Genomic DNA, 99,235 nt, shown 5'->3' with positions numbered 1-99,235 from the left:
TATTCAACTCAAACAGCCCAATCTGTCAAGATTTGGAAAAAGCCTAGGCAAACACTGAAAAGTGCAGCTAAGACCGAGGCAAGTATCCATAAACAGTTGTGCTGGCGACAATAGCAAGAGTGAACCACCTGATCCCTTCCCGAACTCAGAAGTGAAACCTCTTTGCGCTGATGGTAGTGTGGGGTTACCCATGTGAGAGTAAGTCATCGCCAGCTCATTATTCCTAAAACCCCCCTTAATCTTAAGATTGAGGGGGGTTTTTATGCAGGGAAAAGCGAAAAAGAATTTGTAAATTTTATATTTAATCAGAATAAAAACTAGAATATCCTTAGAGAGCTTATTATAGATAGAGTCATATAATTGATTTTCTATGAATATGTCTCATTTGATTCAGCTAAAAAAATATTAGAAACTAATTCATTAGGGTTTATAACCTTGAATATTTTAATGCCCCATTTTGAATGTACAGTATTAGGTTTTTCACAAGAGTAAAGCTTATCAATAAGTATACGGACCCTATAGGAATAGGATTTCAAGAAAATATACTGTGCTATCTTTGGTACACTCACCTTTGAATATATTAATGTGGTCTCATTCTGCAGATCAACTGAAGGCTGTGCAATAGGCATGGAGGTTAAAAAAGCAGGATTAATAAATTAATAATTACTTATTAGATCTCTTTCATAAATCATTTTTTACTCAATTCCAAATTATAAATTCCAGCGATTAAATTGAATCTTAAGCCGAGTCTTTTGCCTCTATTTCGATAACGATCAGCAAGGATTTTGAAGGTTTTCAGGCTGCCAAATACATGCTCAATCCCTATTCTTCTTTTATTGATTTCCTGTTTATAGATTTTTAGTTCAGGATCTAATTTACAACGTCTTTTGGCTTTTAAAGGTAGCAGACTATTCCAATGCAGAGCATAAATACCCTGATAGCCTTTATCTGCAAGAACAAAGGCTTCTGAAGGAATCAGCTTCATGTTTCTTTTAAATAGCTCGAAATCATGCACTGCACCGCGACCGCTACATAAACTCAGTATTTGCGGAGTCTTATAGTGCATCATGGCCTGGACTTTGAAGGTATGGGTCTTTTTCTTGCCGCTATAGCTTTTCTTCTGTTTTTTTGGGCCTTTGTATTGGGATTTCTGTGGCATCCACGATCACAACATTCCAGTCGATGCCTTCACCCTCGGGTAAACTCTTCGGTAAATTAAACAGCTTAGACTGAATCAGGCATTCTTCAACATGACGTACAACTCTTGAAGCTGTCGGCTCTGAAACACCGTAACTCGTCGCAACGTGAAATAAGGTTCGGTATTCCTGCCAATAGCTCAGACAGAGCAGAACCTGGTCTTCCAGGCTTAACTTGGGCGGTCTGCCTTTAATAGGAACATGTTTCTTCAATTGCTCAACCATTAAATAGAAGGTTGACCATGAGATGCCAGTGTATCGTTTGAACTGCGGATCAGAAAGCTTGTTTGAATCGATGTATTTCATCCGCAGATTATGCACGAATGCCAAGACAGTTAGATTATAAATATCAACCAAAAAGATGATCGTTTTTTGATTTATGAAAGAGATCTATTCAGCTCAATTAGGTGGGAAGTAAATTATACAAATACAAAGCTTTCTAATGTGGTTCAATCGGACGTAGATGAGCTTATGAATTTGGTACTGAAGAATTAAAAATTTGAAAGTCATATGTTTAATCTAGTGAAGCAAACTTTTTTATATAAATTTTTAGGGTTGGTATATGAGGAAAAGATAGGCCGTGTGAAGAATATTGTTGGCTTTAAGAGCTATCATTTAGGTGATGTTTTTTTTATAAATAATTCAGGTGAATGGAACCAATGTTAACTATTAGGGTTTTAAGCTAAAAGTAAATCAATACTCTCCCGTGGCTCTAAAGTTCATGTTTTGTAAATAAGTAGCATTGCTAATTGTTCACCTCATAAAATTGTATGTTTTTTAATAATTCTGTGCTATAAAAATATAAAGCGGCATAGAAATTGCTTACAATAAATATTCAGAAAAAGAGTAGGGGTATTATGAAGTTATCGGTTGGATTAAGAGTTGCGAACTCCTTGTCGTTGACACCGCAGTTGCAGCAGGCCATTCGTTTGCTTCAATTATCCAGTTTAGAACTTGAGCAAGAAATTCAAATTCAACTCGATAGTAATCCTCTATTAGAACAAATAGAAGAACAGTCAAATATTGAAAGTCTCTCTTCTTTAGAAGAGCAAGAACAGGATCATAAAGATTTAACCACTGAATTAAATGCCAATACTCTCCCTGATGACTTGCCTGTCGATACCGATTGGGATGATGTTTATACCCATCAGCCAACAAGTTTGGGTTCGCCCGAATATGAAGAGCGTGAAGATAATCGTCAAGGTCATTCAGGCTTAAAAGAGCATATGCTTGAGCAGATTAATTTATTACATTTTTCACAGGTCGATCAACTGATTGCACATTGTATTGTTGATTCTTTAGATGAAAAAGGTTTTTTGGATGCCGAAATTACAGAAATAACCATGTCGGTTCAGCATTTACTGGAATCTATGGATTACGATGATGAAGTTGAAGATGATGAAGTAGTTGCGGTTTTAAAACATATTCAGCGTCTTGATCCTCCTGGTGTGGCATCGCGTAATTTAGCTGAATGTTTATTGGTGCAGGTGGAAATTTTACCAGCGCAAACTGCATATCGTCGTGAAGCAATAACCTTATTGAATCATTATGAGTTATTGATTTCCAATGAATTGCCGAAACTGGTTAAACAGACAGGTTTAAATCCTGATCAACTTAAATGTGCGGTTGATTTGTTAAAAACCTTAAAAGCCTACCCAGGTATGGAATTTGAGGAAAAAGATTCGGACTATCAAATTCCCGATGTAGTGGTGATGAGAAAAAGTGACTATTGGCAGGTACAGTTAAATCCCGATATCATGCCGAAATTACGCGTTAATTCATTTTATGCCAATATGATTAAACGTGCCGATCAGAGCAGTGATAATCAATACTTGCGCAACCAAATGCTGGATGCCAAAAACTTTATTAAAAGTGTAGATGAGCGGCATAAGACTTTATTAAAAGTAGCAACCTGTATTGTGGAACATCAGAAAATGTTTTTAGAAATTGGTGCGGAAGGCATGAGACCTTTGGTGCTGCGTGATATTGCTGAAGAGGTCGAGTTACATGAATCTACAGTGTCGCGCGTAACCACCAATAAATTTATGCTGACACCCCGCGGTCTATTTGAGTTGAAATATTTCTTTTCAAGTCATGTAGCAACAACTTCAGGGGGCGAGGCATCTTCTATTGCCATTCGTGCCAAAATTAAAAAGTTGGTTGCTGAAGAAAATCCGCGCAAACCCTTATCAGACAATATCATTGCCAATTTATTGAAAGAAGCCGGGATTGATGTCGCACGTCGGACGGTGGCTAAATATCGGGAGTCGTTACATATCCCATCATCTTCGGAACGAAAAGTCTTGATCTAAATTTTAAACTGTGGCTATTCTAGAGATTCATTATGACAACATAATGAATCTCTTTTTACTTAAGGAATAGTTGAAAGGATTTAATGTTAAATGTGCAGGAGCGTATTTTTTGCTGTCATTAGGTCAGTTTGGCTATTCTTTTCTAATTCTAAAAGAAGGTGAGGGATAGAACTATGCAAATAACAATTCGTGGTCACCATTTAAGCATTACCCCAGCAATTGAAGAAAATATTCGCCTTAGATTTACCCAGATGACAAAACATTTAGATCAAGTCAATAGTATGCAGGTCAAACTTTCAAAAGATCATCAAATAGATAAATTTTCTAAAAAAGGCAGTGATAATCATATTGCTGAAGCTATTATTCGATTACCCGGGATTGAGATGTTTGCTCAAGCCAGTGCTGATGATATGTATACTTCGATTAAAAAACTAACAGAAAAGCTAAAAAGACAATTGCATAAACACCGAAAAATGCAGATAGACTATCAACCTGTGCTTGCATAGTTTGATTTTTGAACGAAAAGAGGTTTTTTAAAGACCTCTTTTTTATATATATAAAATGTTATGCATTAATGATTTATTTTTCATATTTATAGTAAAATGGCAGGTTTTTACACCGTTGGTCCTATAAGAGGTCTTTGTGATGAATAGTGAACAGCTCACTGAAATTTTAAAAGCTGCTTTTCCAGAGGCTGAAGTTGCAGTTAGTGGGCAAGGCGGTAAGTTTGATCTTCGAATAGTCGATGAACAATTCGAAGGCAAGCGGCCAGTCGCACGTCAACAAACGGTTTATGCTCCGTTAAATTCATATATTGCCAGCGGTGAAGTACACGCGGTAACTATTCGTGCAATGACCAAAGAAGAATGGCGTAAAGCAAGCTTATTCGGAGCTTAGAACTAAATGGATAAATTTTTAATTCAGGGCGGTGTGAAGCTTGAAGGTGAAGTGCGTATTTCTGGTGCGAAAAATGCAGCATTGCCTTTACTTGCAGCGATGATTCTTGCTGATACCCCGATCACATTAACCAATGTGCCGAACTTAAAAGACGTGAATACCCTGGTGCAATTGATTGCCGGTTTAGGTATTCAAATGTCTTATGAAGGCGACACGGTTAAGGCGGATACCTCTACATTGAACAATCAGTTTGCACCTTATGAACTGGTAAAAACCATGCGTGCTTCAATTTTGGTGCTTGGTCCATTACTTGCGCGCTATGGTAGTGCACAAGTATCGCTTCCAGGAGGGTGTGCCATTGGTTCACGTCCTGTCGATCAACACTTAAAAGCCTTAGAGGCTTTGGGTGCTGAAATTGAAGTGGAAAATGGTTATGTGCATGCCAAAGTGAATGGTCGTCTAAAAGGTGGCGAAGTTATCTTTGACATGGTGACGGTAGGGGGTACTGAAAATATTCTCATGGCTGCAGTTGTGGCTGATGGAGTGACCACTATCCGTAATGCGGCGCGTGAACCGGAAATTACTGACCTTGCGCAAATGCTCATTAAAATGGGTGCAAAAATTGAAGGTCTGGATACGGATACATTGGTTGTAACTGGTGTTGAAAGCTTGCATGGCTGTGAATATGCCGTAGTTGCTGACCGTATTGAAACAGGTTCATACTTGGCTGCTGCTGCCATCACTGGCGGCAAAATCAAAACCACACATACCGATCCATCATTACTCGAATCTGTCTTGGACAAGTTCGAAGAAATGGGTGCGGAAGTAACTCGTGGTGATGACTGGATTGAACTCGACATGATGGGTAAACGTCCTAAAGCAGTCAGCTTCCAGACCTTGCCACATCCAGACTTTCCAACAGATATGCAAGCGCAGATTATGGCGGTAAATGCCATTGGTCAGGGTTTTGCAACCATTTCTGAAACGATTTTTGAAAACCGGTTTATGCATGTGCCTGAGCTTTCTCGTATGGGCGCAAATATTCAGGTTGAAGGTAACGATGCTGTTGTGACCGGTGTAGAAAAACTTTCTGCAGCACCCGTCATGGCAACCGATTTACGTGCTTCATTCTCTTTGGTTCTTGCCGCTTTAGCAGCAGATGGGGAAACATTGATTGACCGTATTTATCATATTGACCGCGGTTATGAAGATATTGAAGCCAAGTTACAGGGTTTAGGTGCCCAAATTAAGCGAGTAAGTTAATGAGTGATATGAGAAACGATGATCCAAACTTTGACGTAATGGGCAATTTTGATCATGGTTTAACTTTAGCATTAAGCAAAGGACGTATCTTAAAAGAAACTTTACCATTGCTTGAAACAGCAGGAATTAACCTGCTGGAAGATCCAGATAAATCACGTAAGTTAATTTTTCCAACAACACATAAGCAAGTGCGTATTTTAATTTTACGTGCATCTGATGTTCCGACTTATGTTGAAAATGGTGCAGCAGATATTGGTGTCGCAGGTAAAGATGTGTTGATGGAACATGGCGCGCAAAACGTCTATGAACCATTGGACTTGAAAATTGCTGTATGCAAACTTATGACAGCCGGTAAAGTGGGGATGGATCGTCCGAAAGGCCGTTTAAAAATTGCCACTAAATACGTGAATTTAACCCGTCAATACTATGCAAGCCTTGGTGAGCAAGTGGATGTGATTAAACTTTACGGTTCAATGGAACTTGCACCACTTGTGGGTCTTGGTCATTACATCGTCGATGTGGTTGATACCGGTAATACACTGCGTGCCAATGGTCTTGAACCGCTTGAAGAAATTTGCAAAGTCTCTTCACGTTTGATTGTAAATAAAGCCAGCTTTAAACGTAAGCAAACTTTATTGAATCCGATTCTGGCACAGCTTGAAAAAGCAGTGGAAGAACGCGAAAGCAAAAAATAAGCATCTCTGTATGCAAATTTGAAAACCGTCATTCTATGGCGGTTTTTTTATGCTGGAGAAAAAACAGTAAACATTCAGTGTTTTCATCAATGTTAGCAAAAGTTAATTTCAATAAAACTAATACTGATACAGTATTATAGCTACCGACAAAGCGCATGAAAACAGGTAAACTAAAACCTTCGAATTCAAACCTGATGGGTAAATTGATGCGACGTTTATCGACCCAAGATCAAAGCTTTAAGCAAGTTTTTGCAGACTTGTTGGCTTTTGAGACTGTGAATGATCCTGAACTTTTAAAAACTGTAGACCAAATCATTGCTGATGTTCGTCAGCATGGTGATGCTCATGTGCTTAAGCTCACACAACAGTTCGATCGACATCCAGCGCATCAGTTTTCTGAACTTGAACTTACCCAAGAACAACTCAAAACGGCTTTTGATGGTTTGGATAACGACGTTCGTGAAGCTTTAGAATTGGCTGCAAATCGGATTCGTGAATTCCATCAAGCACAAAAGCAAGAGGGTTGGACGTATGTGGATGCCTTGGGCAATACACTCGGTCAAAAAATCACACCACTTGATCGCGTGGGGATTTATGTGCCGGGTGGCTTAGCCTCTTATCCCTCTTCAGTGCTGATGAATGCTGTACCTGCCCATGTTGCGGGTGTCGCTGAAATTATCATGGTGGTTCCAGCTCCTAATGGCGAGTTGAATCCACTGGTATTGGCTGCGGCTTATTTGGCAGGTGTGACTCGTGTATTTACCATCGGTGGGGCACAAGCGGTAGCAGCTTTGGCATATGGTACAGAAACTGTTCCAGGCGTAGATAAAATTACCGGTCCAGGTAACCGCTTTGTTGCAGCTGCCAAACGTGCTGTGTTTGGCCAAGTCGGTATCGACATGATTGCCGGACCTTCTGAAATTCTGGTTTATGCCGAAGGTGAAAATAACGCGAAATGGTTGGCGATGGATCTATTGTCTCAAGCTGAACATGATACCGTTGCTCAAGCACTATTCATTACACCCGATGAACAGCTTTTAAATGATGTTGAGCAAGCCATTGAAGATCATCTGGCTGAATTGCCTAAAGCTGAAATTGCACGTACATCTATTGCCAATCGTGGGGCTTTGGTTTTGGTAAAAGATCGTGCCGAGGCGATTGATTTGATCAATCAAGTTGCGCCTGAACATTTAGAGCTTTGCCTGGATGAAGCACAGGAAATGGCAGAAGAAATTCGTCATGCTGGTGCAATTTTCATGGGGCGTTATACTCCTGAAGCCATTGGCGACTACTGTGCAGGACCAAATCACGTTTTGCCGACCTCGGGTACAGCACGTTTCTCATCACCATTGGGTGTGTATGATTTCCAGAAGCGCTCAAGCTTGATCATGTGTTCGCAAGAAGGTGTGAAAACTTTAGCGAAAGCCGCGGATATATTGGCGCAACAAGAAAACTTGGATGCTCATGCAAGATCAGCAAGGTATCGTTATCAATAATATAAAGTGAACAACTCTCCATTCAGTAATGAATGTTCCTCTCTGAATGAGCTTTAAGGATTGCTTTAAAGCAAAGTGCAAGAGAGGTGAGGAGAGTGCAAAGAATTTAATATTCATTTCGGTTTGGGATTAAGTTTGAACTCTCCCAAACCCTCTCCCAAGAGGAGAGGACTTACATCAAGTAAGTTGAGTACATTAAAGAGATAAAAAATGTCTACCATCACGCCACAACAAATGCGTTTTTGGAGTCCTGAAGTACGTGAATTAGAACCCTACGTACCCGGCGAACAACCAAAAATTCAAAATTTATTGAAGCTTAATACCAATGAAAATCCGTATCCACCCTCTCCAAAAGTGGTCGATGCGGTACAAGCAGTATTAGAAAATTCAGCAGATGCCTTGCGTTTATATCCCGATCCAGATGCTTCTGCATTAAAGCAAGCCATAGCCGCTCAACAAAATGTTGATGCAAGCAATGTCTTTGTCGGAAATGGTTCAGATGAAGTGCTAGCACATATTTTTAAAGCATTTTTTGTGCAAAAGCAGCCATTACTCTATCCTGATATTACTTACAGTTTCTATCCTGTTTATAGTCAATTTTTTGCAGTCAAGACCAAGGTTTTGCCACTCAATGATGACTTTGAAATTGTAGTGGATGATTATAAACAAGCCAATGGCGGCATCATTATCACCAACCCGAATGCACCAACCAGTATTGCATTAGGATTATCTGCAATTGAAGAAGTGCTGCAATCAAATCCTGATTCAGTGGTGGTGATTGATGAAGCTTATGTTGATTTTGGTGCGGAATCTGCGGTCAGCTTAGTTGAAAAATACGAAAATTTAGTCGTCTGCCAAACCACCTCTAAGTCACGTTCACTTGCGGGTTTGCGGGTTGGTTTTGCGATTGCTCAACCCCATTTAATTGCTGCACTCGAAGCGGTAAAAAATAGCTTTAACTCCTATCCAATAGATCGTTTTGCGATTGCTGCTGCAGTGGCTTCATTTGAAGACCAGGCTTATTTTGAAGCACACTGCCAAAAAGTGATTAATTGCCGTGAAAAGCTGGTTACTGATTTAGAAGCGATTGGTTTTAAGATTTTACCTTCAAAAGCCAACTTTATTTTCGCATCATTACCCAGTAAAGATGCAGCTGAATTAGCAGCTGAATTACGTGAACGTGGCATTATTGTGCGTTATTTCAATAAACCACGTATCAATCAGTATCTACGTATTACCATTGGTACAGATGACCAGAATCAACGTCTTGTTGATACGTTGAAAAACGATATTTTGGCATGATTTGAATCCCTCCCAATTTCCCTTTCATAAAAGTAGGAGCCTCCTTCTTTTTAAAGGAGGGTTGGGGGGATTAATGAGACAAAGTGAATATTACGATTTGCTTTTTTCTTTTGGTTTGTACCATGTATTGAGCAAATCAAGCATGGCAGAAACCTTATCAAAACATTCCTGATATTCTGCATCACAATCTGAGGCAATGGTGATTCCACCACCTGCCCATAGAGATACGTCATCTTGGTATTTTTGGATGGAACGAATCAAGATATTCCAACAACCTGTACCGTCAAAATTAAAATAGCCCATTGATCCGCAATAAGCCCCGCGTGGCGCACCTTCAAGTTCATCAATAATTTGCATAGCACGAATTTTTGGTGCACCCGTAATCGAACCTCCGGGGAGTGCAGACATTAAGACATCAAAAGGATTGATATCCTGCTTTAAGGTTGCAGTGACTTCGCTCACCATGTGATGAACCTGATTAAAAGATTCAATATCAAAAAGTCGGGGTGTTTTCACCGACCCTGTTTCTGCATAAACACTTAAATCATTGCGAAGTAAATCCACAATCATTACATTTTCAGCCTGATCTTTTTTAGAATGAATCAGGTTTTGTTTCGATTGTTCATCTTGTTTTGGGTCAGGATGGCGGGGCATTGTACCTTTGATTGGTCGAGTGACAATTTTTCGATTGGCTTCAAAATTAATAAACAATTCAGGTGAACAGCTCAAGAGTTCAAAGTCATCAATCTTTAAATAACCTGAATAAGGGGCATCGGTGAGTTTCCAAAATTCTTCAGCCATCGCTAATAAAAATCCTTCAGCTTTTGCTGTAAATTCTTGAGTCAGATTAATTTGATAGCAATCACCGGCTTTAATATAGTCTTGAACTTTTTTAAATGCAGTTCCATATTCATTTTTATTCCAGCGCGCGCGACAAGATTGAGTGAGTGAAAAAGATGGAGCTTTTTTCTGTTGTATTGCATCCTGAATAACTTGAAAAATACTTTCAGCCTCATCTTCCTCACTAAAAAAAGTCCAACCCTGTGGGGTGAGTTTGAGATAATTGCGATAAATGCCCAAAAATAAAGCAGGTTGATTTTTTCGTTTAATCGACACTTGTTGTTCTGCTGCATGGTCATAACTGACAAAGCCAATTAATCCACCGTTAAAATCAGAATGATAGTTCTGAATATTTTTTTTAAAAAAATGATTGAAATCAATAGTTTGATATTTTTTTTGATATTGATCTAGCGAAACTCGTGTGAAATTTTCAGTGACGTCACCTTGTTTAAGCAGATATTCAGATGCAAAAAAAGCGATCACAGGTTGATTTACATTTTTTAAGTAAACCAAATGAGTAAGATGCGATAAAGCAGACAATATTTGAGCTGTATTAAGCCATTGTTCAGTCAACAGTTTTTTAAAAATAACCGGATTATTCATACGATGTTAAATTATAAAAGGCTATACATAGATAACGTATTCTATAACAATATTTATGCATAAAAACTGTAAATACCGTTTGTCGGTAACATATGGATTACGACCAACAGCAGTTGAACAAAAAATGACACACATATAACTTTAGTAGGGCAAACAGGCTGCTCAAGGAAAGACTCCATTGTTGTCCAAAAACAAAAAACAACATGGAATATCGAGTAGTTTACAATCAAAAAAATAATACTCTTGGGAGAGTACGAAATGAAAAAATTTACTAAACTTGCTTTAGTTTCTTCATTGGCAATTAGTGCAAATGCGATGGCAATGCAAGCAATGGATGATGCTTCATTGGGTGCTACAACTGGTCAAGATGGTATTAGCATCGGGATTGGTATTTCTAAAATCGAAATCGAAAAATTATTCATTCACGATAACGATGGCTTAGCAGCGGCTGGTGCTGCTGGCGAAGCGGGCTACGGCGGTACTGGTCAAGCAGGTGCAATCTATATCAAAGGCAATGGTGCAGGTGCTACATTAACTAAAGGTATTGTGATTGGCGCAAACTATGATAACGGTGGCGCTTACTTACTAGCTTCACGTAACTTGGCCGATTTGAAAATTGACTCTGATGCTGGTGGTGGTAACCCATTCATCAACATTGCAGCACAAGTATCTGGTTTAGACATTAACATCGGTGAAATTGGTGTGGTTGCATCTGGTGTTGAAGGTGGAACTGCGACATCAATTCGTCGTGGTGGCACGGGTCAAGAAAACGCGATTTTAACAGGTCTATCAGTTAAAACAGGTCCAATGACTGCTAATATTCAATTGGGTGCTGCACCACAAGGCGCAATGATTAAATTGAATGCAACCATGATTGGTGGTTTAACCATTACCGATTTGGGTATCTTGGATAACTCAACTAAAACTGCAACGCGTGCAGCAGGTGTGATCCACCTTGATAAAATTCAAGTGGCAGATGCGAACGGTCGTGACTTGACCTTAAACCAAAGCATCAGTGTAATTGGTGAAGAAGGCGCTGATAAAGGCTATGTACGTATGGTGAGTACAAGTGGTGCTCACGATAGCTACATCAAAGGTATCCATTTGGGTAGCAAAACTGCTTCATCTATTGGTGATATGGAAATTCAAGGTATGCAGACTTTCTTTAGCCCAGCTCTGGGTCAATATGTTCCAGGCGCAGTTATTACAATCCGCGGTCACTAAGTTTCCGTGTTAAAAAGCGCGTGTTTACACGCGCTTTTTTTTACATAAATATCGTAAAATTTTGCAAAAAATAAAAAAAATACTGTTTTTTTTTCAAAAAAAAGGTATCTTGCTAAAACAGGGAAGTAGAGTTTCTACTCTAAAATAATGAAAAATGGCACGTCATGCCGATAACTAGAAAAGTTAGATAATATGTTAGAGATCGCATTAGGCTCGGCATTGATGTACTACGCTGCCAAAGAAGCCTTTGATATTAAGAAAAAACCAGCGGAAGCTGTTTATTACACAGAAACTTTGGATTCGCGTAATGACTCTTTTACGCGTATGCACCAAGAGCCTGTCCTTATTAAACCCGCAATCATCGATCAATTTCGTGGCATTGTTCACCAAGCCTACGACTATAGTTGTGGTTCTGCTGCGTTAACGACCTTATTAAATGGGTATACCAATCTCAATGCCACTTTAACCGAACAACAGGTTATGGACGGTCTGATGAAGTTTGGTGAGACCGACAAGATTGTTGAGCGCCGTAGCTTTTCACTGCTGGACATGAAACGTTTTGTTAGTGCAATTGGCTTTGAAAGTGGGGGATATCGCGGAGAATTTAGTGATTTGGTCAAACAGGGTCAACCTGCCATTGTACCCATTTCCTATGCAGGCTTTAAACATTTTGTGGTATTTAAAGCTTATAAAAATGGCCGTGTCTATGTGGCTGATCCGGCATTGGGAAATATTAGTTTCGATGAAGTGCGCTTTAAAGAAATTTGGGAAAATAACACCTTATTCTTAATTAATGTTGCGCCAGAAAACCGCAAAAATTTACTTGCTTTACAAGACTCTGATATGCGTCACGTAGAAGATGCAACCGTGAATCGTTATGCCTTAGTGAATATGCAATATCCGCAATTTTATATGGACAAAATTGCCGATAAAGCATCTACGATTCGACTTGATAAAAATATGAATGAAGAATCAGATTCTTATGGGGACTTAAACTATAATTTCTTGCGTCTTTATTATAAAAATAAATAGCGTTTAAGAAAGCTTAAGCTTAAAAAAATAAAAAACTGGTGGGATGGAATATGAACAGTAAATGGATGAACAAAACCCTGTTGGCAATCAGTATTCAAATGGCAATAGGGGGGGTGTATGCAGCTGAAGAGCCAGCACTGGGAGAATATGAAGTTGTAGATCAGCAAGAACAAGTTGAATCAACAACGGCACAGTCTGCAGATGCTAGTTCAATAGGAGGAACCAATGCTGCAGAAGAGCCTGGATTGGGCGAGTATGAGGCTGTAGATGAGCAGGAAACTCAAGTTGGAGCCGGGACGGCACCGCCTGTAAATACGAAGTCTGTAATCGAAACTTCATCGGTAGATGAAAAATCGCAAGCATCTTCAGCCCTGCAACAGCAAGAAGGCGATGCCAGTAAAGAAACTAATTTACAAGAAGTATTTACATCCAACGAACGTCAGTATTCATTAATTAAAAAAGGCGATATCTCATCTTATTATGATATTGACTATACCTATTATCGTGATACACAACTTGATCTGGAGATGGCATCGGGTCAGTTGTACCAACTGCGTGTTCAAGAAAATGCCACACACTCCATTACCAATACTTTTACTGCACAGTACGGTATTTTAGATAATTTAACCTTTACTGCTTCCTTACCATTAGTAGCAAAAACAGATTTATTAAAAGATACCTCTACCGCAGGTTTAGGTGATATTTCTCTTGGTGCGCGTTGGGAACCATTTCCGTTACAAACTGGTCGTTTACCGCTGATTTTATTCGGTAATTTATCGACTAAAAGTGGTGATAGTCCGTACGAAGTGAACTCTGCGACCGACTTAGCCACAGGTAAAGGATATTATTCTGCCGGTGTCGGTGCAAGTACACGTAAATATATCGACCCAGTAGTATTGTTCGCTTCAGTCTCTGCAAATTATGGGTTTAAGGAAAGTGGTCTAAACCAACGCCGTGGTAGCCGTGTCATTGATGAATTTGAACCGGGGATTAGTGGTGGTTTCGCCTTTGGTTTTGCATACTCATTTAACTATGACGTATCAATGACCATGTCGTATCAACAAAGCTTTAACACAGGTTCTGAATTCACCTACAGCAGCGGTGAATCCTATTCACCTGCCGATCAGACCAGTTCAACTTTCGCGATTTCTCTTGGGGTGCGTGTATCTCCAGAAACGATTGTGAACGGTACGGTAGGCTTTGGTTTGACGGAAGATGCGCCTGACGTTTCATTGGGTTTATCATTCCCACTTGATATTTTAGGCTTTGGTAAGAAAATTCGCTAAGAGGGCGGTCGTATGTATAAAATTCGACTCAGACCGCTCGTTAGCGCAATTGTCTTAACGGGCTGTTCAAGTGCTGCATTTGCGCAGTTAGGTAACAACCTTTCTGTAGATTTAAGATCTTTGAGTATGGGGAATGCTGTAACAGCAGATCCACCAGGGGTAAACGCTGTACATTTTAATCCTGCAGGCTTAACCAAGATTGAAGGTCTGCAAACCGAACAACAAATTATTGTTGCTAACTTTGACATTCAACGGGAATTTAGCGTACCACCAGGCTATAACGTCTTTGGCTATTCAGATGATCCACTGGTCTGTAATGATGGACCAGAGGTGGCATCTGATATTTGTACCGATTTTAAAGATAAAGTTCGTGGTGATGTTGAGTATCCAAGTCTTTATATTCCTATTTTGAAAAAGATGGTGGATTTAGGTGAAGGCATGCCATTGGTCGCGCCTACCATGGGGATTGCTTATAATCCACCGGGTTCAAAAGCGACTTATGCGACGGCAGTTTATGCGCCACTGGTTGCTGGTTTTGGGGCTGAAAATGGTAATGCTGGTAACTACATGGGACAGCAAGTTGCCTTAGAACGGATTACCTATTTATCTCCATCTGTGGGTTATCAAGTTAATGACCAGCTTTCAATTGGTGGTGGTATTGGTATGTCTTACCAAGCCATGGGTCTCAAAACCGATTTACGTTTCCCCAATGAGTTGATTGGTATGTTGCGAATGATCGATGAGGTCGTTTGTACACCATTTAAAGAAAATTCAGATATTATTACCGATATTTTATTACTCGGGATGTGTAATGCCGAAGAAGGGATGAACCCATTCGGTAAATTCGGCCAGATGCAATTGGCAGTTGAGCAATCCTTAAGTCCAAGTTTTAACTTGGGGATACTATGGGAGCCAACGGATGATTTTAGTTTTGGTATGGTCTATCAAAGTGCAGCAAAAATGCGCTTGAAAGGGAAATACCATATTGATAATGCCAAAGCCCCACAAGAATTAATTAAAGGTTTGATGTCATCGCCAACCGGACAAATTCTAGCTGCGATTTTAGGCTTCCCGAACTATATCCCATCTAGTGAATCCGGTTTAGTGTCCATGGACTTTGAGTATCCTGCGCACTTTCAAACTGGTATTAAATACAAAGTTCTGCCAGATTTACAGGTGAATTTCGATGTAGGCTGGACGGATTACAAGGCATGGGACAAATTCAAGTTTGAGTTTGACCGACAAGTTTCAGCTTTAAAAGTTGCAAAATTACTTTCTGAAAATGTCAGTGATAGCTCGTTAGCTTTACCGCTTGGTTTTACCTCGCCGTGGAGCTTCGGTATTGGTATGGAATATTCAGCAACCGACCGTTTAAAATTACGTGCGGGTTATGAGCCACGTTCAAGTGCCATTCCAGATGGCAAACGGAATACCATGATCCCAATCAATAATGCACAATTGTTTGGTATGGGCGTGGGCTATCGTTGGGATGCGGATACGGAATTAGATTTATCTATTGGTTTCTTACGCAGTAGAGATAACATTCCAGCCAATACCAGTAGTTTAGCCAACCAAACAGGCGTAAATAACTTACTGCTTAACCCATACGCGGGCCTGAATGTGAAAACCAATACAAAAATAACCATTCTAGGATTGAACTACAGAACACGTTGGTAAACAAAGGAAAAGAATGAAAGGGAATTTAATGATGAAAACGATACTGACGCTAAGTTTAGCGCAAGTATCGTGGTCATATGCAGGCGAGTTTCATACTATTATTGGCCCTGACGGTCGTCCAATGATCATTCAACGTGAACCGCCAAAAGTAGCTGCGGAAAAAACGAATCCAAAACCCGTTATTGTACAACAGCAGAGCCTGCCTGTAGCGTCTGCTCATGAGCAAAAAGCGTCAGCTGCAACAAGTTCTGTGCAGAGACCTATTGCTCCGATCACAGTTGCTCCACCTGAAAAATCAGTTAAAACGAGCAAAGTTGCATCGGGTGCTCAGACTGATCTTGGCACAGTGAAAACGATAGAAACACAGACAAAAAATGCTGTAAAGCATAAAGTTGCAGAAATACTGCCGCTACAATTAACACAAGTTTCTCCAGTTACTAGCCCACCTATTAATCCTGTAAAGCAGACTGCAGTTTCACAAAAGGTCTTACAAGTAAAACCGGTGATTATTCAGGAAAACACTGAAAATAATGCTTTTGTTAATATTGATGGGCAACAATATGTCAAAAATGAATATTTAGAAGATAAAGAATTTAATTTAGAAGGCAAAAAGCGTTTTTATACTATGCCTGAAGGTGTTATTGATCTTAAACATGGTGCAACGCGTCTGCAAACCGTTGAACGTGAAAAGGGTGTGGGTAAATCCACGCTGCAATCCTTGTTTAAACGTAATGTCATGCAAGATAATGGCCCGATTACCTTGGCAAAGACGTATTACCGCGTTTCACAAGCAGAAGCGATTAATGGTTTGGGACAACAATGTTTTTCTGAAAAAAAACTGAAAAAAGTAAAAACCCTAGATTTAAATAAAGAGGTTAATCTCTGGCCACGTGCACCGCTGAATGATGCGTTCGATTTTGAAGTTGCCGCACTGAATAACTCTGTACAGAATATTCAGCTTAACTCGTATGCTTCGCGGCAGAATAATCCCACTTTTTATTGGCCATTTGTGGTGTTTTTAGATGCAAAAGGTTGTATTTTAGAAGGCGCTGGTGGATATAAAAATCAAGAGGGAGCATCTACCCTTATTCAGCACGAAAAAATAGAAGGGGTACTGCATGTGCCTGCAAACAGCAAATATATATTGCTGACACCATTGTCTTCAGCCATTGATGTTGATAATCGTGCTTTAACCAATCACGGGCAAGTTAAACTCGTTGCAATCCGTTAGGGATAGAAAAAAAAGAGAGTCAGGATGAACATAAATAAATATAAATTACCTTTTGTAGCAACTGCATTGGTTATGATTTTAACAGGTTGTGGCGGTGAAAGTGCCAACGTGACCGCTGAAGTATATGACGAAAGTACGGCCAATGGAGCCTGTAAAGTAGGTACAGCAGGCTGTATTGAATTTGCCTTCGATTATCCATTAAACGGTTTAAATTTCACATGTAGTAGTGACACCAAGAACCGCTTTACCACATTGTTTGATCCAAGTGGGGGGGTGGCAACGGGCGCATGTAAAAATACGGATGATATTACCTTCTTCTTACGTGGCGAAAAAGACAAGAAAATTGAATTAGGTACAATACCACTTCGTAATATTGCCATTGTCAGCGTAGCGCAATTACCACGTTTAACCCTATTGGATATAGCAGCAGGGATTCAAGGCAGAGCTGCACAAAGGTTATCACTTGGTGATGCAACGGTAAAGGTAGCTATTCGTTTGGTGCGCCTGATTCAGGCAGCGGGCTTGCAAAATCAGCAAATCGTCAATGCGCGTGATATTCAACCAGTCAGTATCAGCGATGCGGACCGTAAAAAATTAGAGCAAATTACCTCATTAATCACGACAGAACAATTTAAAGGTTTATCGGATAAAGATTTTGCTGATGCAGTTAAACCCTGGGTGGATATTTCTCAGGTCACAGATGAAGATGCTTTTGCTGTGATTACTCAGTTGATGCGCATCACGACTGCAGCGGTATATCAGCCTGAATTCTCACTATTTTCGAGTGCCGAAGTACTGGGCAGTACCTTAAGTGGTTCGGAAGGTTTGGTGGGGTGTAACCAGCAAGAATGTAAGGCTGAAGAGACGTCGGCAACCCATTTATTGGGGCACTTTATTTTAATGACGGATCGACAAGGTAAAAGCTTTGGTAGCGGTTTACAATGGCGTGGTAAAGCCGGTAGCGGTTTAACGACTATTGGTGGAGTGAATGCCCAACTGATTCGTACGGTGAAACCGGTACAAATGACTGCATCTGCACAAGATACCTGGATTCATCCAATTACGAGGGCGATTAATAATAATCCTGATTTAACCACGCAATCTGGTTTCTTATTTAATGTAACCGATGTCAATTCACAGCCTTTGACCATAACGCAAGGTAAATTGTTTAATGACTATATGGTCGCCGGTAAAGAGCGTTTTTATAAACTGCTGACGGGTAAAAAAGAAGTCAACGAAGAAGATAAGAAAAATTATGGCTTATGGCAACAACAGGTCAATGGTGAAACTTTTAGAGGTACACTCGATCTTTATAAAATTTATCCAATTACCTATTTAGACAGCAAAGTGTTTAAATCAGAAAATAATGTCAGCAGTGGGACGTATATTTTCCCCTTGTATGCAGATTTGGTGTTTAAGTTTACCGATACCACGGTCAATACGGTCAAATTGGGCATTGTGATTGACCGTAATGGTGATATTCGAACCAATATGAAAGACACGCCTGCTCCAGCCACGGATTCTTCTGGCACATTCACCGATATGTCGACCGGAACAAATGGTTGTAGTGGTACGGATGTACTGGCGAGTGACATGATTGACAGTAACAATGTGCAGCAATATCGCATTGGAACTACGGGGCGTGCATTTACCAGCTCTGGTATGGATGGCAATAAAATCTCGATTCGTATGATTCTGGCAGACAAAGTGTTCCAAAGCCTGGATGGTGCATTGATTGGTATGAACTCGAGTATTAAGACCTCGCCAAATTCCAGTGAATCTATTGTGATTGGCGGTGCATTACTGAATTTAAATCGTTTATTGGCCATGAGATCGGGTGGTAAGCCAGCTGTTAATGATGTACCTTTAAAAGACTCTGCTGATAATATAGTGAAGTGGGCGAACAGTTTTGCCAGCTTCCAAAGCATTTATAGCACGGTGGATCCCGCCGACCAAGATGCAAAACAATGGTCTAAATACAGCGGTGGTAGCATTCAATTCAATCTTGCGCCATGTTATGAAGTAAAAACCAAATAATCGCGATAGAAAAAGCCCATCGGATGATGGGCTTTTTTATGCTCTATATTTTTTATTCTATCGATTAACCGGTATGGTCAAGGCGTGAACCTAAAGTTTCTAAATGCATGTCAAATTGATTGGTTTTACGGTCTTCAAAATAGTGGCGTAAAGTTCGCTCTACGCTTGGGAAGGCCAGTTCCGACCAAGGAATTTCATCTTCGCTAAATAAGCGGCTTTCAATGGTTTCTTCACCTGAACCAAATTGACCATTGACTAAATTGGCTTTGAATAACACATAAATTTGCCCAATTCGGGGAATATTGTACATACAGTAAAGTTGTTCAATCTCAATTTCGGCTTCAGCCTCTTCACGAGTTTCACGTGCTGCCCCTTGCTCCATGGTCTCAAATAGTTCCATATAGCCAGCAGGAAGTGTCCATAAACCATAACGCGGTTCAATGGCACGGCGGCAAAGCAAAACTTTATTTTCCCAGAGGATTAGTGCCCCACAAATAACTTTAGGATTGATGTAATGAATATTGCCACAATCTGTACAAACACGACGTAATTGATGATCGCCGAGGGGGATTTTTTCCGTAGTTTTATGTCCACAAATTACACAGAAATTCATATTCATCGTCAATGATAAAGGTGTGATCAGCATAACTGAAAAATTGAACTTTGGCATCATTTCTATCTTTTAGAATAAAAATTCAGCTATGATGAAACCAAGAAGAAATGATGGGAGAGTAGAGGTATGGATGACCATTCATTAATACAATCGTTACAGCAAAGATTGCGTTTTTCCACCCGGACAAAACCGGCACATGCTGCTGTACTAATTGCGATTACAGATGAATCGGATCCAAAAGTTCTGCTTACTCGACGCTCAATCTATTTATCGAATCATGCCGGAGAGGTTTCATTTCCAGGAGGGAAAAGAGACCCACATGACACCAGTAATATTGTGGTGGCATTACGTGAAGCCTATGAAGAAACGGCATTAAATCCATTTGATGTGCAATTAATCGGTGATTTGCCGATGCAAAAAGCACGCAATGGCATGCTGGTCAAACCTGTGGTGGGGTTGATTCCGCCTGAAGTCAATTTGATTGGTCAACCGAGTGAAATTGATCGTATTTTCTTTGCATCCCTGAGTAGTCTAATGAAGGCACCGCCCATTCCTTATGAAGTACGTTATGCGCATCAGTCTTTATATTTTCCCAGTCTACGGGTGGAAAATGAAATTGTTTGGGGCTTAACCGCACGGATGTTGATATCACTCTTTCAATATGGTTTAAATTATCAGAAAGAGTGGCCATTTTTATTAAATTCTCCAGCTTTTCATAGCAATAAGATTAAACGCAACAGATAAAGGAATATCACAGCATGATGTACAAATTTAATGGCTATGCACCTCAAGCAACACATCAGCCCTGGGATGGCTGGGTTGCAGACAATGCGACGGTGATTGGTCAAGTTGAAATGGGGAAACAGGTCAGTGTCTGGTTTGGTGCAGTGATCCGTGGCGATAACAGCAAAATCAAGATTGGTGATTTTAGCAATGTTCAGGAAAATGCCGTGTTACATACCGATGCGGGTATTGAAATGCATATTGGCAGCTATGTCACGATTGGGCATCAAGCGATGTTGCATGGCTGTACCGTTGGCGATAACACGTTAATTGGGATTAATTCGGTCATTTTAAATCATGCCGTGATTGGTAAAAATTGCATCATCGGGGCAAATGCATTAATTCCTGAAGGCAAGGTCATTCCAGACAATTCGGTAGTGATGGGTTCGCCCGGGAAAATCGTCAAAACTTTGGATGCGACTGCTGAAGTTAAACTCAAAATGAGTGCCATGCATTACGCAGAACATTTTAAGAATTTTCAGAACCTAGAAACAGTTGAACTGTAATTTGATGACGTTATTTAGCCAAGCAAATGCTTGGCTTTTTTGTATTCCCCAGATGGAAAATCTCGCCTAGTGCGGATGAGTGGAGTATCATATGCCTCGTTTTTTACATTTAAATTAATTAAGGTCGTGCATGAAATTGCTGGCGTTGGAAACTGCCAATGAGCAGTGTTCCGTCTCTATTGTAGATGAAACCCAAGAATTATTTTTCCAATTAGATGCGCGAGCAAAAGCACAAACGCAAACAATTCTCCCAATGATTGATCAGGCATTTACCCAGCTTGGTCTATCTGCATCTGAATTAACTGCAATCGCATTTAGCCGTGGACCTGGTTCGTTTAGTGGCGTGCGGATTAATGCAGCGGTCACTCAGGCATTGGCATGGGCAAATGATCTTCCAGTCGTTCCTGTTTCAACCTTGCAAGCCTTGGCACAGTCGGCATATCGCATTGCAGGTTTAACCGCCGTGACAGCGGTACTCGATGCACGGATGAAAGAAGTTTATATTGCGAGTTTTAAAGTTGATGCACAGGGCATTATGCAGGCTGTGGATGAAGAACAGCTGCTAAATTACGATGATGCCAGTCAAGCAGTTAAATTTGAACTGGTAGGCCCCGGTTCAGCTTTAATTCAGCCTGAACAAATACAATACAAAGACTTAAGTGCGACTGCGCAAGATATTGCTACCATTGCGCGCGCAGATGTCGAGCAAAAAAAATGGGTCAGTGCCGAGCAGGCATTACCTGTATATTTACGTGATAACGCTTGGAAAAAAATTCCAGAACAAGGCAAAACATAATTAGGATTTTTTATGGATCTTTTACTGCTGCTGAAAGCGGCAATTATGGGTATTGTAGAAGGTATTACCGAATTTCTACCTATTTCAAGTACCGGGCATTTAATTCTCGCTTCAGAGTTAATGAATTTCTGGACCAAAGAAAAAAGTGATGTGTTCGTGATTGCCATCCAAATGGGCGCGATTGCAGCAGTGATTTATGAATACTGGGCTCGTCTGTGGGGTGCGGCAACGGGTATGTTTACCGGCGAACCTAAAGGTCGCCATTTGGGATTTAGCCTGATCATGGCTTCTATTCCAATCGTATTGATTGGTCTGACTTTTGGACAGACAGTCAAAGAATTATTATTTAATGATATTGCCGTTGCGATTGGCTTAATCGTGGGTGGTTTCATTATTATCTGGATTGAAAAACATCCGCCCGTAGTCAATGCTGAAGAAGTCGAGAACATTAGCTATAAAGAAGCGATCTGGATTGGTTTAATCCAGGTGCTGTCTTTAATTCCCGGAACCTCACGTTCTGGTGCAACCATTATTGGTGCCATGTTCTTGGGAATATCACGTAAAGCGGCCACTGAATTTTCTTTCTTCTTGGGCATACCGGTGATTATTGGTGCAGGCCTGTTAGATCTGTATCAAAGCTACCATGTATTCGAAAACAGCCAAGATTGGATGGTTCTTGCCACAGGAATTATAGTGTCATTTGTTTCGGCTTTGATTCTAATTCGTGTATTGGTGGCCTATGTCGCGAAACGTGATTTTATGGTTTTTGCTTGGTACCGCATTGCCTCGGGTATTTTAATCTTGCTCTTTGCATTTACAGGCTGGAAATTATGGTAAGCGAGATCCGCTTATTTGTAGAACCAGAATTTCAACAGAAAGCACAGCAGTATTCTGCTGTGCTTTCTTCTCGTGGGGTGATGGTAAATCTTGAAATCATTGAAAAGCTCAATACCCGATTTTTACGTTTCCATCCAGAACTGGCTTTATGTGTAGATGAATTCGGTCTTTGGCTCTGTGCCAATGGCATGAAAATGCAACCGGACTGGAAAGCAGAGGTGCCACGTTTAAAAAGAGCATCCTTGAAATCTGAAATGATTGCGCGAGCGTGTAATCTCGGTGAAAAACCAAACTTGATCGATGCCACCGCAGGGTTGGGGCATGACAGTTTACTGATGGCACATTTAGGTGCTCATGTCACCTTGGTTGAGCGACATCCCATCTTATTTACCTTGCTTGAAGATACTAAAAGTCAGGCTGAACATGATCCTTTTTTAAGTTCAGTGGTTGCACGGATTGATCTGATTTTCTCTGATTCAGCCGATTACCTGATTCAACAAGCTGAGCAGAATAATATCGTAGATGTGGTTTATCTGGATCCGATGTTTCCACAACGCGATCAAAACCAGCAAGCAATTAAAAAACAGGCTCAAGTCAAAAAGCAGATGCAATTACTGCATATGTTGTTGCCTGAAGATGGTGAAATGGATTTGGGCGATAATTTATTGATTTTGGCACAAAAAATAGCAAAACGAGTGATAGTAAAGCGGCCTCGTTTAGCGGTATATTTGGCGAGCCAAGAACCCAATCATCAGTGGCAAGGCGATGCGTGTCGTTTTGATGCCTACTTTCAGCAGCATCTTGTAAAGTAGTTTGGTAATTGCTTCAATATTGAACATTAATTTGTTATATAGTGCCAAAGCAGCATTGATAAAACTTCCATCAAGCATAAACTTACATTGTGAATCAGCGAGCTACAGCTAACCCTAAATCCTATGATCGACTTCAAACCCTCCATCAATTTTTGGCATGATTTTAAAAGCAACCAAACTGCAGGGATGTGGCTCTTTTTGGGATCACGTCGGTCTTTACAAATTGTTCGCCCCTCAATTTTACAGCTGATTTTTTGGGGAATTTTAGGCGGCAGTGCCAACAGTTTATTTAGTTGGTTAAGTTCAGGGGAAGTTGGGGACTTTAATCCTCAAGGCCTGATCAGTTATGCCTTATGGCCTTTTATTGCACTGATTGTCGGCATTTTCCTTTCGCAACGTATTAATAATCTGCGTTTGATGCTGGTGCCTGCCTTATTGTGGCTGGTACTGGATACTCATATCGCGCTCTTGCAAAGTCTGATTCAGTATCTGGGTTATATCGACGTATTGCCTTACATCTTTTATGACTATCTACCCATGATTTTTATGGTGCTGTTTGTCTGGCAAAGTCTGGCTGTGGTCTGGGTTTTTTCACGTGAATTAAAGTGGCCGTGGTGGGAGCGGGGATTGATTGTCGCGGCAACGCTGTTTACTCTTGTAGTCTGGCAAATGTCGGTCAAAGGCCAACCGATCTGGAAAGTGGAAGAAAGCCCGCCAACGTTTGCCGAAGATGCCTTTTACGCACAAAGTCGAGTGTTGAGTAAATCTCTTGAAGCCGTTCAGTATGGTGAATTTGCCCAATCGCATTGGTACTTCTTAGGCGTAGCAGGTGCAGGCTATCAAGACGTTTTTAAATCGGAAGTCGAGCGAATTAAAGAACAGTTTGATACCCGCTTTGGAACTTTTGGTCGCTCACTCATATTAGTCAATAATCCTGCAACACGCACTAAAACGCCAATTGCTTCACGTACCAGTATGGAAATGGCTTTACGCCGTATTGGGCAGCAAATGAATCGTGAAAGTGATGTATTATTTTTATATATGACATCGCATGGCTTGCCAAATCAGTTTGAAATGGAAAATGCACCCATAGATTTAAACGACGTCGATCCAAAATGGCTAAAAGATACGTTGGATAAATCGGGAATTCGTTGGCGCGTGATTGTAATTTCTGCATGTTATTCAGGCAGTTTTGTTCCTGCCTTGCAAGATGACAATACCTTAATCATTACCGCCTCTGCTGCCGATCGCGCATCCTTTGGCTGTTCGAATGAAGCCGATTATACTTATTTTGGACGGGCTTTTTTTGATCAGTCTATGCGTGAGCAGACTTCAATCAGTGCCGCATTTGAACAAAGCAAAGAGACTGTGGCACAATGGGAAAAGGCGCAAGGTTTTGAACCCTCTGAACCACAATGGTCGATTGGAAAAAATATGGAATTTATGTTGCCGCAATTGGAGCAGCGCTTATTTCCGGCTAAAATTCAAACAGATATGAAAATAGAAACACCACAATTAAGTGTTCAAACACAATAAGGAAAATAGACATGGAATTAATCCAACATAACCGATGCTTTGATGGTGAACAGCGCTTTTATGCTTTTAATTCCAAGCGGCTAAAGGGCGAAGCTAAGTTTGGTATTTTCTTGCCACCTCAAGCTTTAAGGGGACAGCCCTGTCCAGCACTTTTTTATTTAGCCGGTCTGACCTGTACTGAGGAAACCTTTAGTATTAAAGCCCATGCGCAACGTCTGGCAACTCAACTGGGCTTGATCCTGATTAGTCCAGATACTTCACCAAGAGGGGAGCAAGTTGCACAAGGCGATTCTTGGGATATCGGTCAAGGGGCAGGATTTTATATTAATGCCACTCAAGCGCCGTGGGCTGAACATTATCAAATGGAAAGCTTTATTGCGGATGAGCTGTATGATTTAGTCATTCAGAACTTTCCTGTTCAGGCAGATGCGATAGGAATTTTCGGCCACTCCATGGGCGGACATGGTGCATTAACTCTGGCATTTAAATATCCGGAAAAATTTAAGTCAGTTTCTGCTTTGGCGCCGATTTGTGCACCAAGCCAATGCCCGTGGGGTGAAAAAGCCTTTTCGAATTATTTGGGTGAAGATCGGAATGAATGGTTAAAGCACGATGCCACTGCCTTGATTCAAGAAAAAGGTGCGCTCTTCAAAGAAATTCTGATTGATCAAGGTTTAAAAGATCAATTTTACACGCAATTGAATCCGGCATTATTTAAACATGCTTGTGCAGAAGTAGCTCAGTCGCTAACCTTGCGTGAACACGCAGGCTATGATCATGGTTATTATTTTATTCAAAGTTTTATTGATGACCATTTACAATTTCATGCTGTGCAACTTGAAGCATAATATTTAATTCAAAAAAGGGAGAATCTGCTTCTCCCTTTTTTTATTGATGCTGCCATGTTGCGGTAAATTCTTGTTGAGCCATACGGCTTAAATGATCAAGCACCACTTTTTCCAGTCTGCTTAAGTCTTCTAAGGGACTGTCAATGGATACTAATAACTGTTCCAGTTGCGGCATCAGCTTCACGGTCGCATCCGGCATAAAAATACTAAAATTGCCTTCAGTTTCAGCAACTTCAAATTTATGTTTCCAATGATTCAATAAACGCTTGGCGATACGGCTTGCTTCTGGAGTAGTGATTTGGGTATTGCTTTTCATTCTCATTTACCTCGTGTTGTGCGATTAACATAACAGATTATAAAAATAGCTAAAGTTAAATAATGCAACGCAATGTCGCAGTTTTGGAATGCTGAATAAATAGTATCGAAGCTGGATTGGATTACAGCAGTCAGGTTCAATTTGTTATAATGGGGAAAATCAATTCAAATCCATAGCCAGGTTCTCCCCATGTCCAAGCCATATTTAATTGCACCATCAATTTTATCTGCTGACTTTGCTCGCTTAGGCGAGGAAGTCGAAAATGTACTCGCTGCTGGTGCAGATGTCGTACATTTTGACGTGATGGATAACCATTATGTGCCTAACCTGACTTTTGGTGCAGGCGTATGTAAGGCATTAAAGAAATATGGAATTCAGGCACCGATTGACGTGCATTTGATGGTTTCACCTGTCGATCGTATGATTGATGATTTTCTTGAAGCCGGTGCAGACATTATTACGTTTCACCCGGAAGCAACCGATCATATTGACCGTTCATTACAGTTGATTAAAGCTGGTGGTGCGAAAGCCGGTTTGGTCTTTAATCCGGCCACACCTTTGCATTATCTGGACTATGTTTTGGATAAAGTCGATCAAGTGTTATTGATGAGTGTCAACCCGGGTTTTGGCGGGCAAAAATTTATTCCAATGACTTTAGACAAACTTCGTCAAGCGCGAAAAATTATCGATGCTTCAGGCCGGGACATTCATTTGGAAGTAGATGGTGGTGTAACTCCTGCCAATATTCGTGAAATTGCAGAAGCCGGTGCAGATATGTTTGTTGCCGGTTCAGCCATTTTCGGAAAACCCGATTATCAAGCTGTGATTAATGAAATGCGTGCAGAACTTGCAAAAGTAGGCGCTGTAAATATCTAATAATCTCTAATTAATTGAAGCTAAGTTGTGGATAACTTTATGGATAACCATATGGATATCTGTGTAGATAACTGTATGGATAACTTGATTAGTTTATAAACGATTACAGAACAATAGTTTAATAATTAGACATTAAAGGTATAAAAAGGACTCAATTGAGTCCTTTTTTAATGGGTTAAGCTATTCAAAAATATGGTTGTTTATTAATCCATGCTTATAAATAAGCCTGTTTAAAAAATAACTTTATTGTTTTAATACACACAAAAATAGCGAACCATGAATTGTTGAGTATAAATTTAAAAAATTGTGTATAACTTGGATCTTGGTTATGCTGTTAGATCTCAATCAAAGTAAAATAATTTATATACTCTGGACTGGTGAAAGGATAATTCTTTGCTGACTTCATTACGCAACCAGACTTGGTTTGTGCTGCTGATGGTTTTTGCCATCGGGTGGAGTAGTGTTACCTTTGCATCTGCCAAACCCATGCATCAGCAAATGATTAGTGAATTGATGCTTCAGCATAAACATAGCATGCCGATGACGACAATGTCGGGTTGCCATGATTCAGTCAGTACTCAAGCGCACACGTCGCAGCATTCTGCGGAACATTTAACCGCACCATCTGAGCAAGATTGTTACCAGACCATGATGGATCAGCAACAGCATTTCAGTTGTAATGATTGTGTGCAGTTACACTGTCAAAGTTTGATCCTCTGGCTGGATTCAGAAACAATCGCATTCCTTAATTTAAATAATATTCAACAACATCCACAGCACAATTTTAATTATTCAGCCCAGCATTTAACTGGGTTCTGGCAACAAATTTTACGTCCTCCCAAAGCTTAATCTTGATTTAAAAAACATTTTTTATTTTTAAATTACAGGTTAAGTCATGTCTATTCAATTAAATCAAAGCCTCTTGATCGGGGTATGTCTCCTTTCATCATCGTGGGCATTTGCTGCGGTGAAAGAATATCATTTGAACATTAATGAGCAGCTGGTCAATGTGACCGGAAAGCCTTTAAAACGCATCACCGTGAATGGTCAGTTTCCGGCACCGCTTTTGGAATTTGAAGAAGGTGATGATGCCGTTATTCATGTGCATAACCAGCTAAAAGACAAAGATTCTTCCATTCACTGGCATGGTTTATTGCTGCCTGGCCTAATGGACGGTGTGCCGGGTTTTAACCAGTTCAAGGGCATTAAACCGCAAAGTGATTTTGTCTACCGTTTCAAGGTGCGACAAAACGGCACCTATTGGTATCATGCACATTCCAAAGGTCAAGAGCAGGATGGGCTGTATGGCGCTTTGGTGATTTATCCGAAAGATAAAAAGCCAGTCGCAGCGCATGAAAAAACGGATCGTGATTATGTGGTGATGCTGTCTGATTTTCATCTCTCCAGCAGTGACCAGCTCATGAAAAATCTGAAAAAGTCAGCAGAGTACTATCAAAATCGGCGTGAAACTGTGGCAGATGTATTTAAGCAGGTAAAACGTGATGGTTTAAAAAACACATGGCAGGATCGTGGTATGTGGAATCAAATGCGTATGCTGAAAACCGATTTATCCGATGTTACCGGTTATACCTTTTTGATCAATGGAAAAACGCCTGAGCAAAACTGGACCGGTGTGTTTAAGCCAAATGAAAAAGTCCGCTTACGCTTTATTAATGCGTCCGCCATGTCTTTTTATGATGTCAGTATTCCCAACTTGAAAATGACTGTAGTGAGTGCTGATGGGCAGCCCGTTAAACCCGTACCGGTTGATGAGTTTCGTATAGGTACTGCAGAAACCTATGATGTGGTGGTTGAACCGAAAGCCGATTATTACCAAATTGAAGCCGAGTCGATTGATCGTAGCGGTTTTGCGATTGGCACATTGCATAATGAAAATTCACCAGTGGCGCATGCGATTCACATGCCTAAGCCGCGTCCACGCGCATTGTTGACTATGGAAGATATGGGGCATGGTTCTTTATCAACTGATCATGCAAATATGGCTCATACCCAGATGGATGCCAATCTAGAAAATGCAAATCCAGAAAGTTCAAGTCAAATGAATCATCAAATGATGGATCATTCGTCAATGAAACATGATACGGCGGGAATGGATCATTCGACACTAGCTCCTACTCAAATGAATCATGCTGTCATGCAGGAACATTCCCAACATGCAACTCAGCCATCTGCACAATCTGAGTCTATGCAAAAGCCTGAACAAAGCCATGCGTCACATAGCACAGAAAAAACCTCTTCAGATGACAAGGCTCAGTGGGTTTATGGCTGGGCCAATGCGTCAACGCCTACAGGTCATAAAGCACTGCAATATAGTGACTTGAAATCTTTAACGCCACAAAAAGATAACCGTCCCGCAGAGCGTGAACTGGAAGTGCGTTTAGGCGGTACGATGGAGCGTTATATCTGGACCATCAATGGCAAGAAATTTACCGAAGTTGAACCGTTACAAGTAAAGTTTGGTGAGCGCATTCGCTTGAAATTTATCAATGACAGCATGATGGCGCATCCGATGCATCTGCATGGCATGTTTATGCAGCTTGAAAATGGTCAAAGTAGTCAGGATATGCCCAATAAACATACCTTGATTGTGCCACCGGGTAAAACCGTGACTGCATTATTGACCGCTGATGAGCTGGGCGAATGGGCGATTCATTGCCATCTGCTGTATCACATGTCAGCCGGTATGATGAGCAAATTGATAGTAGCCAATGTGGATGTAAATCATCCATCCAACACGCCCGCTAAACCAAATTCAGCTCAGCAAGGAGACTCACATGCGCATCATTAATTTATTTGCCATGCGTACATTCAGTGCTTCCTTGCTGTTGTTAAGTGGACAGAGTTTTGCGCAGGAACAGCGCCATTCTATGCCGATGTCACACCAGTCTAGACAATCTAGGGAAATGCATGAGGATCATTCACAGCATCATCAGATGGCAACTAGACCACAAACCGTAGCTGAAGAAAAACCGCAATCGCTACAACAAGAGCAATCCAGTTCAGACGAGACTGACCATGCTGTACATATCAAAGAGCATGGTGGACAGGTTTATCAACAAACTACTGTTGAAAGTAAATGGCTGCGCAATGATGACGGTGAGGGCATTTTAAAGTCAAAATTTGAAACGCGAATTGGTGCGGATGAAAATAAGGTTTTTATCAAAGTTCAGGCCGATCAAGCGGAATCACAGCAAGCTGAATATGATGCCAAAGTGTTATATAGCCATATGGTGAGTGATTTTTGGGATGTACAAGCCGGTCTTGGCTATTTGAACAACCAGAATCGTGAAGTGGATTCGGAGCAAATAGGAGTCGTTTTAGGTATTCATGGCTTAGCGCCATATTTCTTTGAAACTGATGTCTATTTATATGTGGGACAAGATCAGCAGATGTCATTTATGTTGGAAACTGAGCGTGATTTGCTATTGACCCAAAAACTGATTCTTAAGCCTTATTTAGATCTGAATGTGATTTTCAGTGATAACTCAAACTATGCCAAAAAGTTGGGTTTGAGTATCGCGCAACTGGGTCTGGAAACCCGATATGAAATCAATAAAAAGGTTATGCCTTTTGTCGATGTTGCATATGGCTATAACAAGGGAAATGAAGAAACAGCTTGGCAGCAATCTTCATCTTCTGAAAATGAATGGCTATATGGCGCAGGTATTCGTTTTAAATTTTAGATGAGTAGTGTGATCAAAAGAATACGATTGGTGAGTACCAGTCGTATTTTTATTGAGCTACTTTTAGCACGATAAATTGCTCGAAAAATGTAAAATCCGCACCCCTTTAAAGTAATTATTTATATAATCAAGAATTAAAGGAGGAACGACCTCCCTTGGTGTAATCTCATTTATATCAATACCAAGACAATTCGTCAGGACGACCTGACTCTGATCAAATGGAGCATAGTCGTCATGGCTTGGGTGGTTTTAGTTTTAGCCGGTATTTTTGAAATTGTATGGGCGTATGCAATGAAACTTTCAGAAGGTTTCACACGTTTAACGCCCAGTATTATTACCTTAGTGTTTATGATTTTAAGTTTTGGTCTGCTGGCTTATGCCATGCGAACCTTGCCGCTCGGCACAGCTTATACCATTTGGACAGGCATTGGCGCAGTCGGTTCATTCTTGGTCGGCATCTTTATTTTAGGCGAGCCAGCATCAGCCATGCGTATGCTAGCAGCCGTTCTGATTATTTCTGGATTAGTATTGATGAAACTGTCATCATCATAAAATCTGGATCATTTATTTCACTGCAGGAGAAGACGATGAAACTGGCTTTTATAGAAATGGCTTCTCCTGTAGGTATCTTAAAATTAGTGGCCAATGAAAATGCCTTGGTCGCGGTACTGTGGGAAAATAAAAATCCTAAACGGGTCCGTGTAGCAGAATTAATAGAACAAGTTGACCATCCTATCTTGATGGAAACCCACAAGCAGTTAACTGAATATTTTGCGGGAAAACGACAGCAATTTGATTTGCCTTTGGATTTTGCAGGAACCGAGTTTCAACAAAAGGTTTGGCAAGCCCTGCTGACTATTCCATTTGGAGAAACCCGCAGTTACCGTGATGTTGCCGAGCAAATTGGCAATATTAAAGCAGTACGTGCAGTCGGAGCCGCCAATGGCAAAAATCCAATTTCCATTATTGCGCCGTGCCATCGTGTAGTAGGTGCAAACGGCAAACTGGTGGGTTTTGCCGGGGGCTTGGATAATAAAGAAATTCTATTAAGATTAGAGAAAATTGTTTAAATTATAAGACCTTATTAAGAATAAAGATTAATAGAATGTTGAGCCAGATATTTGCACCACTATGGTCGAGCTTTTGGTGGATCATTCTTGCTTTTGTCGCTATAGGCGTCATCAAAGCGTTTAAGCCTTTGTTAAAAGGAAAATTTGGCGAATTTGCTGTAAGTATCCATGCAAAAAAGTATTTAACTGAAGAATATATTCTGTTAAATAACTGTACTTTACCAGATGAAAAAAATGGAACTACGCAAATTGATCATATTTTATTAAGCCCGTATGGCGTGTTTATTATTGAAACCAAAAACTATAAAGGCTGGATTTTTGGCGGTGAACGCCAGAAAATGTGGACGCAGAAAATATTTAAAAACAGCTATAAATTTCAAAATCCGCTGCACCAAAATTATAAACACCAAAAAGTGTTAGAACAGGTCTTGGCAGATATTATTGCGCCTGAATATTTGCATTCAATCGTTGTATTTATGCCGGATTGCGAATTTAAAACAGAGATGCCAATCAATGTATTTCGTGGTTCAGCATGGGTGGAGTATGTGAAAAACTTTAAAGAGGAAATTATTCCGCCAATGAAACTGAAACGGATTCAATTACGGATCGAAAAAGAAATATTAGACAAGTCATGGAAAACCAATCGTATACATGTAGAAAACTTAAAGCAGCGTAAAGAAAGTAGCTAAATAAAAAAGCCTTTGAACATGCAAAGGCTTTTTTACTTTAACGCTTTGTTGTATTTAATTTTTCAATAATTTCATCCAATCGTTTTACACGTTTTACTTCATCCCACAACATTTTTGCTTCGGGATAATGTTTTGACATCATGCCAATCCATTGCTTATAGCGTCCCACCATATTGATTTCTTTTTTATAGGGACCATTTAAGAAACGGATTTGTAGGGCCAATAGTTCATCCCAAGTAATGATAGACTCATCAATATTTTTTCGGATACATTGCGTGATATCCGGTGTGGTTACCGCAGCACGACCAATCATCAAGTCTTCACAACCTGATTCTACGCGACATTGTTTGGCATCTGCATTGGTCCAAATTTCACCATTGGCGATGACATTGATTTTCAGTGCTGCACGAATCGGTTGCAGCTGATCCCAAAATGCTGGTGGGGTATAACCTTCAGCTTTGGTACGGGCATGGACGGTGACCCAAGCTGCACCGGCATCTTCAATCGCATGGGCATTTTCCAGGGTAAAGTTCCGGTCCATATAGCCTAGGCGCATTTTGGCAGAGACAGGAATATGACTGGGTACAGCATCACGCACTGCTTTGACCAGCATGTGTACCACTTCAGGTTCATCTAACAGAACTGAACCGCCACGATGACGGTTTACCGTTTTTGCAGGGCAGCCAAAATTCATATCAATGGCAGGAGCGCCCAGTTCCACCGCACGAATGGCATTGGCAGCCAGCATTTCAGGATTATTTCCTAAAAACTGTACATGAACCGGTGTTCCAGCGGCAGTTTTACCATCGTGCAGTAATTCAGGACAGTAATTGTGATAAACATGGTCGGGCAGCACAGAGTCCGTCACACGAATGAACTCGGTTACACACCAGTCAAAGCTGCCGACATGCGTCAATACATCACGCATAATAGGATCGGTTAAGCCTTCCATGGGCGCAAGAACAAGTTTCAAAGTGTCAGACCTGTACAAAGAAAAACAGGGTTATACGTTTTTTTAGACGGGATGTCTAGCTTAGGGCCTAAATTACAACAATCTACACCGGTGATTTAAGTATGTATCATTAATATAATAGCTTTCGTGTTAAAGAATAGGATTAATTAAAGATATAAATATCATGAGGATATTATGGAATATCATTGTTGGGTTACAGCGACCCCCATAAATAAATTTTCATAAATCGTGATTATATCTTGGATTCGTTTTAACAGCTTTTTATGTGGCTTTTATCGTTAAAGCATCATCAAATATAGTACCTACCTATTTACTCATTAACATCAATTTAACTATTCAGCAAATAATAATCCTCGATATTCGGCCAAAAGCATACAGTTTCTCTGGTGATTATTCTTTACTAAAAAACTAAAGCAAGTTTGAGATTTATAGGTGAAAGTAAGGGAGGGCTATTGCGATAAAAATAAGGAGAAAAAAAATGTCTGCTCGATTTTTACTGCCCCTTTTACTCCCCTTAGCGGGTTCTACCATTGTCTTGGCATTAACAGGATGCGCGTCATCTTCTACGTCCCCGATTACAGACAGCTATGGTCCGAGACCCCATCTGCCTGAACCCAAATCAAGTTTGTTTCCTACGGTGAATATTGCCCCGGCCACAGGTTGGCCTGCAGGTATGATGCCGACTCCTGCTGCGGGTTTAAAAGTCCAGGCATTTGCAAAAGAACTTCAGCATCCGCGCTGGCTGTATGTATTGCCTAATGGAGACGTGCTGGTGGCTGAAACCGATGCACCACCTAAGCCGGACGACAGTAAGGGCATTAAAGGTAAAATCATGAAACTGGTGATGAAGCGTGCAGGATCATCGCATCCGAGTGCCAACCGCATTAGCTTGCTCCGTGATAGCAACGGTGATGGCGTGGCTGATCAAAAAACCGTATTTCTACAAAATCTAAATTCCCCGTTTGGCATGGCACTGGTCGGCAATACACTGTACGTGGCCGACACGGATTCCATTATGCGTTTTCCTTACCAAGCGGGTGCTACTCAAATTACAGCAAGTGGCACGAAAGTACTGGATTTACCCGGTGGCCCTTTAAATCATCATTGGACCAAAAATGTGATTGCCAACCCTGCGGGCAGCAAACTCTATATTACGGTGGGTTCAAACAGTAACGTGGCTGAAAATGGCCTAGATAAAGAAGCTAATCGTGCCCTGATTATGGAATTTGATATTGCCAGTGGCAAAGCGCGACCATTTGCGACCGGGCTACGTAATCCCAATGGACTGGACTGGCAACCTCAAAGTGGTACGCTATGGACAGTGGTAAATGAGCGCGATGAAATTGGCAATGACTTGGTGCCCGACTACCTGACTTCAGTCAAAGCAGGCGCTTTTTACGGCTGGCCGTATAGTTATTATGGTCAACATGTGGATACACGGGTGAAACCGCAAGATCCTGACAGGGTAGGACGTGCAATTCCGCCAGATTATGCATTGGGCAACCATACCGCATCCTTAGGTTTGGCATTTTATAATGCTCAATTAATACCACAATATCGCGGTGGTGCGCTGATTGGTCAGCATGGCTCATGGAACCGTAAACCCCATAGTGGCTATAAAGTCATCTATGTGCCGTTTAAAAATGGCCAGCCTTTTGGTCAGCCACAAGATGTATTGACGGGCTTTTTAAGTGAGCAAGGCGATGCCTTGGGACGGCCGGTTGGTGTGGCAGTTGATCGTGCAGGTGCTATTTTGGTGGCCGATGATGTGGGTAATATGATTTGGCATATATCACCTGTTGGTACAACAACCAATAAAGTAGTAAGTGATGTTTCAGCTAGCCCATAGTGAGCGAGTTCATGGCCTTATTGCACAAAAACTGCTAACAATCATTAACAAACCAGTGAGTGACTAATTTTTTAAAAGCTAGATATCTGATACTGATGAGATTTAGGCCCAAACCGTATCTTGCTACTTGGGTTGGGTGAGAGCAGATTGAACAATGAGTAAACAAAATTTGCGAATCAGGCGTTTAATCCATATTTTAGCTGCTTAGCCAAGGCTTATTTAAATTTTAAATAGAGAATAAAAAACCCCAACATCCTGTCGGGGTTTTTCGTATTGGTGCGCTCGGTATAACTCCTGTCGTACCTTATAGTCCTTGTGCGTATCTATTGTTATTCTTTTATGGAACTTCCTGTTCCTGATGAATCCATCATAGGAAATATCCCGGGAATCGCCTAGACGTAAAGGACTTGAATTGACGTAAGTAAATGCGTACAAGATTGGCTAAAAACTACTCATTTTCCGTGTAAATTGGGCATTCTTTCTCATTTGGACGGATTAATAACTTATTACAAAGTCTCATGTTGAATAAATATCATCAGTTTCATGGACAGTAAGATTAAATTTTTGAAGCTAAAGAAGCCGACTTATTACCACGCCAGGATTGTGCAAATATTGCGAGTTTTAATTTGTATTGAGTTAATGATATTAAACATTATTCTAGTTTAATAAGTATGGGATGAGTGCTTGAAACTTGGAGTACTGTTTTAAAGTACAGGTATGACAGCTAAAATCCTAAACCTAAACTCAATAGCTTAGATTCTGTAGAACATTAGTTTAAATTCATTCAAACTACTCTTAGATTTATACCTCACACTAAAATGCCAGTCGAGCGGACTGGCATTGTTCAATTCAACAAATAAAGTGTATTCACTTAAAACACTAGCTTGCTATACGGTTTTCCATTCTTTTCTGGCATCTTCAGCACTTTTGTTCAAAATCACATTTTCATCTTTAATTTCACTTACCCAACTGAGCGGAATAATATGATGTTCATTATTTTCATCATCACTTCTGGTCAACTTAATTGAGTCTTGACCTTCTAAATGATCTACTTTCCCTATTGTAGTACCACATGATGCAATTACTGAAGCATGTGCCTGGATGTCATTTGGATTGAAATTATTCATTATAATTGCCTATTTGTAGAAGTTGAGATGAACAGTCTACACAATAAAAAAATAGGGATGTGTAAGGGTTATCAGGGTTTGAGTTTTTCTGAGTTAAGAATGTAAGTGTGAAAAAAAATGAATATTTAATAAAAAATAAAAACTTACTTAGAGCTAAGGAACCTAAATCTGTTTGTACGAAAGTATCCAGAGTTTAAGATAATTTACACAAATTAAAATGGAACCTTTCCATGTTGGACTCATATTTATTATTATCTACTCATCATTGGCTTACATACTGTTGAAAAGTCCAGCCTTGGCTGATTGGACTTTCTATTGATTGATCCTTGCTTTAAGCCGGCTATTTAATCATTGTGGTTCATTTTATTAGAAAAAATTAAACCAAAGGAAATAAGGGGCTCATTTCCCCAAAATCATTTCCAGTACAAATTTAGAACCAATAAAACCAATTGCCAGAAGCATAAAACCACTTAAGGTAAAGCGAATCGCTTTTTGGCCACGCCAGCCAAACTTGTAATGACCAATCAGCAAAGATCCATAAACAAACCAGGAAATAATACTAAAGGCCGTTTTATGGGCTAAGTGTTGAGCAAAGAAATCTTCAATGGTGAAGAAACCAAAACCTAAAGCTAAGGTCAGCAAGATAAAACCGGTAATGATTAAATCAAACAACAAAGATTCCATGGCTTGGAATGAAGGCAGTAAATTGACCCAGATTCTTTTTTGCTTGTTTTTTAATTCACGATTTTGGAACCATAGAATTACCGCTTGTATGGTGGCCATCAGTAGAACCGCATAGGCCGATAAAGACAAAATAATATGAATGTCCAAGCCCAAGGAGTGCTGTTCAATTACCTGATTTTGTTTGCTTAAGGCAAAACCTAAAATCAAGCCGGTGGCACCAACAGGAATGCCCAATAAATTAAGGGCCAAAATGGGGCGGTAAGTACTAAAGATTAAACTCAGCAATAACATCAGACCAGATGTGAATGACAGTAATAGGAACACATCATAATTTACGCCTAGAGGGGTCAGCATATCGTTATACAGAACACCCGCGTGTAGCAGTAAACCTAAACCGAGTACGAGCCCTACAAACCAATGGTTCGGATCACGCTTTGACATTAAGTGAATAAACAAATACCAGAAAGATGTGGTATAAGCGATTAATGCTAAGATCGTGTAAACCAAGGGGAGACTGATCATGTCAAACCTTTTTCAGGATGTTGAATATTCATTTATATAAATTCTACGTGAACTACAGTATCCTATAGCATCTTATGCATAAATTTTCTATTTTAAGAAAGATTTTTTTGCAACTGGCAATTTTAAGCGGATTTTGCAATGTTTGATACCTTAACAGAACGACTCACGCAGAGTTTAAGAAATGTTACTGGCTCAGGGCAGCTAACCGAAGACAATATTAAAGATACGTTACGTGAAGTACGTATGGCACTTCTTGAAGCCGATGTTGCGTTACCTGTAACTCGTGAATTCATCGCGAAAGTTAAGGAAGAAGCATTGGGTCAAGAAGTGATGACTCAGTTATCACCAGGCCAGGCATTCGTAAAAATCGTCCATGACGAACTGACAAAAATGATGGGCGAGGCCAATGAAAGCCTCGACCTTGCAGCAAAACCACCTGTGGTGATACTGCTTGCAGGTTTGCAAGGTGCGGGTAAAACCACCACAGCTGCAAAACTTGCCCGTTTCTTACAAGAACGCCAAAAGAAAAAAGTAGCCATGGTGTCTGCCGACGTTTACCGTCCAGCGGCAATCAAACAGCTACAAACAGTTGCAGGTGAAGTAGGCGCGATTTTTCTGGAATCGAGCGCTGATGAAAATCCGATTACCATTGCCAATCGAGCAATTGAGCAAGCCAAAATTCAGTTTGCCGATGTTCTGATTGTCGATACCGCAGGCCGTTTACATGTCGATGATGACATGATGGACGAAATTAAAGCGCTTCATGCAGCTATTAAACCCACTGAAACCTTGTTCGTAGTCGATGCTATGACCGGTCAGGATGCGGCAAATACTGCAAAAGCCTTTAATGATGCCTTGCCTTTAACCGGTGTGATCCTGACCAAAACTGATGGTGATGCACGCGGTGGTGCGGCACTATCTGTACGTGCCATTACCGGTAAGCCAATCAAATTCTTGGGTATGGGCGAAAAGCTTGATGCCTTAGAGCCATTCCATCCTGAGCGTGTGGCACAGCGTATATTGGGGATGGGCGACGTACTTTCTTTGGTCGAAGAACTTGAACGTAAAGTCGACAAAGAAAAAGCCGAAAAAATGGCGAAAAAATTGCAAAAAGGCGGCAGCTTTAACTTTGAAGACATGCTGATGCAATTTGAACAAATGAACAACATGGGCGGCATGATGGGCTTCTTGGACAAGTTGCCTGGCATGAGCAATTCAGGGATTCAAGATGCAATTGCGCAAGCGAACCCTGAAAAGCAAGTGAAAAAAATGGAAGCGATTATCCAGTCGATGACCATTAAAGAGCGCCGCAACCCAGACCTGATGAACCCGAGCCGTAAAAAACGTATCGCAGCAGGTTGTGGTATGGAAGTTGTTGAAGTCAATAAACTGATTAAACAACATGCGCAAATGGCGAAAATGATGAAGAAATTTGCCAATCCGTCAGGCATGGCAAAAATGATGAAATCACTTGGCGGTATGCAAAATAAATTCGGCGGCGGTGGCGGCGGTATGGGACCATTGTTCGGTGGAAACGACAAGAAGTAGGATTATACTTCTCATCGTAAAAAAGGCGCTCGATGCGCCTTTTTTTATAGCTGAAATTTTGCAATACAGAAAAGCACGATGCGAATGACTCTGCATATTTAATCCTAAAGGGAATAACCACAAGTGTTACTTCAACGATGGGTATGAGGCTAAATTAACCAACTCAAATATATAAGAAGAAAAACATACTCTAACTGCAATACAAAGTTTATCTGGTGCAGGATGACCGCGCCTTAGCTAACGTTCTTAATTTTTAAATAGGACAACAAGCATTATAAATACAAAGACCTAAATTAGATCCAGAAAGCATTATTGTCGCACATAGTCTGGGATGTCTGGCGCGCTTGCATTTTTGAACTCAGACACTCCGCCACACTCAAATTAAAGGGCTGATTTTGCTTGCCAGTTTTAAGGATAAATTAACCGCATTGCCCGAGCTGGAGGGTTCTATTCTGCAGGCAAAATTAGACATGTCCATTTTACAAAAAAAACAGATTGCGACTCGATTTTTACTGTTTTCCTGCCATGATCCTTATGTGTCTCCGCCTAAATCGGTCTTGCTCGGACACTTTATTAATGCCCAAATGCAAGAGCTGAAGCATGTGCGGCATTTTATGCAAAGCGATGGGTTTGATGAATTCAAACAGCTTTGGGATATCCTGAAAATTTTGCTACATTATTAATGCATTTAAAATCCATGCGTATCTTTAAACAAGTGATGGATTAAATTATGGGGGACAAGAGCTTCCCTAATTCGTATTTTCATAAAAAAGACCAACAATTGAATCACTCCATTCAGACTAAGCTGGTTGCACACGAGAACAGATGAAGAAGAGGAAACAAAAATAATGGCTCAAGTGAATGTGATACATGGCTATACCGCCAGCCCCGAAGAAAACTGGTATCCCTGGATTCAGCAGACTGCAGATCAGCAGCATTGCAGTTTAAAAGTATTGCGTTTGGATCCTTCACCGCGTCCGGAGCTATCAAGGTGGGAATCACAAATAAATGAGCAGATGGGAAGTCTGGATGAAAATAGTATTGTGATTGCGCATAGTCTGGGAACTGTCGCAGCATTAGATTATTTGTCCAAAAATTTAACCCGTCAGCGTATTAAACAGTTGGTTCTGGTTGCCGGTTTTAATGGTCGTTTTGGACGCTTGGCAGAAGTCTATCCTTTTATCGATGCAGCCCAGATTGATTTTGAATTGCTGAAACGCCAGATTGAACAGCGTGTGGTGATTTATTCAGCAGGAGATGCTCATGTTCCGCCAAAATTCAGTATTGAGCAGGCCAAAAGTCTAGATGCAGAGCTGATTTCTGCCCAATGGCAGGGACACTTTATTGATTCTGAAGGTTGCACGGAACTACCTGAAGTTTGGCGGGCCATACAACCTTATTTAATTCGACTAGATCAGGCTTCTGCCAAGGAATAAATATAATTCTGCAGACCTTTGAGTAACAGGTCTGTCTCAATTTGAGGCTGATATTGGGTAAGATATTGGGCAAATAATGGCGCATCACCGCCAGTCAGAATCAGTTGGCTTGGGTATTTATTCAATACCTTTTCAATGGTACTTACCAAGCTTAATAAAATACCGTGATGCACAGCATCAATGGTATTGCGGCCAGGCGTAAGCTCATCGAAGGTGGCATCGGGAATTTTAATGCCCTTGGTATTTTGAATCAGAGAATCCCGCTGTAAATACAGGTTTGGCAGAATATACCCTCCCAAGTGTTGCATGCCATCAGTCAGATCAATGGTTAATGCAGTTCCGCAACTTACCACACAGTATTGTTGCTTTGGGTCATGGACCACGGCCAGCATTTGTAACCAACGGTCTACACCGAACTTGCTGGTATCTTCATAAGCACAGCGTAGACCTGCATATTCCGCCTGCACTTTGGCAAAGGTCACCGGTACAGCTAAAAATTTTAGAATTTTCTGGATACGTTCATTATTTTTTTTGTCTTGAACTGAAGACACGCCAACCTGATGCAGATCTAAACTTTTAAAATGCTGAATTAAACCCAACAGCAATTCCGCAGGGGACTGCAAATGCAATTCTGCAGCCTGTTCAATAATCTGATGATTCTCAGTAATCCAATATTTTAGACGGGTATTGCCAATGTCTAGCCATAAATTCTTCATTGCATTTCTCTAAAGAGAGGTTTCTAAGCGACGTAAGCGCCCTTGATAAAATTGTTTTAAGCCTTCTCGGGTTTCAATATTGACCGCGCCATCATCCTGAATGCCTAAGAAAATACCTGAACATAGCCCCGAATGATGCTCAAACTCAACCGCCTGATTTTTAAAAGCAGCATAGTGATTAAAACGGGCAGCCAGGTTATAACAATGATGGTCAAACCATTCACTGGCTTGCTGGATGGCCATATATAATTCTGCGATCAATTCAGTACGCTGAATTGCCATTAAGCCTAACTCGCGCAGTGAGGTGGCATGCTGGTCAATCTGTTCTTTCGGCACAGGTTCAATATTGATACCGACCCCGACAATCACCTGATGCGGGGAAAGCGGCTCAACCAGAATTCCGCCCCATTTACCCTGTGTACTATAAAGATCATTTGGCCATTTCACTTGCAAATCCAAGCTTTTTAAACTCGGCATTTGCAGAATATTTAATGCAATTTCAAGGGCAAGCCGCCCATCAATGGCTGTTCGCGTATTTAGCAATGTGCTTAAATAGATGTTCCCTGCGGGTGAAACCCATGGTCGTTGACGTTGACCACGACCTTGAGTTTGTCTCGTACTACAGACTAAAACGCTTTGAATGCCTTTGAGTGCAATTTCACGCACATCATCATTGGTTGAAGTCGTGACTGGTTTCAGTATTAAAACTTCAGGAAGCTGATGAGCTTCGCTGAGGATTTTTTGCAGTTGTCGAGTCTCTAAATCCATTTAAATTTAAGCAACAGTGGAATGTGAATAATGGAGTTAATCATATATTTATTGATTGGTGCAATGGCTGGTTTTGCCGCTGGACTGTTTGGTGTCGGTGGCGGCATGATTATTGTGCCCATTTTATATATTGTGTTCACGCAGATGAACTATGATCCTTCAGTCATTATGCATTTGGCTGTCGGCACCTCATTGGCAACCATTATTGTGACCTCAATCAGCTCTGTCTCAGCCCATCACAAACGTGGTGCGGTGATGTGGGATGTATTCCGCAATTTAGCACCGGGGTTGGCTTTGGGCTCATTTTTAGGTGCCGGGATTGCGGATTATATATCAGGTCAGGGCTTGCAATTACTGATCGGATTCTTCGCAGTTTGGGTTGCCTATGGCATGTTTAATGGTTCAAGTAAACCCGTTGATCCTACGCATCATTTGCCTTCTAAAGAAATGCAGCTGCTGGCAGGCGGGGGGATCGGCATTGCATCGGCTATTTTCGGCATCGGCGGCGGCAGTTTGACGGTACCGTATTTGATTCGTCATGGCGTCGTCATTCAAAAAGCGGTAGCAACTTCAGCAGCAGGGGGCTTGCCTATTGCAATTGCCGGAGCATTGGGTTTTATGTGGTTTGGCTCGAATAGCTCGGTAGAAGTACCGCATAGTATTGGTTATGTGCATATTTATGCTTTCCTTGGCATTAGTGTGATGAGCTTTATTACGGCAAAACTGGGGGCAAAAGTGGCTCATAAGTTATCACCCGCCATGCTGAAAAGATGCTTTGCTTGCCTGTTAAGTACCGTTGGTTTATATTTTATTTATCAAGGATTTTCGACCTATTTTTAATTTTAAATAACAGATAAAAATAGAATGAAAAGGTGTGCTACAGTTTAATTGTTCACACCTTTTTTATATTGGCTTTAAAGACTGAAAAATTGTCTGACAATGTCATTTTTTTTGCTGATAAAACAAAGTAAAAATAGCAGGGTCAATCAAGACGTGTGAAATTTTTCGATTGCATCTTATAAAAACAAGATAGGACGAGTATGCAAGAACAGGAAAAAGACAGTTTGTCCGAACAAATTGCAAAGCATATTAGTGAGCAAATTATTCGTGGCGAATTGGTTGAAGGTGAACGTATTCAAGAGTTGCGAATCTCGGCTGAACTCGATGTCAGTCGTGGCTCCGTGCGTGAAGCATTGTTGCTGTTAGAACGCACCCAACTGATTGAAATTTATCCACGCCGTGGTGCAATTGTGTCAGAAATGTCTGCGCAACAAGTCCGTGCTTTATTTGACATGAGCGCTTTGCTATTGGGGCAAATTGTTCAGCGTGTGGCGGAAACTTGGCGCACTCATGAAGCCGAAAGAATTCAGGCATTATTGCAGCAATTGCATGAAGAGACACGTCAGGGACATACTGAAAAATTCTATGATTTAATCTTTCAGTGTATGGCTCGCCAGCACGAAATGGTGGCTAATCCTTATTTGATGAAGTTCTATCAAGAGCTGTTACCCTCAATGCGCCGAAGCTATTTTTTAACCTTAAATATCTCTCGGCGCGAGCTAGAGGAATCATTTGAACTGTTTAAGTTGGTGACTGATGCAGTTTTGATCCGAAAATCACAACAAGCTACTTTATTTATGGATGATTTTTGTCGACACTTGCGTAACCTTGTGTTGGAATCTCTAACACGGATGAAACAAATCGAACTTGCATGGGCAAGACGTTCACGACGTTGATCAGGACATTATGCGTTTAAGCAGCTTAAAACTTTCCGGCTTTAAATCTTTTGCCGATAGTACGACTTTACATTTTAAGGCGAATCGTACCGCTGTGGTGGGGCCAAACGGTTGTGGTAAATCAAATGTGATTGATGCCATCCGTTGGGTGATGGGGGAATCCAGTGCACGCCAACTCCGTGGCGGCAGCATGCAAGATGTCATTTTTACCGGAACTGTCAAACGTAAACCTGTGGGTGTGGCCAGTGTTGAACTGCGTTTTGATAATACCTATGGCAAGCTCGGCGGTGCATACAATGCCTATAATGAATTGGCTGTACGTCGTCAGGTCAACCGCGATGGCAAGTCTGAATATTTTTTGAATGGCACCAAGTGCCGTCGTCGTGATATCACAGATATTTTCTTGGGCACCGGTCTTGGCCCACGTTCATACGCCATTATTGAACAGGGCATGATTAACCGTCTGGTCGATGCCAAACCTGAAGAAATGCGGGTGTATATTGAAGAAGCTGCAGGTGTTTCGCGTTATCAGGCACGTCGCCGTGAAACCTTGTTGCATTTGGATCACACCACACAAAATTTATCGCGTCTTGAGGATATTGCCGCTGAACTGAAGTCACAGCTGAAAACTCTGAAACGTCAGTCTGAAACTGCGCTGCAATATAAAGACCTGGAAATCCAGATTCGCAGCATTAAAGTTGAAGTGCTGTCTTTTCAATGCGAGCAAAGTAGCCGTTTGCAGCAAGAATATACCCTACAGATGAATGAATTAGGTGAAACATTTAAATTAGTGCGTTCAGAACTGACCACTTTAGAACATGATTTAACGACGACCAGTGAACTGTTCCAGCGTCTGATTCAGCAGTCCACCCCATTACAAAATGAATGGCAGCAGGCCGAGAAAAAACTCTCTGAATTGAAAATGAGCTTGGAACAAAAACAGTCTTTGTTGCAGCAAAATACTTCGACTTTAACTCAGCTTGAACAGCAAAAATTACAGACTAAAGAACGGCTACAATTAATTGAATTGCAAATTGAAACTTTGCAATCGCAATATCAACAACAGACTGAGCAATTACAACAGCAGGAAAGTCAGAACCAAGATCAAAGCCAAAGTTTTGCTGATTTAAAACTACAGCAGCAGCAAGTACAGCAACAGTTTGAAGTGGTCAAAGCACAGGTCGAAAAACAGCAACAGCAAAAAATGCAGATGCTGGCGCAAAGTGAGCAGTTGGCCAAAAATATTGCCCGGATCGAACAGCAAAAACAAACCCTGCAACAGCAAACAGCGCAAATTCAAAATCAGGATCAGCAAGATGATATTGAGCAACTTGAAAGTGAGAAATTTCAGCTCACGCAGCAAGTTGAGCAGTTAGAACAAGGTATTCAAACGCAGAAACAAACATTAGAGTTAGCGCAGACCCAGTATGCACAGCAGAAAAATGATGTTGCGACCATGAAGTCTGCGATTCAGGTGTTGCAAGCGGAACAGAAAAACCTTATTCAGTTGCTGATCAGGAATAGCCCGCAAGTTCAGCAGGATGCTGTGCAATTGATGCAGGTATTAAAGCTTAAAGATCAGGCCAAGGCACATACCCATTTAATTGAAAAGTTTTTGGCAAAATGGCTCTCTGCACAGATCCTTGATGCCGAGGCTGGGTTTGCTGAAAGCATTGCTCGTCAGCTTAAAAGCAATGCTTCGCAACATCAGATTCAATTGGCTGGGTTACCTTGCTTGGCTGACTGGATTGAGTCGCCGCAGCATTCCATTTGGCAGCAGGTTGCAGTTGCAGATCATCTTAACCAAGCTTTGTCTTTGCAATCGCAATTAGGCATCGGTCAGTCGATCTTAAGTTTGGATGGCTATCATGTGGGTGCGGATTGGGTGATTGGCCTGTTTTATGATGAAGCAAGCCAAGCGGGACAGGGTGCACTCAGTCATCGTATTCGTTTAGCTGAAATTGAAATGGCACTGGTACAGCAGTTAGCTCAGCTTGAAACTGCTGAACAGCAATTGCCGGAAGTCATACAACAAATTCAAAGTCTGCAAAAAAATATGCAAGACCAGCAAGACCAGTTAAAGCAGCAGCAAAAGGCCTTGCAGAAGGTTGATATCAACATTGCGAAAGTACAAAGTACGGCTCAGGCATTTTCAGTCCAAAAGCAGCAATTGCAAAATCAGTTACAACAACTGGATGAGCAGCTGGAAGAAGATGCAATGCAAAAAGATGATCTGGAAATTGATTTGCATGCGCTGAATTTGAAACTTGAGCAGGCTTTACCCAATTATAAAACTATGCAATTTCAAGTTGAGGAACTGACCGAGCAGCTGGAAAATACCCAACACACCTGGCAACAAGCTCAACAAGAGCTGGAGCTGCTACGTCGTCAAACTGCACAAACTGGGCAACAAGCTGAATTACTGGAAAAAGATGCATCATTTTTAAAAGCACAATATCAGCAGATTATTGCGCAAATGGAACAGGCGAAAAAATTTGTCGATCCGGTACAGCTCGAATTGCCGGCATTAGAGTCGCAATTTAATCAACAAGCTCAAGTCACCGAGAAGTTGCAAAAGACCTGGAGTGAATGGCAGATCGAGCTGAATAATATTCAGCAAAAACAGCAAAGCCTGACTGAGCAGCGTCATCAGCATCAACAAAAAGATGAAAAATTACGCGGTCAACTGGAAGAAAAACGTCTGGCTTGGCAAGTGGCCAAATCGGATTTTCAGCATTACTCAGAACAACTCAATGCGTTGAATAGTCAATTGATTGGCGGTTTAAATATTGACCTGATTTCACACCAACAACAACTGGAAAAAGCTCAGCAGCGCTTTGAAAAATTAGGCGCGGTCAATTTGGCCGCTTCTGAAGAATACCAAGACGTATCCAAGCGCTATGAAGAACTGAGTCACCAGATTGCAGACCTGGAAAACACGGTGGATCAATTACAAGGGGCCATGAAAAGTATTGATCAGGAAACCCGCAAGCTGTTTATGAATACCTTCGATCAGGTCAATCTTGAGCTACAAAACTTGTTCCCGAAAGTATTTAATGGCGGAGAAGCCAGTTTAAGCCTTGAAGATGACTGGCAATCGGGTGTAAAACTAATGGCTCGACCGCCAGGTAAGCGCAATAGCTCTTTAGCTTTATTGTCTGGTGGTGAAAAAGCATTAACAGCATTGGCATTGGTGTTTGCCATCTTCCGTTTAAATCCGGCACCATTCTGTGTTCTGGATGAGGTTGATGCCCCTTTGGATGATGCAAACGTGGGTCGGTTTTGTAATTTGGTAAAAGAACTTTCTGAACAGGTTCAATTCATTTACATTACCCATAATAAAGTTGCAATGACGATGGCAACCGATTTGTTAGGTGTTACCATGCCAGAACCCGGTACATCAAAATTAGTCACTGTCGATTTGGAACAGGCAAAAGAATACGGTTTAGTCGCGGAGTCATAATATGGAAATCACCACCGTCGTTGGTATTGTTATCGCCGTTATCATTATGTTATTCGGTTTAAGAATACTGTTTAAAAAACCCGCTGATGCAGCACCGTCATTAGATTCAGAACTTCATGTCGATACAGATAGCCAGAAACCCGTGATTCCTCGCCATGTCCGTGATCAATTACAAAATGCCAATGAAGCCTCAAGTCTAGAGCGGGTTGAATCGACTTTGGCAGAACCGGCTGTTGAGCTTGCTCAAGGTTTCAATAAAACAGAAGCAAATAAGACCGAAAGAAAAACTGAGAAGGCTGAAGTTCAGACAGCAGTCGCTGCTGCGACAGAAACAACGGAACAGGGCGAATTAACAGCAGATTCAGTCATCAAAGCAGATGAAGTAGCATTAGATCTTGCAGAAGATAAGACCATTCAAGATGAAAAAACTGTAGCCAAAGATGCAACAGAACTCAGCCTGAACGGAACAATTGAAAAAGCTGAAATTTCAGAGTTTGAAGATGAAAGCAGTATTCTGGATGAACATTTACATGAACAGCAACGTGTTGATGAGGAAAGTGCCTTATCTACTGCGGTTGATTTTATTGCGTTAAATGTTTACCCGGAACGCCGCATTTTGTCAGGTGAAAAAACCTTAAAAGTATTGCTGAAGTATGGTTTGCGTTTTGGTGAAATGGCGTGTTTCCATCGCTACAGCCAAGATGACAGCAAATTACTGTTTTCCGTATTGCAAATTACCGATGAAGGCGCAGCGGGTTTTGATCTGGAAACCTTATCTACGGAGCAGGTCAAAGGTTTGGCATTCTTTCTGGCCTTGCCACATAGTGATGTGCAAAATGCCTTTGATACCATGGACAGTCTTTCACGCCTGATTGCGCGTGAAATTGATGGCACCGTCTATGATCAGAACAATCAGGAATTTACCCCACAGTTACGTGAGCAGTGGCGTCATCAGGCAATTGACTATCGTTCAGGACATGCCGCAGAAGTTTAGTTTGAAACTAGATGAATCGATTTCTATAATGGCGAGTAGATAAAATTTTTTAAGGGCGGAAATCAAACCGCCCTTTTTTATGGTGGATGTATGACTCAAGATTCAACTATCAAAGCGCAAATGCGTCAATTGATTCAAATTTTAGCCAAGCATAATCATGCCTATTATGTGATGGATCAACCAAGCATTGAAGATAGTGAATATGATCAACTTTTTCATCAGCTTAAAGCCTTAGAAGAGCAATATCCTGAATATATACAAGCTGATACACCGACCAATAGAGTGGGAGGAAAGGCACTCACTAAATTTGCAAGCGTGACCCATGCGGTACCCATGCTGTCATTGGGGAATGTGTTTAATCAAGAAGACCTGTTTGCTTTTGCGCGCCGTGTAGAGGAGCGTTTACCAAATCAAAAAATTCAATATGATGTTGAGTTAAAGTTCGATGGCTTGGCTATTTCCTTATGGTATGAACATGGTGTGCTGGTTCGTGGTGTAACACGTGGTGATGGTGAAACAGGTGAGGATATTACCCATAATGTCAGAACCATTCGTAACTTGCCTAAAGTACTTTCATCTGTTCAAGGTTCAGTTCCCGCGCTACTCGAGGTTCGTGGTGAAGTCCTGATGCCAAAAGCCGGCTTCGAGAAACTCAATGCGGAAAATGCAGCCAAAGGTGAAAAGACCTTTGCCAACCCGCGTAATGCTGCGGCAGGCAGTTTACGTCAGCTTGATCCGGCGATTGCAGCGTCACGTCCTTTGGCCTTTTATGCCTATGGTATTGCCCAGTGTGAACCCCATCATGGTCAAACCACCATATCTGCCAGTCTGGAATGGCTCACTCAGTTTGGCTTTGCGGTAGGGGAATGTCATTTTATTTGTGACAGCATTCAAGAAGTGCAGCAACGCTATGAAGAAATCAATGCGAAACGTGCGAGTTTGAGTGTTGAAATTGACGGCATGGTCATTAAAGTCGATAGCTTAAAACAGCAAAAACAATTGGGTTTCTTAAGTCGTGAACCACGTTGGGCAACGGCGTATAAATTCCCTGCGGTTGCCGCTTTAACCACGGTTGAAAAGATTGACTGGCAAGTGGGGCGCACCGGTACTTTAACCCCTGTCGCACGATTAAATCCGGTTGCAGTGGGCGGGGTAACGGTATCCAATGTCACGCTACATAATATTGGGGAAATTCACCGTTTAGATATACGTATTGGCGATACTGTTAGTGTTTATCGTAGTGGTGACGTGATTCCCAAAGTGGAAAAAGTCTGGCCAGAATTTCGTCCGGATGATGCAGTTGAAGTTCATCTTCCAGAACAATGCCCAATGTGTGAATCCCCAGTGGTGATGCCGGAAGGTGAAGCGCTGGCACGCTGTTCAGGCGGTTTATACTGTGCTGCGCAGCGTATTGAAGCGATTCGCCACTTTGTTTCGCGTAAAGCCATGGATATCGAAGGTCTGGGTGAGCGTTGGGTGGAATCGTTATTACATCTCGATTTACTGAAAAATGTGGCTGATATTTATTGCCTGCATGAACATCGCGAACAGTTACTCACCATTGAAAAAATGGGTGAAAAGTCTGTTCAGAACCTGTTGGATGCAATTGAACATAGTAAAAAAACTACACTGGCTTCATTTATTTATGCTTTAGGTATTCGCGGTGTCGGCGAAACCACAGCACGTATGTTGGCCAATACTTTTCAGACTTTTGAAGCCCTGCAAAATGCAGATATTGAGGCACTCAAGAAAACACCTGATGTCGGTGAAATTACGGCTGAATGGATTGTAGATTTTTTCCAGGCGGAACATAACCTGGAAGTGGTGAATCGTTTGCTTGAGGCAGGAATTCACTGGGATGCCCCCATTGCACCCACACGTCAGCCACTTAATGGCGAAAGCTGGGTGGTTACCGGAACCCTCAGTAGTATGGGGCGTGATGATGCGACACATTTGCTGCAAGCCTTAGGGGCGCGAGTCAGCGGTAGTGTATCGAGTAAAACCAAATGCGTGGTTGCGGGTGAAAAAGCCGGTTCTAAACTTGAAAAAGCCGAAAAACTGGGCGTAAAAGTCATGAACGAAGCCGAATTTTTAAAGCTGATGGCTGAATACGGACAAATGTAGAGTTCAGCTAAAAAGCCACCGTGAAGGTGGCTTTTTTATGGGGGGAGATTCAATATTTAAAGATATTTTTTTACCACACCATCATCGAGTAACTGCTGGAAATGCTCAATCAAACTGTTTTCAATGTTGCGGTATTGCATGCCGAGTTGTTGCTGACTTTTATGTGCATTAAAGTAGATCGGATAGCCCATATTGAGCTCAACAAATGATTTGGAGAAACCTGCCAAAGGTCCAAACAGTTTGAAAGCCGCTTTGGGGAGTTTATTTCGTGGGAACGGGAACTTGGGACCAAAGTTCTGACGTAAAATTTTTCCCATTTCCAGTAAGCTTAAAGTACCGCCACTAATAATATAACGACCTTCAGCATCAGGATTAAATGCAGCTTGAACATGTGCTTTTGCAACATCACGCACATCCACAATACCATTCCACATAGGCGGTACACCAAGTAAAGTCATGCCGTTGGCAAACTGTTGCAGAACTTCTACACTGCCTGATTGGGTAGTTGCAGTTAATGAGGGACCGAGAACCAGCGCCGGGTTAATACACACCAAATCCCAACGCTGTTGTGATTTTTGCATCTCCCATGCCTTACGTTCTGCCATGACTTTGGAGTAAGGATACGGTTGATGTGTTTCTGAACTGGTGCTATTCCAATGCGACTCATCAAACTCATTATTTGCGGTATGTTGAATATCAATAGCATCGCCATAAGTCGCGGCGATACTTGAGGTCACAACCACACGTTTCACTGACTCGGTTTTATTGACACTATTCAGCACATTTTCAGTACCTAAAATAGCAGGTTCAATAATGTCTTGTAGCGCATCTTTATAGTTGTTCACCACAAAAGGCGATGCCATATGTAACACGATTTCACAGCCCTGCATGGCGTCATCAAATGAATCAGCTTCAAGCAGATTGGCTTTAAAAAGTTTAAGTGTGCCCGTAGTTTCCGCGGCAATTTTCTCTAAATGGGCAAAGCTGGGTTTTTTATTCAGGTCACGGACAGTGGCATGTACGGTATGACCTTGTTCCAGTAAATTTTTAATCACCCAACTGGCGATGTAACCTGTTGCACCGGTTACCAGAATGGGCAAGCTATATTGTGGAGTCGTCATAAATTAAACCATTGTTGTTTTTTAAATTTGTGTCTATCTTAGAGTGAAAACACAGCATTGTCTTTGACTAATTGATGCATCTTTTAGCAATGATGTAGCATAAAAATACTCTATTTTTATTGGTAAATGCGCGGCATAGATTTAATATTATTTAAAATAAAACGTATATGCTACCGAACGACTAGCGGTTAAGAGCCATATCACGCAATTAATAGCATTTATCCGAGAATGAAGTAAGAAGCGTTTGTAATCGTTACAAATCTTAAAAATATACTTTTACTGTTTAAATAATCCTTGAAAAAATCAGCTCGATTCCGCAAAGGCTTATTTTATATATGGAAAGTTCTGCTAAAGCTACTGTAAATGCGTATGTTTCTCATTTTAATTTTATAAAAATCATAAACTTACATATTTTTTGTTTTGCATCTCCAGGCAGTTTTGTCCATAATGAGGGGAAATGGTATGGAGTAATTGAAATGCGTGGCAATCCAGAAGTCGTAGACTATCTAAATATGTTGATCGGTGGCGAACTGGCTGCTCGTGATCAATATTTGATCCATTCTCGCATGTATGAAGATTGGGGTTTAACTAAAATTTTTGAACGTATCGATCATGAAATGCAAGAAGAAGCAGCACATGCCGATACGATTATTCGCCGTGTATTGTTCCTAGAAGGTACACCGAATATGAACCGTGATGACATCGAGACCGGTGAAGATGTTGTAACGTGTTTAAAAGCAGATTTAAAACTTGAATATCATGTCCGTGAAAAATTGGCACAAGGCGTGAAACTGTGTGAAGAAAAAGGCGATTACGTGACCCGTGATATGCTTCGTCAGCAAATGTCTGATACTGAAGAAGATCATACCTACTGGCTGGAAAAACAACTTCGTTTAATCGAGCTGATGGGTTTGCAAAACTATATTCAATCGCAAATGTAAACTTAAATTGAAAAATAAAAAGCCTGACTTGAGTCGGGCTTTTTATTAGCTTCATTTTTATCATTTGAGCCGAATCGTCCTGTATAACTTTTGAATATTTGAATATTTGAATATTTGAATAAGCAAAGCTCTATTGAGAAAACTTTTGAATATCGGCCAACACCTGTGCGGCATGTGACTGTGTATCTACGCTGTTGTAGTGATAAACAATGGTTCCTTTGGGATCAATCAAAAAGCTTTCTCGCTTGGCGATTTTAGTAATACCGAGGTTACGGACAATCCCAAGTTGATTCGCGAGTTGCTGATTACTATCTGCCAGAATGGGAAAAGGTAGCGCTAACTTTTCTGAAAATTTTTGATGAGATTTTACATCATCCAAACTCACGCCCAAAACCACCGCGTTACTTTTTAAAAACTGTGGATACAGTGCCTTGAATTGATTGGCTTCTTGCGTGCAACCTGGTGAATTATCTTTGGGATAAAAATATAAAACGATCCATTTGCCTTGGTATTGGCTGAGTGAATGCCATTTGCTGTTTTGGTCCTGTAGTTTAAATCCCGGTGCGGATTTTCCGACCCATTGTTTTTGAGAAGTTTCAGACTTTGAAAAAATGGGATTTTCAGCAGATGTGAGCTGAGAAAAACTTAAGCATCCACTCATACAGAGCAAGATGATTTTGTATGGTTTAGAAGTGTTGATCATATTCTGCATATTCTTTTTGTCGGGATCTTTCTAAATACTAACAAAATAAGCTTCATCAGACCTAGATCATTTTTGATGGATTTTGTGCAGTTTAAAAATCATCAAATTTTATATACTGTAGTTAGTCAGAACAGGGATTTAAGGATTCACATTGCTGCAACGTATTTTACTCATCACAGGCTGGGGCGGTGGCATCAAACTGCTTGATCCTTTGAAACAGCTATTACAAGGACAAGGTCATCAAGTTGAGTTGATTAATATCTTTAATGCCTTGGATGAGCAGATATTACAACAACAGGTTGACCTGGCTAAACAGTTTGATGTCATTGTGGGTTGGTCTTTAGGTGGGCAACTGGCCACTCTGCTGGTAAATCAGCTTGAAAAACAATATGCTCAACAAAAAGTTCTGATCACCCTTGCTTCTAATCCTTGTTTTGTTGTCAATGATTCATGGCAAACTGCAATGGATCGACTCACCTTTCAGCAGTTTAAACAGTCCTTTGAACAGGATGCGATTGCGACATTAAAGAAATTTGGCTATATGGTCTGTCAGGGCATGAAAAGTACCAAGTCAGATTTCCTCCTATTGCAAAGTTTAATTCAGCCACAGCAAATTCAACTGTTAAAGCAAGGTCTAAATTTGCTGGAACAATTAAATGTCGCAGATATATTAAAAAGCTATCAGGGTAAGCAATATCATTTATTTGCGCAGCAGGATAATTTAGTTAGTTGCAAAGTTGTGGAAAATCTTGGAAATTTCCATGCAAAATTTTTAGAGGTTGATCTGATCTCTGGTTCACATGGTTTCCCCATATTTAATGCAGAAGAAACAAATGATAAAATCTGCCAGTATTTAAAAAAAATAAAACAAACATCTTAAGAAATGGCTTATATCGCAATTTCTTTTTATTCGGTGGCAGTTTAAGATCTAAAAATTAGAATTTTTATGCATTGTTAGAGGTAAGGATGACCGAGTTAACTGATCTGGAGTTTGATCTTGAACATATCTGGCATCCTTATACCTCCATGACGCAACCATTGCCGACGTTTAAAGTGCAACAGGCCTATGGTGCCATTATTGAACTGGAAGATGGACGACAACTGATTGATGGGATGTCGTCTTGGTGGTGTGCCATTCATGGTTATAACCATCCTGAGCTGAATCAGGCGGTAACGGATCAACTGCAAAAGATGTCGCACATCATGTTTGGTGGATTTACCCATGATCCCGCAATTGAACTCGGTAAACTCCTGTTAAAAATCACTCCGCCAAGTCTGGATAAAATTTTTTATGCCGATTCAGGATCGGTCGCAGTGGAAGTAGCACTGAAAATGGCTGTGCAGTATTGGTCTGCAAAAGATGGGTCTGCAAAAGATCGGTCATCAAAAAATGGCTCTGCGCAAGGTCAAACGCAAAAAACCAATTTCGTGACGCCACGTTCTGGCTATCACGGCGATACCTGGAATGCGATGTCGGTTTGTGATCCAGTGACAGGGATGCATCAAATTTTTGGTTCAAGTCTACCCAATCGGTTCTTTGTTCCGGCGCCACAAGTCGGTTTTTATGATCAATGGAATCAGGACGATATTGCAGAACTGGAAAAAACTTTAGCTGAACATCATCACACCATTGCTGCTTTAATTTTGGAACCTATAGTCCAGGGTGCAGGCGGGATGCGGTTTTATCATCCTGAATATTTACGTCAAGCCAAATTGCTCTGTGAAAAATACCAAGTGTTATTAATCTTTGATGAAATTGCCACGGGTTTTGGGCGTACCGGCAAGCTGTTTGCCTGGGAACATGCACAAGTTGAACCGGATATTATGTGCATCGGCAAAGGTTTAACAGGCGGCTATATGACGCTCTCGGCCACATTAACCAGCAAGCATGTTGCACAAATCATTAGCCAAGGTGAGGCAGGTGTGTTTATGCATGGTCCAACCTTTATGGCCAATCCGCTGGCCTGTGCTGTTGCATTGAAAAGTACACAAGTTTTATTGGCGCAGGACTGGCAAGCCAATATTCAACGAATCGAAAAACAGCTAGAACAGCATTTACAACCCTTATCGCAACTTGATTATGTACAGGATGTGCGGGTACTGGGTGCGATTGGCGTGGTTGAACTGAGCTTTAATGTCGATATGAAAACTCTGCAACAACAGTTTGTTAAGCGCGGTATCTGGATACGTCCATTTGGAAAACTGGTTTATGTAATGCCTCCGTACGTGATTAGTGAGCAAGAGCTGAATACTTTATTAGAGCAATTGGTCGAGGTGGTTGAGCAGATGCAAGAGGTTTCAGTATGAATCTGCTAGATAACTATGCAGCAAAGCTGGATGAACTGAAACAGCAGGGTAATTTGCGCCAATTTACTTCCAATGTTCAGCAAGGCCGTTATATCGAAATTAACAGTCAGAAGATGCTCAACCTTTCATCCAATGATTATTTGGGATTGGCATCAGACTTAACTTTGCGTGAGCAGTTTTTTGATGAAACGCCGACTGAACTGCGTATCATGAGTTCATCATCTTCACGTTTATTGACAGGGAACTTCCCTGAATATCAACAACTGGAAAATAGTTTAACTCAGGCTTTTTATGGCCGTGCTGCACTGCTGTTTAACAGTGGTTATCACATGAATATCGGAATTTTACCGGCCTTAAGTGACAGTAAAACCCTCATCTTGGCCGATAAACTGGTACATGCTAGCATGATTGATGGCATCCGTTTATCTACGGCCAAATATGTGCGTTATCGTCATAATGACCTAAATCATTTAACCCAACTTTTGCAAACTTACCATGCAGATGAGACTTTTGACCGCATTATTGTGGTGACTGAATCCATATTTAGTATGGATGGCGATGAAACAGATCTAGCTGAACTGGTTCAGATTAAAAAGCAATTTGCTAAAGTTATGCTTTATGTGGATGAAGCGCATGCCATTGGGGTGCGAGGTGAGCAAGGCTTGGGTTGCGCTGAACAATATGGCGTCATTGAGGATATTGATTTGCTGGTGGGCACCTTTGGTAAAGCACTGGCATCGGTCGGAGGCTATTTGATTTGCCATCCGATCATTCGTGAATATTTGATTAACTCAATGCGCCCGCTGATTTTCAGTACTGCGCAGCCACCGATCTGTATGGCTTGGACTGATTTTATTTTTCAAAAATTTTTAACTTTAAAAAATGAGCGCCAGCATTTAAAGAATATGAGTCAGTCCCTACAGCAAGCGGTTTTAAGTAAAGGTTTTGATTGTCCGTCAACCTCACATATTGTGCCGGTCATTATCGGGGAATCACAAAAAACCGTAGATCAAGCAAGGCAGTTGCAGCAGGCCGGTTTTTATATCATGCCTGTTCGACCACCGACTGTACCCAAGCATAGTTCAAGATTACGTATTTCACTGACCACACAAGTGAGTCAGACTGACCTCGATCAGCTTGTGGCATTGTTGTGAGTTTGCCGGGTGAGTATTGATAAATCACAGGTCGCGCAGCGCTTTGAAAAAGCAGCGCAAAGTTATACGCAACATGCGGTGGTGCAAAAAAAGATTTGCCAGAATTTAACTCGGTTAATGCAAGAATACTTATCCAAAAAAAGTCTGGATGGTGTTTTTGAAATTGGCTGCGGGTCAGGCAATTTAACTCATTTGCTGCTGCAGTATTTTGTAATCAAACAACTGTTTTTAAATGACCTATATCCGCAAGTTCAACAGCATTTTCAAGTTAAAGAAAATTTGCAATGGCGGATTGGTGATATAGAACAACTTGATTTTCCCCACGCGCTTGGTCTGATCGCATCCAGTTCAGCCTTGCAATGGATCTGTGATTTAGATGCAATATTTAAAAAATGTTCGGATGCTCTAACCGATAAAGGATATTTGTGTTTTTCGACCTTTGGTCAGCAGAATCTAAAAGAAATTAAGGCATTGACGGGACAGGGCTTAAATTATTTGAGTCTTGAAGAAATTCAGGAAAAGTTACTGCTGAAGAATTTTGAAATCCTGCATCTTTCAGAAAATATTGAAACATTAACTTTTCACCATCCTAAAGAAGTACTGCAACATTTAAAAGCCACAGGCGTGACTGCAACCGCGTCGCAGCATCGCTGGAGCAAACAGTCGTTACAGCAGTTCTATCAAGATTATTTGAAATTTTCAGAACTTGAACAGAATGGTCAGCGCCATTATCAGCTGAGCTATCATCCTATTTATTGCATTGCACGGAGCAAGTCATGACAGCACCTGTTTATTTTATCAGTGGTATTGATACCGGGATTGGCAAGACTTATACCACGGGTTATCTGGCAAAATTATGGAATGCGCAGGGCAAAAAAACCATTACTCAAAAGCTGATCCAAACCGGTAATACAGATATTTCTGAAGATATTGAACAGCACCGTAAAATGATGCAGATGGGCTGGTTTCCCGAAGATGAAAGCAAGCTCACCATGCCAGAAATATTTAGCTATCCTGCATCTCCGCATCTGGCGACCAAAATTGATGGTCGTGAAATTGATTTTCAGAAAATTGCAGATGCAACAAAGCAACTGGCTGAAAAGTACGATGTAGTTTTACTCGAAGGTGCAGGTGGCTTGATGGTGCCTTTAACTACAGAAATGCTCACCATTGATTACTTGGCTGAAAAGAAATTCCCGGTAATTTTGGTCAGTTCTGGGCGTTTAGGCAGTATTAATCATACTTTACTGAGTCTGGAGGCTTTAAAAAGTCGTGGTCTGGAACTGTATGCTTTGGCGTATAACCTGAATGATGAATCGCAAGACCCGCTTATTTCTAAAGATACTTCTGAGTATTTACAAGCGTATTTGGCGAAACATTTTCCTCAAGCGCAGTGGATGGATATTCCGGTGCTTTAAAAGGTTCACTTTCTAAAAAGTGATAAAAAAGCCACTCAAATGAGTGGCTTTCGTTTTAAAAGCATTTAAGAATTAAAATTTCTTAAAACCTTTTTTTAAACCAAAGGGTGGTTTACGTTGTGCAAATTTATCTGTAGCACGGTTTTGGTTTTCAAAGGTGTTGCCGTTACGCTCAGTAGGCGCACGGTTGCCACGATCATCGCCACGTGGTTCTGAAGAACGATCAGTACGAGTATTAAAGCGGTTATCAGTATTGCCTTCGGTACGAACAGGGCGATTATTGAAACGATTGTCGCTGCGGTTGTCAGTACGGCCATGTTCAGGACTTGCTTGACGTGGGTCACGACGTTGTTCCGGCTGAGCTTCGCCTTCGTTATCACGACGTTGCTGACGTAAATAACCACCACGACGTGCAGCCATTGGTTTTTCTTGCATACGTTCATTACGACGTTTTGCCATACCAAACAGGCCAGTACCCTGACGCGGTTTCAACTCAACAGATTTGGTCAAGTTGTCGATATCGCCTTTATCAAGCTCCATCCAACGACCGGTACGAAGTTCGCGCGGTAAAATTACCGTACCGTAACGGGTACGAAGCAAGCGGCTAACTTTAAGACCTTGCGATTCGAAAATACGACGAACTTCGCGGTTACGACCTTCTTTTACTACCACTTGATACCAGCGGTTAATCCCTTCACCACCAATTTCAGAGAATGATTCAAATTTTGCCGGACCATCATCCAGAACAACGCCTTCAGTCATGTTCTTTTTGAGTTGTGGTGTTACTTCACCCATGACACGTACTGCATATTCACGTTCAATTTCATTTGAAGGATGCATTAGACGGTTGGCCAATTCACCATCATTCGTGAACAGTAAAAGACCGGTCGAGTTAATGTCCAGACGGCCCACCATCACCCAGCGATCACCTGGAATTGAAGGAAGCTGTTCGAATACGGTCGGACGTGATTCAGGGTCATTGCGTGAACAAATTTCACCTTCTGGTTTGTAATAAATCAGAACACGACGACGAATTTCGTCTTCAATCTGGAATTGGACTTTACGACCATCGATGCGAAGCTCATCACCTGGTTCAATGCGTTCACCCACTTGGGCAACACGTCCGTTGATACTTACACGACCAGCGGCAATGACTTCTTCCATATAACGGCGAGAACCCAAACCAACGCGTGCAAGCACCTTTTGTAATTTTTCACTCATGACAGCATAACCTTAGAAATTATCATCAACAGTTCACCTATCTATGACTTCGGTGCGTGAGCATCGAGCGCCATAAAAGCTTCCTTGGCATCCTGCAGGGGAGGCAATTGACCTAAAGACGACAGGCCAAAAGCATTTAAAAATTGTGGCGTTGTAACTAACAACGCGGGTCTTCCCGGGAGTTCTCTGAATCCGGACTCCTTAATCCAGTTCCAGTCAAACAAAGATCTTAGTATTTGACTATTGTTTGAAACCCCACGAATTTGTTCAATATCTGCTCGGGTTACTGGTTGATGGTAAGCAATCACAGCAACGGTTTCGAGCAGGGTTGGCGACAAGCGAGTTGGTCGCTCTGGCCAAACCTGGGTAATGATATTGCGATATTTAGCACGAACCTGAAAACGGAAACCTTGTGCGGTTTCCACTAGTTCGATCGATCTGCCATGTTGTAGCATAGCAAGCTGTTGCAAGAATTGACGCAATTCTGGTTTAGTATACTTGTTTTGGAACGCTTCTTTTAAGCGTGCAATTGAAACAGCAGCTTCACTGGCAAAAATAATGGCTTCCAGTTGCATCAAAACTTCATGTTGATTATCTGCAACAGACAAAGGTGCGACTTGATCATTCATCATGCCCATACTCCTTGAATCGCAAGTGGCGCTTCAATACCTGTTGCAATAATATTCACTTTTTGTTGGCGTGTAAGTTCTAAAATGGCCATAAAGGTGACCACCATGCCCATACGGCCCTGACTCGGTTTCAGCAAGGCCTCGAAATGCAGGATTTCACCTGACTGTAAGCGGCTTTGAATAAAGGCAATGCGCTCTTCAAGTAATACCGGTTCTTGCTGAATCTGATGGATCACCGGTTCTGGGCGATTAAACACACAAAATAAAGCATCGCGTAACAGACCAATATCATAGCCTTGGTTGTTTTGTGCAATCTGACCCAAACTGACATTGGTTGGAAATGTATCACGTTCTAGAACTGGCATCTGACCCAAACGTTCAGCCACTTGTTTCAGCCGTAAATAGGTTTCAAGACGGTCAATCAGTTGTTGTTTTGGATCTTTTTCAATCACAATGGATGAGTTTGTTTTTGGAAGCAAAAGCCGCGATTTAAGATCGGCCAATAAAGCTGCCATCACCATATAGTCTGCGGTAAGTTCAATATTGAGTGACTTCATTGCATCCATATAGGATAAATACTGAGCTGCAATCGGGGCAATATCAAGTTGTAATAAGTCAAAACCGCTTTTTTGAATCAGGTAAATCAGGAAGTCGAGTGGTCCTTCGAAATGCTCTAAAAGTATTTCAAATGCAGCAGGAGGAATGTATAAATCCTCTGGAATTGATTCTTGCCACTCATCCATGACGCGGATGGGTGAAGCTTGCTCCATAGGATTATGGATCGGTTGATTCATTACAGTTATAGGCCACGCGAATTTTCAAAAGCATGCAGGGGGGCTTTTGTTTCGATCTCGCATCGAAAGAAAAAGCACATAATTAATCTGGCTAGTCTAAAGGAAAACGGCTTTCAAATAAATTACAAAAGCTAACAAATGACAAAAAAACCTAAAAAAAATAGGGAATTTTTATTTAAGTGGAAGTTAGGTGAACAATGTCATTGTTAAGTATCTATTTTCTACTGGCATAAAAGCAATTCTTTACGCAAAATAAAATAAAATAAATTAAAATAAACACGGTTTGATCCTAAATGAAACTTTATCAAAAAGTACAAGAAAACCAATATGGTCAAATGATTGGGATTCCGGTAGCTAATCCCTTGTCCATTCATCTGGTAGCAGAAAATCTATGCGGTAAAAATGTCAAATTACATGATTTGTCTGCAACCCCCTTGAGTGAAGAGCATTTTAAGCAAATTTGGCAATGTGTAAAAACCGAAGCGGATCGCAGTTGTTGGACTTATTTGCCTTATTCAGGTTTTGAGACGACAGATGAGTTGCGAATTGCTTTATATAACTATTTTGACTTTAAAGGAACAACGCATTATTTAATTGAAGTGAGCCATAGAATGGTGGGATGGGTAGGGCTAATTAATCAATGTCCTGCGGATCATGTCATAGAAATTGGTAATGTTTATTTTTCACATCAAATGAAGCAGTCTACAGCCTCTACAGAAGTCATCTATTTACTTTTAAAAACTTGTTTTGAGCAGGGCTTTCGACGAGTGGAATGGAAATGCGATGAATTGAATCAGCCTTCAAAACGTGCAGCTTTACGTTTTGGATTTCAGTATGAAGGAACCTTTCGTCAACACCGTATAGCTAAAGGTCGAAATCGTAATACAGCATGGTTTTCAATTCTGGATGAAGAATGGCCTGAATTGGAAAAAGCATATCAGGCCTGGTTGAAAATGGATAATTTTGATGCAGAAGCTAAGCAGAAGAAGCGATTAAAAGACTTTATGGATTTATATATTAAATAATCGCTGGACTTATTTCAGTTGTCCCATATTCATTGCAAATTCAACGATACGTTGGCATGTATCTCTGTCACATAAATTTTGATTCACACATTGAGCCAATAATTCATCGACCGTCGAAACGTCTAGAAAGTACATGAAAACATTATTTTCGATATTTATAATTTTTGCATCATCCTAACTGGAAATAACTTGAGCCTGGGATTCTAGCGTCCAAGGATGCTCAACATAAATGGTATCTTCTTCTGAGAACTGATGGATATTGAGTAATATATTGAATAAGTCCATCAAATAATTCTCTATTTCTATCTCTATCTTTACTTTTAAGCTCAGTTTCGAATGTAAGCGCTTACTCGAAAGCGCTTACATCTCCGACACCACGACGGATCACTTGCGGATGCTCGCCAGATAAATCAACAATACTGGTGGTATTTAAAATGCCTAGGCCGCCATCAATAAATACATCAATCCGTTTGCCCAGTTCCATTTCAATATCATAAGGATCATCTAAAGGATCTATATGGTCGGGCAGAATCAGTGTGCTGGTTAAAAGCGGTTCACCCAATTCCTTGAGTAGCATCCGACAAATTGGATTACTGGGAATGCGCAGCCCAATGGTTTTCTTTTTAGGATGCATCAAGCGTTTAGGGACTTCGCTGGTTGCAGGCAATATAAAGGTGGTTACAGCAGGGGTATTGTTTCTCAGCAACCGATACATGGCATTGTCCACCTTGGCATAGTTGGCAATATCGGATAAATCACAACACAAGATGGCATATTGATGCTTTGGCCCTAAGCCACGAATTTGTGCAATACGCTCCATGGCACTTTTATTGCCGATTTGACAGCCAATTGCATATGCGGCATCGGTCGGATAGACCACCACATCGCCGGCGCGAATACGTTCTACCGCCTGCGTGATTAAACGGGGTTGAGGATTATCAGGATGTACTCTTAAATGAAGCATATTTATTCTCTCCCGATTTATTTTTAGACATTATCTGTTGATATTACAAAGTCTTGCAATCAAGCTTTGATGCGTTTATGTAATTTAGTCTAACATTTTTCGTTGAAACTCATCACTTTGTAATGTTTTGCCACTTCGCGTACAGGCACAGATACACTGAATAAAGCGTGCTGCATCGCGAGGAAGTTTGGCTTTACCATTAAAATACTGCTGAATTTGGGCATATACATTGTCTTTAAAAGTTGCGCCATCACCGCCCGCACCGGTTAAATTATCTAAAGATACACGGAATTTTCGACCGAAAGCTTGAGAAAATAACCATTCAATGGCTTGCGGTTTAATTTCCACCTGCTCAAATAATGCCTGTTGATCAGCACTTCGGCCATCAGGCGCATACCAGTATCCCAAGTCCGCCACTAAGCGTCTTTGTTCGCCCGCAATGCTCCAGTGGCTGATCTCGTGTAATGCACTATTAAAGAAACCATGCGCAAACTGAATGCGTGCAGCAATGTCTTTCGTCGCTGGAAAATATTCAGGTTCAAAATCACCACGAACAAGCGTCACATTTAGGTGGGAAAACCAGTGATTAAAGTGTAATATAAGCCAATCTACTTGTTGAACTTCTGTTTGCAAATTAGCCCAAGGTGAAAGTTGCACATGGTCTAAATAAACCGCAGAATTTGAGGTTGAATGAGTGGTTAACCGTAATGAAGTGGTGACTTCAGGTTGCGGCTGCAACTGATGCATGACTTGTATTACCCAAATGATCTGTCTAAATAAGTACAAAATTGTATCTTAATCTTTGACAGAGTACCCATGAATTTGTAGAATTGCCGCCTTAATTATGTCAGCAAATACCTTTCCGGCACAGATTGAGCCGTTTAAATGGGCTGAGCAAGGCTTTACATGGTCAGGTACCCTGCCATTGTCTCGCTTTGTTCGTATTTCCCGTGAAACCGTTGGATCAATTGATCATCAATTGATTAACATTGACTGTAAACTATCAATGGATGCGTATCATCGTATCGTATGGTTAGATGGACATGTTGAAACGAAAGTTCCAATGGAATGTCAGCGTTGTCTGCAGACCGTTGAAATTCCTCTCGTTTCAGACTTTCATTTAGCGCTTGTGGATGATGAATCACTGATAGAGCGCTTGGATGAGGATGCTGATTTCATCGTCTTAGGTGAAGGTGAAGCAACGATAAAAGGTAGCATTGATGCGCCTGCGTCGGCTGATTTGCTCGCACTGATAGAAGATGAGTTGTTATTGTTGATGCCTTTGTCTCCCAAGCATGATGTTTGTGTACATAAGCATCAACCCGCCGATGAAGACATTGCCGAAGAAAAACGGGATAATCCGTTTGATGTTTTGGCAGGTTTGAAGGGCAAACTTAACTAATTTTTGTGTTATACTGTAAAGTATAAGACAACTGAATTTGTTCTGATCCATTTTTTCGATCTTTGTAAGGAGCCATCATGGCCGTTCAGCAAAACCGTAAAAGTCGCTCTCGCCGTGACATGCGCCGTTCACATGACGCTTTAACCGAGAATGCATTAACTGTAGACCAAACATCTGGTGAAATTCACCGTCGTCACCACGTGACTAAAGATGGCATCTACCGTGGTCGTCAATTGTTCGCTAAAGCAGCTGCTGCTGAATAATTGGTGATATTAAGCGTCAAGCTTAGTAGAAAAAATGGGAGCGAAAGCTCCCTTTTTTTGTTGCCGTTTTTTGTTGTATTTGGCAATTACCAAAACAAAAATTAAGTGTTAAATTTCGCTTCGTAAACGAGCTTAGACTCATGAAAGGATTTTGATATGTCTGCTAAACCACTCGAGCAAGCAGCTCAAGCGACAAAAACTGCATTTGTTTTTCCTGGTCAAGGTTCACAAAAAGTGGGCATGTTGGCTGAACTTGCAGAACAGTTTAGTGGTGTGACCGACACTTTTGCCGAAGCTTCAGAAGCGATTGGTTTTGATTTATGGCACATTGCCCAAAGTGGTGAAGGGTTAAATCAAACAGAATTTACACAGCCTGTATTGCTGACTGCAAGTATTGCCTTGTGGCGTGTGTGGTTGGAATTGGGTGGTGTTGCACCAAAATATCTTGCAGGTCACTCATTGGGTGAATACAGCGCATTGGTTGCAGCTGGAGCGATGAGCCTTGGCGATGCCGTTAAGTTGGTACATTTACGCGGTAAACTCATGCAAGAAGCTGTTCCACAAGGACAGGGCGCGATGGCCGCTATTTTGGGCATGGAAGATGCCAAAGTGATTGAGCTTTGTGAGCAAGTCAGTGCACAGGCGAACGGTTCAGTAGAAGCCGCAAATTACAATGCACAAGGTCAAGTGGTCATTGCTGGTGATAAAGCAGCAGTAGAAGCGGTAATGGCTGCGGCAAAAGAACAGTCAGGTAAGGCGATTGCATTACCGGTCTCTGTTCCATCACATTGTTCACTGATGAAACCAGCTGCGGAAAAGTTTGCAGCAGCTTTGGAACAAACTGCCATTGAGCTACCTATCCTTCCTGTAATACAAAATGTGAATGCGAAAATCGCAACGGATGTGGCAGGAGTGCGTCAGGCATTGACTGCACAATTGTATCAATCCGTACAATGGACCAAGACCATGCAGTACCTACAAGACGAAGGTGTAGAGTATGTGGTTGAATGTGGTCCGGGTAATGTTCTTGCCAATCTTGCGAAGCGTTTACCAAATATCGAAAAAGCATTTCCACTAGACAGTAAAAGTCGTCTTGAGGATGCGTTAAATGCCATTTTGGTGGCTGAAGGGAAAATTGCATGACACAAGAACGTAAAGTCGCCCTAGTAACAGGTGCGAGCAGAGGAATTGGCGCTGCCATCGCTCAGCAATTAATTCAAGACGGTTATTTTGTTGTAGGTACGGCAACGTCTGAAGCAGGCGCAGAAAAATTATCTGCAAGCTTTGCTGAAAATGGTGCTGGTGCAGTGCTGGATGTACGTGATGCGACTGCCATTGATGCCTTAGTTACAGATATTGAACAAAAATATGGTCCTGTCTTGGCACTGGTTAATAACGCCGGAATTACCAAAGATAATTTGTTACTACGTATGTCTGAAGATGATTGGGATGATATTCTCAATATTCATCTGAAAGCCGTATACCGTCTATCTAAACGTGTTTTAAAAGGTATGACCAGAGCACGTTTTGGACGCATTATTAATATCAGTTCTGTCGTTGCCCACTTTGCAAATCCGGGACAAGCCAACTATTCTGCTGCAAAAGCAGGTATAGAAGCGTTTGGTCGTAGCCTTGCAAAAGAAATGGGTAGTCGCCAAATTACGGTGAATGCTGTTGCGCCAGGTTTTATTGCAACAGAAATGACAGAACAGTTAAGTGAAGAAATTCGTAAGAAAATGAGTGAACAAGTGGCATTGAACCGTTTAGGGGATCCACAAGATATCGCAAATGCAGTGAGCTTTCTGGCTAGCGAGAAAGCAAATTACATTACTGGTACTGTTTTACATGTAAATGGCGGTCTATACATGAGCTAATTAGCTGATGTATAAACTTTCAAAAAATTAGATATTCAATTAAACTAACGGCATTAAAAACGCCACAAGCAATGAGGAGAATTCCTGTGAGCGATATCGAACTACGTATCAAACAAGCGGTTGCAGAACAACTTGGTCTTAAAGCTGAAGAGATTAAAAACGAAGCATCTTTTATGGATGACTTAGGTGCTGACTCTTTGGACTTAGTTGAGCTTGTTATGTCTTTCGAAAATGATTTTGACATCACTATCCCTGATGAAGATTCTAACGAAATCACAACTGTTCAATCAGCTATTGACTATGTTTCTAAGAAACTAGGTTAATTGTTGTTTCAGCTTTGCTGAAAATGAAAGCCACCTTTTAGGTGGCTTTTTTAATGGAAAATCAAAATGCTTGTTGGATCGCTTTTATTACATACCGTTACCTTTACATGACCAAACAGCATCTTTTTGAAGCGGAATTTTAGGTATAAAAATAGAACACTATTTTTAATAGCATAAATAACAAGATGGAGAACTAAAATGGGTCTTTTTGATTTTGTAAAAGGTATTGGTAAAAAAAATACTGCACCAGCAGAACCACAGGCAACTCCAGCAGCGTCAACTACTCCAGCAGAGCCATCTGCGCAAGAAATTGCAAATAAATTACTGGGCCATATTAAAGCGTTGGGCTTGCCTGTAACCGGTTTATCTGTGAGTTATAACAGCACTTCTGATCTGGCGACCATTAAGGGACAAGTACAAAGTCAGGCAGACCGTGAGAAAATTGTGCTGGCGGTAGGGAATGTTGATCATGTGGCAAAAGTTGATGATCAGATGACTGTTGCAACGCCTGAACCTGCAAGTAAATTTTATACAGTTAAATCGGGCGATTCCTTGTCTAAAATTTCAAAAGAATATTATGGTGATGTAAATCAATATAACAAAATTTTTGAAGCTAACCGTCCATTGTTAAAAAATGCCGATGATATTTATCCAGGACAGGTACTTCGTATCCCTGCTTAAAGAGAAAGTAATAAAAAAGCGCGAAAAGCGCTTTTTTATTAAAATTTATGCTGTAGTTTTCGCTTGGAAAATTGTTCTCTGTCTAAAAAAACGTTAGGATTTAAAGAATAATGTTGCGCCAAAATCTGGATGAGTTGTTGTCGGTTGCCTTTGTTCAACATATTTAGATCAAGATGTGCCATTTTATATTTCTTTCGAAATTCAGGTTTTAAAATAAAACCGATACTGCACTTTTTCCACCTTTTGGGGTCTACTGCCTTTGTTTTAAGTGGCTTAAGCACACGATACTTTGAGGCATGCGAGGAATAAAGCTGAGCTTTGAACAAGGTACTACGCTGCACCACGATATTGAGCTTTATTCCCATATTTTGTATGGATATCGTTTGGCGGGTCACTACAAGTTTTAGGTTTATGGCAATACAGGCCAGCAGAATGATCAGTGTCACTAATAACCAACCTGACGGGGGTTGATGGAATAAATACTGAATCAGGCTACTGAAATCCTGAATCATATTGAAGCTGCTGAGTGAGTGTTGTGCTAAAACAATAAATAGGGCAGGGATAAAGATCAGTCCAATTAAATAACGTGGCAGATAGTGACATTGAAATAGTGGATCTTCAGTTGTTATGTCCATAAACCGTCACCTTTCAAAAAAAGTATAGCTAGGAAATGATTGCTGTTTCTAGCGCAATGACTGCTCTATTACTAGACAGCGAATGCTTAAACTTAAGACTGTTATAAACTGGACTCCAGTTGAGTAAGATGGACTCTAATGTTTAATACTTATTTTATCTGATAATTTTTTATATTCATCTGTGTGGTATTTAGCTATTTTAAGTTTCTGAATTGAATTGGCTTTAGCTATTTTTGTTATAGATTTGAGTAGGAAAGTAAATCTTGTTGTTTAACGTATTACGCTTTCTGATTTTATATAGTTTTGATGTGTGCTGAAATTACAGCAGACTTCCACTTGGCAGATTCTAGGCAGCAAACCTGTAAAAGTACATCGGCCATTTGATTTGGTGTTTTAAAATTTAGAACTTTCTGGATTCTTTGTTGATTATTAAATAACTCAATATAATTTGTAATATCGGCTTTAGCTTTCTCTCTTTTTTATAATGATAGTGATGAACTAATTCATTTTTAAGTATTCCGCAAAAGCTTTCAATCGGTGCATTATCTTAACCGTCTCCTTGTCTGAGTGTAGAATTAAGCTTTTTGTTGGATATATTAAAAAAGAGAGCACTTATGCTCTCTTTTTAACGTTCAAATGAGGTGAAATTACCTTTTATTTGAACTTAGTTTTTCACTTTATATGCAATTAAGCTATCGCCTGGTGTAGTTCCCATAGAACCATGACCACCCGCAGCAACAACCACATATTGTTGTTTGTCTTTACCGATGAAGGTAGACGGTGTTGCTTGACCACCCGCAGGAAGCTCAGTTTCCCACAGTTTATCACCTGAGTTGACATCGTAAGCACGGAAGAAGTTATCCGCAGTTGCAGCATGGAATACAACACCACCTTTAGTGGTTAATGTACCGCCATGAGCAACCATACCTACGTTGAAACCCAACGGGAATGGCATTGGCAAGAAAGTAGTTTTAAGGTTTTTGGTATTACCGATACGACGAACCCATTCAGTTTTACCCGTTTTTAAATCTACAGCAACCATACGACCCCAAGGTGGAGCAATACATGGAACACCTAACGGAGATGCAAACTGAGAAATTTGAGTTGCATACACACCTTTGAAGTTTTCATTCCAATATGGAGTGCCGTCTTTAGTAAATAGACGTTTTTCTTCAGTTTCAGGCGTACGTTTAATCAAATTATAACGGTAAGCCAAACGCAATGGTGTTGCGACTAAGATTTGACGCTCTGGGTCAATTGAGATTGAACCCCAGTTAAATACACCCATGTTACCTGGAAAGATGATTGAACCTTTCTCTGTTGAAGGGGTCCAAGGATTACCATCGTAACGGTTGTTACGGAAACCAATTTGACATTGCATTTGGTCAAATGGCGTCATACCCCACATTGATTTTTCAGTCAAAGTTTCAGGTAAGAAGTTAAGTGCAGATTTAGGTTGAGTCGCTGCATAATTTTCACCTGCAATACCCTCTTGTGATACTTTAACCTGTTCAATTGGGTAAATAGGTTGACCGGTTAAACGGTTCAATACAAAGATGTTACCGACTTTGGTGGGTAAAACAATTGCAGGTTGCTTTTTACCTTGATAGTCAATATCAAGTAATGAAGCTTGAGCTGGGTTATCACGATCCCAAAGGTCATGATTTGAAGTTTGGTAACTCCATTTTAACGCACCTGTTTTAAGATCAAGCGCAACCAAAGCATCACGGAATTTTTCCACAGTGCTGTTGTCATCTCGTCCTAAGCCTAAAAGGTCAGGTGAACCATTACCAAATGGAATATAAACTAGACCATTTTTAGTATCAGCAGTAAATGTTGACCACGCAATTGGTGTGTCATATGGATATTGTTGACCTTCTGCAAGTGGTGCAGTAAGCGTTGGATTCGCTGGATCGAAGTTCCATACCAATTGACCTGTGACAGCATCATAAGCACGGATCACACCAGATGGATTACCAGATTCATAACCATTGTCCATGGATGAACCACCGATAATCACCAGATTACCCGCGACTAAAGGTGCAGCCGTTTGCATGTAAACGTGTGGCAAAATTTTGCCCATGTTTTTCAATAGATCAACTTGACCATTGTCACCAAAACCGGCACACAATTTACCTGTGTCTGCATCTAAAGCAATCAGCTTAGGATTCGTTGCAGTAGTGGTGTAAATACGTTTAGCACATTGTTGCGGTGCTGCAGGTGCAGCCGCTGTTGAAACTGCGGTTAAGCTTGCAAGATCAAGATAGCTCACACCACGACAAGTTTGGTGTTGTTGTAAATATGAACCTTCACGTTTAGGTACATATTTCCAGATTTCTTTACCCGTTTCAGGCTCTAAAGCATGAATTTGGTTGTTTGCAGTACAGAAATATAATGCACTATTGACTTTAAGAGGTGTGGCTTGGAAGGTATATTCAGAGGCATCCACTTTTGGATCACGTACATCGCCTGTATGAAATTCCCAGGCTTTTTCAAGTTTGCCAACATTTTCAGTATTAATTTGCATTAATTTAGAAAAACGAAGTCCATCTTGATTACCGCCATAAGCTGTCCATTCTTCATCAGCAACATTCGCATCAGAAGCTTCGACAGGATTTTGAATATCACCTGTGACCCGAATTGAATCATAGAACATGAGACCAATGACCATGACAATCATGAGCCAAACCGTACCGCCTAAGAAAGGGTGGAATTTACGGTTTTCCGCTTCAGGTTTTTCTACAGCTGCTTTGTATAAAGGCTTAACAATAAAGGGTAGGGATAGCCATAAACCAATAAGTGCGAAAAGCGCACCGCGTGGTACCCATTGCCATTTATCGAAACCGACTTGAGCAATAATCCAAATCAGGATAGCCCACATCACTACTGCGTAGAAAGTCAGGACAATTTTTTTCTGAAGAAACAATAAAGCTGCTGTAATGAGTAAGGCAATACTAATGAGGAAATAGGCAGGGCTACCTCCGACCATGAGTAATTTGCCACTCATATACATTAAAGCAAGAGCGAATATTGCAATAACAATACTCGTGATTTTGTTTAACATATTCGATCTCTTTGGGATGATTTTGGTTAAATTTCAATCCATTTTTAGCAAAAAAAATGAATGAAAGGGTTAACCAGCAATAATTGAAATAACTTTAAAAGCCGAAGCTTTCATGCTGCTGATCGCTATAACCTGAGGATTTGAATTATTCCAAATTTAATAAATTTATTAATATCAGCAGGTTATTCATTTTGATTCAACAGGGAGCTTATTGAGAAATTGAATTCCATTGGCGCAAAAGACAGGAAAACCTCTATTTTGCTGAATTCGGCTATTTCAAATAAACGTTAAAACATTTCAATCGGGCATTATTGATTCAAAGGCTTTAGTACTATAAAACCTTTTTTATTTAAAAATCATAAGTTTAAATATTTTGAGACATTCAATAATGACCAATCAAAGTCAATACTAGAACTACAAGCTTATGTGATAATTTTATCACAAGGAGATAAAGTAAGCATATTATATGGTATTTATATAAGAAAAAACGAATTAATTATCACTTTTTAATATTTAATTTTAAAATTTCTTGTAATATATAAAGCCTCAAATATTTTTCGTACTTTTAATTTAAGACTTAAAACGTCTTTATTTCAGGATTAGTCCATGCATCTCTCTTATTCTCTACGGCTGATAATCATCTGTAGTGCTGTACTCATGTGCCAAAGTTCATTTGCAAATGAGCCTTGGTCTCAAGATCGACAATGGTTATTTGGTGACTGGAATGGCAACAGACAAGAACTAGAAGAAAAGGGTTATAAGTTTACAACGACAATTACGACAGAAAGTGCATCCAATTTAGCGGGTGGCTATAACGACGACAATAAGACTTTACATTCTTATAATTTAAATTTAGGAACACATTTCGATTTAGAAAAGATTAAAGGCTGGAAAGATACAGAAGCCAATATCATGATTAGTAAACGTGACGGTCAGGAATTGTCAGGTGAACGAATTTCGATGCCGGGCTACAAACATTTCAGTAATGTACAGGAAAATTATGGTCGTGGACAAAGTTGGCGTATTTCTTCTGCCTGGATTAAAAAAGGATTTAAAGATAATACGGTACAAGTCAAAGTCGGTCGTATGGGCTTGAATGAAGACTTTGATGGCGGGCAATGTGAATTTCAGAACTTGATTTTATGTGGTAACCAAATTGGTAAAACCAATGGTTCAATTTGGTATAATTTTCCTGTATCTGGCTGGGCTGCCAATGTTAAATATCAATTTGCTCCTGAATGGTCAATTGCAACCGGGATTTATGAAATTAACCCTGAAAATATGCTGGAAAATCGTGGTTTTAACTCAACCATGGATGAAACAGAAGGTGCAATCATTCCGCTGCAGTTGGTCTGGACACCGAAGTTTGATGGTAAGGGCGGGGAATATAAAATTGGTGCCTATTATGCGGATGTCGATATGGATGATGTCAAAACCAATGCCAATAATCAGACTGCTGTAAAAGGCGATAGCTTTAAATCTCACGATGATAAATACAGCTTCTGGTTAAGCGGTCAGCAACAATTAACTGCACCAGATGGCAATGCTAACAAAGGCTTATTTGCAACTGCTCACCTTGTGTTTAACGACAAAGGGACTTCAACTGTAGAGTCGACGCAACAACTTGCCTTTTGGTATAAAGGACTCATTGACAGTCGTCCACAAGATTCAATTGGTTTAGGTATTGCCCATTTTGATGTAAATAGTCGAGTGGCAGATTATCAGCGTTATAACAACACAGTCATGTTGGACGTTGGTCAACCAAAGCCATATTTTATTCAGGATGATGAAGTCAATATCGAATTAAACTATACCTACCGATGGTCTCCAGCGGTAATGTTCCGTCCTAACCTTCAATATATTTATCAGCCAGGCGGTATTTCTGAAGTGGATAATGCTTGGGTGGCCGGTCTAACCATGCAGTTAAATTTCTAATTTAGATCTCATTCACTCCTTAATAAAAAATTTGGAGTTGTATAGATGAACTACCTTTTGACTTTAAAATCTACCCAATTGACGGTGTTGGTTATCACCCGAGGTGGATAGCAAAGTCTTTATGTAGGAGCGATTGAAGATGATACGTTCGTTTGTAGATCCCATTAAAATTTAAGCAACTCGTAACGATACAAGTTATCTCTAAACCTCTGCATCGGTCTATCGCCTTAAGCAAACTTATATGTCACCTTATGTGTTGTTCTGGATTGAAAAATCCAAAATACTTCCTTTCATTTTAACCTCTGTGATTTTATAGGTATTAAGTTATAAACTTGGTGTTGTTATTCAATTTTATAATAGTAAAACAGTTTAAAAAATAAACATGTTATTTGTTTTTAAGTTGTTGTATTAAATTGGGTTTTTTATTCCAAATAAAAAATCCCGCTACAGGAGCGGGATTTTTGAATCTTTAAATTACCAGCTTAACGCGCCACCCGTTTGGTAGTCGGTCACGCGAGTTTCAAAGAAGTTTTTCTCTTTACGCAAGTCCATCATTTCTGACATCCACTGGAATGGGTTGTTTACACCAGCGAATTGTTCAGGCAAGCCAAGTTGCGCTAAACGACGGTTTGCAATGAACTTTAAGTATTCTTCCATCATTGCAGCATTCATGCCCAATACACCGCGTGGCATGGTGTCACGTGCGTATTCAATTTCAAGCATTGTCCCTTCAAGAATCATTTGAATGATTTCTTCTTGGAATTCAGCTGTCCATAGAGCAGGGTTTTCATTCTTGATTTGGTTAATCATGTCGATACCAAAGTTCAAGTGCATAGATTCATCACGCAGGATGTACTGGAATTGCTCGGCAACACCATTCATCTTGTTACGACGACCCATAGACAGAATTTGGCTGAAACCACAATAGAAGAAGATACCTTCAAGTACACAGTAGAATGCGATCAAGTTGCGAAGCAAGATTTGGTCGTTTTCAGGTGTACCTGTTTTGAAAGTAGGATCACACAAAGATTGAGTATACTTCAAGCCCCAAGCTGCTTTACGCGCTACTGACGGTACTTCACGGTACATGTTGAAGACTTCGCCTTCGTCCATACCTAAAGATTCGATACAGTATTGGTAAGCGTGAGTATGAATCGCTTCTTCAAATGCTTGACGCAAGATGTACTGACGGCATTCAGGGTTGGTAATGTGACGGTAAATCGCCAATACCAAGTTGTTTGCAACCAATGAATCGGCAGTCGAGAAGAAACCGAGCGAGCGCATAACAATCGTACGTTCATCTTCGGTTAAGCCATTTTCAGACTTCCAAAGAGCGATGTCATGGTTCATGTTTACTTCTTGCGGCATCCAGTGGTTGGCACAACCGTCAAGATACTTCTGCCAAGCCCATTCGTATTTGAACGGAACAAGCTGGTTCAAGTCAGCACGACAGTTGATCATGGCTTTATCATCAACTTGCACGCGCTGTGCGCCCATTTCAAGCTCTTCCAAGCCTGGCGCAACATCAAGTGTTTCTAAGGCAGCAGATGCTCTTGCCAACGAATCGGCTGAATGTTTTGTTCGACCTTGACTGGTTCTAGCGGATTGTGCAGCACCCAAATCCGACGCTGGTGGTTGTGCATCAGATACCACTTGTGTATGAGTCGCTTTTTGCGGCTCGACGGGCGCAGACTTGAGTTCAGGTGCAGCCGGTTTTTGCGAATCATCTTCGAAATCGTCCCAACTTAGGATAGACATATCAATTCTCTCTTCGATGCTTATATCTGTTATCTGACATCTCACAAACGAAGATGTCTACTATACGCTTATTCTGTGTAAGCAAAATTAAGTTTTGCCGATGAAAGCACTAAACTTGTTCGATAGAGCAGATACCCACACTACTTATTTTGCTTACGCTGTTGTGCTCGAACCTTAACAAATGCATAGGTCAGAGGTACGTAAAAACAAACAATAAAGGAAATCACCAGAACAATAAGTCCTAACATATAGTTATGGGTCATATGGAGCATGATGGTTTCCTATAATTATTTAAAGTGTGAATCCTAGCTGAAACTAAGATTCACATTTACAAAATCATTTTTTAGATGATTTTGTAGGTTTAACGGTTTCAGTCACTGTTGTTTTAGGATGCTTTTTTGCATACTTTTCAGTAACAAAGCGACCAGTACCAGCATCACGGGAAACTTTTTTAGTAGCCATAGAGGTATCTTCATATCAAATCAAAATGACTCGTACTGGCTCGAGAAAGAATTCAGTGCTACAATTCATCTCGCATTTGCTAATGCCAGCCTCGTCGTGACCATTTTGGTATCACTTCGAGATTGAAAGCCTTCTACTAGTTTTGATCGGCCTGTAGAGGGCTTTTTTATTGCCTAAATTTCTTGAATCCCCCTCTTGCGCAGCAATGCTGCTCACCTTTTGCAAAAGGGGACTTACATCCAGTCATTTGCTTCGAGGAATCCCCCTCCTTTTAGGAGGGGTTAGGGGAGGTTATGAAGCCTATTGACAAGCTTCACAATCTGGATTGTCAATTGAACATGCCAATGGCACTGGCGCTGCTTGTGCAAAATCATCTTCAGCTACAATCGCAGCTTCTGGTTGCTTGGCAGCTTCCACTACCGCAACGGGTGCGCTGGTGATAACCGCTGGGCCCATATTTGATTTTACTGCGTTCAATGCACCGGTATTAATGGTCGATTTCTCTGTAGAAGTCGCACCCAAGGCACGAAGGTAATAAGTGGTTTTAAGGCCACGCAACCACGCCATTTTGTACGTCATATCCAGTTTCTTACCATTTGCACCAGAGATGTAAAGGTTAAGAGACTGTGCCTGATCGATCCATTTTTGACGACGTGATGCAGCATCTACAATCCAGCGTGGCTCAACTTCAAACGCAGTCGCGAAGATGGCTTTAAGCTCTTCAGGAATACGCGAAATCTTCTGAACAGAACCTTCAAAGTGTTTAAGGTCGTTCACCATCACAGAATCCCAAAGGCCGCGATCTTTTAACGCACGTACTAGGTACGGGTTGATCACTGTGAATTCACCAGAAAGGTTCGATTTCACATACAGGTTTTGGAACGTTGGTTCGATAGACTGAGAAACACCACAAATGTTCGAGATGGTTGCAGTTGGAGCAATCGCCATCACGTTCGAGTTGCGCATACCGTCTTTTTGAACTTTGCTACGTAAAGTATCCCAATCCAGACGAGTGGTACGATCTACTTCGAACATGCGTTCTGGACGTGATTTCGCAACGATATCTAAAGAGTCGATTGGCAAGATGCCCTGATCCCAAAGTGATCCTTTAAATGTTTCATACGTACCACGTTCAACAGCCAAATCACTTGAGGTTGTAATTGCGTAGTAAGAAATCACTTCCATCGATTCATCAGCAAAATCAACCGCAGCATCAGAACCGTAGGCCAAGTTCATTTCATATAAAGCATCCTGGAAGCCCATGATGCCCATACCCACTGGACGATGCTTCATGTTTGAAGTACGTGCTTGTGGTACAGCGTAGTAGTTGATGTCAATTACGTTATCAAGCATACGAACAGCAGTTTTTACTGTACGCGCCAGTTTTTCACGATCTAAAACACCGCCTTGAACGTGTTGAACCAAGTTGATTGAACCCAGGTTACATACCGCAATTTCATCTTCACTGGTGTTCAAGGTAATTTCTGTACACAAGTTAGATGAATGCACTACGCCCACGTGTTGTTGTGGTGAACGCAAGTTACATACGTCTTTGAATGTGATCCAAGGATGACCGGTTTCAAACAACATAGACAGCATTTTGCGCCACAAATCTTTTGCACGAATCACTTTGTGCAACATGTTTGTTTCTTTGGCAATGCCTTCATAATAAGCATAACGTTCAGCGAATTTTGCACCCATTAAATCATGCAGATCAGGTGTTTCAGACGGAGTGAACAAAGTCCAGTCACCATCTTCAAAGACACGTTGCATGAACAAGTCTGGAACCCAGTTTGCAGTATTCATGTCATGTGTACGGCGACGGTCATCACCGGTATTTTTGCGCAGTTCCAGGAATTCTTCGATGTCCAGGTGCCAAGTTTCAAGGTACGCACAAACTGCACCTTTACGTTTACCACCTTGATTTACCGCTACTGCAGTATCGTTGGCCACTTTAAGGAACGGAACAACACCTTGTGATTTACCGTTAGTCCCTTTGATGTATGAGTTCAAGGCACGAACTGGTGTCCAGTCATTGCCTAAACCCCCTGCCCATTTAGACAACATTGCGTTATCACGCATTGCGCCATAAATGTTGTACAGGTCATCACCAATGGTGGTTAAGTAACAGCTAGACAACTGCGGACGTAAAGTGCCAGAGTTAAATAGGGTAGGTGTTGACGCCATGTAGTCGAAGCTAGACAACAAGTTGTAGAACTCGATGGCACGATCTTCACGGTTTTCTTCATTTAACGACAGACCCATTGAAACGCGCATGAAGAACAATTGCGGTAATTCAAAGCGGATGCCATTTGAGTGAATGAAGTAACGGTCAAATAAAGTCTGCAGACCTAAGTATGTGAACTGGTTTGAGCGTTCTGGTTGAATCGCTGCTGCCAGTTTCGCAAGGTCAAAGTTAAGCAGTTCCGGAGAAATAAGGTCAAGCTCGATCCCTTTCTTCAAGAAAGTTTCTAAAGCATCGCCTTCGTTGGTCTCGGTAGATAGACCCAAGAACTCTAAACCTGTAGCAACCAAGTTGTCACGCAGTAAACGTGCAGTTACATACGTATAGTTAGGTTCTTGTTCGATACGGGTACGAGTCGCCATCATCATTGTTGTCGCGATGTCTGACTCTTTTACGCCGTTATATAAATTCTTGATGGTTTCATCGACGATCGCTTGAACATCAATACCTTCCAGACCTTCAGCCGCTTTTTCTACATGTGCTTGTAGCGCAGCCAAGTCAAGCGGTTGAAGCTGACCATTTGCAGCAGTTACTTGTAAAGTCGGGTGATGGTGTGCACCGAGTTGTTTACGCGCATCAGCACGTTGGTCGCGGTAGATGACATACGCACGTGCAACTTTCTGTTCACCGGTACGCATAAGCGCAAGTTCAACTTGGTCTTGAATTTCTTCAATGTGAATCGTGCCACCTGACGGTAAACGACGGCTAAAAGTATTCATTACCATTTCAGTAAGTTGTTCTATACGGTCATGAATACGGCTTGAATCAGCGCTTTGTTGACCTTCTACAGCCAAAAAAGCTTTACCTATCGCAACAGAAATTTTTTCTGCATCAAAAGTAGCAACATCACCGGTGCGTTTAATCACCTGAAGTTGACCAGGAATTGAAGTGATTACGCTCATGTGGGCATAGCTCCATTGTCATCTATTGTTATGTGTGAGGACCATTTGAACTGGACGAAATCTCATCTCAGTGTTTGAGGAATAAACACAAGAACTAGTGGTTTAAAATCGAATTGAACACAAGATACGGGAAAAATGAGCTTAGATCAATATTGACATTTTAGTAAAAATTTTTCTATTTCTTCGCAATATCTCATTGCAAAAAAATCTCTATTTTTATGTTTCTTGTATAAGCCTGATTAGACAGGGGTCTAGCATAACAAAGCTCGAATTAAGTGCTTATAGATAACCTTGTGGATAAGTTAAAAGAGTGCGGTTAATTACTCATATTCTGAACAAAATGGCAAAATGTATATAAATACATCATTTTGTAACAAAATGTATCATAAAAATGGTAGAAATGGCTATTAATTATTAAAAGTTCAATCAATTCAATGTTTAATAAAAAGTTAACAAAAAGCTACTTTGATGTATCAGTTTGGTGAATGCCATCTTGTTTACAATGTAAACGTGTGTATATTGCTGTGTATATTGAAGCGTATCCACAGGATTTTTAAGGATACCTTAATCCATATAAAGGGGCATTTTATGAGCCAAGAAGAAAAGTTACCTAAAATTTTAATTGTTGAAGACGATGAACGTCTTGCACGTTTGACTCAAGAATACCTGATTCGTAATGGATTAGAAGTTGGGGTAGAACCTGACGGTAATCGCGCAATCCGTCGTATTATTGCCGAACAACCAGACCTAGTGGTGCTGGATGTGATGTTGCCAGGTGCCGATGGTTTAACCATTTGTCGTGAAGTTCGTCCACATTATCATCAACCGATTTTGATGTTGACTGCACGCACCGAAGATATGGACCAAGTTTTGGGTCTGGAAATGGGTGCAGATGACTATGTCGCTAAACCTGTTCAGCCACGCGTTCTCTTGGCGCGTATCCGTGCATTATTGCGTCGTACGGATAAAGTACCTGAAGATGAAGTTGCGCAGCGTATTGAATTTGATGACCTTGTAATTGATAACGGTGGTCGTTCGGTAACTTTGAATGGTGAGTTGGTTGACTTTACCAGCGCTGAATATGACCTGTTATGGTTGTTGGCTTCAAATGCCGGACGCATTTTATCTCGTGAAGATATTTTTGAGCGTCTGCGTGGGATTGAATACGATGGTCAGGACCGTTCAATCGATGTGCGTATTTCACGTATCCGTCCAAAAATTGGTGATGATCCGGAAAATCCGAAACGTATTAAAACAGTACGTAGTAAAGGCTATTTGTTCGTTAAAGAAACCAACGGTCTTTAATAGTTGTACCTAATATTTATAGGACATCCTCTTGTTTAAACACAGTATATTCTTGCGTATTTATGCGGGATTAGTCATCTTAGTTGCCTTGGTGGCAGTATTTGGCTACCTGTTGGTACAGATTATTAATTACCAGCGTGCGCAAGAATATCGTGAATCTTTAACCGACGGGGTGTCCTATATTATTAGTGAGGGCATTGCCCGGCAGCCCAATGAGCAACAGAAGAAAGACTGGATTTCTGATGCTTCTGATTTGCTGGAACTGCCCATTTATTATGTAGATGCAAATAAAGTCGATTTATCACGTACCGAGCAAAGACGCATTAATGATCGCAAAGCTGCGGTTCGTTATGATGCACAAAACTCGATTGCTTATGTAATTATTGGCTTGAAAGAAGATCCAAAACATTTGCTTTATATAAAAGTGGATAAAATTGGGGAACGCCAAATGAAAGCGTTACCCATTTTTATTCTCGATTATCTGGTGTATTACCCGGGACAAGAAAAAGAATATTTGGCAAAAATTCAATCGAATTTTTCCTACCCCATTCAAATTGAAAAAGTTCAAAACCTACCACTCGATTCCGAACAGATTGGGCGCCTTCGCTTAGATCACAGTATTATTTTATACCGTGACAGTGCGTCGGTTCGTGGCACCACGATCTCTATTGTTTCACCTATGCCAAGTTCACCTTCTGAGGTGTTGGTGCTCGGTCCTGTGCCGCTATTTAACTGGATGCCTTTCCAGCTTGCAGCAGGGATTACCTTGCTCAGCTTATTTGTGTTGAGCTTGGGGGTGTATGGCTTGCTTGTTCCTATGCAACGTCGTTTGCGTGAAGTGAATTATGCCTTGCATCGCATGAAGTCCGGAGATATGACCTTGCGTTTACCGGTCGATGGTACCGATGAAATGGCAAGTCTGGCGACCAATTACAACAGTATGTCTGATCATATTCAGCGTTTGATTGAAGCGCAACGCGAATTGATGCGTGCGGTTTCACATGAACTGCGCACACCTGTGGCACGTATCCGTTTTGCTATGGAAATGCTGGCAGACGAAGATGACTACGACTACCGCTTACAGCAGGTTGAGCAGATTGATAAAGATATTGAAGCGCTAAATACCTTGATTGATGAAATCATGACCTATGCAAAACTCGAGCAAGGTACACCATCGCTAGATTTTGAAAAAATTGTCTTGTGTGACGTTTTAGATCAAGTGGTCGTTGAAACTGAAGCCTTGAAAACACAAAAAGAAATTGAGCTGAAAGCACCCCCTCTTAATATTATGGTCGATGCCGAGCGTCGATATTTACACCGGGTCGTACAGAATTTGGTGGGGAATGCAGTTCGCTATTGTGATCATAAAGTGATTGTAAGCGGTGGGATCAATGACGAAGGTCTGGCGTATGTACAAGTTGAAGATGATGGGGCAGGTATTCCCGAAGAAGAGCGCAAGCGCATTTTTGAAGCTTTTGCCCGTCTAGATGACAGTCGTACCCGTGCTTCTGGCGGCTATGGTTTAGGTCTGTCTATTGTGAGTCGTATCGCGTACTGGTTTGGCGGTAATATTGGTGTAGATAAAAGTCCGAACCTGGGTGGGGCGCGTTTTACGATGACATGGCCGGTACAACGCTTTAATCAAAGCAATAAGAAAACCGGAACAAGCAAAGACGGCATAGAATCTTAATAGATATATAATATAAAAAGCACCGGATCCGGTGCTTTTTAGTATGGATTATTCGTGCAGTGTGGCATCGGGTTCAATAATTGGCTTGCCTTGTCTTAAACTATCAAGGGCATCGGTATTGAAATCTAAAAGCAGGGAATTATTTTTAGGATCAATCGCATAATGGCTAACCAATTTTTGGTCGCCGTTTAGCGTTTCGACTTTATATTGATCTGCAATATTTAAGATAGCATCCAGATTGGTGGTTGCAGAAGCAAAGTCTTGGCGGAAAAGTTCATAAATATCGCGAAGGTCAAAAATGGCATTCTGAGCATCGGGATGTTTTTCAATATATCCTTCAACATGACGCACCAACAGCTGTGCAAAGAAAAAATACTCAGATTCATGTTTGTATTCTAAGCTCATGTGTTTGTTCCTTATTCTTTGTTCTACGGATACAGATAGGAATAGCATAAATAGGGGGGGAGATCATCAGGAGATGCATGAGAGTTGCAAAAAAACACACAAAATAAGTACGATGAAGTCGTGTTTATTGTTTTATATAGAGGTGAATACTTTAAAAAATCACAATAAAAAAGTTCTCTTATTCATGAATGGATTTTTAAAAGCGCTGCTCTTTATGAAAGAAACAAAATAATAATGATTTGCCTGTGAAAGTGGGAGCTGTCAAGACATTGCGCCAAAGTTTGATCATTTTGCGCTGAGTGGAACTGTGCCTGAATAAATAAATGACATTATAATTTGGATTTTTCTTGGCAATATGAGCCTGACTTTGAGTAATTTGAAAAAAATAATCAATTTTCTTCTTTTGATTTAATAAAGCGATTGCCGGACAAACAATAGGGCTTAAGCTTTGAAAAAGCAGTAAATTGACTAAAAAATCATCCAAAAGACTAAGACTTATAAGCTAGCAAGTGAAATCATAAATCAGGTACAATTGGCGGGATTAATTTTGTGTTTGGTGTATTAGAAGGCCAATACATACATTCTTTGTTAATAAATTAGGCCTGCTAGGAGTTATCCCCGCATGAGTGCCATTACTCCATACGATTGGGCAGTTATTGCTTTCGTGATCGGCGTTACATTTCTTTGCGTCTTTATGCTCACCGTTCCTTTACTCCTTGGGGGTAAGTCATGGGGCCGTGCGAAGCAAGAGCAATTTGAGTCAGGTGTGGTAGGTGCTGGTGGAGCACGCATCCGCTTGTCTGCTAAGTTCTACTTGGTGGCGATTTTCTTTGTAGTATTTGACTTGGAAGCACTTTATCTCTACGCATGGGCTACATCGGTTCGTGAGGTAGGTTGGTTCGGTTTTACTACTGTTGTCATCTTCGTAGTTGATTTATTGATTGCGTTGATTTATGCAGTGAAAGTAGGTGCATTAAACTGGGCACCAACGGATCGTCGCAAATCAGCAGCTATGCAATCGAAAATAGGTTCAGCAAATATGAACCTTGCAGACATTACTCGCTTTAACTCCATCGAAGAGTTGGTTATGGACCCTACCGGTCAAATTCCAGCTCAATCTTCTGGTCGTGTGAAAGCAAAAACACCGGCTACATCATCTATTAAGGAGTAACTCGGGATGAAATATACATTAACCCGTGCGAATCCGGATGCTGATCAATATCCACTTCAGGAGCGCCAGATCGTTACCGATCCGCTTGAAGACGAAGTGAATAAGAATGTATTCATGACTCGTTTAGAGGACGTGATGCATACAGCTGTCAACTGGGGTCGTAAAAACTCTGTCTGGCCTTTTAACTTTGGGACATCGTGCTGTTACGTCGAATATGCAACCACTTTAACCGGTGTGCATGACATGTCACGTTTCGGTGCCGAAGTTATTCGTGCTTCACCGCGTCAGGCGGATTTAATGATTGTTGCAGGTACGTGCTTCGTGAAGATGGCACCTGTAATTCAGCGTTTATATGAGCAAATGTTAGAACCTAAATGGGTGATTTCAATGGGTGCTTGTGCAAACTCTGGCGGGATGTACGACATTTATTCAGTTGTACAAGGTGTGGATAAAATTATTCCTGTCGACGTGTATGTCCCAGGTTGCCCGCCGCGCCCTGAAGCATTATTACAAGCCTTGATGCTGTTACAAGACCAAATTCAATTAGAGCGCCGTCCACTTTCAGCGGTAATTGGTGATGATCTTCAGCCAGTGTATAAGCCAAAGATGCAGCCAGAACGTGACCGTAAGAATGCTGAACGTATTGCAGTGAAAAACTTACGATCTATGGATGAAATTGAATAATTTTAACGATGAAATATTGATGCACCCGGTCTGGGTGTAATTGTCGTTAAAGTTGCCTTGAATTTGTATAAAATAGGAAGCCAAGCCAATGGCTGAAACTGACATTGCTATGCCAGAATCAACGCCTGTTGATTCACGCCCAGCATTTGCAATTGTAGAAGAACTCAAAACCAAGTTTGGTGAGAACTTCTACGTGCAAGCGACTTTTGAAGATTTTCCAACAGTCTGGGTTGAGCGCGCACGTGTACAAGACGTCTTAATGTTCTTGCGTAAAGTGTCACGTCCATACGTGATGTTATTCGACTTGTCGGCGGTAGATGAGCGTTTACGTACGCACCGCGACGGTTTGCCTGCCTCAGACTTTACCGTGTTCTATCATTTGTTATCGCTAGAGCGTAACAGTGATATTCGTATTAAAATTGCGTTGAATGAGAGTGATTTAAATCTTCCCACTGCGACCAACATTTGGCCAAATGCCAACTGGTACGAACGTGAAGCATACGATATGTTCGGCATTAATTTCGAAGGGCATCCAATGCTCCGTCGTATTTTGTTGCCAACGTATTGGGAAGGTCACCCACTGCGTAAAGAATATGCGGCACGTGCGACTGAATATACGCCATACATGCAGAACCAGGCGAAACAGGATTTCGAGCAAGAACACTTGCGCTTCGTTCCTGAAGACTGGGGTCTAAAACGCGGTAATGCCGATGAAGACTTCATGTTCCTGAACTTGGGTCCGAATCATCCATCTGCGCATGGTGCATTTCGTATTATTCTTCAGCTAGACGGCGAAGAAGTGAAAGACTGCGTGCCGGACATCGGTTATCACCACCGTGGTGTGGAAAAAATGGCTGAACGTCAAACCTGGCATTCATTCATTCCATATACCGACCGTGTTGACTACTTGGGTGGTTGTGCGCAAAACATGCCTTATGTGTTAGGTGTGGAACAAATGGCGGGAATCGCGGTTCCTGATCGTGCACAATGTATCCGTGTCATGATGTCTGAATTGTTCCGTATCAATAACCACTTGTTGTATATCGGTACTGCAATTCAAGATGCCGGTGGTATGACGCCAGTATTCTATATGTTCGCCGATCGTCAAAAAATCTATGACGCAATCGAAGCGATTACCGGTTACCGTATGCATCCGGCATGGTTCCGTATTGGCGGTACAGCGCACGACCTTCCAAACAACTGGCAAAAACTCATTCGTGAAATTCTCGAATGGATGCCAAGCCGTATGAACGAATACTACACAGCTGCATTACGCAACTCGGTATTCATGGGTCGTACCCAAGGTGTTGCGCAATACGATGCAAAATCTGCATTGGCTTGGGGTGTAACGGGTACTGGTCTACGTGCCACAGGTATCGATTTCGATGTTCGTAAATACCGTCCTTATAGCGGTTATGAAAACTATGATTTCGAAGTGCCTTTAGAGTACGAAGGCGATGCTTATGCGCGTGTTATGGTTCACTTCCGTGAGATTGAAGAATCATTAAAAATCGTGAAGCAATGTTTAGACAACATGCCGTCTGGTGCCTATAAAGCGGATCATCCATTGGCTGTTCCACCACCAAAAGATAAGACCTTACAAGATATTGAAACCTTGATTACGCACTTCTTGAGCGTGTCATGGGGCCCTGTAATGCCTGCTGGTGAAGCATCTGTGATGGCTGAAGTGGTAAAAGGTGCGTCGAACTACTACTTGACTTCTGACAAGTCAACCATGAGTTACCGTACCCGTATTCGTACACCAACATTCACGCATTTACAGCAAATGCCTTCTGTGATTAACGGCAGCTTAATGTCTGACTTGATCATTTATTTAGCGACAATTGACGTCGTAATGGCTGACGTGGATCGCTAGGGGTAAACGCATTATGATGATTTTGACTGACAAAAAACCACGTGTGAATGTTGAAGGGATTTTAACTTCGGAAGAAATCCACGATATCGAACATCACATTCATCACTATCCATACCCACGTGCAGCATGTTTGGATGCATTGAAATGCGTGCAACGCCGTAATGGTTGGGTAGATGATGCACAAATGAACGCAATTGCGCAGATGCTATCTATGAGTGTTGCGGACTTGGAAGGAGTGGCTACGTTTTATAACCGTATCTACCGTCAACCCGTAGGTCGCAACGTAATTTTGCTATGTGATTCAATTGCATGCTTCTTGATGGGTGCTGAAACTTTGGCGGAGGCATTCCAACGCGAGCTTGGTATTCAATTCGGTCAAACGACTGCTGATTGTCGTTTCACGATTTTACCAATCTGCTGCTTGGGGAACTGTGACAAAGGTCCAACCCTAATGATTAATGAAGATACGCACGGTTTGGTTGAAGTGTCTTCAGTTAAACAGTTATTGGAGAAGTATGTATGAATACTGAACCAAAACCGATTTATGGCGATGGTAACCCAGAAACCCATCCACTCACTTGGCGTTTAAGCAAACAAGCCAATGTTCGTAATGCTGATGATTACGAAGCGCTGGAAGGTTATGCAGGCTTTAAAAAAGCCATTACCATGAAACCGGCTGAAGTGCTAGATGTGGTTAAAGCTGCGACTGTAAAAGGTCGTGGTGGTGCAGGTTTCCCGGCAGGGATTAAATGGTCATTGATGGCGCCAAATGATGGCGGTCCACGTTACCTGATCTGTAATGCCGATGAAATGGAACCCGGTACCTTTAAAGACCGTTTGTTGATGGAAGATCTTCCACACCAATTGATCGAAGGGATGCTGATTGCTGCTTATACATTAGAAGCAACTCAAGGTTATATCTTCATCCGTGGTGAATACATTGAAGCTGCGAAGTACTTAAGTGAAGCGCTTGAGCAGGTTCGTGCCAAAGGTTACCTGGGTGAAAACATCCTCGGTACTGGCTGGAACTTTGAGATGCACGTGCATACTGGTGCGGGTCGTTATATCTGCGGTGAAGAAACTGCATTGATTAACTCGCTTGAAGGGCGCCGTGCCAATCCGCGTACCAAACCGCCATTTCCGCAAGTTGCAGGTGCTTGGGGTCGTCCTACCATTGTCAACAACGTAGAGACCTTTAACAATTTACCGGCAATCCTGCTTCGTGGTCCTGAATGGTATGTTGGTTTATCTGAAGGTAAATCGAAAGATCCAGGCACGAAAATTTATGGTGCATCAGGCAAGGTGACATTCCCGGGTTTATGGGAACTTCCTTTTGGTACTACCGCGCGTGAAGTGATTGAAGATCATGCCGGTGGTATGCGTGATGGTCTTAAGTTAAAAGCATGGCTACCCGGTGGTGCATCGACTGACTTTTTAGCTGCTGAACACATTGACCTGCCAATGGATGCGGAAAGCATCATGAAAGCAGGCTCACGTTTAGGAACTTGTTTGTTAATGGTGGTGGATGAAACCCAGTGTATGGTTTCAGCGACCCGTAACTTAGAAGAATTCTTTGCGCGTGAATCGTGTGGTTTCTGTACCCCATGTCGTGATGGCCTACCTTGGGCAGTGAAAGCGCTTAAAGCTTTAGAGAATGGCGAAGGTAAGCAGGAAGATATCGAGCACTTACAAGAATTAACTCGTAAGTTGTGGATTGGTAAGACTTTCTGTGCGCACGCACCGGGTGCAATGGAGCCGCTTATGGGCGCACTCAAACATTTCCGTAGTGAGTTTGAAGCAAAAGTGACGAATCGTCCTGCTGCTCAAGCTAGCCACGCAGAACAGGTTTAAGGAATTCGACTATGGCTACAATTCATGTCGATGGAAAAGACTACGAAGTAAATGGCTCGGAAAACTTGCTGCAAGCATGTTTGTCTTTGGGTCTGGATATTCCATACTTTTGTTGGCATCCATCCTTAGGTTCAGTTGGTTCTTGCCGTCAATGTGCCGTCAAACAATACGCAAATCCTGAAGATACGCGTGGTCGTTTGGTGATGTCATGTATGACGCCTGCTTCTGACAATTCCTATATTTCAATTGAAGACAAAGAAGCAACGGAATTCCGTGCATCGATTGTTGAATTCTTGATGACGAATCACCCGCACGACTGTCCAGTTTGTGAAGAGGGTGGTCACTGTCATTTACAAGATATGACGGTGATGACACAGCACGACCGTCGTCGCTACCGTTTTACCAAACGTACGCATTACAACCAGGAGCTAGGCTCATTCATTTCTCATGAAATGAACCGTTGTATCGCATGTTACCGTTGTGTTCGTTACTACAACGACTACGCAGGCGGTACAGACTTTGGGGTGTATGCAAGCGCTTCTCGAGTTTACTTCGGCCGTCCTGAATCAGGGACGCTAGAATCTGAATTCTCGGGTAACCTGACTGAAGTATGCCCAACGGGTGTATTTACCGATAAAACTCACTCAGAACGCTACAACCGTAAATGGGATATGCAGTATGCACCAAGCGTGTGCCAAGGCTGTTCTTCAGGTTGTAATATCTCTCCGGGTGAGCGTTATGGCGAACTTCGTCGTGTTGAAAACCGCTTTAATGGTGACGTTAACCAATACTTCCTTTGCGATAAAGGTCGTTTCGGGACGGGTTATGTAAATCGTGCAGATCGTCCACGTCAGCCACAGTTCCGTAATGGCGCAAACGTGACTACGGTTTCTGTTGATAAAGCATTAGATACCGTGATTGCAAATATTCAAGGCAAAAAAGTTTTGGGTATTGGTTCTCCACGTGCCTCTCTTGAATCTAACTTCGCGCTTCGTGAATTGGTCGGTCAAGACAACTATTCAACAGGTCTGTCTCAAAAAGAACAAAATTTGGTTGAATTGGCTGCTTCTATCATGCAAACCGAGGGTGTTTATAACCCGACGATGCGTGAAATCGAAAGCTATGATGCTGTATTGATTTTAGGTGAAGACTTAACTCAAACTGCACCACGTATGGCCTTGTCTGTCCGCCAGGCGGCGAAAAACAAAGCCAAAGAAATGGCGGCAGAACGTCGTACCCAAGAATGGTTGGCTGAACCGGTACAACGTATTGGTCAAGATGCGAAATCTCCGATTTACATCCTTGCTGCAACGCAAACACGTTTGGCTGATGTTGCCACAGGTGAAGTGGTTGCTTCTCCAAACGACATTGCGCGTTTGGGCTTTGCGGTTGCTGCGGCAGTTTCAGGTGAGAACATCACTGGTTTGGATGATGATGCAAAAGCATTTGCTCAAACCATTGCGGACACCTTAAAAGCTGCGAAAAAACCACTGATCATTTCAGGTACCAGCTTGCAAGATCCTGCAATCTTGGAAGCGGCAGCTCAAGTTGCTCAAAATCTGGGTTTAAATGCAGGTCTGACATTGACTGTTCCTGAAGTGAACTCAATGGGCTTGGCAATCTTTGGTGGATTAAGCTTGGAACAAGCATTCGCTCAAGATTACGATGCCATCATCGTGGTTGAAAACGACCTATACCGTCGTTTGCCAACAGCTCAAGTGGATGCGGCATTCGCCAAAGCAGCTGAGGTGATCGTGGTTGATCATTCTGAAACTGCAACTGTTGCCAAAGCATCAATTGTACTTTCAGCGGCAAGCTTCGCGGAAGGTGATGGTACTGTGGTATCTCAGGAAGGCCGTGCACAACGTTTCTACCAAGTGTATGACCCAAGCTATCACAAACCAGAGTATGCGATTAAAGAATCGTGGCGCTGGTTGCATGCCCTTGAAACTGGCTTGCAAGGTAAGGCGATTTCATGGACATTGCTGGATGACGTGATTGAGTCTGTTGCGAAAAATGTTCCTGCACTCGAAGCAATTCGTGATGTGGCACCAGATGCGGGCTACCGTGTACATGGCTTGAAAATTGCGCGTGAACCACGCCGTTATTCAGGTCGTACTGCCATGCGTGCGCCGTTATCTGTACATGAACCGAAACAGCCGATCGATATCGATTCTGCCTTAACCTTCTCTATGGAAGGTTATGTCGGAAATCAAACGCCATCTTCACTGATCCCATTTGCATGGTCTGCGGGTTGGAACTCTCCACAAGCTTGGAATAAATACCAAGACAACGTGGGTGGTCACTTAAAAGGTGGTGATTCAGGCATTCGTTTATTCGATCGTTTAGTTAAACGTCCTGCACGTACTTTCGTTGCACCAACGCCAGTCGTTACCCATCCAGAAAGCTTCCGCTTAGTACCGATGCACCACATTTTCGGTTCTGGTGAGTTCACTGTGAAAACACCTGCCATGGAATCGCGTATTCCTGAAGCAGTATTTGCCGTGGGTGAGCAAGATGCAGCACGCTTAAATGTTCAAGACGGTCAAAACATTACTGTGAAATCAGGCGAGGCTACGATTAGCCTTCCAGTTCAAGTGATTGAATATTTACCTACAGGTTATATTGGTTATCCAATTGGTCTTGCACCAACGGTTTCACTTGCAGAGCCTGTATCAGTCGCGGTAGGAGTGTAATTCATGAATCAAGAAATTATACGTCAAACACCGCTTTGGGCTGAGAACTGGTCAATCGCTTACTCTGTAGTTCAGGCGATTGTGATCTTGCTTGTGGTGGTGCTTGTCGCTGCGTTGATGTCATTCATCGAACGTCGTTTACTGGCATTATGGCAAGACCGTTACGGTCCAAACCGTGTTGGTCCTGGGGGGATGTTCCAAATCGTTGCCGACATGCTGAAAATCATGTTTAAGGAAGATTGGACACCGAAGTTTGCGGACAAGCTCACTTTCCGTTTAGCACCTGCAGTTGCCATGGCAACTGCGGTACTTTCGTTCATGGTGATTCCTGTGAGTCCAACACTGGGTGTTGCAGACATGAGTATCGGGCTATTGTTCTTTATGGCAATGGCCGGTATTGCAGTCTATGCAGTACTGTTCGGTGGGTGGTCTTCAAATAACAAATATGCGTTATTGGGTGGTCTTCGTTCTGCAGCTCAAACCATTTCTTATGAAGTGTTCTTGGGTATTTCGCTGATGGGTGTGGTCGCAATTGCGGGTTCATTCAACATGCGTGAGATTGTTGAAGCACAACGTGATGTCTGGTTCGTTATTCCTCAATTCTTGGGTTTCTTGATCTTTATTGTTGCCGGTGTTGCGGTAACGCATCGTCATCCATTTGACCAACCCGAAGCTGAACAAGAATTGGCAGAAGGTTACCATGTTGAATACGGCGGTATGAAATGGGGTATGTTCTTCGTTGCAGAATATGTCAACGTGGTTCTTATTTCAGCACTGATCGTAACTTTATTCTTCGGTGGTTGGTTAGCGCCATTCAACCTAGAAATTCCATTTATTCCACCAGTATTCTGGTTCATTATCAAAACAGCATTCTTTGTGATGATGTTTGTCTTGGCACGTGGTTCGTTAATGCGTCCACGTTATGACCAAGTGATGAACTTTGGTTGGAAGATTTGTTTGCCATTGGCGTTGGTCAACTTGTTGGTGACTGGTGCTGTGATTCTGATGAATCAGGCCTAGGACAGCAGGGAGTACAAAATGTATAAAATTCTAGCTGGATTCGGGTCAATCGTACGTTCATTGTGGATGGTTTTCAGCCACGTGACACGTAAACGTGACACCATTTTATATCCAGAAGTACCAGGTGAACAAATTGTTCCGCCACGTTTCCGTGGTCGTATTGTATTGACACGTGACCCAGATGGCGAAGAGCGCTGTGTTGCATGTAACTTATGTGCGGTGGCTTGTCCGGTGGGCTGTATTTCACTACAGAAAGCAGAAAAAGAAGATGGTCGTTGGTATCCGGAGTTTTTCCGTATCAACTTCTCTCGCTGTATTTTCTGCGGTATGTGTGAAGAAGCATGTCCAACGACTGCAATTCAGATGACACCAGATTTCGAATTAGGCGAATACGTTCGTCAAGACTTGGTTTATGAGAAAGAAAACTTGCTCATTTCTGGTCCTGGTAAATATCCTGACTACAACTTCTACCGCGTAGCCGGTATGGCTGTAGCAGGTAAAGATAAAGGTCAAGCACAACGCGAAAGCGCGCCTGTTGACGTACGGAGCTTATTACCATGATGTGGCCATTTTATTTGATGGCACTCGTGGCCATTGTTTCTACGCTTCGTGTTGTCACCAACGCGAATCCTGTTCATGCATTGCTTAGCTTGATCGTGTCTCTGCTTGCAGTTGCAGGGATGTTCATGATTGTGGGTGCACCATTTGCTGGTGCGCTCGAAATTATTGTGTATGCCGGCGCGATCATGGTGTTGTTCGTGTTTGTAGTGATGATGCTGAATCTTGGTCAACATACCGTTGATCAGGAACGTAAGTGGCTCACTTCATCTGCATGGGCATATCCTGCAATGATGAGTTTCCTGATGGGCCTTGTGCTTGTCTGGATGCTGGGTTCGGATTACACCACTGCTGGTCCTGTCATGGGCACAGAAGTGATTGGACCTAAAGTTGTCGGTACAGCGCTCTTTACTCACTACTTATTATTGGTAGAAGTTGCCGCGATGTTATTGCTAGCTGCGTTAGTAGCTGCATTCCATTTGGGTAAACGTGAACCAAGTGCAGAAAAGGAAAAAGAATAATGGGCAACATCCCTTTAGAACATGGTTTGATCGTTGCAACCATTCTTTTTGCACTCGGTTTTTACGGTGTAATGGTGCGACGCAACCTATTATTTATGTTAATGAGCCTTGAAGTGATGATGAACGCAGCTGCACTTGCGTTTGTTTTAGCGGGTAGTGCATGGTTACAGCCAGATGGACAAATCATGTTCATCCTGATTTTAACCCTTGCTGCTGCAGAGGCATGTATTGGTCTTGCGATCGTCCTTCAGTTCTACCGTCGCTTCCATCATTTGGATGTGGATGCTGCTAGTGAGATGCGCGGATGAGTTATTTATATTTAACAGTATTATTTCCGCTCATTGGTTTTGTCCTTTTAGCGGCGGGGCGTAACAAGCTTCCTGAAAATGTAGCGGCAATTATTGGGGTAGGGTCAGTTGGCCTGTCTGCTTTATTTGCTTTGATCGCGGGTATGGGCTTTGTCGCGAATGGCTCGGTTGCTCAGGTTCAACATCTGTGGACTTGGTTCAGCGTCGGTGGTTTAGCGCCAGGCATGAGCTTGCACCTAGACGGTCTGTCATTACTGATGATGGGCATGGTGACCGGTGTGGGTTTCTTAATCCACATCTTTGCATCATGGTATATGCGTGGTGATGAAGACTTTGCGCGTTTCTTCTCTTACTTCAACCTGTTCGTTGCGAGCATGTTGCTTCTCGTATTGGGCGATAACCTAGCGTTATTGTTCTTGGGTTGGGAAGGCGTAGGTCTGTGTTCATACTTGCTGATTGGTTACTACTACCAAAAACCTGAAAATGGTTATGCAGCTATTAAAGCATTTACCGTAACCCGTATCGGTGACGTATTCTTGCTGATCGCATTGTTCTTGCTTTACCAACAATTTGGTACTTTGTATATTGGAACAATCGTTGCCAATGCACCTCAAGTATTAGCGGGTGACCATTCACTTGCGATCTGGACATCTTTAATGTTGTTCTTGGGTGCTGCCGGTAAATCTGCTCAAATTCCATTACAAACATGGCTCGCCGATGCGATGGCAGGTCCTACACCTGTTTCTGCATTGATCCATGCTGCAACAATGGTAACCGCAGGTATTTACCTGTGCTGCCGTATGTTCTCTGTGTTGGAAATGACACCTGAAGTGATGATGTTCATCTCGATCACGGGTGCGGTCACATTAATTGTGGCTGGTTTTGCTGCATTGGTTCAAACCGACATTAAACGTATTTTGGCTTACTCAACCATGAGTCAGCTCGGTTATATGTTTATGGCAGTCGGTGCTGAAGCGTATCAAGCCGGTTTATTCCACATGCTTGCACATGCATTCTTCAAGGCATTATTATTCTTGTCGTCAGGTGCGGTGATTCTGGCTTACCACCACGAACAAAACATCTTCAAAATGGGTGGCCTGTTCAAACATAACAAATTCTTGTTTGCCTGCTTCGCGATTGGTGGTGGTGCATTGGCTGCAATTCCATTCTTGACCATCGGGTTCTTCTCGAAAGATGCAATCCTGGGTGCAGTTTGGGCGCAGGGACAAAGTATTGCTGTTTATAGTAGCTTGTACTGGGTGGGTGTTGCGGGTGCATTCTTAACCTCTATTTATACATTCCGTTTAATCTGGGTTGTATTCTTTGGTAAAGAAAACACGCCATATCACGAAATCAAAGGCGCGACTTACTGGGCTCCATTGGGTATCTTGGCGGTACTTTCAACTGGTTTGGCTTACTTCTTGAAAGCGCCAGTAGAAGCTATTTTAAACTCTGCAAAAATTCCGGCGTTTATTATTCCCGAAACACTTGAAGCAGGTGTACACAGTGCTGAATATACAGCAGTTGGTATTGCACTTGCCGGTCTGGTGGTGGGGGTGATCTTGTTTGCCTTTGCTTACAAGGCTGTTCAAGCTTTTGCAGAAACTTCATTCGGTACTGGTCTGGTCAATATTTGCCGTAATGCACTTGGTTTTGATGCGTTGTACAACATCGTATTTGTAAAACCATATTTGTTTATTGCGAAAATTTTAGGTCGTGATCCGATTGATGGTTTGTGGTTGGTGCTTCCTGCCATTGTTAAAGGTGGTCATAGCTTCACCAGCTCACGTCAAACAGGTTCATTGCGTGAATACGCATCAAGCATGTCACTCGGTGTAGTGGTATTGCTGATGATCTTGATCGTGATTCAGGTAGTGGGGAAATAAGATGGAAATCACAAACAACTGGATTTTACCCGCGCTGATCCTTGTACCGTTCATTGCAGGTTTTATTTGTTGGTTAGTCGACAAGTTCGATGACAAATTGCCACGTTATATTGCCTTAATCGGTATGTTGGTAACCTTGGGTTTAACGGTTGTGCTTTGGCAATCGGGCACATATAGCTATGAATTAGGTGCTAAAGTTCCGACTTGGGCGGCTGAATTCATGCTGCCTTGGATTCAAACCCTCGGCATCAACATTCACTTGGCGGTGGATGGTCTTTCACTTCTTATGGTGGGCTTGACTGCATTACTTGGTGTACTTGCAGTTGGATGTTCATGGGGTGAAATTCAAAAGAACGTTGGCTTCTTCCACTTAAACCTTTTATGGTCTTTGGGTGGGGTAATCGGTGTATTCATCGCGATTGACCTGTTCCTGTTCTTCTTCTTCTGGGAGATGATGCTTGTACCAATCTACTTCCTGATTGCGTTATGGGGTCATAAAGGCGCGGACAACAAATCACGTGTATATGCAGCGACCAAGTTCTTCATCTATACCCAAGTCGCAGGTTTGATCATGCTCATCGGTATCCTAGGCCTTGTGGTTTACGGTTACATGATGACAGGCATGATCGGATTCGATTACAACTACTTGCTAGGTGTGGCGAATACGCTTGATGCACAGTTACCATCAGTGGCTTATGCCTTGATGCTGTGTATGTTCATTGGTTTCGCTGTAAAACTTCCAGTGTTCCCATTGCACGGCTGGTTACCCGATGCGCATGCTCAAGCACCGACAGCAGGTTCTGTCGACTTGGCCGGTATCTTGATTAAGACAGCAGCATACGGTTTACTGCGTTTCGTTATTCCATTCTTTCCGGCGGCTTCTGCACAGTTTGCAGACATCGCAATCATCTTCGGTTTACTTGGTGTGTTCTACGGCGCCTGGTGTGCTTTCCAGCAAACCGATATGAAACGTTTACTGGCTTATACGTCTATTTCGCATATGGGCTTTGTGCTCCTTGCAATCTATGCAGGTAACATTTTGACCTTCCAGGGTCTGATGATCATGATGCTGGCACATGGTATTTCATCTGCGGCATTGTTCATTATGTGTGGTCAGGTGTATGAGCGTTTACATACACGGGACTTACGTAAAATGGGCGGTATCCGCGGTCAGTTCCAATACCTGCCATTTTTCTTGATGTTCTTTGTTGCGGCCCTTGTGGGTATTCCGGGTCTAGGTAACTTTATTGGTGAATTCCTGATTTTGATGGGTTCATTCCAAAAATTCCCAACCTTTACCATTTTGGCAGCAATCAGCTTGGTGCTGGCAGGTCTTTATGGCTTAATCCTTATCCACAAAGCAATGTTTGGTACGCCAAACGAAGAGCAAAAACAACATTATACCAACCCGCTGAAAGACTTAAATGCGCGTGAGATTGTTATTCTGTTGGTCTGTGCCGTTGCTTTATTATGGCTTGGTATCTACCCACAAAGCTTCCTTGATATTTCAAATTCAAGCATGGCGTGGTTAGCAAACAGCTATATCCCAGTTCAAGACGTTGTCGATGCGACTCAACAGGTCGTATCACAGCAAAATGTGGAGATCCAATAAGCCATGAACTTCACAATGTCATTTTCTGAGCTCATGCCATTAGCTCCTGTGATGATCGTGGCTTTAACTGCGATCGTTGTGATGCTTCTCATCGCAATTAAACGTAATCATAATTTAATTGCGACAACGTCTGTAGTAGGCTTAAACCTAGCTGCGCTATATATTTTATTCGCGATGTTTGGTGGCGCATTTGCACCATCGAACGTGATGAACATGTTTATGGTTGATCCATTTAGCATGCTTTATCAATTGCTGATTATTGTGGCGGCACTTGCTTGCTGTACCTTGTCACACGCTTATATTGAAAACTACCAAGATAACCGTGAAGAACTGTATATCTTGATGTTGTGCTCGGTTGCGGGTGCCATGCTCATGGTGGCAAGCTCTCACTATGCATCTTTCTTCATTAGCCTTGAGTTGATGTCGATTCCTGTATACGGTCTGCTGGCATATACGCATCAGCGTTCACGCTCTTTGGAAGCGGGTATTAAATATCTGGTTCTTTCAGCAACTGCTTCTGCAATGTTGTTGATGGGCATGGCGTATATCTATGCATATACCGGTTCATTATCTTTCTATGACAATGTTCAAGCGTTAATGCAAGCGATCCAGCAACCGATGGTGGTTTTAGGTCTAGGCCTAATTATCTGTGCGGTTGCATTTAAATTGTCTCTTGCTCCGTTCCACAAATGGACACCGGACGTTTATGCAGGTGCACCAGCGCCAATCGCTACATTCCTTGCGACTGTTGCAAAAATTGCAACCATTGGTTTGTTCGTACGCTATTTATTGACTTCAGGTGCAATCCTGATTGATTCAATCGTAACCATCATCACGATTATTGCGGTGCTTTCAATCTTGGTGGGTAACTTCCTTGCTGTACGTCAAGTCAACTTGAAACGTATCTTGGGTTACTCTTCAATTGCACACTTTGGTTATTTGCTGATTGGTTTAGTCAGCATGACTTACGCAAGCCTAGGTAACGTAACGGTTTATGTGATCACTTATGTGTTAACAACGATTGGGGCGTTCGGTGTGGTTGCGTTAATGTCGAGCCCGTACAACAACGACAATGAAGCAGAAAGTTTGGCGGATTACCGTGGTCTGTTTTGGCGTCGTCCGGTACTGACAGCAGCTTTGACTGTCATGATGCTGTCTCTTGCAGGTATTCCACTGACTGCGGGCTTTATTGGTAAGTTCTTGGTGATCATGGCTGCGGTTACAACGCAACATTGGTTCCTTGCTGCAATGATCATCGTAGGTTCTGGTATTGGTTTGTATTATTACCTCCGTGTGATGGTGGTGATGTACATGACACCTCCAGATACCCCACGTATTGATGCTGATAAACATTGGGGTCAAAAAGTCGGTGGTCTTATGGTACTTGCTGCGGCATTAGCGGTATTGGTGATTGGTGTTTATCCAGACCCAATTATCAAGATGGCATTGCAAGCAGAGATTTTATCTCCACTGCATTTCATGCTTTCTCAGCAGTAATCTAAAAAAACGATTAGTTTTAAACAAAAAGCCTCCTAGATTAGGGGGCTTTTTTGTTTATAAGAGGTATAAAAAACATTTATAATAGGTGAAATTTTATCTCATCTTTTAGGTGTCCTCCCGTGGCTATTCATGAAATCCGTCATCCGCTCATTCGACATAAACTTGGTTTGCTACGCCGTGCAGATATTAGTACAAAAAATTTCCGTGAGTTAGCACAAGAAGTTACCATGCTGCTGACTTATGAAGCCACTAAAGATTTGCCGGTATGTGACGAGGAAGTTGATGGCTGGAATGGCAAGGTCACAGTAGATCGTATTGTGGGTAAAAAAATTACCGTTGTGCCAATTTTACGTGCTGGTATTGGCATGTTGGATGGTTTCTTAAATCTTATTCCAAGTGCCAAAGTATCGGTTCTAGGTTTGGAACGAGATGAAAAAACTTTAGAAGCACGCACTTACTATAAAAAATTGGTACCTGACGTTCAAAACCGTCTTGCGATGATTATCGATCCAATGTTAGCCACAGGTTCATCCCTGGTTGCAGCGATTGATGTATTGAAAGCAAGCGGCTGTAAAGATATTCGTGTCATGGTTCTGGTTGCGGCCCCTGAAGGGATTAAACGTGTTGAAACGGCTCATCCTGATGTGATCATTTTTACTGCATCGATTGATGATGGTTTGAATGAAAATGGTTATATTGTTCCTGGTCTTGGCGATGCAGGCGATAAAATTTTTGGTTCAGTTCAAAAAGACTAATTTTTCAATTTGATCAGAAAGGGGGCTTTTACAGCCTCTTTTTTATATACTGTAGTAATAGCGTTTACAGATTAGAGTAAAGTTCATGAAATTAGAATATAGATTCGGCAAAGTATTCAAATACAATCCTGAAAAAGGATTCGGTTTTATTTCGATGGCAGGCGAAGATATATTTTTCCATATCTCAGATTTTGCCACCGCCACAGAGGTTGAGCCAAAACGCAATGAAAAAGTAAAATTTGTGCTTGAAGAAAATGGCGAGAAGCTGAAAGCAACACATATTGAGCGTGTTGATCCAAATCCAGCTAAAACCAAACAGAAAAAAATATTGGAACACAATGAAGCCATTTCAACAGCTTTGTTATCAAACTTTAAACGTTGATTGAATAAGTTTTGGTCATCTAATTGTTTTTATTTAGATGATTAAAAAGCGCCTAAAGGCGCTTTTTTTTATTACAATTCTCGGCATAGGATTTAAACAATAAGAGTGACTTATGTTTGTTGAGGGGAGAGTTAAAAGCTATATCGTAGAGCGTGGCTTCGGATTTATTAGCAGGGAGGGTGAGTCGAAAGATTTATTTTTTCATATCAAGGATTTCCCCAATAAAAGTGTCGAACCTAAAATAGGGGAAAAGTTGAAGTTTCGAATAGTCGAAGATAACGGTAAATTCAAAGCCGATCAGATTGTTCGCTTGGATTTAAAGCACAACACAGCAGCTTTAGAGTCGCAGTCACAACAACATTCTTATAAAAATCACAGTACTTCGCCACGGTTTAATGATCGTAGTCGCAAAGGACATATTTTTACCATTATTGGACTGATTATTATCGCTGTGCTGGCCGTATTGGTTTATAACAAATATCAATCTTATAGACAGACCCAGCAATTGAAAACCCAACAGTTAATGCAGGAACAGAGCCAGATTGTCGAGCAGCAGCGCAAAGCTTTGGGAAAATTGCCAGATCGAATACTTTCAGAACAAGGACAAAAGAATCTAGATAACATATCTAATCAATCCTTGAGAACTGAAGTAATAAATGTTGCAGCAACAACGACTCCAGCTCAAGGGACAACTTCACCATTTAAATGTGATGGGCGAGAACATTGTAGTCAGATGCATTCATATGAAGAAGCTGTCTTCTTTATTAAAAATTGCCC

General features: G+C 41.5%; 93 protein-coding genes, 1 rRNA gene and 1 pseudogene (1 of these 95 running past the window's edge). 69 read left to right on the top strand and 26 right to left on the bottom strand.

Annotation, left to right across the window (positions count from 1 at the left end; translation table 11 throughout):
• Positions 1–100 precede the first annotated feature (100 nt).
• Positions 101–215: ribosomal RNA gene (gene rrf / locus E0H80_RS11740) — 5S ribosomal RNA — on the top strand.
• Between the two features lie 473 nt (positions 216–688).
• Here rrf and E0H80_RS11735 read toward each other — a convergent pair.
• Together E0H80_RS11735 and E0H80_RS11730 are read right to left on the bottom strand one after the other, a co-directional pair.
• Entirely contained in the window at positions 689–1,159 is a 471-nt protein-coding gene (locus tag E0H80_RS11735) for a transposase (RefSeq protein ID WP_131366027.1), read from the bottom strand.
• Positions 1,107–1,502 carry a transposase family protein gene (locus E0H80_RS11730; RefSeq protein WP_171457831.1) on the bottom strand — a complete coding sequence of 132 codons (396 nt, stop codon included), beginning with the start codon at positions 1,500–1,502 and terminating at the stop codon, positions 1,107–1,109. Before E0H80_RS11730 ends, E0H80_RS11735 begins: the two co-directional genes overlap by 53 nt.
• 551 nt (positions 1,503–2,053) lie before the next feature.
• On the opposite strand from E0H80_RS11730, the gene E0H80_RS11725 reads away from it, so the two are divergent.
• The 7 genes from E0H80_RS11725 (at position 2,054) to hisC (ending at position 9,161) form a co-directional block, all read left to right on the top strand.
• Positions 2,054–3,508, top strand: coding sequence for an RNA polymerase factor sigma-54 (locus tag E0H80_RS11725; protein WP_131366022.1), 1,455 nt, complete (start codon positions 2,054–2,056; stop codon positions 3,506–3,508).
• Positions 3,509–3,681: 173 nt separating this feature from the next.
• On the top strand, positions 3,682–4,014 hold the full coding sequence (gene hpf / locus E0H80_RS11720; RefSeq protein WP_131366019.1) for a ribosome hibernation-promoting factor, HPF/YfiA family: 333 nt from the start codon (positions 3,682–3,684) through the stop codon (positions 4,012–4,014).
• Between the two features lie 139 nt (positions 4,015–4,153).
• Entirely contained in the window at positions 4,154–4,405 is a 252-nt protein-coding gene (gene ibaG / locus E0H80_RS11715; RefSeq protein ID WP_004650949.1) for a BolA family iron metabolism protein IbaG, read from the top strand.
• Positions 4,406–4,411: 6 nt separating this feature from the next.
• The gene (gene murA, locus E0H80_RS11710) at positions 4,412–5,668 is read left to right on the top strand and encodes a UDP-N-acetylglucosamine 1-carboxyvinyltransferase (RefSeq protein WP_067870092.1); all 1,257 of its coding nucleotides are present in this window, start codon (positions 4,412–4,414) and stop codon (positions 5,666–5,668) included.
• Positions 5,668–6,363, top strand: coding sequence for an ATP phosphoribosyltransferase (gene hisG / locus E0H80_RS11705; protein ID WP_131366017.1), 696 nt, complete (start codon positions 5,668–5,670; stop codon positions 6,361–6,363). Before murA ends, hisG begins: the two co-directional genes overlap by 1 nt.
• 194 nt (positions 6,364–6,557) lie before the next feature.
• Complete coding sequence (gene hisD / locus E0H80_RS11700) at positions 6,558–7,859, top strand: histidinol dehydrogenase (RefSeq protein WP_165494311.1); 1,302 nt, start codon at positions 6,558–6,560, stop codon at positions 7,857–7,859.
• Positions 7,860–8,069: 210 nt separating this feature from the next.
• Positions 8,070–9,161: a histidinol-phosphate transaminase gene (gene hisC / locus E0H80_RS11695; RefSeq protein WP_131366014.1), complete on the top strand. Its 1,092-nt coding sequence runs from the start codon at positions 8,070–8,072 to the stop codon at positions 9,159–9,161.
• Positions 9,162–9,251: 90 nt separating this feature from the next.
• Here the strand turns inward: hisC and pabB are convergent, their stop codons facing one another.
• On the bottom strand, positions 9,252–10,604 hold the full coding sequence (gene pabB / locus E0H80_RS11690) for an aminodeoxychorismate synthase component I (protein ID WP_131366011.1): 1,353 nt from the start codon (positions 10,602–10,604) through the stop codon (positions 9,252–9,254).
• Between the two features lie 258 nt (positions 10,605–10,862).
• Between pabB and E0H80_RS11685 the strand changes: the two genes are divergently transcribed.
• The 6 genes from E0H80_RS11685 (at position 10,863) to E0H80_RS11660 (ending at position 19,091) form a co-directional block, all read left to right on the top strand.
• Positions 10,863–11,828, top strand: a complete 966-nt coding sequence (locus tag E0H80_RS11685; protein ID WP_131366008.1) for a DUF6160 family protein — start codon at positions 10,863–10,865, stop codon at positions 11,826–11,828.
• Between the two features lie 192 nt (positions 11,829–12,020).
• The gene (locus E0H80_RS11680) at positions 12,021–12,860 is read left to right on the top strand and encodes a C39 family peptidase (protein ID WP_131366006.1); all 840 of its coding nucleotides are present in this window, start codon (positions 12,021–12,023) and stop codon (positions 12,858–12,860) included.
• Between the two features lie 50 nt (positions 12,861–12,910).
• On the top strand, positions 12,911–14,146 hold the full coding sequence (locus E0H80_RS11675) for a hypothetical protein (RefSeq protein ID WP_131366004.1): 1,236 nt from the start codon (positions 12,911–12,913) through the stop codon (positions 14,144–14,146).
• A 12-nt stretch (positions 14,147–14,158) separates the two neighbouring features.
• Positions 14,159–15,823: an OmpP1/FadL family transporter gene (locus E0H80_RS11670; RefSeq protein ID WP_131366001.1), complete on the top strand. Its 1,665-nt coding sequence runs from the start codon at positions 14,159–14,161 to the stop codon at positions 15,821–15,823.
• A 31-nt stretch (positions 15,824–15,854) separates the two neighbouring features.
• Positions 15,855–17,054, top strand: a complete 1,200-nt coding sequence (filE, locus tag E0H80_RS11665) for a putative pilus assembly protein FilE (RefSeq protein WP_265937230.1) — start codon at positions 15,855–15,857, stop codon at positions 17,052–17,054.
• 24 nt (positions 17,055–17,078) lie between these two features.
• Positions 17,079–19,091: a hypothetical protein gene (locus E0H80_RS11660; RefSeq protein ID WP_131365996.1), complete on the top strand. Its 2,013-nt coding sequence runs from the start codon at positions 17,079–17,081 to the stop codon at positions 19,089–19,091.
• 64 nt (positions 19,092–19,155) lie between these two features.
• Here the strand turns inward: E0H80_RS11660 and E0H80_RS11655 are convergent, their stop codons facing one another.
• Entirely contained in the window at positions 19,156–19,704 is a 549-nt protein-coding gene (locus tag E0H80_RS11655; protein ID WP_131365994.1) for an NUDIX hydrolase, read from the bottom strand.
• A 126-nt stretch (positions 19,705–19,830) separates the two neighbouring features.
• Here E0H80_RS11655 and E0H80_RS11650 point away from each other — a divergent pair, with 126 nt between their 5' ends.
• The 7 genes from E0H80_RS11650 to fghA all read left to right on the top strand — a co-directional run bounded on the left by E0H80_RS11650 (position 19,831) and on the right by fghA (position 25,822).
• Positions 19,831–20,448 (top strand): NUDIX hydrolase, encoded by a 618-nt coding sequence (locus E0H80_RS11650; protein ID WP_131365992.1) that lies wholly within the window; start codon positions 19,831–19,833, stop codon positions 20,446–20,448.
• A gap of 14 nt (positions 20,449–20,462) precedes the next feature.
• Positions 20,463–20,993, top strand: coding sequence for a gamma carbonic anhydrase family protein (locus E0H80_RS11645; protein WP_131365990.1), 531 nt, complete (start codon positions 20,463–20,465; stop codon positions 20,991–20,993).
• 130 nt (positions 20,994–21,123) lie between these two features.
• Positions 21,124–21,789, top strand: a complete 666-nt coding sequence (tsaB, locus tag E0H80_RS11640; protein WP_131365988.1) for a tRNA (adenosine(37)-N6)-threonylcarbamoyltransferase complex dimerization subunit type 1 TsaB — start codon at positions 21,124–21,126, stop codon at positions 21,787–21,789.
• 12 nt (positions 21,790–21,801) lie between these two features.
• On the top strand, positions 21,802–22,626 hold the full coding sequence (locus E0H80_RS11635) for an undecaprenyl-diphosphate phosphatase (protein WP_131365986.1): 825 nt from the start codon (positions 21,802–21,804) through the stop codon (positions 22,624–22,626).
• The gene (locus E0H80_RS11630; RefSeq protein ID WP_131365984.1) at positions 22,620–23,438 is read left to right on the top strand and encodes a class I SAM-dependent methyltransferase; all 819 of its coding nucleotides are present in this window, start codon (positions 22,620–22,622) and stop codon (positions 23,436–23,438) included. Before E0H80_RS11635 ends, E0H80_RS11630 begins: the two co-directional genes overlap by 7 nt.
• 123 nt (positions 23,439–23,561) lie before the next feature.
• A complete protein-coding gene (locus tag E0H80_RS11625; RefSeq protein ID WP_131365982.1) occupies positions 23,562–24,974 on the top strand; it encodes a C13 family peptidase in 1,413 nt (470 codons plus the stop codon).
• An 11-nt stretch (positions 24,975–24,985) separates the two neighbouring features.
• Positions 24,986–25,822, top strand: coding sequence for an S-formylglutathione hydrolase (gene fghA / locus E0H80_RS11620; protein WP_131365980.1), 837 nt, complete (start codon positions 24,986–24,988; stop codon positions 25,820–25,822).
• Between the two features lie 40 nt (positions 25,823–25,862).
• On the opposite strand, the gene E0H80_RS11615 is transcribed toward fghA, so the two are convergent.
• Positions 25,863–26,138, bottom strand: coding sequence for a DUF2218 domain-containing protein (locus E0H80_RS11615; RefSeq protein WP_131365978.1), 276 nt, complete (start codon positions 26,136–26,138; stop codon positions 25,863–25,865).
• 189 nt (positions 26,139–26,327) lie between these two features.
• Between E0H80_RS11615 and rpe the strand changes: the two genes are divergently transcribed.
• The 7 genes from rpe to E0H80_RS11580 all read left to right on the top strand — a co-directional run bounded on the left by rpe (position 26,328) and on the right by E0H80_RS11580 (position 32,477).
• Positions 26,328–27,014 carry a ribulose-phosphate 3-epimerase gene (gene rpe, locus E0H80_RS11610; protein WP_131365976.1) on the top strand — a complete coding sequence of 229 codons (687 nt, stop codon included), beginning with the start codon at positions 26,328–26,330 and terminating at the stop codon, positions 27,012–27,014.
• A gap of 393 nt (positions 27,015–27,407) precedes the next feature.
• Positions 27,408–27,863 carry a hypothetical protein gene (locus E0H80_RS11605; RefSeq protein WP_131365973.1) on the top strand — a complete coding sequence of 152 codons (456 nt, stop codon included), beginning with the start codon at positions 27,408–27,410 and terminating at the stop codon, positions 27,861–27,863.
• Between the two features lie 46 nt (positions 27,864–27,909).
• Positions 27,910–29,823, top strand: coding sequence for a copper resistance system multicopper oxidase (locus tag E0H80_RS11600; protein WP_131365971.1), 1,914 nt, complete (start codon positions 27,910–27,912; stop codon positions 29,821–29,823).
• Entirely contained in the window at positions 29,810–30,718 is a 909-nt protein-coding gene (locus E0H80_RS11595) for a copper resistance protein B (RefSeq protein ID WP_131365969.1), read from the top strand. The genes E0H80_RS11600 and E0H80_RS11595 overlap by 14 nt, the downstream gene beginning before the upstream one ends.
• 234 nt (positions 30,719–30,952) lie before the next feature.
• Positions 30,953–31,270, top strand: a complete 318-nt coding sequence (gene sugE / locus E0H80_RS11590; protein ID WP_131365967.1) for a quaternary ammonium compound efflux SMR transporter SugE — start codon at positions 30,953–30,955, stop codon at positions 31,268–31,270.
• Positions 31,271–31,305: 35 nt separating this feature from the next.
• Entirely contained in the window at positions 31,306–31,788 is a 483-nt protein-coding gene (locus E0H80_RS11585; RefSeq protein WP_131365965.1) for a methylated-DNA--[protein]-cysteine S-methyltransferase, read from the top strand.
• Between the two features lie 35 nt (positions 31,789–31,823).
• Positions 31,824–32,477 carry a nuclease-related domain-containing protein gene (locus E0H80_RS11580; protein WP_131365963.1) on the top strand — a complete coding sequence of 218 codons (654 nt, stop codon included), beginning with the start codon at positions 31,824–31,826 and terminating at the stop codon, positions 32,475–32,477.
• 37 nt (positions 32,478–32,514) lie between these two features.
• On the opposite strand, the gene E0H80_RS11575 is transcribed toward E0H80_RS11580, so the two are convergent.
• Positions 32,515–33,450, bottom strand: coding sequence for a tRNA dihydrouridine synthase (locus E0H80_RS11575; protein ID WP_213073407.1), 936 nt, complete (start codon positions 33,448–33,450; stop codon positions 32,515–32,517).
• Positions 33,451–33,928: 478 nt separating this feature from the next.
• On the opposite strand from E0H80_RS11575, the gene E0H80_RS11570 reads away from it, so the two are divergent.
• Positions 33,929–35,299 carry a PQQ-dependent sugar dehydrogenase gene (locus E0H80_RS11570; protein WP_131365961.1) on the top strand — a complete coding sequence of 457 codons (1,371 nt, stop codon included), beginning with the start codon at positions 33,929–33,931 and terminating at the stop codon, positions 35,297–35,299.
• Between the two features lie 887 nt (positions 35,300–36,186).
• Here the strand turns inward: E0H80_RS11570 and E0H80_RS11565 are convergent.
• Positions 36,187–36,426 (bottom strand): DUF2171 domain-containing protein, encoded by a 240-nt coding sequence (locus E0H80_RS11565; RefSeq protein WP_067870149.1) that lies wholly within the window; start codon positions 36,424–36,426, stop codon positions 36,187–36,189.
• A 399-nt stretch (positions 36,427–36,825) separates the two neighbouring features.
• Positions 36,826–37,632 carry a cytochrome C assembly family protein gene (locus tag E0H80_RS11560; RefSeq protein WP_131365959.1) on the bottom strand — a complete coding sequence of 269 codons (807 nt, stop codon included), beginning with the start codon at positions 37,630–37,632 and terminating at the stop codon, positions 36,826–36,828.
• Between the two features lie 138 nt (positions 37,633–37,770).
• On the opposite strand from E0H80_RS11560, the gene ffh reads away from it, so the two are divergent.
• From ffh to E0H80_RS11545, 3 genes are all read left to right on the top strand, one after another.
• On the top strand, positions 37,771–39,180 hold the full coding sequence (gene ffh, locus E0H80_RS11555) for a signal recognition particle protein (protein ID WP_067870153.1): 1,410 nt from the start codon (positions 37,771–37,773) through the stop codon (positions 39,178–39,180).
• A 470-nt stretch (positions 39,181–39,650) separates the two neighbouring features.
• Positions 39,651–39,863 (top strand): hypothetical protein, encoded by a 213-nt coding sequence (locus tag E0H80_RS11550; RefSeq protein ID WP_323052969.1) that lies wholly within the window; start codon positions 39,651–39,653, stop codon positions 39,861–39,863.
• Positions 39,864–40,028: 165 nt separating this feature from the next.
• Positions 40,029–40,616, top strand: a complete 588-nt coding sequence (locus E0H80_RS11545) for an RBBP9/YdeN family alpha/beta hydrolase (protein WP_131365955.1) — start codon at positions 40,029–40,031, stop codon at positions 40,614–40,616.
• Here the strand turns inward: E0H80_RS11545 and E0H80_RS11540 are convergent.
• Both E0H80_RS11540 and E0H80_RS11535 read right to left on the bottom strand, forming a co-directional pair.
• A complete protein-coding gene (locus E0H80_RS11540) occupies positions 40,595–41,332 on the bottom strand; it encodes a type III pantothenate kinase (protein ID WP_131365953.1) in 738 nt (245 codons plus the stop codon). The genes E0H80_RS11545 and E0H80_RS11540 overlap by 22 nt on opposite strands.
• Before the next feature lie 9 nt (positions 41,333–41,341).
• Positions 41,342–42,100, bottom strand: a complete 759-nt coding sequence (locus E0H80_RS11535; RefSeq protein ID WP_131365951.1) for a biotin--[acetyl-CoA-carboxylase] ligase — start codon at positions 42,098–42,100, stop codon at positions 41,342–41,344.
• Positions 42,101–42,130: 30 nt separating this feature from the next.
• Here E0H80_RS11535 and E0H80_RS11530 point away from each other — a divergent pair, with 30 nt between their 5' ends.
• The 5 genes from E0H80_RS11530 to ligA all read left to right on the top strand — a co-directional run bounded on the left by E0H80_RS11530 (position 42,131) and on the right by ligA (position 50,417).
• A complete protein-coding gene (locus E0H80_RS11530; protein ID WP_131365949.1) occupies positions 42,131–42,940 on the top strand; it encodes a sulfite exporter TauE/SafE family protein in 810 nt (269 codons plus the stop codon).
• A 200-nt stretch (positions 42,941–43,140) separates the two neighbouring features.
• Positions 43,141–43,836 carry a GntR family transcriptional regulator gene (locus tag E0H80_RS11525; RefSeq protein ID WP_131365947.1) on the top strand — a complete coding sequence of 232 codons (696 nt, stop codon included), beginning with the start codon at positions 43,141–43,143 and terminating at the stop codon, positions 43,834–43,836.
• Positions 43,837–43,846: 10 nt separating this feature from the next.
• A complete protein-coding gene (smc, locus tag E0H80_RS11520; RefSeq protein ID WP_131366037.1) occupies positions 43,847–47,299 on the top strand; it encodes a chromosome segregation protein SMC in 3,453 nt (1,150 codons plus the stop codon).
• A gap of 1 nt (position 47,300) precedes the next feature.
• Positions 47,301–48,293, top strand: coding sequence for a cell division protein ZipA C-terminal FtsZ-binding domain-containing protein (locus E0H80_RS11515; RefSeq protein ID WP_131365944.1), 993 nt, complete (start codon positions 47,301–47,303; stop codon positions 48,291–48,293).
• A gap of 90 nt (positions 48,294–48,383) precedes the next feature.
• On the top strand, positions 48,384–50,417 hold the full coding sequence (gene ligA, locus E0H80_RS11510) for an NAD-dependent DNA ligase LigA (RefSeq protein WP_131365942.1): 2,034 nt from the start codon (positions 48,384–48,386) through the stop codon (positions 50,415–50,417).
• 56 nt (positions 50,418–50,473) lie between these two features.
• On the opposite strand, the gene E0H80_RS11505 is transcribed toward ligA, so the two are convergent.
• Positions 50,474–51,538 (bottom strand): SDR family oxidoreductase, encoded by a 1,065-nt coding sequence (locus E0H80_RS11505; RefSeq protein WP_131365940.1) that lies wholly within the window; start codon positions 51,536–51,538, stop codon positions 50,474–50,476.
• Between the two features lie 476 nt (positions 51,539–52,014).
• Here E0H80_RS11505 and ftn point away from each other — a divergent pair, with 476 nt between their 5' ends.
• On the top strand, positions 52,015–52,479 hold the full coding sequence (gene ftn, locus E0H80_RS11500) for a heteropolymeric bacterioferritin subunit Ftn (RefSeq protein ID WP_131365938.1): 465 nt from the start codon (positions 52,015–52,017) through the stop codon (positions 52,477–52,479).
• A 130-nt stretch (positions 52,480–52,609) separates the two neighbouring features.
• Here the strand turns inward: ftn and E0H80_RS11495 are convergent, their stop codons facing one another.
• Entirely contained in the window at positions 52,610–53,140 is a 531-nt protein-coding gene (locus E0H80_RS11495; RefSeq protein WP_228259994.1) for a peroxiredoxin, read from the bottom strand.
• Between the two features lie 193 nt (positions 53,141–53,333).
• Here E0H80_RS11495 and E0H80_RS11490 point away from each other — a divergent pair, with 193 nt between their 5' ends.
• The 5 genes from E0H80_RS11490 to bioD all read left to right on the top strand — a co-directional run bounded on the left by E0H80_RS11490 (position 53,334) and on the right by bioD (position 58,061).
• Positions 53,334–54,062 carry a YqiA/YcfP family alpha/beta fold hydrolase gene (locus E0H80_RS11490; RefSeq protein ID WP_131365934.1) on the top strand — a complete coding sequence of 243 codons (729 nt, stop codon included), beginning with the start codon at positions 53,334–53,336 and terminating at the stop codon, positions 54,060–54,062.
• 86 nt (positions 54,063–54,148) lie between these two features.
• The gene (gene bioA / locus E0H80_RS11485) at positions 54,149–55,489 is read left to right on the top strand and encodes an adenosylmethionine--8-amino-7-oxononanoate transaminase (protein WP_131365932.1); all 1,341 of its coding nucleotides are present in this window, start codon (positions 54,149–54,151) and stop codon (positions 55,487–55,489) included.
• Positions 55,486–56,643, top strand: a complete 1,158-nt coding sequence (locus tag E0H80_RS11480) for an 8-amino-7-oxononanoate synthase (RefSeq protein ID WP_131365930.1) — start codon at positions 55,486–55,488, stop codon at positions 56,641–56,643. Before bioA ends, E0H80_RS11480 begins: the two co-directional genes overlap by 4 nt.
• Positions 56,644–56,652: 9 nt before the next feature.
• Positions 56,653–57,423 (top strand): malonyl-ACP O-methyltransferase BioC, encoded by a 771-nt coding sequence (gene bioC / locus E0H80_RS11475; RefSeq protein ID WP_131365927.1) that lies wholly within the window; start codon positions 56,653–56,655, stop codon positions 57,421–57,423.
• Positions 57,420–58,061, top strand: a complete 642-nt coding sequence (gene bioD, locus E0H80_RS11470) for a dethiobiotin synthase (protein WP_131365925.1) — start codon at positions 57,420–57,422, stop codon at positions 58,059–58,061. The genes bioC and bioD overlap by 4 nt, the downstream gene beginning before the upstream one ends.
• Before the next feature lie 72 nt (positions 58,062–58,133).
• On the opposite strand, the gene rluB is transcribed toward bioD, so the two are convergent.
• The 3 genes from rluB to E0H80_RS11455 are packed head-to-tail and all read right to left on the bottom strand — an operon-like array spanning position 58,134 to position 60,705.
• Positions 58,134–59,282 (bottom strand): 23S rRNA pseudouridine(2605) synthase RluB, encoded by a 1,149-nt coding sequence (rluB, locus tag E0H80_RS11465; protein WP_131365922.1) that lies wholly within the window; start codon positions 59,280–59,282, stop codon positions 58,134–58,136.
• Between the two features lie 41 nt (positions 59,283–59,323).
• Positions 59,324–59,911 carry an SMC-Scp complex subunit ScpB gene (scpB, locus tag E0H80_RS11460; protein ID WP_131366035.1) on the bottom strand — a complete coding sequence of 196 codons (588 nt, stop codon included), beginning with the start codon at positions 59,909–59,911 and terminating at the stop codon, positions 59,324–59,326.
• Positions 59,911–60,705: a segregation and condensation protein A gene (locus tag E0H80_RS11455; protein WP_131365920.1), complete on the bottom strand. Its 795-nt coding sequence runs from the start codon at positions 60,703–60,705 to the stop codon at positions 59,911–59,913. Before E0H80_RS11455 ends, scpB begins: the two co-directional genes overlap by 1 nt.
• 293 nt (positions 60,706–60,998) lie before the next feature.
• On the opposite strand from E0H80_RS11455, the gene E0H80_RS11450 reads away from it, so the two are divergent.
• Positions 60,999–61,730, top strand: coding sequence for a GNAT family N-acetyltransferase (locus tag E0H80_RS11450; RefSeq protein WP_131365918.1), 732 nt, complete (start codon positions 60,999–61,001; stop codon positions 61,728–61,730).
• A 346-nt stretch (positions 61,731–62,076) separates the two neighbouring features.
• Here the strand turns inward: E0H80_RS11450 and E0H80_RS11440 are convergent, their stop codons facing one another.
• Positions 62,077–62,694, bottom strand: a complete 618-nt coding sequence (locus E0H80_RS11440; RefSeq protein WP_131365915.1) for an L-threonylcarbamoyladenylate synthase — start codon at positions 62,692–62,694, stop codon at positions 62,077–62,079.
• Between the two features lie 84 nt (positions 62,695–62,778).
• On the bottom strand, positions 62,779–63,441 hold the full coding sequence (locus E0H80_RS11435) for an elongation factor P hydroxylase (protein WP_131365913.1): 663 nt from the start codon (positions 63,439–63,441) through the stop codon (positions 62,779–62,781).
• A gap of 97 nt (positions 63,442–63,538) precedes the next feature.
• Here E0H80_RS11435 and E0H80_RS11430 point away from each other — a divergent pair, with 97 nt between their 5' ends.
• The 6 genes from E0H80_RS11430 (at position 63,539) to lysM (ending at position 67,237) form a co-directional block, all read left to right on the top strand.
• A complete protein-coding gene (locus E0H80_RS11430) occupies positions 63,539–64,096 on the top strand; it encodes a YceD family protein (protein ID WP_131365910.1) in 558 nt (185 codons plus the stop codon).
• A gap of 77 nt (positions 64,097–64,173) precedes the next feature.
• Positions 64,174–64,359, top strand: a complete 186-nt coding sequence (gene rpmF / locus E0H80_RS11425) for a 50S ribosomal protein L32 (protein ID WP_067870197.1) — start codon at positions 64,174–64,176, stop codon at positions 64,357–64,359.
• A gap of 156 nt (positions 64,360–64,515) precedes the next feature.
• Positions 64,516–65,502, top strand: a complete 987-nt coding sequence (fabD, locus tag E0H80_RS11420) for an ACP S-malonyltransferase (RefSeq protein WP_131365908.1) — start codon at positions 64,516–64,518, stop codon at positions 65,500–65,502.
• Positions 65,499–66,233, top strand: coding sequence for a 3-oxoacyl-ACP reductase FabG (fabG, locus tag E0H80_RS11415; protein ID WP_067870201.1), 735 nt, complete (start codon positions 65,499–65,501; stop codon positions 66,231–66,233). The genes fabD and fabG overlap by 4 nt, the downstream gene beginning before the upstream one ends.
• An 86-nt stretch (positions 66,234–66,319) precedes the next feature.
• Entirely contained in the window at positions 66,320–66,556 is a 237-nt protein-coding gene (gene acpP / locus E0H80_RS11410) for an acyl carrier protein (RefSeq protein WP_004651013.1), read from the top strand.
• A 198-nt stretch (positions 66,557–66,754) separates the two neighbouring features.
• On the top strand, positions 66,755–67,237 hold the full coding sequence (lysM, locus tag E0H80_RS11405; RefSeq protein ID WP_131365904.1) for a peptidoglycan-binding protein LysM: 483 nt from the start codon (positions 66,755–66,757) through the stop codon (positions 67,235–67,237).
• Between the two features lie 38 nt (positions 67,238–67,275).
• Here lysM and E0H80_RS11400 read toward each other — a convergent pair whose 3' ends face one another.
• The 3 genes and pseudogenes from E0H80_RS11400 to E0H80_RS11390 form a co-directional block, all read right to left on the bottom strand.
• Positions 67,276–67,872, bottom strand: a complete 597-nt coding sequence (locus E0H80_RS11400; RefSeq protein WP_131365901.1) for a hypothetical protein — start codon at positions 67,870–67,872, stop codon at positions 67,276–67,278.
• A 346-nt stretch (positions 67,873–68,218) separates the two neighbouring features.
• Positions 68,219–68,419, bottom strand: a pseudogene (locus tag E0H80_RS11395) (IS3 family transposase); the annotation flags it as partial.
• 117 nt (positions 68,420–68,536) lie between these two features.
• Entirely contained in the window at positions 68,537–70,936 is a 2,400-nt protein-coding gene (locus tag E0H80_RS11390) for a membrane-bound PQQ-dependent dehydrogenase, glucose/quinate/shikimate family (RefSeq protein ID WP_131365898.1), read from the bottom strand.
• Between the two features lie 606 nt (positions 70,937–71,542).
• Between E0H80_RS11390 and E0H80_RS11385 the strand changes: the two genes are divergently transcribed.
• Positions 71,543–72,871 (top strand): carbohydrate porin, encoded by a 1,329-nt coding sequence (locus tag E0H80_RS11385; RefSeq protein WP_131365896.1) that lies wholly within the window; start codon positions 71,543–71,545, stop codon positions 72,869–72,871.
• Positions 72,872–73,345: 474 nt separating this feature from the next.
• Here E0H80_RS11385 and E0H80_RS11380 read toward each other — a convergent pair whose 3' ends face one another.
• The 4 genes from E0H80_RS11380 to E0H80_RS11375 all read right to left on the bottom strand — a co-directional run bounded on the left by E0H80_RS11380 (position 73,346) and on the right by E0H80_RS11375 (position 78,238).
• On the bottom strand, positions 73,346–74,629 hold the full coding sequence (locus E0H80_RS11380; RefSeq protein WP_131365894.1) for a ribonucleotide-diphosphate reductase subunit beta: 1,284 nt from the start codon (positions 74,627–74,629) through the stop codon (positions 73,346–73,348).
• Positions 74,630–74,769: 140 nt separating this feature from the next.
• Positions 74,770–74,901: a preprotein translocase subunit YajC gene (locus E0H80_RS16895; protein WP_228259993.1), complete on the bottom strand. Its 132-nt coding sequence runs from the start codon at positions 74,899–74,901 to the stop codon at positions 74,770–74,772.
• A gap of 64 nt (positions 74,902–74,965) precedes the next feature.
• Positions 74,966–75,091, bottom strand: coding sequence for a hypothetical protein (locus E0H80_RS17020; protein WP_265937229.1), 126 nt, complete (start codon positions 75,089–75,091; stop codon positions 74,966–74,968).
• 300 nt (positions 75,092–75,391) lie between these two features.
• Positions 75,392–78,238, bottom strand: coding sequence for a ribonucleoside-diphosphate reductase subunit alpha (locus tag E0H80_RS11375; protein WP_131365892.1), 2,847 nt, complete (start codon positions 78,236–78,238; stop codon positions 75,392–75,394).
• A 588-nt stretch (positions 78,239–78,826) separates the two neighbouring features.
• Between E0H80_RS11375 and bfmR the strand changes: the two genes are divergently transcribed.
• The gene (gene bfmR, locus E0H80_RS11370; RefSeq protein ID WP_067870229.1) at positions 78,827–79,543 is read left to right on the top strand and encodes a response regulator transcription factor BfmR; all 717 of its coding nucleotides are present in this window, start codon (positions 78,827–78,829) and stop codon (positions 79,541–79,543) included.
• 31 nt (positions 79,544–79,574) lie between these two features.
• Positions 79,575–81,233, top strand: a complete 1,659-nt coding sequence (bfmS, locus tag E0H80_RS11365) for a sensor histidine kinase BfmS (RefSeq protein WP_131365890.1) — start codon at positions 79,575–79,577, stop codon at positions 81,231–81,233.
• Between the two features lie 48 nt (positions 81,234–81,281).
• Here bfmS and E0H80_RS11360 read toward each other — a convergent pair whose 3' ends face one another.
• Entirely contained in the window at positions 81,282–81,638 is a 357-nt protein-coding gene (locus tag E0H80_RS11360) for a hypothetical protein (RefSeq protein WP_131365888.1), read from the bottom strand.
• A 196-nt stretch (positions 81,639–81,834) separates the two neighbouring features.
• On the bottom strand, positions 81,835–82,122 hold the full coding sequence (locus tag E0H80_RS11355; RefSeq protein ID WP_131365886.1) for a hypothetical protein: 288 nt from the start codon (positions 82,120–82,122) through the stop codon (positions 81,835–81,837).
• A gap of 138 nt (positions 82,123–82,260) precedes the next feature.
• Between E0H80_RS11355 and ndhC the strand changes: the two genes are divergently transcribed.
• From ndhC to E0H80_RS11275, 16 genes are all read left to right on the top strand, one after another.
• Complete coding sequence (ndhC, locus tag E0H80_RS11350) at positions 82,261–82,809, top strand: NADH-quinone oxidoreductase subunit A (RefSeq protein WP_067870237.1); 549 nt, start codon at positions 82,261–82,263, stop codon at positions 82,807–82,809.
• A gap of 6 nt (positions 82,810–82,815) precedes the next feature.
• A complete protein-coding gene (locus E0H80_RS11345) occupies positions 82,816–83,493 on the top strand; it encodes a NuoB/complex I 20 kDa subunit family protein (RefSeq protein ID WP_067870239.1) in 678 nt (225 codons plus the stop codon).
• An 88-nt stretch (positions 83,494–83,581) separates the two neighbouring features.
• Entirely contained in the window at positions 83,582–85,369 is a 1,788-nt protein-coding gene (nuoC, locus tag E0H80_RS11340) for an NADH-quinone oxidoreductase subunit C/D (RefSeq protein WP_131365884.1), read from the top strand.
• A gap of 13 nt (positions 85,370–85,382) precedes the next feature.
• Positions 85,383–85,892: an NADH-quinone oxidoreductase subunit NuoE gene (gene nuoE / locus E0H80_RS11335; RefSeq protein WP_131365882.1), complete on the top strand. Its 510-nt coding sequence runs from the start codon at positions 85,383–85,385 to the stop codon at positions 85,890–85,892.
• Positions 85,889–87,220 (top strand): NADH-quinone oxidoreductase subunit NuoF, encoded by a 1,332-nt coding sequence (nuoF, locus tag E0H80_RS11330; protein ID WP_131365880.1) that lies wholly within the window; start codon positions 85,889–85,891, stop codon positions 87,218–87,220. The genes nuoE and nuoF overlap by 4 nt, the downstream gene beginning before the upstream one ends.
• A gap of 11 nt (positions 87,221–87,231) precedes the next feature.
• Entirely contained in the window at positions 87,232–89,916 is a 2,685-nt protein-coding gene (gene nuoG / locus E0H80_RS11325) for an NADH-quinone oxidoreductase subunit NuoG (protein WP_131365878.1), read from the top strand.
• Positions 89,917–89,919: 3 nt separating this feature from the next.
• Positions 89,920–90,936 (top strand): NADH-quinone oxidoreductase subunit NuoH, encoded by a 1,017-nt coding sequence (gene nuoH / locus E0H80_RS11320; protein ID WP_131365876.1) that lies wholly within the window; start codon positions 89,920–89,922, stop codon positions 90,934–90,936.
• Between the two features lie 18 nt (positions 90,937–90,954).
• Complete coding sequence (gene nuoI / locus E0H80_RS11315) at positions 90,955–91,497, top strand: NADH-quinone oxidoreductase subunit NuoI (RefSeq protein WP_067870251.1); 543 nt, start codon at positions 90,955–90,957, stop codon at positions 91,495–91,497.
• Positions 91,497–92,015, top strand: a complete 519-nt coding sequence (gene nuoJ, locus E0H80_RS11310; RefSeq protein ID WP_171255433.1) for an NADH-quinone oxidoreductase subunit J — start codon at positions 91,497–91,499, stop codon at positions 92,013–92,015. The genes nuoI and nuoJ overlap by 1 nt, the downstream gene beginning before the upstream one ends.
• Positions 92,015–92,323 carry an NADH-quinone oxidoreductase subunit NuoK gene (gene nuoK, locus E0H80_RS11305; protein WP_131365874.1) on the top strand — a complete coding sequence of 103 codons (309 nt, stop codon included), beginning with the start codon at positions 92,015–92,017 and terminating at the stop codon, positions 92,321–92,323. Before nuoJ ends, nuoK begins: the two co-directional genes overlap by 1 nt.
• Positions 92,320–94,209: an NADH-quinone oxidoreductase subunit L gene (gene nuoL, locus E0H80_RS11300; protein ID WP_131365872.1), complete on the top strand. Its 1,890-nt coding sequence runs from the start codon at positions 92,320–92,322 to the stop codon at positions 94,207–94,209. Before nuoK ends, nuoL begins: the two co-directional genes overlap by 4 nt.
• A gap of 7 nt (positions 94,210–94,216) precedes the next feature.
• On the top strand, positions 94,217–95,821 hold the full coding sequence (gene nuoM, locus E0H80_RS11295) for an NADH-quinone oxidoreductase subunit M (RefSeq protein ID WP_171255434.1): 1,605 nt from the start codon (positions 94,217–94,219) through the stop codon (positions 95,819–95,821).
• A 3-nt stretch (positions 95,822–95,824) separates the two neighbouring features.
• On the top strand, positions 95,825–97,318 hold the full coding sequence (gene nuoN / locus E0H80_RS11290; protein WP_131365870.1) for an NADH-quinone oxidoreductase subunit NuoN: 1,494 nt from the start codon (positions 95,825–95,827) through the stop codon (positions 97,316–97,318).
• Between the two features lie 122 nt (positions 97,319–97,440).
• Positions 97,441–98,076 (top strand): uracil phosphoribosyltransferase, encoded by a 636-nt coding sequence (gene upp, locus E0H80_RS11285; protein WP_131365868.1) that lies wholly within the window; start codon positions 97,441–97,443, stop codon positions 98,074–98,076.
• An 85-nt stretch (positions 98,077–98,161) separates the two neighbouring features.
• Positions 98,162–98,458, top strand: a complete 297-nt coding sequence (locus E0H80_RS11280; protein WP_067870263.1) for a cold shock domain-containing protein — start codon at positions 98,162–98,164, stop codon at positions 98,456–98,458.
• A 112-nt stretch (positions 98,459–98,570) separates the two neighbouring features.
• Positions 98,571–99,235, top strand: partial view of a cold shock domain-containing protein gene (locus E0H80_RS11275; RefSeq protein ID WP_131365867.1) — the 5' portion only. It continues 64 nt past the right edge of the window; the window shows 665 of its 729 coding nt (coding positions 1–665); it begins with the start codon at positions 98,571–98,573; its stop codon lies beyond the right edge, outside the window.

It is taken from the genome of Acinetobacter sp. ANC 4779, from assembly GCF_004331055.1.
Classification (GTDB): Bacteria; Pseudomonadota; Gammaproteobacteria; order Pseudomonadales; family Moraxellaceae; genus Acinetobacter.
The sequence above is the reverse complement of the archived record's forward strand: the minus strand, read 5'-3'. Positions and strand labels throughout refer to the sequence as shown.

Coding starts and splice junctions, on each gene's coding strand:
- E0H80_RS11735 (WP_131366027.1), bottom strand. CDS start 1,159: ATGCCACAGAAATCCCAATACAAAGGCCCAAAAAAACAGAAGAAAAGC.
- E0H80_RS11730 (WP_171457831.1), bottom strand. CDS start 1,502: ATGAAATACATCGATTCAAACAAGCTTTCTGATCCGCAGTTCAAACGA.
- E0H80_RS11725 (WP_131366022.1), top strand. CDS start 2,054: ATGAAGTTATCGGTTGGATTAAGAGTTGCGAACTCCTTGTCGTTGACA.
- hpf (WP_131366019.1), top strand. CDS start 3,682: ATGCAAATAACAATTCGTGGTCACCATTTAAGCATTACCCCAGCAATT.
- ibaG (WP_004650949.1), top strand. CDS start 4,154: ATGAATAGTGAACAGCTCACTGAAATTTTAAAAGCTGCTTTTCCAGAG.
- murA (WP_067870092.1), top strand. CDS start 4,412: ATGGATAAATTTTTAATTCAGGGCGGTGTGAAGCTTGAAGGTGAAGTG.
- hisG (WP_131366017.1), top strand. CDS start 5,668: ATGAGTGATATGAGAAACGATGATCCAAACTTTGACGTAATGGGCAAT.
- hisD (WP_165494311.1), top strand. CDS start 6,558: ATGGGTAAATTGATGCGACGTTTATCGACCCAAGATCAAAGCTTTAAG.
- hisC (WP_131366014.1), top strand. CDS start 8,070: ATGTCTACCATCACGCCACAACAAATGCGTTTTTGGAGTCCTGAAGTA.
- pabB (WP_131366011.1), bottom strand. CDS start 10,604: ATGAATAATCCGGTTATTTTTAAAAAACTGTTGACTGAACAATGGCTT.
- E0H80_RS11685 (WP_131366008.1), top strand. CDS start 10,863: ATGAAAAAATTTACTAAACTTGCTTTAGTTTCTTCATTGGCAATTAGT.
- E0H80_RS11680 (WP_131366006.1), top strand. CDS start 12,021: ATGTTAGAGATCGCATTAGGCTCGGCATTGATGTACTACGCTGCCAAA.
- E0H80_RS11675 (WP_131366004.1), top strand. CDS start 12,911: ATGAACAGTAAATGGATGAACAAAACCCTGTTGGCAATCAGTATTCAA.
- E0H80_RS11670 (WP_131366001.1), top strand. CDS start 14,159: ATGTATAAAATTCGACTCAGACCGCTCGTTAGCGCAATTGTCTTAACG.
- filE (WP_265937230.1), top strand. CDS start 15,855: ATGAAAACGATACTGACGCTAAGTTTAGCGCAAGTATCGTGGTCATAT.
- E0H80_RS11660 (WP_131365996.1), top strand. CDS start 17,079: ATGAACATAAATAAATATAAATTACCTTTTGTAGCAACTGCATTGGTT.
- E0H80_RS11655 (WP_131365994.1), bottom strand. CDS start 19,704: ATGAATTTCTGTGTAATTTGTGGACATAAAACTACGGAAAAAATCCCC.
- E0H80_RS11650 (WP_131365992.1), top strand. CDS start 19,831: ATGGATGACCATTCATTAATACAATCGTTACAGCAAAGATTGCGTTTT.
- E0H80_RS11645 (WP_131365990.1), top strand. CDS start 20,463: ATGATGTACAAATTTAATGGCTATGCACCTCAAGCAACACATCAGCCC.
- tsaB (WP_131365988.1), top strand. CDS start 21,124: ATGAAATTGCTGGCGTTGGAAACTGCCAATGAGCAGTGTTCCGTCTCT.
- E0H80_RS11635 (WP_131365986.1), top strand. CDS start 21,802: ATGGATCTTTTACTGCTGCTGAAAGCGGCAATTATGGGTATTGTAGAA.
- E0H80_RS11630 (WP_131365984.1), top strand. CDS start 22,620: ATGGTAAGCGAGATCCGCTTATTTGTAGAACCAGAATTTCAACAGAAA.
- E0H80_RS11625 (WP_131365982.1), top strand. CDS start 23,562: ATGATCGACTTCAAACCCTCCATCAATTTTTGGCATGATTTTAAAAGC.
- fghA (WP_131365980.1), top strand. CDS start 24,986: ATGGAATTAATCCAACATAACCGATGCTTTGATGGTGAACAGCGCTTT.
- E0H80_RS11615 (WP_131365978.1), bottom strand. CDS start 26,138: ATGAAAAGCAATACCCAAATCACTACTCCAGAAGCAAGCCGTATCGCC.
- rpe (WP_131365976.1), top strand. CDS start 26,328: ATGTCCAAGCCATATTTAATTGCACCATCAATTTTATCTGCTGACTTT.
- E0H80_RS11600 (WP_131365971.1), top strand. CDS start 27,910: ATGTCTATTCAATTAAATCAAAGCCTCTTGATCGGGGTATGTCTCCTT.
- E0H80_RS11595 (WP_131365969.1), top strand. CDS start 29,810: ATGCGCATCATTAATTTATTTGCCATGCGTACATTCAGTGCTTCCTTG.
- sugE (WP_131365967.1), top strand. CDS start 30,953: ATGGCTTGGGTGGTTTTAGTTTTAGCCGGTATTTTTGAAATTGTATGG.
- E0H80_RS11585 (WP_131365965.1), top strand. CDS start 31,306: ATGAAACTGGCTTTTATAGAAATGGCTTCTCCTGTAGGTATCTTAAAA.
- E0H80_RS11580 (WP_131365963.1), top strand. CDS start 31,824: ATGTTGAGCCAGATATTTGCACCACTATGGTCGAGCTTTTGGTGGATC.
- E0H80_RS11570 (WP_131365961.1), top strand. CDS start 33,929: ATGTCTGCTCGATTTTTACTGCCCCTTTTACTCCCCTTAGCGGGTTCT.
- E0H80_RS11565 (WP_067870149.1), bottom strand. CDS start 36,426: ATGAATAATTTCAATCCAAATGACATCCAGGCACATGCTTCAGTAATT.
- E0H80_RS11560 (WP_131365959.1), bottom strand. CDS start 37,632: ATGATCAGTCTCCCCTTGGTTTACACGATCTTAGCATTAATCGCTTAT.
- ffh (WP_067870153.1), top strand. CDS start 37,771: ATGTTTGATACCTTAACAGAACGACTCACGCAGAGTTTAAGAAATGTT.
- E0H80_RS11550 (WP_323052969.1), top strand. CDS start 39,651: ATGTCCATTTTACAAAAAAAACAGATTGCGACTCGATTTTTACTGTTT.
- E0H80_RS11545 (WP_131365955.1), top strand. CDS start 40,029: ATGGCTCAAGTGAATGTGATACATGGCTATACCGCCAGCCCCGAAGAA.
- E0H80_RS11540 (WP_131365953.1), bottom strand. CDS start 41,332: ATGAAGAATTTATGGCTAGACATTGGCAATACCCGTCTAAAATATTGG.
- E0H80_RS11535 (WP_131365951.1), bottom strand. CDS start 42,100: ATGGATTTAGAGACTCGACAACTGCAAAAAATCCTCAGCGAAGCTCAT.
- E0H80_RS11530 (WP_131365949.1), top strand. CDS start 42,131: ATGGAGTTAATCATATATTTATTGATTGGTGCAATGGCTGGTTTTGCC.
- E0H80_RS11525 (WP_131365947.1), top strand. CDS start 43,141: ATGCAAGAACAGGAAAAAGACAGTTTGTCCGAACAAATTGCAAAGCAT.
- smc (WP_131366037.1), top strand. CDS start 43,847: ATGCGTTTAAGCAGCTTAAAACTTTCCGGCTTTAAATCTTTTGCCGAT.
- E0H80_RS11515 (WP_131365944.1), top strand. CDS start 47,301: ATGGAAATCACCACCGTCGTTGGTATTGTTATCGCCGTTATCATTATG.
- ligA (WP_131365942.1), top strand. CDS start 48,384: ATGACTCAAGATTCAACTATCAAAGCGCAAATGCGTCAATTGATTCAA.
- E0H80_RS11505 (WP_131365940.1), bottom strand. CDS start 51,538: ATGACGACTCCACAATATAGCTTGCCCATTCTGGTAACCGGTGCAACA.
- ftn (WP_131365938.1), top strand. CDS start 52,015: ATGCGTGGCAATCCAGAAGTCGTAGACTATCTAAATATGTTGATCGGT.
- E0H80_RS11495 (WP_228259994.1), bottom strand. CDS start 53,140: ATGAGTGGATGCTTAAGTTTTTCTCAGCTCACATCTGCTGAAAATCCC.
- bioA (WP_131365932.1), top strand. CDS start 54,149: ATGACCGAGTTAACTGATCTGGAGTTTGATCTTGAACATATCTGGCAT.
- E0H80_RS11480 (WP_131365930.1), top strand. CDS start 55,486: ATGAATCTGCTAGATAACTATGCAGCAAAGCTGGATGAACTGAAACAG.
- bioD (WP_131365925.1), top strand. CDS start 57,420: ATGACAGCACCTGTTTATTTTATCAGTGGTATTGATACCGGGATTGGC.
- rluB (WP_131365922.1), bottom strand. CDS start 59,282: ATGAGTGAAAAATTACAAAAGGTGCTTGCACGCGTTGGTTTGGGTTCT.
- scpB (WP_131366035.1), bottom strand. CDS start 59,911: ATGAATGATCAAGTCGCACCTTTGTCTGTTGCAGATAATCAACATGAA.
- E0H80_RS11455 (WP_131365920.1), bottom strand. CDS start 60,705: ATGAATCAACCGATCCATAATCCTATGGAGCAAGCTTCACCCATCCGC.
- E0H80_RS11450 (WP_131365918.1), top strand. CDS start 60,999: ATGAAACTTTATCAAAAAGTACAAGAAAACCAATATGGTCAAATGATT.
- E0H80_RS11440 (WP_131365915.1), bottom strand. CDS start 62,694: ATGCTTCATTTAAGAGTACATCCTGATAATCCTCAACCCCGTTTAATC.
- E0H80_RS11435 (WP_131365913.1), bottom strand. CDS start 63,441: ATGCATCAGTTGCAGCCGCAACCTGAAGTCACCACTTCATTACGGTTA.
- E0H80_RS11430 (WP_131365910.1), top strand. CDS start 63,539: ATGTCAGCAAATACCTTTCCGGCACAGATTGAGCCGTTTAAATGGGCT.
- rpmF (WP_067870197.1), top strand. CDS start 64,174: ATGGCCGTTCAGCAAAACCGTAAAAGTCGCTCTCGCCGTGACATGCGC.
- fabD (WP_131365908.1), top strand. CDS start 64,516: ATGTCTGCTAAACCACTCGAGCAAGCAGCTCAAGCGACAAAAACTGCA.
- fabG (WP_067870201.1), top strand. CDS start 65,499: ATGACACAAGAACGTAAAGTCGCCCTAGTAACAGGTGCGAGCAGAGGA.
- lysM (WP_131365904.1), top strand. CDS start 66,755: ATGGGTCTTTTTGATTTTGTAAAAGGTATTGGTAAAAAAAATACTGCA.
- E0H80_RS11400 (WP_131365901.1), bottom strand. CDS start 67,872: ATGGACATAACAACTGAAGATCCACTATTTCAATGTCACTATCTGCCA.
- E0H80_RS11390 (WP_131365898.1), bottom strand. CDS start 70,936: ATGTTAAACAAAATCACGAGTATTGTTATTGCAATATTCGCTCTTGCT.
- E0H80_RS11385 (WP_131365896.1), top strand. CDS start 71,543: ATGCATCTCTCTTATTCTCTACGGCTGATAATCATCTGTAGTGCTGTA.
- E0H80_RS11380 (WP_131365894.1), bottom strand. CDS start 74,629: ATGTCTATCCTAAGTTGGGACGATTTCGAAGATGATTCGCAAAAACCG.
- E0H80_RS16895 (WP_228259993.1), bottom strand. CDS start 74,901: ATGCTCCATATGACCCATAACTATATGTTAGGACTTATTGTTCTGGTG.
- E0H80_RS17020 (WP_265937229.1), bottom strand. CDS start 75,091: ATGGCTACTAAAAAAGTTTCCCGTGATGCTGGTACTGGTCGCTTTGTT.
- E0H80_RS11375 (WP_131365892.1), bottom strand. CDS start 78,238: ATGAGCGTAATCACTTCAATTCCTGGTCAACTTCAGGTGATTAAACGC.
- bfmR (WP_067870229.1), top strand. CDS start 78,827: ATGAGCCAAGAAGAAAAGTTACCTAAAATTTTAATTGTTGAAGACGAT.
- E0H80_RS11360 (WP_131365888.1), bottom strand. CDS start 81,638: ATGAGCTTAGAATACAAACATGAATCTGAGTATTTTTTCTTTGCACAG.
- ndhC (WP_067870237.1), top strand. CDS start 82,261: ATGAGTGCCATTACTCCATACGATTGGGCAGTTATTGCTTTCGTGATC.
- E0H80_RS11345 (WP_067870239.1), top strand. CDS start 82,816: ATGAAATATACATTAACCCGTGCGAATCCGGATGCTGATCAATATCCA.
- nuoC (WP_131365884.1), top strand. CDS start 83,582: ATGGCTGAAACTGACATTGCTATGCCAGAATCAACGCCTGTTGATTCA.
- nuoE (WP_131365882.1), top strand. CDS start 85,383: ATGATGATTTTGACTGACAAAAAACCACGTGTGAATGTTGAAGGGATT.
- nuoF (WP_131365880.1), top strand. CDS start 85,889: ATGAATACTGAACCAAAACCGATTTATGGCGATGGTAACCCAGAAACC.
- nuoG (WP_131365878.1), top strand. CDS start 87,232: ATGGCTACAATTCATGTCGATGGAAAAGACTACGAAGTAAATGGCTCG.
- nuoH (WP_131365876.1), top strand. CDS start 89,920: ATGAATCAAGAAATTATACGTCAAACACCGCTTTGGGCTGAGAACTGG.
- nuoI (WP_067870251.1), top strand. CDS start 90,955: ATGTATAAAATTCTAGCTGGATTCGGGTCAATCGTACGTTCATTGTGG.
- nuoJ (WP_171255433.1), top strand. CDS start 91,497: ATGTGGCCATTTTATTTGATGGCACTCGTGGCCATTGTTTCTACGCTT.
- nuoK (WP_131365874.1), top strand. CDS start 92,015: ATGGGCAACATCCCTTTAGAACATGGTTTGATCGTTGCAACCATTCTT.
- nuoL (WP_131365872.1), top strand. CDS start 92,320: ATGAGTTATTTATATTTAACAGTATTATTTCCGCTCATTGGTTTTGTC.
- nuoN (WP_131365870.1), top strand. CDS start 95,825: ATGAACTTCACAATGTCATTTTCTGAGCTCATGCCATTAGCTCCTGTG.
- E0H80_RS11280 (WP_067870263.1), top strand. CDS start 98,162: ATGAAATTAGAATATAGATTCGGCAAAGTATTCAAATACAATCCTGAA.